General features: G+C 72.2%; 100 protein-coding genes and 1 pseudogene (1 of these 101 cut by a window edge). 53 read left to right on the top strand and 48 right to left on the bottom strand.

Annotated elements, in window-relative coordinates:
* Positions 1–13: the start of a winged helix-turn-helix transcriptional regulator gene (locus AB0G10_RS33045; RefSeq protein ID WP_360930683.1), read on the bottom strand. 833 nt of this gene lie to the left of the window's left edge; 13 of the gene's 846 nt are visible here — the first part of the coding sequence; its start codon is at positions 11–13; its stop codon lies off the left edge, out of view.
* A gap of 25 nt (positions 14–38) precedes the next feature.
* Here AB0G10_RS33045 and AB0G10_RS33040 point away from each other — a divergent pair, with 25 nt between their 5' ends.
* Entirely contained in the window at positions 39–1,268 is a 1,230-nt protein-coding gene (locus AB0G10_RS33040) for an MFS transporter (RefSeq protein WP_360930680.1), read from the top strand.
* 284 nt (positions 1,269–1,552) lie between these two features.
* Here AB0G10_RS33040 and AB0G10_RS33035 read toward each other — a convergent pair whose 3' ends face one another.
* From AB0G10_RS33035 to AB0G10_RS33015, 5 genes are all read right to left on the bottom strand, one after another.
* Complete coding sequence (locus AB0G10_RS33035; RefSeq protein ID WP_360930677.1) at positions 1,553–2,926, bottom strand: MFS transporter; 1,374 nt, start codon at positions 2,924–2,926, stop codon at positions 1,553–1,555.
* 99 nt (positions 2,927–3,025) lie between these two features.
* A complete protein-coding gene (locus AB0G10_RS33030; protein ID WP_360930674.1) occupies positions 3,026–4,915 on the bottom strand; it encodes a helix-turn-helix domain-containing protein in 1,890 nt (629 codons plus the stop codon).
* Complete coding sequence (locus AB0G10_RS33025; protein WP_360930671.1) at positions 4,900–5,691, bottom strand: 3-hydroxybutyrate dehydrogenase; 792 nt, start codon at positions 5,689–5,691, stop codon at positions 4,900–4,902. The genes AB0G10_RS33030 and AB0G10_RS33025 overlap by 16 nt, the downstream gene beginning before the upstream one ends.
* A gap of 57 nt (positions 5,692–5,748) precedes the next feature.
* On the bottom strand, positions 5,749–6,909 hold the full coding sequence (locus AB0G10_RS33020) for an acyl-CoA dehydrogenase family protein (RefSeq protein WP_360930668.1): 1,161 nt from the start codon (positions 6,907–6,909) through the stop codon (positions 5,749–5,751).
* A 59-nt stretch (positions 6,910–6,968) separates the two neighbouring features.
* Complete coding sequence (locus tag AB0G10_RS33015) at positions 6,969–8,714, bottom strand: PQQ-binding-like beta-propeller repeat protein (RefSeq protein ID WP_360930665.1); 1,746 nt, start codon at positions 8,712–8,714, stop codon at positions 6,969–6,971.
* Positions 8,715–8,906: 192 nt separating this feature from the next.
* On the opposite strand from AB0G10_RS33015, the gene AB0G10_RS33010 reads away from it, so the two are divergent.
* The 3 genes and pseudogenes from AB0G10_RS33010 (at position 8,907) to AB0G10_RS33000 (ending at position 11,682) form a co-directional block, all read left to right on the top strand.
* Positions 8,907–9,788 (top strand): hypothetical protein, encoded by an 882-nt coding sequence (locus AB0G10_RS33010; protein ID WP_360930662.1) that lies wholly within the window; start codon positions 8,907–8,909, stop codon positions 9,786–9,788.
* Positions 9,785–11,143 (top strand): annotated as a pseudogene (locus AB0G10_RS33005) (hypothetical protein); the annotation flags it as partial. The gene AB0G10_RS33010 and the pseudogene AB0G10_RS33005, both read left to right, overlap by 4 nt.
* Entirely contained in the window at positions 11,101–11,682 is a 582-nt protein-coding gene (locus AB0G10_RS33000) for a TetR family transcriptional regulator (RefSeq protein WP_360930659.1), read from the top strand. The pseudogene AB0G10_RS33005 and the gene AB0G10_RS33000, both read left to right, overlap by 43 nt.
* Here AB0G10_RS33000 and AB0G10_RS32995 read toward each other — a convergent pair.
* Entirely contained in the window at positions 11,663–11,992 is a 330-nt protein-coding gene (locus AB0G10_RS32995) for an MmcQ/YjbR family DNA-binding protein (protein ID WP_360930657.1), read from the bottom strand. The genes AB0G10_RS33000 and AB0G10_RS32995 overlap by 20 nt on opposite strands.
* A 91-nt stretch (positions 11,993–12,083) precedes the next feature.
* Positions 12,084–12,848: a hypothetical protein gene (locus AB0G10_RS32990; protein WP_360930654.1), complete on the bottom strand. Its 765-nt coding sequence runs from the start codon at positions 12,846–12,848 to the stop codon at positions 12,084–12,086.
* Between the two features lie 52 nt (positions 12,849–12,900).
* Here AB0G10_RS32990 and AB0G10_RS32985 point away from each other — a divergent pair, with 52 nt between their 5' ends.
* From AB0G10_RS32985 to AB0G10_RS32975, 3 genes are read left to right on the top strand one after another with little or no spacing between them, the layout of a single operon-like run.
* Complete coding sequence (locus AB0G10_RS32985; protein WP_360930651.1) at positions 12,901–13,368, top strand: hypothetical protein; 468 nt, start codon at positions 12,901–12,903, stop codon at positions 13,366–13,368.
* A gap of 9 nt (positions 13,369–13,377) precedes the next feature.
* Entirely contained in the window at positions 13,378–14,013 is a 636-nt protein-coding gene (locus tag AB0G10_RS32980; protein WP_360930648.1) for a TetR/AcrR family transcriptional regulator, read from the top strand.
* Positions 14,010–14,444 (top strand): hotdog domain-containing protein, encoded by a 435-nt coding sequence (locus AB0G10_RS32975; protein WP_360930645.1) that lies wholly within the window; start codon positions 14,010–14,012, stop codon positions 14,442–14,444. Before AB0G10_RS32980 ends, AB0G10_RS32975 begins: the two co-directional genes overlap by 4 nt.
* Before the next feature lie 58 nt (positions 14,445–14,502).
* Here AB0G10_RS32975 and AB0G10_RS32970 read toward each other — a convergent pair whose 3' ends face one another.
* From AB0G10_RS32970 to AB0G10_RS32960, 3 genes are all read right to left on the bottom strand, one after another.
* Positions 14,503–15,852: an FAD-dependent oxidoreductase gene (locus tag AB0G10_RS32970; protein ID WP_360930642.1), complete on the bottom strand. Its 1,350-nt coding sequence runs from the start codon at positions 15,850–15,852 to the stop codon at positions 14,503–14,505.
* A 110-nt stretch (positions 15,853–15,962) separates the two neighbouring features.
* The gene (locus AB0G10_RS32965) at positions 15,963–16,529 is read right to left on the bottom strand and encodes an HD domain-containing protein (protein WP_360930640.1); all 567 of its coding nucleotides are present in this window, start codon (positions 16,527–16,529) and stop codon (positions 15,963–15,965) included.
* On the bottom strand, positions 16,471–17,430 hold the full coding sequence (locus tag AB0G10_RS32960; RefSeq protein ID WP_360930637.1) for a LysR family transcriptional regulator: 960 nt from the start codon (positions 17,428–17,430) through the stop codon (positions 16,471–16,473). Before AB0G10_RS32960 ends, AB0G10_RS32965 begins: the two co-directional genes overlap by 59 nt.
* A 73-nt stretch (positions 17,431–17,503) precedes the next feature.
* Here AB0G10_RS32960 and AB0G10_RS32955 point away from each other — a divergent pair, with 73 nt between their 5' ends.
* The 7 genes from AB0G10_RS32955 (at position 17,504) to AB0G10_RS32925 (ending at position 27,986) form a co-directional block, all read left to right on the top strand.
* Positions 17,504–18,502: an EamA family transporter gene (locus AB0G10_RS32955; protein WP_360930634.1), complete on the top strand. Its 999-nt coding sequence runs from the start codon at positions 17,504–17,506 to the stop codon at positions 18,500–18,502.
* 55 nt (positions 18,503–18,557) lie between these two features.
* Entirely contained in the window at positions 18,558–18,731 is a 174-nt protein-coding gene (gene fxsA / locus AB0G10_RS32950) for an FxSxx-COOH cyclophane-containing RiPP peptide (RefSeq protein ID WP_360930631.1), read from the top strand.
* Positions 18,731–21,214 (top strand): FxsB family cyclophane-forming radical SAM/SPASM peptide maturase, encoded by a 2,484-nt coding sequence (locus AB0G10_RS32945; protein WP_360930629.1) that lies wholly within the window; start codon positions 18,731–18,733, stop codon positions 21,212–21,214. Before fxsA ends, AB0G10_RS32945 begins: the two co-directional genes overlap by 1 nt.
* Positions 21,202–22,023: an AAC(3) family N-acetyltransferase gene (locus tag AB0G10_RS32940; RefSeq protein WP_360930626.1), complete on the top strand. Its 822-nt coding sequence runs from the start codon at positions 21,202–21,204 to the stop codon at positions 22,021–22,023. Before AB0G10_RS32945 ends, AB0G10_RS32940 begins: the two co-directional genes overlap by 13 nt.
* Positions 22,024–22,181: 158 nt before the next feature.
* Positions 22,182–23,243 carry a hypothetical protein gene (locus AB0G10_RS32935; protein ID WP_360930623.1) on the top strand — a complete coding sequence of 354 codons (1,062 nt, stop codon included), beginning with the start codon at positions 22,182–22,184 and terminating at the stop codon, positions 23,241–23,243.
* Complete coding sequence (gene fxsT / locus AB0G10_RS32930; protein WP_360930620.1) at positions 23,240–27,157, top strand: FxSxx-COOH system tetratricopeptide repeat protein; 3,918 nt, start codon at positions 23,240–23,242, stop codon at positions 27,155–27,157. The genes AB0G10_RS32935 and fxsT overlap by 4 nt, the downstream gene beginning before the upstream one ends.
* A 10-nt stretch (positions 27,158–27,167) precedes the next feature.
* Positions 27,168–27,986 (top strand): hypothetical protein, encoded by an 819-nt coding sequence (locus AB0G10_RS32925; protein WP_360930617.1) that lies wholly within the window; start codon positions 27,168–27,170, stop codon positions 27,984–27,986.
* Between the two features lie 23 nt (positions 27,987–28,009).
* Here the strand turns inward: AB0G10_RS32925 and AB0G10_RS32920 are convergent, their stop codons facing one another.
* Together AB0G10_RS32920 and AB0G10_RS32915 are read right to left on the bottom strand one after the other, a co-directional pair.
* Entirely contained in the window at positions 28,010–28,888 is an 879-nt protein-coding gene (locus tag AB0G10_RS32920) for an alpha/beta fold hydrolase (RefSeq protein WP_360930614.1), read from the bottom strand.
* Positions 28,889–28,928: 40 nt separating this feature from the next.
* The gene (locus AB0G10_RS32915; protein WP_360930611.1) at positions 28,929–29,846 is read right to left on the bottom strand and encodes a BadF/BadG/BcrA/BcrD ATPase family protein; all 918 of its coding nucleotides are present in this window, start codon (positions 29,844–29,846) and stop codon (positions 28,929–28,931) included.
* A gap of 97 nt (positions 29,847–29,943) precedes the next feature.
* Between AB0G10_RS32915 and AB0G10_RS32910 the strand changes: the two genes are divergently transcribed.
* The 9 genes from AB0G10_RS32910 to AB0G10_RS32870 all read left to right on the top strand — a co-directional run bounded on the left by AB0G10_RS32910 (position 29,944) and on the right by AB0G10_RS32870 (position 38,688).
* Positions 29,944–30,849, top strand: a complete 906-nt coding sequence (locus AB0G10_RS32910) for a MurR/RpiR family transcriptional regulator (protein WP_360930608.1) — start codon at positions 29,944–29,946, stop codon at positions 30,847–30,849.
* Positions 30,846–31,583: an SIS domain-containing protein gene (locus tag AB0G10_RS32905; RefSeq protein WP_360930605.1), complete on the top strand. Its 738-nt coding sequence runs from the start codon at positions 30,846–30,848 to the stop codon at positions 31,581–31,583. Before AB0G10_RS32910 ends, AB0G10_RS32905 begins: the two co-directional genes overlap by 4 nt.
* A 17-nt stretch (positions 31,584–31,600) precedes the next feature.
* Positions 31,601–32,989 (top strand): N-acetylglucosamine/diacetylchitobiose ABC transporter substrate-binding protein, encoded by a 1,389-nt coding sequence (ngcE, locus tag AB0G10_RS32900; RefSeq protein WP_360930602.1) that lies wholly within the window; start codon positions 31,601–31,603, stop codon positions 32,987–32,989.
* Positions 32,989–33,867: a sugar ABC transporter permease gene (locus tag AB0G10_RS32895; RefSeq protein WP_360930600.1), complete on the top strand. Its 879-nt coding sequence runs from the start codon at positions 32,989–32,991 to the stop codon at positions 33,865–33,867. The genes ngcE and AB0G10_RS32895 overlap by 1 nt, the downstream gene beginning before the upstream one ends.
* Positions 33,854–34,675 (top strand): carbohydrate ABC transporter permease, encoded by an 822-nt coding sequence (locus AB0G10_RS32890; RefSeq protein ID WP_360930597.1) that lies wholly within the window; start codon positions 33,854–33,856, stop codon positions 34,673–34,675. Before AB0G10_RS32895 ends, AB0G10_RS32890 begins: the two co-directional genes overlap by 14 nt.
* A 25-nt stretch (positions 34,676–34,700) precedes the next feature.
* Positions 34,701–35,861 carry a glycosyl hydrolase gene (locus AB0G10_RS32885; RefSeq protein ID WP_360930594.1) on the top strand — a complete coding sequence of 387 codons (1,161 nt, stop codon included), beginning with the start codon at positions 34,701–34,703 and terminating at the stop codon, positions 35,859–35,861.
* A gap of 150 nt (positions 35,862–36,011) precedes the next feature.
* Positions 36,012–36,434 (top strand): OsmC family protein, encoded by a 423-nt coding sequence (locus AB0G10_RS32880; RefSeq protein ID WP_360930592.1) that lies wholly within the window; start codon positions 36,012–36,014, stop codon positions 36,432–36,434.
* A gap of 52 nt (positions 36,435–36,486) precedes the next feature.
* A complete protein-coding gene (locus AB0G10_RS32875) occupies positions 36,487–36,738 on the top strand; it encodes a DUF4242 domain-containing protein (RefSeq protein ID WP_360930589.1) in 252 nt (83 codons plus the stop codon).
* 27 nt (positions 36,739–36,765) lie between these two features.
* Complete coding sequence (locus AB0G10_RS32870) at positions 36,766–38,688, top strand: BTAD domain-containing putative transcriptional regulator (RefSeq protein WP_360930586.1); 1,923 nt, start codon at positions 36,766–36,768, stop codon at positions 38,686–38,688.
* Between the two features lie 4 nt (positions 38,689–38,692).
* Here AB0G10_RS32870 and AB0G10_RS32865 read toward each other — a convergent pair whose 3' ends face one another.
* The 3 genes from AB0G10_RS32865 to AB0G10_RS32855 form a co-directional block, all read right to left on the bottom strand.
* Positions 38,693–39,259, bottom strand: a complete 567-nt coding sequence (locus tag AB0G10_RS32865; RefSeq protein ID WP_360930583.1) for a hypothetical protein — start codon at positions 39,257–39,259, stop codon at positions 38,693–38,695.
* A 116-nt stretch (positions 39,260–39,375) separates the two neighbouring features.
* On the bottom strand, positions 39,376–39,813 hold the full coding sequence (locus AB0G10_RS32860; protein ID WP_360930580.1) for a hypothetical protein: 438 nt from the start codon (positions 39,811–39,813) through the stop codon (positions 39,376–39,378).
* Positions 39,794–40,387, bottom strand: coding sequence for a TetR family transcriptional regulator (locus AB0G10_RS32855; protein WP_360930578.1), 594 nt, complete (start codon positions 40,385–40,387; stop codon positions 39,794–39,796). Before AB0G10_RS32855 ends, AB0G10_RS32860 begins: the two co-directional genes overlap by 20 nt.
* A gap of 76 nt (positions 40,388–40,463) precedes the next feature.
* On the opposite strand from AB0G10_RS32855, the gene AB0G10_RS32850 reads away from it, so the two are divergent.
* Complete coding sequence (locus AB0G10_RS32850; RefSeq protein ID WP_360930575.1) at positions 40,464–41,039, top strand: dihydrofolate reductase family protein; 576 nt, start codon at positions 40,464–40,466, stop codon at positions 41,037–41,039.
* On the opposite strand, the gene AB0G10_RS32845 is transcribed toward AB0G10_RS32850, so the two are convergent.
* Positions 41,015–43,348 (bottom strand): glycosyl hydrolase family 65 protein, encoded by a 2,334-nt coding sequence (locus tag AB0G10_RS32845; protein ID WP_360930572.1) that lies wholly within the window; start codon positions 43,346–43,348, stop codon positions 41,015–41,017. The genes AB0G10_RS32850 and AB0G10_RS32845 overlap by 25 nt on opposite strands.
* Before the next feature lie 69 nt (positions 43,349–43,417).
* Here AB0G10_RS32845 and AB0G10_RS32840 point away from each other — a divergent pair, with 69 nt between their 5' ends.
* The 3 genes from AB0G10_RS32840 (at position 43,418) to AB0G10_RS32830 (ending at position 45,694) form a co-directional block, all read left to right on the top strand.
* Positions 43,418–44,272, top strand: coding sequence for a serine hydrolase (locus AB0G10_RS32840; protein ID WP_360930569.1), 855 nt, complete (start codon positions 43,418–43,420; stop codon positions 44,270–44,272).
* Positions 44,273–44,415: 143 nt separating this feature from the next.
* Positions 44,416–45,435 carry a GMC oxidoreductase gene (locus AB0G10_RS32835; protein ID WP_360930566.1) on the top strand — a complete coding sequence of 340 codons (1,020 nt, stop codon included), beginning with the start codon at positions 44,416–44,418 and terminating at the stop codon, positions 45,433–45,435.
* 79 nt (positions 45,436–45,514) lie between these two features.
* Positions 45,515–45,694 (top strand): Flp family type IVb pilin, encoded by a 180-nt coding sequence (locus AB0G10_RS32830; RefSeq protein WP_360930563.1) that lies wholly within the window; start codon positions 45,515–45,517, stop codon positions 45,692–45,694.
* Here AB0G10_RS32830 and AB0G10_RS32825 read toward each other — a convergent pair.
* From AB0G10_RS32825 to AB0G10_RS32815, 3 genes are read right to left on the bottom strand one after another with little or no spacing between them, the layout of a single operon-like run.
* Positions 45,691–46,488: a hypothetical protein gene (locus AB0G10_RS32825; RefSeq protein WP_360930560.1), complete on the bottom strand. Its 798-nt coding sequence runs from the start codon at positions 46,486–46,488 to the stop codon at positions 45,691–45,693. The genes AB0G10_RS32830 and AB0G10_RS32825 overlap by 4 nt on opposite strands.
* A 31-nt stretch (positions 46,489–46,519) precedes the next feature.
* Positions 46,520–46,873 carry an STAS domain-containing protein gene (locus AB0G10_RS32820; RefSeq protein WP_360930557.1) on the bottom strand — a complete coding sequence of 118 codons (354 nt, stop codon included), beginning with the start codon at positions 46,871–46,873 and terminating at the stop codon, positions 46,520–46,522.
* 56 nt (positions 46,874–46,929) lie between these two features.
* A complete protein-coding gene (locus AB0G10_RS32815; RefSeq protein ID WP_360930554.1) occupies positions 46,930–49,353 on the bottom strand; it encodes a M14 family zinc carboxypeptidase in 2,424 nt (807 codons plus the stop codon).
* A gap of 86 nt (positions 49,354–49,439) precedes the next feature.
* Here AB0G10_RS32815 and AB0G10_RS32810 point away from each other — a divergent pair, with 86 nt between their 5' ends.
* The gene (locus tag AB0G10_RS32810; protein WP_360930551.1) at positions 49,440–50,195 is read left to right on the top strand and encodes an alpha/beta hydrolase; all 756 of its coding nucleotides are present in this window, start codon (positions 49,440–49,442) and stop codon (positions 50,193–50,195) included.
* Between the two features lie 85 nt (positions 50,196–50,280).
* Here the strand turns inward: AB0G10_RS32810 and AB0G10_RS32805 are convergent, their stop codons facing one another.
* From AB0G10_RS32805 to AB0G10_RS32795, 3 genes are all read right to left on the bottom strand, one after another.
* On the bottom strand, positions 50,281–50,520 hold the full coding sequence (locus AB0G10_RS32805) for a hypothetical protein (protein WP_360930548.1): 240 nt from the start codon (positions 50,518–50,520) through the stop codon (positions 50,281–50,283).
* 112 nt (positions 50,521–50,632) lie between these two features.
* Positions 50,633–50,938 carry an AzlD domain-containing protein gene (locus tag AB0G10_RS32800; protein ID WP_360930982.1) on the bottom strand — a complete coding sequence of 102 codons (306 nt, stop codon included), beginning with the start codon at positions 50,936–50,938 and terminating at the stop codon, positions 50,633–50,635.
* A gap of 76 nt (positions 50,939–51,014) precedes the next feature.
* Positions 51,015–51,740: an AzlC family ABC transporter permease gene (locus AB0G10_RS32795; RefSeq protein ID WP_360930545.1), complete on the bottom strand. Its 726-nt coding sequence runs from the start codon at positions 51,738–51,740 to the stop codon at positions 51,015–51,017.
* A gap of 358 nt (positions 51,741–52,098) precedes the next feature.
* Here AB0G10_RS32795 and AB0G10_RS32790 point away from each other — a divergent pair, with 358 nt between their 5' ends.
* The 3 genes from AB0G10_RS32790 to AB0G10_RS32780 all read left to right on the top strand — a co-directional run bounded on the left by AB0G10_RS32790 (position 52,099) and on the right by AB0G10_RS32780 (position 55,606).
* Positions 52,099–52,581, top strand: coding sequence for a hypothetical protein (locus tag AB0G10_RS32790; RefSeq protein ID WP_360930543.1), 483 nt, complete (start codon positions 52,099–52,101; stop codon positions 52,579–52,581).
* 113 nt (positions 52,582–52,694) lie between these two features.
* A complete protein-coding gene (locus tag AB0G10_RS32785; RefSeq protein ID WP_360930540.1) occupies positions 52,695–54,437 on the top strand; it encodes a carbohydrate-binding module family 20 domain-containing protein in 1,743 nt (580 codons plus the stop codon).
* Positions 54,438–54,640: 203 nt separating this feature from the next.
* Complete coding sequence (locus AB0G10_RS32780; RefSeq protein WP_360930538.1) at positions 54,641–55,606, top strand: hypothetical protein; 966 nt, start codon at positions 54,641–54,643, stop codon at positions 55,604–55,606.
* 135 nt (positions 55,607–55,741) lie between these two features.
* Here the strand turns inward: AB0G10_RS32780 and AB0G10_RS32775 are convergent, their stop codons facing one another.
* On the bottom strand, positions 55,742–56,002 hold the full coding sequence (locus AB0G10_RS32775) for a hypothetical protein (RefSeq protein WP_360930535.1): 261 nt from the start codon (positions 56,000–56,002) through the stop codon (positions 55,742–55,744).
* 9 nt (positions 56,003–56,011) lie between these two features.
* The gene (locus AB0G10_RS32770) at positions 56,012–56,476 is read right to left on the bottom strand and encodes an Asp23/Gls24 family envelope stress response protein (RefSeq protein ID WP_360930533.1); all 465 of its coding nucleotides are present in this window, start codon (positions 56,474–56,476) and stop codon (positions 56,012–56,014) included.
* Positions 56,477–56,580: 104 nt separating this feature from the next.
* Here AB0G10_RS32770 and AB0G10_RS32765 point away from each other — a divergent pair, with 104 nt between their 5' ends.
* Positions 56,581–57,753 carry an MFS transporter gene (locus AB0G10_RS32765; RefSeq protein ID WP_360930530.1) on the top strand — a complete coding sequence of 391 codons (1,173 nt, stop codon included), beginning with the start codon at positions 56,581–56,583 and terminating at the stop codon, positions 57,751–57,753.
* Here the strand turns inward: AB0G10_RS32765 and AB0G10_RS32760 are convergent.
* Both AB0G10_RS32760 and AB0G10_RS32755 read right to left on the bottom strand, forming a co-directional pair.
* The gene (locus tag AB0G10_RS32760; RefSeq protein WP_360930527.1) at positions 57,725–58,336 is read right to left on the bottom strand and encodes an NADPH-dependent F420 reductase; all 612 of its coding nucleotides are present in this window, start codon (positions 58,334–58,336) and stop codon (positions 57,725–57,727) included. The two genes, AB0G10_RS32765 and AB0G10_RS32760, sit on opposite strands and share 29 nt — an antisense overlap.
* Positions 58,333–59,355, bottom strand: coding sequence for an LLM class flavin-dependent oxidoreductase (locus AB0G10_RS32755; RefSeq protein ID WP_360930524.1), 1,023 nt, complete (start codon positions 59,353–59,355; stop codon positions 58,333–58,335). Before AB0G10_RS32755 ends, AB0G10_RS32760 begins: the two co-directional genes overlap by 4 nt.
* 68 nt (positions 59,356–59,423) lie before the next feature.
* On the opposite strand from AB0G10_RS32755, the gene AB0G10_RS32750 reads away from it, so the two are divergent.
* On the top strand, positions 59,424–59,945 hold the full coding sequence (locus tag AB0G10_RS32750) for a MarR family winged helix-turn-helix transcriptional regulator (protein ID WP_360930521.1): 522 nt from the start codon (positions 59,424–59,426) through the stop codon (positions 59,943–59,945).
* Here the strand turns inward: AB0G10_RS32750 and AB0G10_RS32745 are convergent.
* Positions 59,885–60,544, bottom strand: coding sequence for a DUF4386 domain-containing protein (locus AB0G10_RS32745; protein ID WP_360930518.1), 660 nt, complete (start codon positions 60,542–60,544; stop codon positions 59,885–59,887). The two genes, AB0G10_RS32750 and AB0G10_RS32745, sit on opposite strands and share 61 nt — an antisense overlap.
* A gap of 86 nt (positions 60,545–60,630) precedes the next feature.
* On the opposite strand from AB0G10_RS32745, the gene AB0G10_RS32740 reads away from it, so the two are divergent.
* Positions 60,631–61,305, top strand: a complete 675-nt coding sequence (locus tag AB0G10_RS32740; RefSeq protein WP_360930515.1) for a TetR/AcrR family transcriptional regulator C-terminal domain-containing protein — start codon at positions 60,631–60,633, stop codon at positions 61,303–61,305.
* A gap of 34 nt (positions 61,306–61,339) precedes the next feature.
* On the opposite strand, the gene AB0G10_RS32735 is transcribed toward AB0G10_RS32740, so the two are convergent.
* The 3 genes from AB0G10_RS32735 to AB0G10_RS32725 all read right to left on the bottom strand — a co-directional run bounded on the left by AB0G10_RS32735 (position 61,340) and on the right by AB0G10_RS32725 (position 63,600).
* Positions 61,340–61,894: a hypothetical protein gene (locus tag AB0G10_RS32735; RefSeq protein ID WP_360930512.1), complete on the bottom strand. Its 555-nt coding sequence runs from the start codon at positions 61,892–61,894 to the stop codon at positions 61,340–61,342.
* 126 nt (positions 61,895–62,020) lie between these two features.
* Complete coding sequence (locus AB0G10_RS32730) at positions 62,021–62,659, bottom strand: GTP pyrophosphokinase family protein (RefSeq protein WP_360930509.1); 639 nt, start codon at positions 62,657–62,659, stop codon at positions 62,021–62,023.
* A gap of 44 nt (positions 62,660–62,703) precedes the next feature.
* The gene (locus AB0G10_RS32725; RefSeq protein WP_360930506.1) at positions 62,704–63,600 is read right to left on the bottom strand and encodes a DMT family transporter; all 897 of its coding nucleotides are present in this window, start codon (positions 63,598–63,600) and stop codon (positions 62,704–62,706) included.
* 130 nt (positions 63,601–63,730) lie between these two features.
* Here AB0G10_RS32725 and AB0G10_RS32720 point away from each other — a divergent pair, with 130 nt between their 5' ends.
* On the top strand, positions 63,731–64,630 hold the full coding sequence (locus AB0G10_RS32720) for a LysR family transcriptional regulator (protein ID WP_360930503.1): 900 nt from the start codon (positions 63,731–63,733) through the stop codon (positions 64,628–64,630).
* Between the two features lie 167 nt (positions 64,631–64,797).
* Here the strand turns inward: AB0G10_RS32720 and AB0G10_RS32715 are convergent, their stop codons facing one another.
* From AB0G10_RS32715 to AB0G10_RS32690, 6 genes are all read right to left on the bottom strand, one after another.
* Positions 64,798–67,770, bottom strand: a complete 2,973-nt coding sequence (locus tag AB0G10_RS32715) for a BREX system ATP-binding domain-containing protein (protein WP_360930500.1) — start codon at positions 67,768–67,770, stop codon at positions 64,798–64,800.
* 11 nt (positions 67,771–67,781) lie between these two features.
* Positions 67,782–69,395, bottom strand: a complete 1,614-nt coding sequence (locus AB0G10_RS32710; protein ID WP_360930497.1) for an ABC-F family ATP-binding cassette domain-containing protein — start codon at positions 69,393–69,395, stop codon at positions 67,782–67,784.
* 99 nt (positions 69,396–69,494) lie between these two features.
* Positions 69,495–70,856, bottom strand: coding sequence for an NAD(P)/FAD-dependent oxidoreductase (locus AB0G10_RS32705; RefSeq protein ID WP_360930494.1), 1,362 nt, complete (start codon positions 70,854–70,856; stop codon positions 69,495–69,497).
* 29 nt (positions 70,857–70,885) lie between these two features.
* A complete protein-coding gene (locus AB0G10_RS32700) occupies positions 70,886–71,497 on the bottom strand; it encodes a VOC family protein (RefSeq protein ID WP_360930491.1) in 612 nt (203 codons plus the stop codon).
* A gap of 125 nt (positions 71,498–71,622) precedes the next feature.
* Positions 71,623–72,591 carry a hypothetical protein gene (locus tag AB0G10_RS32695; protein ID WP_360930488.1) on the bottom strand — a complete coding sequence of 323 codons (969 nt, stop codon included), beginning with the start codon at positions 72,589–72,591 and terminating at the stop codon, positions 71,623–71,625.
* On the bottom strand, positions 72,588–73,082 hold the full coding sequence (locus tag AB0G10_RS32690; protein ID WP_360930485.1) for a SigE family RNA polymerase sigma factor: 495 nt from the start codon (positions 73,080–73,082) through the stop codon (positions 72,588–72,590). The genes AB0G10_RS32695 and AB0G10_RS32690 overlap by 4 nt, the downstream gene beginning before the upstream one ends.
* A gap of 84 nt (positions 73,083–73,166) precedes the next feature.
* Here AB0G10_RS32690 and AB0G10_RS32685 point away from each other — a divergent pair, with 84 nt between their 5' ends.
* The 4 genes from AB0G10_RS32685 to AB0G10_RS32670 are packed head-to-tail and all read left to right on the top strand — an operon-like array spanning position 73,167 to position 80,662.
* Positions 73,167–74,045, top strand: a complete 879-nt coding sequence (locus AB0G10_RS32685; protein WP_360930482.1) for an ABC transporter ATP-binding protein — start codon at positions 73,167–73,169, stop codon at positions 74,043–74,045.
* Complete coding sequence (locus AB0G10_RS32680; protein WP_360930479.1) at positions 74,038–74,709, top strand: ABC transporter ATP-binding protein; 672 nt, start codon at positions 74,038–74,040, stop codon at positions 74,707–74,709. Before AB0G10_RS32685 ends, AB0G10_RS32680 begins: the two co-directional genes overlap by 8 nt.
* Positions 74,703–77,813 (top strand): FtsX-like permease family protein, encoded by a 3,111-nt coding sequence (locus AB0G10_RS32675; RefSeq protein WP_360930476.1) that lies wholly within the window; start codon positions 74,703–74,705, stop codon positions 77,811–77,813. Before AB0G10_RS32680 ends, AB0G10_RS32675 begins: the two co-directional genes overlap by 7 nt.
* Complete coding sequence (locus AB0G10_RS32670) at positions 77,810–80,662, top strand: FtsX-like permease family protein (protein ID WP_360930473.1); 2,853 nt, start codon at positions 77,810–77,812, stop codon at positions 80,660–80,662. The genes AB0G10_RS32675 and AB0G10_RS32670 overlap by 4 nt, the downstream gene beginning before the upstream one ends.
* A gap of 346 nt (positions 80,663–81,008) precedes the next feature.
* Here the strand turns inward: AB0G10_RS32670 and AB0G10_RS32665 are convergent, their stop codons facing one another.
* Both AB0G10_RS32665 and AB0G10_RS32660 read right to left on the bottom strand, forming a co-directional pair.
* Positions 81,009–83,192 carry a molybdopterin oxidoreductase family protein gene (locus AB0G10_RS32665; RefSeq protein WP_360930470.1) on the bottom strand — a complete coding sequence of 728 codons (2,184 nt, stop codon included), beginning with the start codon at positions 83,190–83,192 and terminating at the stop codon, positions 81,009–81,011.
* A gap of 67 nt (positions 83,193–83,259) precedes the next feature.
* Positions 83,260–84,600, bottom strand: a complete 1,341-nt coding sequence (locus AB0G10_RS32660) for a cellulase family glycosylhydrolase (protein ID WP_360930468.1) — start codon at positions 84,598–84,600, stop codon at positions 83,260–83,262.
* Positions 84,601–84,690: 90 nt separating this feature from the next.
* Between AB0G10_RS32660 and AB0G10_RS32655 the strand changes: the two genes are divergently transcribed.
* Genes AB0G10_RS32655 through AB0G10_RS32645 form a run of 3 tightly spaced genes read left to right on the top strand, consistent with a single transcriptional unit; the run spans position 84,691 to position 87,022 of the window.
* On the top strand, positions 84,691–85,152 hold the full coding sequence (locus tag AB0G10_RS32655) for a DUF4334 domain-containing protein (RefSeq protein ID WP_360930465.1): 462 nt from the start codon (positions 84,691–84,693) through the stop codon (positions 85,150–85,152).
* Positions 85,149–86,201, top strand: coding sequence for an NAD(P)-dependent alcohol dehydrogenase (locus AB0G10_RS32650; RefSeq protein ID WP_360930462.1), 1,053 nt, complete (start codon positions 85,149–85,151; stop codon positions 86,199–86,201). The genes AB0G10_RS32655 and AB0G10_RS32650 overlap by 4 nt, the downstream gene beginning before the upstream one ends.
* 5 nt (positions 86,202–86,206) lie before the next feature.
* A complete protein-coding gene (locus AB0G10_RS32645) occupies positions 86,207–87,022 on the top strand; it encodes an oxygenase MpaB family protein (RefSeq protein ID WP_360930459.1) in 816 nt (271 codons plus the stop codon).
* Positions 87,023–87,257: 235 nt separating this feature from the next.
* On the opposite strand, the gene AB0G10_RS32640 is transcribed toward AB0G10_RS32645, so the two are convergent.
* Positions 87,258–88,148: an oxygenase MpaB family protein gene (locus AB0G10_RS32640; RefSeq protein WP_360930456.1), complete on the bottom strand. Its 891-nt coding sequence runs from the start codon at positions 88,146–88,148 to the stop codon at positions 87,258–87,260.
* A 40-nt stretch (positions 88,149–88,188) separates the two neighbouring features.
* Between AB0G10_RS32640 and AB0G10_RS32635 the strand changes: the two genes are divergently transcribed.
* Positions 88,189–88,836 (top strand): GntR family transcriptional regulator, encoded by a 648-nt coding sequence (locus AB0G10_RS32635; RefSeq protein ID WP_360930453.1) that lies wholly within the window; start codon positions 88,189–88,191, stop codon positions 88,834–88,836.
* A 17-nt stretch (positions 88,837–88,853) separates the two neighbouring features.
* Here the strand turns inward: AB0G10_RS32635 and AB0G10_RS32630 are convergent, their stop codons facing one another.
* Positions 88,854–90,311, bottom strand: coding sequence for an aldehyde dehydrogenase family protein (locus AB0G10_RS32630; RefSeq protein WP_360930450.1), 1,458 nt, complete (start codon positions 90,309–90,311; stop codon positions 88,854–88,856).
* Positions 90,312–90,405: 94 nt separating this feature from the next.
* On the opposite strand from AB0G10_RS32630, the gene AB0G10_RS32625 reads away from it, so the two are divergent.
* Positions 90,406–91,524 carry an acyl-CoA dehydrogenase gene (locus AB0G10_RS32625; RefSeq protein ID WP_360930447.1) on the top strand — a complete coding sequence of 373 codons (1,119 nt, stop codon included), beginning with the start codon at positions 90,406–90,408 and terminating at the stop codon, positions 91,522–91,524.
* Here the strand turns inward: AB0G10_RS32625 and AB0G10_RS32620 are convergent.
* Both AB0G10_RS32620 and AB0G10_RS32615 read right to left on the bottom strand, forming a co-directional pair.
* Positions 91,519–92,154, bottom strand: coding sequence for a hypothetical protein (locus AB0G10_RS32620; protein WP_360930444.1), 636 nt, complete (start codon positions 92,152–92,154; stop codon positions 91,519–91,521). The two genes, AB0G10_RS32625 and AB0G10_RS32620, sit on opposite strands and share 6 nt — an antisense overlap.
* Positions 92,155–92,166: 12 nt before the next feature.
* On the bottom strand, positions 92,167–93,093 hold the full coding sequence (locus AB0G10_RS32615; RefSeq protein WP_360930441.1) for an ATP-binding protein: 927 nt from the start codon (positions 93,091–93,093) through the stop codon (positions 92,167–92,169).
* 310 nt (positions 93,094–93,403) lie between these two features.
* On the opposite strand from AB0G10_RS32615, the gene AB0G10_RS32610 reads away from it, so the two are divergent.
* Positions 93,404–93,739 carry a hypothetical protein gene (locus tag AB0G10_RS32610; RefSeq protein WP_360930438.1) on the top strand — a complete coding sequence of 112 codons (336 nt, stop codon included), beginning with the start codon at positions 93,404–93,406 and terminating at the stop codon, positions 93,737–93,739.
* Between the two features lie 7 nt (positions 93,740–93,746).
* On the opposite strand, the gene AB0G10_RS32605 is transcribed toward AB0G10_RS32610, so the two are convergent.
* From AB0G10_RS32605 to AB0G10_RS32585, 5 genes are read right to left on the bottom strand one after another with little or no spacing between them, the layout of a single operon-like run.
* On the bottom strand, positions 93,747–95,678 hold the full coding sequence (locus tag AB0G10_RS32605) for a hypothetical protein (RefSeq protein WP_360930435.1): 1,932 nt from the start codon (positions 95,676–95,678) through the stop codon (positions 93,747–93,749).
* A complete protein-coding gene (locus AB0G10_RS32600) occupies positions 95,675–99,313 on the bottom strand; it encodes a DUF5682 family protein (protein ID WP_360930432.1) in 3,639 nt (1,212 codons plus the stop codon). The genes AB0G10_RS32605 and AB0G10_RS32600 overlap by 4 nt, the downstream gene beginning before the upstream one ends.
* On the bottom strand, positions 99,310–100,416 hold the full coding sequence (locus AB0G10_RS32595) for an AAA family ATPase (RefSeq protein ID WP_360930429.1): 1,107 nt from the start codon (positions 100,414–100,416) through the stop codon (positions 99,310–99,312). Before AB0G10_RS32595 ends, AB0G10_RS32600 begins: the two co-directional genes overlap by 4 nt.
* Positions 100,413–105,206, bottom strand: a complete 4,794-nt coding sequence (locus AB0G10_RS32590; RefSeq protein ID WP_360930426.1) for a hypothetical protein — start codon at positions 105,204–105,206, stop codon at positions 100,413–100,415. Before AB0G10_RS32590 ends, AB0G10_RS32595 begins: the two co-directional genes overlap by 4 nt.
* Positions 105,206–106,060 carry a DUF4132 domain-containing protein gene (locus AB0G10_RS32585; RefSeq protein WP_360930423.1) on the bottom strand — a complete coding sequence of 285 codons (855 nt, stop codon included), beginning with the start codon at positions 106,058–106,060 and terminating at the stop codon, positions 105,206–105,208. Before AB0G10_RS32585 ends, AB0G10_RS32590 begins: the two co-directional genes overlap by 1 nt.
* A 90-nt stretch (positions 106,061–106,150) precedes the next feature.
* On the opposite strand from AB0G10_RS32585, the gene AB0G10_RS32580 reads away from it, so the two are divergent.
* The 8 genes from AB0G10_RS32580 to manD all read left to right on the top strand — a co-directional run bounded on the left by AB0G10_RS32580 (position 106,151) and on the right by manD (position 113,796).
* Entirely contained in the window at positions 106,151–106,504 is a 354-nt protein-coding gene (locus tag AB0G10_RS32580; RefSeq protein WP_360930420.1) for a GntR family transcriptional regulator, read from the top strand.
* The gene (locus AB0G10_RS32575; protein WP_360930417.1) at positions 106,501–107,445 is read left to right on the top strand and encodes a DUF1648 domain-containing protein; all 945 of its coding nucleotides are present in this window, start codon (positions 106,501–106,503) and stop codon (positions 107,443–107,445) included. Before AB0G10_RS32580 ends, AB0G10_RS32575 begins: the two co-directional genes overlap by 4 nt.
* 134 nt (positions 107,446–107,579) lie before the next feature.
* Positions 107,580–108,638: a LacI family DNA-binding transcriptional regulator gene (locus AB0G10_RS32570; protein WP_360930414.1), complete on the top strand. Its 1,059-nt coding sequence runs from the start codon at positions 107,580–107,582 to the stop codon at positions 108,636–108,638.
* A 2-nt stretch (positions 108,639–108,640) separates the two neighbouring features.
* Positions 108,641–109,837: an extracellular solute-binding protein gene (locus AB0G10_RS32565; RefSeq protein WP_360930411.1), complete on the top strand. Its 1,197-nt coding sequence runs from the start codon at positions 108,641–108,643 to the stop codon at positions 109,835–109,837.
* Entirely contained in the window at positions 109,834–110,877 is a 1,044-nt protein-coding gene (locus tag AB0G10_RS32560; protein WP_360930408.1) for an ABC transporter ATP-binding protein, read from the top strand. The genes AB0G10_RS32565 and AB0G10_RS32560 overlap by 4 nt, the downstream gene beginning before the upstream one ends.
* On the top strand, positions 110,874–111,761 hold the full coding sequence (locus AB0G10_RS32555; RefSeq protein WP_360930406.1) for an ABC transporter permease subunit: 888 nt from the start codon (positions 110,874–110,876) through the stop codon (positions 111,759–111,761). The genes AB0G10_RS32560 and AB0G10_RS32555 overlap by 4 nt, the downstream gene beginning before the upstream one ends.
* Entirely contained in the window at positions 111,758–112,591 is an 834-nt protein-coding gene (locus AB0G10_RS32550) for an ABC transporter permease subunit (RefSeq protein WP_360930403.1), read from the top strand. Before AB0G10_RS32555 ends, AB0G10_RS32550 begins: the two co-directional genes overlap by 4 nt.
* Positions 112,588–113,796: a D-mannonate dehydratase ManD gene (manD, locus tag AB0G10_RS32545; RefSeq protein WP_360930400.1), complete on the top strand. Its 1,209-nt coding sequence runs from the start codon at positions 112,588–112,590 to the stop codon at positions 113,794–113,796. Before AB0G10_RS32550 ends, manD begins: the two co-directional genes overlap by 4 nt.
* Positions 113,797–114,087 lie beyond the last annotated feature (291 nt).

Raw genomic sequence — 114,087 nt, 5'->3', positions numbered from 1 at the left:
CGACCCGTCTCACCTTGCTGAGTATAGTGCGTTCCATAATGAAACTGACTGGGCTTCCGGACGCGACGTTCTGGCGCTGGTGGACCGCGGGCACCACGAGCGGGCTCGGCTCGGCGGTCGGCGGGGTCGCGCTGCCGCTCACCGCCCTGACGGTCCTGCACGCCTCGGCGTTCGAGATGGGCCTGATCACGGCGGCGGCGTATCTCGCGTACCTGTTGATCAGCCTCCCGGCGGGAGTGGTCGTGCAGCGGCTCCCGCTGCGCGGCACCCAGGTCGGCGCCGACCTGGTCCGGGCCCTGGCGGTGGCGTCGATCCCGCTGGCCTGGTGGCTCGGGGTGCTCGGCATCCCGCAGCTCATGATCGTGGCGCTCGTGGTGAGCTTCGCCGACGTGCTGTTCGACGTGGCGAACCAGACGTTCCTCCCCGAGATCGTTCCGGCCGATCGGTTGCAGGCCCGCAACAGCCTCACCTCGGGTACGCACGCGGCCACCTCCCTCGGCGGCCCCTCCCTCGGCGGGGTCGCGGTGCAGGTGCTCGGCGCGGTGCCGACCCTGCTCGTCGACGCGGCGAGCTATCTGCTCTCGGCGGTCCTGCTGCGCACCCTCCCGGCCCGGCGCACCGCCGCGCGATCCCCGGAGCGGATGGCGGTCCTGATCCGCGAGGGCTGGCACTACGTGACCCGGCACCCGGTCATGGGCCCCGGCATGTGGGCGGCCACCGCCGTCAACTTCGTCTGCGGGGCGCAGCACGCCCTCTTCGCCTTCTACCTGGTCCGCGACCTGCACGCGCCGGCCGCCGCGGTCGGCCTGCTGCTCGCCGCCGACGGCCTCGGCACGCTGATCGGCGCAGCCCTCACCACCCGCTTCACCACCCGGTTCGGCACCGCCCGCGGGATCATCGTGGCCGGCTTCACGGGGGTGGCCGGCGCCCTGCTGATCCCCGCGGGCGGCTTCCTCGCCTTCGCCGCGGGCAATCTCGTCTTCGCCGCCTCGGTCGTGGTGCTGAGCGTGACCACCCGCACCTACCGCATGATCGTCAGCCCGCCCGAGATGCTCTCCCGCGTCATCGCCACCGTGAAGTTCGTGTCCTGGGGCGCCATCCCGATCGGCGGCCTCGTCGCGGGGGCGCTGGCCGGCCCGCTCGGCGCCCGCACCACCCTGTTCCTCTTCGCCCTGGTGACTCTCTGCGCCCCGGCGGCCTGGCTGCTCTCCCCGGTCCGCACCCTGCGCGACCTCCCCCTGGACACCCCGTCCAGCGTGTCGAGCTGAGGCACGCACCGCACGGCACCCGCTCCGCGTGTCGAGTTGAGGCGCGCACCGCACCCGAACTCAACACGCAAGCAGGGCACCCCCTCCGCGTGTCGAGCTGAGGCACGCACCGCACGGCACCAGCCCCGCGTGTCGAGCTGAGGCACGCACCGCACGGCACCAGCCCCGCGTGTTGAGCTGAGGCGCGCACCGCACCCGAACTCAACACGCAAGCAGGGCACCCCCTCCGCGTGTCGAGTTGAGGCACGCACCGCACCCGAACTCAACACGCGAGCGGGGAGCCGTCAGCGGCTCGGGTTGTTGACTGGCAGTTCGTCGTGGGACGGCTCGGGGTCGTCGAGGGTGCGGTCATGGCGGAGGGAGGTGCGCGCCGTCTCCTTCGCCGCGAGGACCGCCACGATCGTCAGCACCGAGGCGACGGTCATGTAGACGGCCACCGCCGTGGTGTTCGGGTCGGCGACGTCGCCGAGCAGGCGCAGCGCGATGATCGGGGCGAGGGCGCCGGCCAGGATGGAGGCGAGCTGGTAGCCGACCGAGGCGCCGGTGTAGCGCACCGAGGTGCCGAAGAGCTCGGAGAAGAAGGCGGCCTGCGGTGCGTACATGAGGGCGTGCAGGAACAGGCCGACCACGACCGCCAGGATGATGAGCGACTCGGAGCGGCTGCCGATCAGGTCGAAGAAGAAGAACGACCAGATCGCCACGCCGGCCGCGCCGGCCAGGTAGAGCGGGCGCCGCCCGATCCGGTCGGAGAGGCCGCCGATCAGCGGGATGATGACGAACTGGATGGCCGAGCCGAGCAACAGGGCACTGAGGATCATGCCCTTGTCGGCGGAGGTGCCGGCGAACGTCGTCAAGTAGGTGATCGAGATGACGGTGATCAGGTAGTAGGAGATGTTCTCGGCGAGGCGCATGCCCATCGCGATGAGGACCTCGCGCGGGTAGCGGCGGATCACCTCGAGCAGCGGCTGGTGGGTGCCCTTCTTCAGCGCGAGCTGCGCCTGCGCCTGCTGGAAGACCGGGGACTCCTCGATGGTCAGCCGCACCCAGAGGCCGACCAGGACCAGCACCGCGCTGAGCAGGAACGGGATCCGCCAGCCCCAGGCCTGGAAGGCCTCCTCGGACTGCACGAGGGCGAGGACCCACAGCACGCCGGTGGCGAGCAGGTTGCCGAGCGCCACCCCGGCCTGCGGCCACGACGACCAGAAGCCGCGGCGGGCGTCGTCGCCGTGCTCGGCGGCCATCAGGACCGCGCCGCCCCACTCGCCGCCGACCGCGAAGCCCTGCAGCAGCCGGCAGGTGAGCAGCAGGATCGGCGCGGCGATGCCGATCGTGGCGTACGTCGGCAGGAGCCCGATCGCCACGGTCGCGAGACCCATCAGCATGAGCGAGACGACGAGCATCCTCTTGCGGCCGAGCCGGTCGCCGAAGTGCCCGAAGACGACGCCGCCGAGCGGGCGGGCCACGAAGCCGAGCGCGTAGGTGCCGAACGCCAGCAGCGTGCCGGTGACCGGGTCGGACTCCGGGAAGAAGAGGGTGCCGAAGACGAGGGCGGCGGCCGAGCCGTAGAGGAAGAAGTCGTACCACTCCACGGCGGTGCCGATCAGGGACGCGAAGACGACCTTGACGATGGGCGGACGCCGGGCGTCGGTGGTGGACATGGGTGCCCCCTTCCAGAAGGTGTTACCGGGACGTTACGGCCGCCGCGGATCGGAGCCCATGGATCGCGCCCACACATTCGGTGCGGGGCTTGTGTGGATTCAGCGCAGCCGGTGCAGGCGCAGCGCGAGCTGCAGGTCGAGCACCCGGGACGGCGAGTCCCAGTCGTCGCCGAGCAGCTGCGCCACCCGGTCGAGCCGCTGCGTCACCGTGTTGACGTGCACGTGCAGGGCCTCGGCCGCCTTCGCGAGACCGCCGCCCGCCGCGAAGTACGCCTCCAGGGTGCGGACCAGGGCGGTGCCGCGCCGCTCGTCGTACTCGATCACCGGCCCGGCGGCGCGCCGCACGAACCCGCCGACGTCGCGCCTGTCGCCGAGCAGCAGCCCGACGTAGCCGAGGTCGTCGGCGCAGGCGCCGCTCCCGGACCGGCCCAGCGCGATCAGCGCGTCCAGGCACTGGTCGGCCTCGCGATAGGCGGCCGCCACCCCGCCGGGATCCTGGGCCGGGCCGGCCGCCCCGGCGGTGACCTCGTCGCCCAGCACCCGGGCGAGCTCCCGGGCCACCAGCCGGGAGAGGGCCGCCGGATCGGCGCCGGGCAGCAGCAGCGCGATCCGGCCCTCCCGCATCACGGCGAGCCCCCGCCGGCCGGCCGCGAACGTGCGCGCCCACGACATGGCCCGCTGGCGCAGCTCCTGACCGGCGACGACGAGGACGTACGGGGCGTCCAGGTCGAGGCCGAGCCGGGCCGCCCGGGAGCGGATCGCGTCCGGCTCGCGCACCGGCCGGCTGATCAGGTCGTCCAGCAGGTCGCCGCGGACCTGCGCCTCGGCGTCGGCGACGGTACGCCGGAAGAGCAGCAGCAACGCGGTGATCTGCGCGGCGCGCTCGAGGATCCGCTGGTCGGCGGCGGCCAGCGGACGGTCCGGGCGGAACAGCAGCGCGCCCAGGTTGTCGGCCCCGGCCACCACGGCGGCGATGACCAGGTCGTTCCTTCGTACGCTGCGCCCCTCTGATCGGGAAGCAGCAACCGCCTCACCCAGCTCGACCCCCTCGGGGTCGGGAAGCTCTGCCGGAGAGCCCGGCGTCTGCGCGGTCGCGACCGTGCGGCCCTGCGCGTCGATCACCACGAGCGCGCCGTGCAGGACGCCGACCAGATCCGCGGCGACGTCGTCCACTCCCCCGCCGCGCAGCACCACCGCTGTCATCCGGTCGTGGGCGTCGGCGGCCCGCTCCACCGACTCGCTGTGCGCCTGGATCACCGCGTTCGCGGCGGACAGCTCGGCCAGCGCCGTCTGCGTCTCGCTGAGCAGGCGGGCCGTGTCCAGCGCGACGGCAGCGTGCGCGGCCAGCGACGACAGCAGCGCCACCTCCTCGCGGGCGAACGGCCGCTCGGCCCGGTTCGCCGCGAACAGCACGCCGATCACCGCCGAGCCGAGGCGCAGCGGCACGCCGAGGATCGCGACCAGTCCCTCGTCGGCCACCCCCAGATCGATCTCGGTGGTGTGCTGGAAGCGCGGGTCGGTCGGGTAGTTCGCCGTCGCGTACGGGGTGCCGGTGAGCGCCACGAGACCGCCCAGCCCTGCCCCCGAGGGGAGCCTGAGCTGCTGGAAGCTGGCCGCCACCGAACCGTCGGTGATCCGCATGTAGGTGTCGCCGCGCTCGTCGTCGTTGAGCGTCAGATAGGAGCAGTCGACGCCGAGCAGCGTGCGCGCCCGGTGCACGATGGCGCGCAGCACGGCGTCCACGTCACGCAGCCCGGCCAGGTCACCGGCCGTGTCGTAGAGCGCCGACAGCTCCTCCTCCCGCCGGCGGCGGCGCTCCAGCAGGGCGCGGACGCGCAGGGCCAGCGCCTTCGCCTGCTCCAGGTCGTCGAGCTCGGCCGCCGGGACGCCGGAGGCCCGCGCGGCCAGCACCGGCCGCTCGAACTCGACCAGGGCGGCCTCGCGGGCCAGCAGCTCCAGGAACTCCAGGTTCATCAGTGCGCGGTCCATCCGCCGTCGATCGGGATCGACGCCCCGGTGATCAGGGCGGCGGCCGGCGTGCAGAGGTAGGCGACCAGCTCGGCCACCTCCTCCGGCTCGATCAGCTTCTTGATCGCGGCACGCTCCAGCATGATCCGCTCGACGACCTCGCTCTCCGGGATGCCGTGCGCCCGCGCCTGCCCGGCGATCTGACGATCCACGAGCGGGGTACGGACGAACGCCGGCTCCACGCAGTTCGAGGTGACGCCGTGGCCGGCGCCCTCCAGAGCGGTCACCTTGGAGAGTCCCTCGAGCCCGTGCTTCGCGGCCACGTAGGCGGCCTTGAACGGCGAGGCGATCACCCCGTGCACCGAGGAGATGTTGACGACCCGGCCCCAGCCGTTCGCGTACATGTGCGGCAGCACCCGCCGGACCAGTCGGAACGGCGCCTCCACCATGACCCGTTGCAGATAGGCGAACCGCTCCGGCGGGAACTCCTGCAGCGCCGCGACGTGCTGCAGCCCGGCGTTGTTGACCAGCACGTCGACGTTCGCGTCGATCTCGTCGGCCGCGTCCGGCTCGGACAGGTCAGCGACCACCGCCCGCCCGTCGATCGCGGCGGCGACCTCCTTGGCCGCCCCCTCGTCCACATCCGCGACCAGCACGGCCGCCCCGGCTCCGGCGAGCCGCACCGCGCACGCCCGCCCGATGCCGCTGCCCGCGCCGGTGACCAGCGCGGTCCGGCCGCTGAGATCGAGGTTCACCACCATGGGCGTCAGACTACGAGCCGGTCGGCGCTCCACCATATGTGCGAGTCCGCCATGGCTGACGCCCCACCCATGTATCGCGAGACCATAGGACGCTCAGTAGGCGAGCCCTCCCGGATTGCCGAGCATCGCCGCCCCATGACCCCCGAGCCACCCCTCGGCCGCCGCGGCGTGCTGGCTGAACGTGTGCATGTCCCGGAACCGGCGCTGCAGAGGCGACGAGTCCCGGGCCGCCTGACCGCCGCCGGCCCGGTAGCAGGTGTCCACCACGGACAGCGCCGCGTCGGTGACCCAGGTCAGCGTCGCCGACACCCGCGGGCCCAGCTCGGCCGGCGCGGCCGGGTTCGACGAGCAGGCCTCCCACACCTCGTCGGCGGTGCTCGCGAGCAGCGCCCGGGCGGCCCGCAGCGTCAGGTCGGCGCGGCCCAGCTGAACCTGGAAGAGCTGGGTGTCGGCGAGCCGGGCCTTCGCGTAGAGCCGCTGCTTGCCGCCGGCGGCGAGGCCCAGCGTCGCGTCGAGGGCGCCCTGGGCGATGCCGGTCGCGACCGCGCCCAGGTGCAGGACGAAGTGCATGAGCGGCGCCGTGAACGCCGGCCCGGCGATCGACGGCACCCCGCCGAACAGGTCGAACGTGTGCTCGGCCGGCACGTCCACGCCGCTGATCTCCACGTCGTGCGAGCCGGTGCCGAGCAGGCCCAGCACGTTCCAGGTGTCGACGACGCGGGCCTGCGACGCCGGCACGAGGACCGACCGCAGCTGCGGCGGGGTCGCCGGCGGCACGACCACACAGTTCCCGAAGATCCAGTCGGCGTGGGTGCTGCCGCTGCCGAACGCCCACCGGCCGTCGACCAGGTAGCCGTCCCCGGTCGGGGTGGCCGTGCCCTGCGCGTTGAAGCCGCCCGCCACCACGACGTCCGGGCCGGCCGCGTAGATCTTGTCGAAGACCGCCCGGTCCAGGAACGCGAGCAGCTGCGGCGTCTCCGAGCCGATCATCACGGTCCAGCCGACGGCCGGCTCGGCGGTGGCCAGGGCCTCGAGGACCGCCATCCCGGTACGCAGGTCGGCCTCGTGACCGCCGTGCGACCGGGGCACGAACATCCGGAAGAAGCCGGCCTCCTTCAGCTCGGCGACGAGGTCGGCGGGCAGTTGCCGGGCCGTGTCGAGCTCGGCCGACCGGGCCTCGAGCGACGGCGCCAGGTCGTGAGCGCGGCGTACCAGGTCGTGCATGTGGTCCTCCCCCTCAGATGCGATTTCCATGATTGAAATCGGACGAGGGCCCGGTCCACCAGCGACAGTCGGAGGTACGACTGAAGCCGTCACCTGGCGAAGCGCTGTGTCACATAATCGGTCGCGGTGACACAGCCGAGCACCGAGATGGTCCACGCGCACGTCGTGGTGCGGACGTCGTAGACCGCGCCGAGCTCCACCGGCTCGTCGCCGAGGTGCTGGCCGGAGACCGACTCGTCGATCACCTGGTCGGTCTGGACGTGCCCGAACCGCAGGATGTTGCCGGCGTCGAGCCGGGCCACCGTGCCCGGATGGGTCCAGGCGGTCGCGCCCTTCTCGTCGATGAGCGTGGTGTTCGCCCTGCTCTGCACGACGACCGAGGCGCCGACCGGCACGGCCCGCACCACGTCGGCGATCGCGCCGCTCTCCCACGTGCCCTCGGAGCCGGAGGAGGCCAGGTCGATCCGGACGACGGTCTGCTGGCCGTCGGGCTTGCGGGTCTTCACGAAGCAGACCGCCTCGTCGCCGCACGGCGTCAGCCCGGTCACCTCGACGTCCGGCTCGGCCGTGTAGAGCACGTCCGGGCTGCCCGACTCCAGGTCGTAGGCGACCACCCGGCGCACGTTCCCGGACTCGCGGACCACGAGCCGGCCGTTGTGCGCGAACACCTCGTCGTCGGTGGCCGCGCCGGTCTGCCAGCTCTTGCCGACGGTCCCCGAGTTCAGGTCGATGACCCGCACCGAGTGGTCGGCGTTGATCTGGACGAGCCGCTGGTCGGTGTACTGCGGGTCGAACGGGCGCCCGCGCAGGCTGGTCGGGCCGTTCAGGTCGCCGGCCGAGCCGACCGGCAGGGTCCGGGTGCCGGTGTCGGAGAGGTCGGCGAGCCGCCACCGCTCGTTGCCGGTCGCCGCGTCGAAGCCGATCAGCTGGTGGCCGGCGGTGTCCACGTGCACCACGACGTTCTTGCCGTATATCGGCTTGTCGCCGGGAGCGAGCGGCAGCGTCCAGAGCAGCTCGCCGTTCGCCGCGCCGAGCAGCACGATCTTCGACGGGTGCGCCTTGTCGTCGAACCGCCCGTCGAGCGCCACCCCGAACGGCAGCGCCTCCATCCCGGCCCAGCGTTTCGCGGTGCCGGCCGCGGTGCTGCTCCAGGCCGGCTCCCGGCTGGCGCCGTCGACAGCGGTCACGCCCACCTTGCCGTCCGGGTCCGAGCTGGCGAAGTAGATCCGCTGCCCCGCCACCGTCGCGTCCGACCACGTCGAGCCGACCGGCACCACGGGCGGGAATCGGGTGGGTTCGCTGAGCCGCTCGAAGTCGAGCGAGGGATAGCGCGGCCAGAAGTAGACGACCGCCGCCGTGGCCACCGCGAGCACCAGCGTCACGACCGACGCGACCAGGGCGAGGATCCAGGTCCGGCGGCGCGGCTTCTTCGCCGCGGTCAATGGCCGGGGGTACGCGAAATGCCCGTCGACGGGCGTCTGGAAGCCCGCCCCGTGCCCCGCCCACGGATCGACCGGAGCGGCGTAGTTCCGCCCGTTCGCATCCTGCACGACGACGGTCGTCGGATCGGGATCCGGCTCGGCGGCGGAGGCGGTCCCGCGCGAGAACACCACCGCGGGCTCATCACCATCAGCAGATTCCCGCGGCTTCTCAGCCGGCTCGTCAGAAGGCGGTTCCTCGGCCGGCGGCTCCTCGGCCCGCGGCTCTTCGGCCGGCGGCTCCTCCGAAGCCTCGACCACCGCGCCCGACTCCGGCTCCGCCTCCTTCACAACCTCCTGCGAGGACGCAGCCTCCTGACCCGGTTCCTTGCTTCCCCCGGCCACCGGATCAGTCATGTCGTGCCTTTCACGTTCACCCCGTTGCTCGGCCCGTCATGCTACATAGCCTTCCTCGAATCCTTACTGCTCGGCGACCGCTTTCCCAGGCCGATCTCACTCTCCGCAGTTGAGCGCTCGCTCAAATCGTACTTGAGCGAGCGCTCAACCCCGTCTACCGTTCGACTTGAGCGAGTGCTCAAAAGGAGGTCGATGGTGGAGAAGATCAGGGTCCGGCCGGCGAACGCCGTGCTGGCGGCGCTCATCGTGGTCGCCGGGGTGGTGTTCTTCTGGGGAACGGTCCGGTCGGGGCGGGCCGACAGCGCGCTGCTCTTCGTGGTGCTGCCGGTCGGGCTCGCGGCCGCGCTGGCGCTCACGCCCGGGAGGAGCACGCACGGCCGGGTGTTCCGGCTGACCACCATCGGCCTGCTGCTCGCCGCCGTGGCGCTGCACGAGGGCGCGATCTGCGTCGTGCTCGCGGCGCCGCTGGTCTACGCCGTCGCCCACACCGTCACGGGACTGGTCCGGAGATTCCGCGACAGCAGGAGACTGGCCGTTCTGCTTCCCCTGCCCCTGCTCCTGACCGGGGTCGAGGGAGTGCAGCCGGACTGGCGCATCGACCCGGACCAGTCGGTGCGGGTCACCCGGGAGGTCGCGGCCGGCCCGGCGCTGATGCCGGCCCTGCTCGCCGCCGGGCCGCAGGCGAAGGACGCGCGGCCGATCGCGCTGCGGGTGCTCGGCGTGCCGACGCCGGAACACGTGCACGGCAGCGGGCTCGACCGGGGCGATCAATGGGTGTTCGGCTATCACGGCAGCTCGCACGGTCCCGGCGGGCAGATCGTCACCGAGGTGATCGATTCCGGTCCGCGGTCGATCACGTTCGCGGTGCGCGAGGACAGCTCGATCACCGGCCGATGGGTGGGCATGCGGTCCGCGACGCTGAGCTGGCGGGCCGGCGATCACGGCGGGACCGAGGTGGCGCTGCGGATCGACTACCGGCGCGGCCTCGACCCGTCCTGGTACTTCGGCCCGCTCCAGGACCGGTTCATGCACGCCGGCGCCGAGCACTTCCTCGACATGCTGAATCTGCCGTGACCACCGCCCGCTACCTGTCCCTGCTGGTCCCGGTCGCGGCGCTCCTGGCTGCGTTGAGAAACGACAGGGACCGCGCCGGCGCCTCCCTCTCCTTCATCGCCACCGCGACCGGCCTCGCCGTCCTCCACGAGACGGCCACCCACCTCGGCTGGTGGACGTTCGCCGCGGTGGACGGCGCCTTCCGCGGCTTCCCGGTCGACCTCTGGCTCGGCTGGGCACTGCTCTGGGGCCCAATCCCGGTCCTGCTGCGCCGCCTCGTCCCGCTGCCGGTCGCCCTCGGCCTGCTGCTCTGGATCGACGTGGTGGCCATGCCCGCCCTCGACCCGCTGCTCCGGCTCGGCCCGCACTGGCTGTCCGGCGAGGCGCTCGGCCTGGTCGCGGTGGCGCTGCCGGCCCAGCTCCTCGGCCGCTGGACCGCCACGCGCCGGCGGCTGATCCCGCGGGTGACGCTGCAGGTGGGCCTCTTCGCGGTCCTGCTGCTCTGGCTCATCCCGACAGTGGCGTTCACCCTCGGTGACGGCGGCTGGGACCGGCTGCTCGCCCTCTCCGGGACGACCCTGCTCGTTCTCGGTCAGCTCGCGCTGATCATCGCGGCGCCGGCGCTCGCGGCGGTCCGCGAGTTCGCGCTGCGGGGTGGCGGCACGCCGTTCCCGTGGGATCCGCCGGTCCGGCTCGTCACCACCGGCGTCTACGCCTATGTCGCCAATCCGATGCAGGTCAGCGCCGTCGCGCTGCTGATCCTCCTGGCCGCCGCGACGCGCAGTCTCTCCCTGGCGGGTGCCGCGCTGAGCGCGGCAGCCTTCGCGAGCGGTCTGGCGGCGGCTTCCGAGCGGCGAGACCTTCGGCTTCGGTACGGGGAACCGTGGCGTGCGTATCGGGCGGCCGTCCGGGATTGGTGGCCCCGGGCCAGACCGGCCGTGGTCGGCGGTGAGCTGTGGCTCGACGACGACTGCGGCCCGTGCTCCGCGGTGCGCCGTTGCCTGGAGCGGTCGTCGCCGGTCGGTCTCGTGATCCGGCCGGCGGCGGAGTTCGACGGCCCGGTGCTGTGGCGGGCGCGTTACGTCGGGGCGGACGGCCATGAGGTGTCCGGGGTGGCAGCGGTGGCTCGGGGGATGGAGCACTGCGGGGTGCTTCCGGCGTACACAGGCTGGCTCTTGATCCTCCCGGGCCTCGATCTTCTGGCGCAGTTGGTGGTGGACGCGCTGATCGCGCCGCCGCATCCGGCCGTTGCCTCCCAGCGAGGGCGTGTGCGGAAGAATGGCGGCCGATGAGTGACACGAAACAGCGCCTTATCGACGGCGCCCTCACCGCCATGCGCGACCACGGCGTCGCCGGCGCGTCGGCCCGCACCATCGCGGCGGCGGCCGGGGTCAATCAGGCACTGGTCTTCTACCATTACGGCTCGGTCGACGAACTGCTCGGCGCCGCGTGCCGGCAGGCCACCCAGCAGCGCGTAGCCCTGTTCGCCGACCGTTTCGCGGCGGTGGACTCGCTGCGCGAACTGCTCCAGGTGGGCCGCGAACTGCACGCCACCGAATTGGCCGAGGGCAATGTCTCGGTGCTCGCCCAACTCCTCGCCGCCGCCCAGACCGGCGACCGCCTCGCCGAACCCACGGCCGCCGCCCTGCACCTCTGGACCGCCGAGATCGAGGCCGTCCTGGCCCGCCTGCTGGCCGGCTCGCCGGTATCCGAGGTCGCCGACGTGCCGGGATTGGCGCGCGCCGTGGCCGCCGCATTCGTGGGGATCGAGCTCTACGAGGGCGTCGACCGGGCCGGCGCCGAGCGCGCTTTCGAAGCGCTGGACCAGCTGGCGGTACTCGTCGAAGTGGTCGACGAATTGGGACCGCTGGCCCGGCGAGCCCTCAAATCCCGCATCAAGAAGGCCCGGACCTAGCTACCTTCCTGGGCGCCCGGTGCCGCCAAGCGGCGAGGAGCAGCCGTTGCAACCGGTCGGCGTCGAGGACCACCAGGTCCGCATCCAATCCGATGAGGGTGGCGCCCCGGGTGAGCCGCTGACAGTCGCCGTGGACGAGCTCCGCCTCGACCTCAGCCGCGCCGAGGTGCAGGAACAACCGCTGCTGGTCCTTGGTCACGGACGCGAATACCTTGTCGGCGACCCGAAAGGCCGGCATCCCGAAATGCGGTTTCTCCACCACCTCGGGCAGGGCGAGGGCAGAAGCCCGCACGTCGTCCACAGAGGCCATGACGGCATCCTGCCATGCGCAGCAGCCGAGTCGGCTTCACAGGGCGATCGGGCGATAGGCCGGCGCTACCAGTGGCAGATCATCGGCTCGGTTACGCGTCGGCGAGCAGGAGGGCGTCGTTGTTGAGATTCAGCTCGGGGATCGTGTCGCCGGGTCGGTAGGGGGCGACGGTGAGGACTCGCCGGCCGTCGATGCGGAACTGCTGTCCGGGTGTGAGGTTGTCGCCCTCGGCGAGCATGCGGGCCAGGTGGTTGAGGATTCGCCCGGTCTCCTCGATGCGGTCGGCTGGTACGCCGGCCACCAGGTCCGGGCGGCCGAATTTGACCATGCCGCGGGTGTGTACCGGATGCCCGAAGCCGGGGACCGGCTCGGTCTCGGCGGTCAGGCTCACCTCCTGCTGGACGGTGAACGGCCGATGCGGTGACAGCGACGCCACGGCCGGGCCGGGAAGCCAGTTCGCCGCGTGGGCGTCGAGTATTGCGAAGGCGCCGGCTTCGGCGATCGCCGCCGCCACCGCCCAGCCCAGCTGGAGGTGGGTCAGATCGGCCGGGTCCTCGGCCGCCACGGCGATCGAGTAGCAGCAGGACGCGGCGTCGAGACGGCCCAGGTCGTCCAGCTTCCGGGCGGCGAGGTTGCGCAGGGCCCCGGTACGCCAGCCGTCGATCCAGTCCGGGCTGACCGCGTGATGGTGGACCCGGAGGTCCAGGTTCGCGACGGGGGCGGACTCCGGGAGGGCGGCGCCGAGCCGCAGATCCGGTTCGGCCCCGAGCACGTCCTCATCCGCGAAAGCGATCAGGGCGACGATCGCGTCGCGACCGGTGGGGCGGAACGACGGGCGCAGCCATGGATCGATCACGGACGGCATCCTTCCATGCGGGACGAAGCCGGTTGCGGGGTATGCAGGGGTGGTGACGACGACGGGACTGGTTCGGCTGGAGGAGCTCGGTGCGTGGCTTCTCAAGGGCAACGCCGACCACGGCGGGCTGGCGGAGCGGTTCGCGCGGGAGCCGCGGGTCGGGCGGTGGTGTGTGCAGCGGAGCTATCGGCTGGAGCTGATGCGTGCGGGACAGCCGGTGCTCTTCTGGGGCAGCGGTAGCCGGCGACGGGGTTTCCCGTACGGAATCTGGGGTCTCGGGAAGTTGATCGGGCCGGCCGAGGAGAGCGCGGGGAACGGCTGGGAGGTGCCGCTGGACCTCACGATCGCGCCGCCGGAGGAGTGGATCCCGCGCGAGCGGCTGCGCGCCCACGACGAGCTGGCCGGGCTGGAGGTGCTGCGGCAGCCGCAGGCGTCGAATCCGTCGTTCGTGACGAAACGGCAGTTCGCGGCACTGACGCGTGACTGGGATTATATTTACGAACGGTCGGTCGTTTTGTAGGGTCGGGCCATGACTCAGGACGGCAGACTGGTCCGTGGCGAGCGGACCCGGACCGCGGTGCTCGATCAGGCCCTGCTGCTCGCCACCGTGAACGGGCTCGACGGCCTGTCGCTCAGCCAGGTCGCCGACGCGCTCGGGGTGAGCAAGTCCGGGCTGTTCGCGCACTGGCGGTCCAAGGAGGCCCTGCAGCTCGCCGTGATCGAGCACGCCCGGGCGCAGTGGACCGACCTGGTGATCGGGCCGGCCCGGGCCCGGCCGCCGGGACTGCGGCGGCTGTGGGCGGTGCACGACAGCCGGCTGGCGTTCTACGAGTCGGGGGTGCTGCCCGGCGGATGCTTCTTCGCCAACGCGCACTTCGAGTTCAACGCGCGGCCCGGCGTGATCCGCGACCGGCTCGCCGCCGAGCTGCGCGACTGGATGACGTTCCTGACCCGCACGGCCGCCGACGCGGTCGAGCGGGGCGAGGTGCGCGACACGGTGAGCCCGGAAGGGCTCGCCTACCACACCGAATCCCTCGGGGTCTGTGCCGTGATGCAGGCGCCGACGCTCGGGACCGCGCCGACGTTCCGGCAGGCCCGCGCGGCCCTGCGGGATCACCTGCGCTCGATCGCCACCGACCCTTCGTTCCTCCTGGAGTTCTCATGACCACTGCCTTGACGTACGGCGATGTGATGCACATCCCGGTCCACTTCGACGACCTCGACGCCATGGGCGTGCTGCACAACTCGCGCTACGCCGTCCTCGTCGAGCGCGCCATCTCGCTCTGGTGGGCCGAGCGCGGCGTCTCGTTCTCCGGCGGGCGCCCGACCACGCCGGACGCGTTCAACGTGGTCCGGGAGTACTCGATCACCTTCCACCGCCCGGTCCGCGGCACCGGCGACATCGTCGTGCACTTCTGGCTCGACGCCATCGGCACGACGAGCGCGGACTACCGCTTCCGCGTGACCTCGACCGACTCCTCGACGGTGTTCGCCGAGGGCCGGCGGGTCAACGTGCGCCTCGACCCGGCGACGATGCGCCCCGAGCCGTGGACGGACGGGGCCCGGGAGATCGCCGCGACGATCCTGCGCGGCTGACGGCGGCCCGCAACGAAAAAGGCCCGGCGCACGACGCGCCGGGCCTTTCTCATGGAGCTCAGATGCCGTTGCAGATCCCGGTCATCTCGTCGCGCGGGACGACCTTGATCCGCTTGCGGCCGTGCGGCTCGCCGAGGCCGACCTCGTGGGCGTCCAGCTTCTGCCAGCCCTCCCAGTCGGTGATGTCGATGCCGCGGCCGCGCAGGTACTCGAGCACGCCCTCGTGCGTCGGGTCGGCCGGGGCGGGCAGCTTGTCGACGTCGGCGAGCAGGCTCTGGATCGTCTCGTTCGCGTCGCCCTTGGTGTGGCCGATCAGGCCGACCGGGCCGCGCTTGATCCAGCCGGTGGTGTACATGCCCGGGATGTGCTCGCCGTCGAGGTCGAGGATCCGGCCGGCCTCGTGCGGGATGGTGCCGGTCCGGGTGTCGAACGGCAGGTCCGGCAGCGCGGTGCTGAGGTAGCCCACAGCGCGGTAGACGGCCTGGACGTTCCAGTCGGTGAACTCGCCGGTGCCGCGGACCCAGCCGTCGCCGGTGAGCTCCTGGGTCTCGGTGCGCAGGCCGACCACCTTGCCGTCCTCGCCGAGCACCTCGACGGGCGCCTGCAGGAAGTACAGGTGCAGGCGGCGCGGCCGGTCCCGCGGGTCGCGCACGGCCCAGTTCTGCAGGATGTCGACGCACATCTTGACGTGCCGGGTGTCCCGCATGGCCTGCAGGCTGCCCTCGTCGAACTCGATGCCCTCGGGGTGGATGATCACCTCGACGTTCGGCGAGTGGTCGAGCTCGCGCAGCTCCTGCGGGGTGAACTTGACCTGGGCCGGGCCGCGGCGCGAGAACAGGTGCACGTCGGTGACCGGGCTGGCCTTGAGGCCCTGGTAGACGTTGTCCGGGATCTCGGTGACCAGCAGCTCGTCGGCGGTCTTCGCGAGGATCCGGGCCACGTCGATGGCGACGTTGCCGGCGCCGATGACGGCGACCTCCTTGGCCTCGAGCGGCCACTCACGCGGCACGTCGGGGTGCCCGTTGTACCAGGAGGCGAAGTCCGCGGCGCCGAAGCTGCCCTGCAGGTCGATGCCGGGGATGTCGAGGGCGCGGTCCTTCTCGGCGCCGGTCGCGATGACCGTGGCGTCGTAGAAGCGGGACAGCTCCTCGGGCTTCACGTCGGTGCCGTACTCGACGTTGCCGATGAACCGGATGCGCTCGTTGTTGAGGATCCGGGTGAGGGCGTTGACGATCTCCTTGATCCGCGGGTGGTCGGGCGCCACGCCGTACCGGATCAGGCCGTAGGGGGTGGGCAGCTTGTCGAAAATGTCGACGGTGACCGTTTCCGAAGCCTTGATCAGGTGGTCGGCGGCGTAGATGCCGGCCGGGCCCGCACCGATGACAGCAACCCGCAGGGGGCGATCCATAGATAAATCCCTCACTCGCGCTCTCGCCGATGATCAAAGGAAAACGGTAGGACTCTAAAACTTGAACCTAGGTTGAGATCAAGTCGATCTCGGGTGGCCGAACCGGGGCATTACCGGACAGAGTGGCCGAAGTCACTGCTCAGCGCGGTTAGGTTAGGCTCGCCGAACTCCCTGGTGAGAGCGGCGAAACGCGCGGGCTTGTCCGCGCCGAAGCGGCTCACGGCGGCCACGAATGTGTCACTGGTCACGAACGACGGCGGCGACGATTTCGAGTGGAATTTGTCCGCATACATCACGATTCGCTCCTCCGGCGTCTCGGCCAGGTAATCGGCCACCGGCATCGGCAGCCCCTGCGCCTCGACGTCGGCCGCGGTGATCCCCACGCCGGTGTGGTGCGAGCAGAACCGGCAGAGCACCTCGGGCAGGCCCAGCTCGCGCAGCAGTTCGTCGCCGAGGATGCCGTGCTTCACATAGGCGTCACCGGGGTCGAGCCGGTAGACCCCGATGTCGTGGAGCAGGCAGCCGGCCCGGACCAGATCGCCGTCCACGGTCGCGGGAAGAAGCTGCGACGCGATCGACCAGACGATCCGGCAGTGCGTCCAGACCGACTCGAACGCCTCACGCGTCGGCGCGGCCTCGCGGTGCATCGCCTGGATCTGCTTCTCGCTGGGGATCACCGAGCAAGGTTGCCACGTCCCGCAATGCGGACAGGAAGGTGGTCAGCGCGGGTGCCCCCGGCCCCTCCCGGGTGACCACGAACAGCCGCCGGAACAGGCGTTTCTCGGCGACGTCCCGGCAGGCCACGGCCGGGTCGGCGGCGGGCAGGGCGAGCGCCGGCAGCAGGCCCACGGCGCCGGTCCGCCGGATCAGCTCGAGCTGCACCTCCGCGTCGTAGCACCGGTGCCGCAGATCCGGGTCGAAGCCGCCGAGTGACCGGCAGGTGCCGATCACCATGGTGTGGTGGCCGCTGCCCGTCTCGGAGGCGGCCCACACCTCGTCGCGCAGCGCCGCGATCGGCACCGGCCCGCCGCCCGCGGCCAGCGGGTGGGCGGCCGGCAGCACCAGCTTCAGCGGCTCGGTGTGCAGCAGGGTGAAGCGCAGGCCGGCCGGGCGGGGCCGGGGATGCCCGTCGTACTCGTCGCTGATCAGCAGGTCGACCGAGCCGAGGCGCAGCTCCGGCAGCGCGTCCTCCACCTCCATCTCGCGCACCTCGGCGCGGATGCCCGGATAGGGCGCCGCGAGGCGGGCGACGGCCGGCACCAGGAGGCGGCGGGCGGCTGATTGGAGGCCGCTCGCGCGGACGGTCCCCCGTACGGAATCGGTCTGGGCCGCGAGATCCGCGGCTGCCGCATCGGCGGCAGCGAGAAGGACCACCGCGTGGCTCGCCAGGATCCGGCCCGCATCGGTGAGCCGCACGCCGCGCCCGGCCTTCTCCAGGAGCGTGGCGCCGACCTCCCGCTCCAGGATGGCCAGTTGCTGGGAGATCGCCGACGGGCTGTAGCCCAGGGCCGTCGCGACGGCGCCCAGCGTGCCGCGCACCTCGAACTCCCGCAGGAAACGCAGCCGTCGCAGGTCCATGCACGAATCCTAAACAATCAGCTCCATGAATCGTCACTGGACGTGAACGATCGGCGGCCCGACGCTCGAAGGCATGGGTCCCCTTCTCTGCCTCATCTCGGCGGTCTGCTTCGGCGCGCTCGGGGTCTTCGGCAAGCTCGCGTTCGAGGCGGGCGTCTCCCCGAGCACGCTGCTGCTGATCCGTTTCGGTCTGGCGGCGGTGGTGCTCGGCGGTTTTCTCGCTCTGCGGCATCGGCGTCTCTCGACGCCGAAGATCAGGACCCCGGGAAGGTTCCTGGCCGTTGCACTCGGGCTCGGCGCTCTTGGGTACGCGGGGCAGGCGACGCTCTATTTCGAGGCCCTGCACCGGATGGACGCGTCCGTGCTGTCGCTGGTCTTCTACTCGTATCCGCTGCTGGTGACCGTCGCGGCGGTGGCGCTGGGCCGGGATCGGCTCACGGCCGGCCGGATCGGCGCGCTGCTGGCCGCCTCCGCCGGGGTGCTGCTGGTGCTGGCCGGGGCGGGCGGCGCCCGGATCGACCCGGCGGGCGTGGCGCTGGCGTTCGGGTCGGCGCTGACCTACACGGCCTACATCCTCTGCTCCGACCGGGTGGTCCGGCGGATGCCGCCGGTGCTGCTCACCACGCTGGTGCTGACCGGCGCGACGGCCGCCCTCGGCACCCGCGCGCTGGCCGGCGGCGGGCTCGGCCTCGGCTTCGCGCCGGTCGGCTGGCTGTGGCTCGCGGCCATCGTGGTGGTCTCCACTGTGCTGCCGATCCTGGCGTTCTTCGCCGGTCTACGCCGGACCGGACCGTCGGCCGCGGCGATCCTCTCCACCTTCGAGCCGGTGGTCACGACGGCGCTCGCCGCGGTGCTGCTGCGGGAGTCCCCGACCGCCGCACAACTGGCGGGTGGCCTGCTCGTCCTCTCGTCCGTCGTCATCCTCCAATTGAGATCTGGCCGTGACGGAAGGCCGTCACTATCATCAGCGCCTGATTCGCAAACCGAGCACCGGGTTGGAAACGCTGTGGGACGATGGTGGGTGGTCCTCGCCCGGAAACCGGCGAAACCAATCCGGCGCCATTCCCGTTGAACGACTGCACACGGCCGGTCGCCAGACCTCGAACCTGATATGACCTGGAGATATCGTGAACACCGAAGTCGCGACCCCGGACAACCTGGTCGAGCCGCTGGCCGTCATCGACGAGACCCCCCTGCGGGAGATCCGGGCCGAGCACGCCGACCGCGTGGTGCGACGGATCGTCGACAAGGAAGCCCTGCTGAAGCGGCTGGATGTGGCCGCGTTCCAGTCAGCACACTGATGCCCGGCCCGGCGGGCGACTCCGAGCCGGACGCCCGTCCGCTGAGCCAGTTCGTGCTGAAGGTCCACGGCCGGTGCGATCTCAAGTGCGACCACTGCTACGTCTACGAGCACGCCGACCAGAGCTGGCGCTCGAAACCGCGGGCCATGTCCCGGGACGTCGCCCGGGCCGCCGCCCGGAGGATCGCCGAGCACGCCGCCCGCTGGCGGCTCCCCCGGGTCCGGGTGATCGTGCACGGCGGCGAGCCCCTGCTGCTCGGCGCGGCCGGCCTCGACGCGCTGATCGCCGCGATCCGCGCGCCGATCGAGGAGGTCAGCCGCCTCTCGCTGACCATGCAGACCAACGGCGTACGGTTCGACGCGGCGACCGGTGACGTGCTCAAGCGGCACGGCGTCCGGGTCGGGGTCTCGCTCGACGGCGACCGGGCCGCCAACGACCGGCACCGGCGGTTCGCGAACGGCGCCGGCAGCTATGACCAGGTCCGGGCCGCGCTGGCGCTGCTGCGCTCCCCCGCCTACCGCGAGCTCTACGCCGGACTGCTCTGCACCGTCGACGTCCGCAATCCGCCCGACCGGGTCTACCAGGCCCTGCTCGCCGAGCGCCCGCCCGCCGTCGACTTCCTCCTGCCCCACGCGACCTGGGACAACCCGCCGCTGCGCCCGGACGGCGACCCCACCCCGTACGCGACCTGGCTGTCCGCGATCCACCGCCGCTGGCTCGCCGACGACCGGCCGATGCGGATCCGGCTCTTCGACGGGCTGCGCTCCACCGCGCACGGCGGCCCGAGCGGCAGCGAGCAGCTCGGCGCCACCGCCGCCGACCTGGTCGTGATCGAGACCGGCGGCCAGTACGAGCAGGCCGACTCGGTGAAGACCGCGTACGACGGGGCGCCGGCCACCGGGCTGAGCGTGCTCACCCACACGGTCGACGAGGTCTCCCGGCTGCGCCCGATCGCGGACCGGCAGGACGGCATCGCCGCCCTCAGCCCGATCTGCCGGTCCTGCCCGGTGGTCCGGCAGTGCGCCGGCGGGCTCTACGCGCACCGCTTCCGCACCGGCCACGGATTCGGCAACCCGTCGGTCTACTGCGCCGACCTGCGCGTCCTGATCGACCGGACGAACGAGGAGAGCCGGATGCACGAGCAGAGTTCTTCGCGTTCTTCGCGCGGGGCGGGCTCTTCGTTCGAGGCGAGCTCCTTGCGCGAGGCGAGCTCTTTGCGTGAGGCGGGCTCTTCGCTCGAGGCGGGCCGGGCTCGCGGGACGGGCGCGCCGGAACCGGCCGGCGTGATCGCGCGGATCGCCTCGGGCTTCGGCGACGAGGCCACGATCACCTGGCTGACCGGGCAGCAACGGTCGATCACCCGCGCGCTGGTGGCCGCGGCCGTGGAGCAGCACGGCGCGAACGCCGGATGGCGCGCGCTCACCGAACTGGAGACCGGCCACGCCGGCGCGGTGCGGCACGTCCTCGCCCACCCGTACGTGCGGGCCTGGGCGGTCGGCATGCTGCGCACCGGCGACCCGGCCGGGCTGGCGTACCTGGGCGGGCTCGCCGCCGCGGCGGCCGTGCACGCCGGCGTGCCGGTGGAGACCGAGGTACGCATCGACCGCGGGGTGGTCACCCTGCCCACGGTGGGCACGCTGTACTGGCCCGAGCCGGTCACGGCCGCCGCCCGGATCGCCGCCGAGCACGGCAAGCTGCGGCTCACCGGCCCGGACCACGTGGTGCTCACCGCCGACCTGTCCCGGCCCGAAGCGTCGGCGCACCGGCAGCCGACCCGGCCAGGGGTGTCGGCGCACCGGCAGCCGGCCCGGCACGTGGCGTCGGCGCACTGGCAGCCGGCCCGGCACGTGACGTGGGACGGCTGGAGCGTCCGGATCGAGGACGCCGACCCGGCCCGCGACTGCCACGGCTGGACCCCGGCCGGCCGGCTGGACGAGCCGGCCGCGGCGCGGTGGCGGGACACGCTCACGGCCGCCTGGCGGCTGATCGGCACGGAGCTGCCGGCGTACGCCCCGGCGCTGCGCACCGGACTGAAAGTGATCACGCCGTTGGAACAGGATCCGGCCGGTCGGCAGCGGGCCTCCACGGCGATGGACGCGTTCGGGTCCCTGGCCGCCGCCCCGGCCAGGCCGGACGAGCTCACGGTCCTGCTGGTGCACGAGTTCCAGCACGCCAAGCTGGGCGCCCTGCTCGACCTCTACGACCTGCACGACCCGGACGCGGACACCAAAATCATGGTCGGCTGGAAGCCCGAGCCACGGCCGGTCGAGGCCGCCCTGCAGGGCGTCTACGCGCACGCCGCGGTGGCCGACGTGTGGCGGCTGCGGGCCGGCCGTGACCCGCGGGCGGCCGAGCTCTACGCGATGTACCACCGGTGGACCGTCGACGCCGTCGCGGCGCTGCGCGCGACCGGGGCGCTCACGCCGCTGGGCACCGCGTTCGTCGACCGGATGGCCGCGACGGTGGCGTCATGGGAGTCCTGACCGATGCCGCAGCGCGCGGTGCTGCGGTCTCTCGCGCCGCCCTGGTCGCCGATCTGATCGCTCTGGGGGTGGGCAAGGAATCGGGCGGCGCGCTGCTCGTGCACTGCTCGATGCGGAACATCGGCTGGATCGACGGCGGCCCGGCCGCCCTGCTCGCGGCGCTGCGCGAGGTGACCGGACCGGCCGCGACGATCGTGGTGCCCGCGCAGACCCCGGACAACTCGCTGACCAGCCCGGTCTTCCGCGCCGCCACGGCCGGCATGACCGACGGCGAGCGGGCCCGGTACGTCGCCGCGATGCCGGGCTTCGACCCGGGCGCCACCCCCTCCTACGGCGTCGGCGGCTTCGCCGAGCACGTCCGCACGCGGCCGGGCGCGCTGCGCAGCCGTCATCCGCAGACCTCCTTCGCCGCGCTCGGGCCGGCCGCCGCCGCGATCGTGGGCGAGCACGACCTGCGCTCTCATCTGGGCGAGCGGTCGCCGCTGGGCGCCCTCTACCGGGCCGGCGCCGCGGTCCTGCTGCTCGGCGTCGGCATGGACAAGTGCACGGCGCTGCACCTCGCCGAATACCGGCTCCCGCGGCCCGGAGAGATCATGGAGTATTGCTGCTTCGTGACCGAGAACGGTCAGCGCAGACGGGTGACATTCGAGGCTTTGCGGCTCGACGACAGCGATTTCGGAACCGCCGGAAACGATCTTTTGGAACAGCCCTGGGCGTCCACCGGACGGGTGGGCGGGGCGCGATCGCACCTGTTCCCGATGGTCCCGGCCGTGGATCTCGCCACGGAATGGTTCAGCTTGAATCGCTAATCTTCGTACAAATAATGATATTGACCTTCGTCGGTGACACAGTGGAACGGGAGCATTACGCTGCACGCAAGGTCGTGACCGGATTCGGGGATCGGAGCGGACGTGCGCGCTGAGGGAACCATGCCCGCTCACCGGGCCTGTTGATCGGATCCCGACCGGTGCCGGCGCCCGACCTGTACTTCGCGCTGATCCATGCGCGCACGTCGGTGCCGAACCAGTGGGTCGAGGGTTTCTACCACCGGCTCGACCTGGAGGTGCAGCGCCGGGCCGACCCGCCGCACGGGCTGCGCCGCGGCTCCCTCTACTTCGCCACCGCGGGCGACTGCCGGCGCGCGATGGAGACCGGCGTCCCCCGGGTGCGGGTGCTCGTCCCGCTCTACAGCCGCGAGTTCCTGCATGAGCCGCCGCCCGACTTCGGCGACCGGCTGCACCGCGCCGGCGACCCGACCGAGCCGCCCTTCGTGCACCCGGTGCTCTGGGAGCCGCACCTGCCGGCCCGCCGGGTCAACGGGCTGGCCCAGGCCACCTCGCTGGGCGCCGCCGTGCAGGAGTACGCCGAGTACGGGATGGTCTCGATCTGCCGGCTCAGCGCGTACACGGCGGAGCTGCGGCAGATCATCGAGGAGCTGGCGGATCGCCTGGTGACCGCCGCCGAATACCCCGATCAGGTGCCGCCGTGGCTGCACGGCCGGCCGGAGCCCTGGTCGCAGGGCCGGCCGGAGCTTCCGGCGGGCGGCGCGGCGCCGCACGCCCGGTTCCTGATCACCGTGGTCCGGCCGCGCGGCTCCGGCGCCGACTGGTCGCCGTTCGGCGCCGGCGCCGGCGGGGTGACCGACCGGGCCCGGCACGCCGCCCAGCGGCTGTCGCTGCTGCCCGAGATCGTGCTCGGGGCGGGGAACGGCTTCCACGACTCCGCGGGGGTGCTGCTGCTCGACTCGGCGGTGCTCGACGACCCGCCCGCGCTGCTGGCCGCCGAGCGGATGCTGCGGGACATGCCGCCCTGGATGACGGTGGTCATGGTGATCCGGCCGGAGGGCGGCGACCGCGCCGACCGGTCGCACGAGCTGGCCGCCCGGGCGAGGGCGATGACCCGCAACGGCGTGCAGATCGCCCGGGACGCGCCGGAACTGCAGCGGGCCGTCGACGAGGCGGTCACGAAGGCCCGCCGGAACTTCCTCCGCAGCAGGCGTTCGATCCGACCATGGGAGGGCCTGCCATGAGCAGGGGGCGCGACGGACAGGTGGTCACCTTCTACTCGTACAAGGGCGGCACCGGGCGCACCATGGCGCTCGCCAACGTCGCCTGGATCCTGGCGGCGAACGGCCACCGGGTCCTCGCCGTCGACTGGGACCTGGAGTCGCCCGGCCTGCACCGCTACTTCGCGCCGTTCATGGACCCGCGGTTCCTGGCCAGCACCGGCGGCGTGGTCGACATGATCAACAGGTACGAGTGGGACTCGTCCGAGGCGGACTGGGACCCGGCCCGGCTGGCCGGCTACGCCAGCGTCCAGCAGCACTCGTTCTCGCTGGACTGGGACCACTTCCCGGACGGCGGCACCCTGGACTTCCTCTCCGCGGGCCGGCAGAACCCGGCCTACGACGGCGGGCTCAGCCAGATCCGGTGGGACGAGTTCTACGAGGACCGCGGCGGCGGCCGGTTCTTCGACGCGATGCGCGCCGACATGAAGGACCGGTACGACTACACGCTGATCGACAGCCGGACCGGGCACAGCGACATCGCCGGGATCTGCACCGGTCACCTCCCGGACGTGCTGGTGGACTGCTTCACCTTCAGCGACCAGGGCATCGAGGGCGCGGCCCGGATGGCCCGGCAGCTGCACAGCCCGCGCGAGATCCGGGTGCTGCCGGTGCCGATGCGGGTGGACCCGGCCGAGAAGCGCAAGGCCGAGACCGGCCGGACCGTCGCGATGCGCGAGTTCGCCGACCTGCCCCGGGGCCTCGACGAGCACCGGCGACGCGCGTACTGGCACGGCGTCGAGGTCCCCTACCAGGCCTATTACGGGTACGAGGAGACGCTGGCGACCTTCGGCGACGCGCCCGGCGCCCGGGGGACGCTGCTCAGCGCGTACGAGGCGCTGGCCGCGCACATCACCGAGGGGCGGGTCACGGCGATGCCGGCGATGAACCCGAGCCTGCGCCAGCAGATCGTCACCCGGTTCGAGCGCAAGCCGTTCTCCGAGGCCGACACGGTGCTGCTGTCCGGCTCCGGCCTCGACCAGGTGTGGCGGGAGTGGGTCGAGCACGTCCTGCTGGCCGGCGGGCTGCGGGTCGAGCACGCCCCGGACGGCGACGGCGGGAGGGACCCGGCGCTGAACGCCCAGCACTTGAAGATCATCTCGCGGGCCGAGGGCACCGACTGGTTCACCGGCGCGGCCGGCCCGCTCACCCCGGACCCGGGGCTGCGGGCCGTCTACACGGCCGACATCACCCCGTGGCGCAGCATCCCGACCGCGAACTCGGCGTTCATCGCCGGCCTCGACGCCGGCGCGGCGGCCGAGGAGATCCTGAACCTGATCGGCCGGCCCGCCGGCGACCTGGACGTGGTGCTGGCCGGCGCGCCGCGCTACCCGGGCGAGGAGCCGGACCTGGTGGTGAACCTGCCGGCCCGCAACGCCCGCTTCACCGGCCGCGAGAACGGGCTGCGCGACCTGCGCGGCCGGCTGCGGTCCGGCGCCGCGGTGGTGCTCTTCGGCACCCAGGCGGTCACCCTGCAGGGCATGGGCGGCGTCGGCAAGACGCAGATGGCGCTCGAGTACGCGCACCGCTACCGGGCCGCGTACGACGTGGTCGCCTGGCTCAAGGCGGACAGCGAGGAGAACCTGCAGAACGCGCTGCGCGAGCTCGGCAGCCGGCTGCACCTCAAGTCCGAGCAGTCCGGCCGGGAGTTCGCCCGCGCCGTGGTCCAGGAGCTGAGCCGGGACAAGCGGCGCTACCTGCTGATCCTGGACAACGCCGAGGAGCCGGAGGCGATCCTCGACTACCTGCCGCACGGCCCGGCGCACGTCCTGATCACCTCGCGGAACATGAGCTGGGGCGACCAGACCCAACCGGTGCAGGTCGACGTCTTCACCCGGGCCGAGAGCGTCGACCATCTCATGCAGCGGGTCCGCGGCATCGAGGAGCACGACGCCGGCCTGGTCGCCGAGCAGCTCGACGACCTGCCGATCGCGATCGCGGCGGCCGCCGCCCTGCTCGACGAGTCGAACACCCCGGTCGAGCAGTACCTGGAGCTGATCCAGGCGGAGGGCCCGGCCGCCGCGCTCGTCGACACCGCGGGCCGGCCCATCGCCCGGACCTGGGACCTGTCGCTGAACCGGCTGCGGGAACGGGACCGGGCCGCGTACCGGCTGTTCCAGCTCTGCAGCGTGCTGGCGCCGGAGATCTCGCTCGACCTGGTCTACAGCGACCAGATGGCGGAGTTCCTCAAGCCGCACAACCCGGCCGTCTCCGAGCGGATGCTGCGCGGCGCGCTGGTCCAGCAGATCAACCGGCTGGCGCTGCTGCGGCTCGACCAGCGGCCCGGCTCGGCGGGGAGCAGCGACCGCAGCGGCCAGATCCTGATCCACCAGGTGGTGCAGGACGCCGTCCGGGACCGGATGACCGACGAGGAGCGCGACGAGGCCCGGCGTCAGGTGCACCAGGTGCTCGCGAAGGCGCGCCCCGAGGGCGAGGTGGAGGACCCGGAGCACTGGCCCCGGTTCCGGATGCTCTGGCCGCACCTGGACGCCTCGGAGGCCGTGCACAGCACCGACGAGGCGGTCCGCCAGCTGCTGATCGACCGGATCCGGTACTACTACGTCCAGGCCGACCCGGTCACCGGCCGGGTCCGGGCCGAGCGGGTCGCCCGGGTCTGGGAGCGGCAGCTCGCCGGGACGACCGACCCGGAGCAGGCCGACCTGCTGCGCCGGCAGCTGCTGCAGCTCCGGTTCAACCTGGCCAACCTGCTGCGCGACCTGGGCGAGTTCCAGGCCTCGCGGGACCTGGACGAGCGGGTGCTCGCCGAGCAGGAGCGGCTGCTCGGCCCGGACCACCCGCACACCCTGATGACCCGCGGCAGCTACGCGGCCGACCTGCGCGGGCTGGGCCACTACCCGGAGGCGCTGGACATCGACGCCGTCACCTACCGCGCGTGGCAGGACCAGTACGGCGACAACTTCCCGCGCACCCTGGCCGCGCAGAACAACCTGGCGGTCTCGTACCGGCTGATGGGGCAGTTCCGGCTGGCCGGGCAGCACGACGAGGAGGCGTGGCTGCGGCGCCGGGAGGTCAACGGCGAGACCAACCTGTGGACCCTCGGCACGGCCGCCTGCCTGGCCCGGGACTGGCGCGACGCCGGCGACTTCGACAGGTCCGCCGCGCTGCTCAAGCAGACCCTCGACGACCTGATGGAGACCCGCGGGCCGGACTCCCGGTCGACGCTCACCACCAAGTCGAACTACGCGGTGTCGCTGCGCAGCATCGGCCGGATCGACGAGGCCCTGGCCCTGCACCACGAGGCGTACGACCGGCTCCTGCACCTGTTCGGCGACGACAACCCGGAGACGGTGAGCTGCCGGTTCAGCCGGGCGCTCACCCTGCACAGCGCCGGCGAGGGCGCCCTGGCGGTGGCCGAGCTGCTGGAGATCCACGCTTTCTGGAAGCGCAAGCTCGGCGACCGGCACCCGTACACCCTGGTGTGCCGCAACGACCTCGCCATCGCCGAACGCCGGCTCGGCGACCTGCCGAAGTCCCGCGAGTGGATCCGGCCGACCGTGCCGGCGATGGTCGAGGTGCTGCGGCCGGACCATCCGTACACGCTCTCCGCGCAGATGAACCTGGCGATCTGCGAGGCCGAGCCGTCCGAGGGCGCCGCCGGGCCGGCCGCCGCCCGGGACATCCTGCTGGCGATCGCCGGCGACGTCCGCCGGGTGTTCGGGCCGGAGCATCCCAACACGTTCCGGCACGAGGCCAACCTCGCGCTCGTCGAGGAGGCGATCGGCCTCGAGCCGGCCGACGAGCGGCTCGCCGCGCTGCGCGAGCGGATGGTCCTGCGGCTCGGCGCGACGCATCCGATCGTGAGCGGCCTGGACCGGCGCCGGTACCTGTACCGGATCATCGACCCCCACCAGTTCTAGGGACGGGCCCATGGCGGACAGGCAGCGCGAGGAGAGCACCATCCCGTCGCTGATCGCCTCGGCGTGGCGGACCGCCCCGCCGGTGCTGCGCCGGTTCACGTACTGGGTGTGGGGTCTCGGCGCCGTCGCGGTGATCCTGGCGATCACGGCGGACGTGCAGAACCGGTGGGGCAGCCTGCAGTTCGTCACGAACATCCTGGCCGAGCTGATCTGCGGGCTGTTCGCGCTGCCGCTCGCCCTGGTGATCATCGCCCGGCTGGCCGAGTACCAGGTGAAGGAGCTGGAGCGGGTCCGGCTGGAGGCCCGGTACGGCGCCGCGCTGGAGCAGCTGACCGCCTCGGTCCGGACCACCAGCGACTACGTGCAGGACCTGGTCCAGGAGGTGAGCGCCTCGACGAACGCCTTCGTGGAGGCGGCCCGGGTGGTGAACGGCCGGTTCGCCGACCCGGAGCGGGCGGCCGAGGCGGCGCACCTGCTGCAGGCGCACATGGACAGCCAGCAGTGGCTCTTCTACGAGCGGGTGGTGACGCCGCTGCGGATCGACGGCAACCACCTGCGCGCGCTGCTCAGCGAGCGGGTCCGCAACGGCGAGCCGACCGCCGAGTCGGCCCGCTTCGAGCGGATCTGGAACGAGCTGGAGTCGGCGCTGCGGCACCAGCGGCAGATCATGGCGGCCGGGCACCAGGAGCTGGCCCGGGGTGCGCCCAACCCGAACCGGGCCACCCGGCTGCGCAACGCCGCCATCGTCCACCTGCACAGCGTCGACCATCTGCTGCAGCTCTGCGGCGAGCTGGAGGCGTTCGCCACCGAGGCCGGGCCGGCTCGATGATCCTGAGGCCGGCTCGCTGATCGTCAGGCCGCCAGCCAGCTGAGGATGCGCGGCAGCACCTCCATGGCGCCGAAGTGCGCGGCGTCGTGCTGCACGTGCACCTCGGAGCGCGGGATCCGCTGCGCCAGCCAGCGGCTGTGACTGGCCGGCGAGAACGTGTCGTGCGCGCCGTGCCAGAGCCGGACCGGCGGCACGATGGTGTCCAGCGCGAAGCCCCACTGCCGGCGGAACGCCAGGATGTCGTCGAGCCACCCGTACGGCCCGTCGCGCAGCGCGTCGGCGTAGCTCTTCACCAGCAGGCGGCGGTAGAGCACGCTCTGCATGAACATCAGGTCCGGCGCGGACATCTGGGCCCGCAGCTCCTCGATGAGGCTCTTCGGGTCGGCGGCGGTCTGCTCGGCCAGTGCCCGCAGCTCGTGCATCATCTCGATGGCGCCGACGTCGGCCTCGACGTGCTTGCTGGCGTTCTCGGCGGCCATCCCCTCGTACCAGTTCAGGCCGATCGCGTCGCCCGGCGCGAGGCCGACCAGCACGGCGGCCCGCTCGACCCGGTGCGGCAGCACGGCGGCGCAGGCCAGCGCGTGCGGGCCGCCGCCGGAGCGGCCGACCACGGCGAACCGCTCGACCTCCAGCCGGTCGGCGATGGCCCGGACGTCGGCGGCCGCGTCGACGACCCGCCGGTTCGGCATCCGGGTGGAGCCGCCGTAGCCGGGACGGTCGTAGCTGATCAGCCGGATTCCCTGGCGGTAGAGCACGCTGCTGCGGGGCCGCGGGCCGGAGCCCGAACCGGGGGTGCCGTGCAGCAGGAAGACCGGGGTTCCGTCGGGCGCGCCGGACACCTGCACCGCGAGGACCCGGGAACCGACGCCGACCTCGAACCGTGTCACCAAGGCTGACCCCATCCGAAAGATGCGCGCTCCATCGATGGTAATCGCCGTCACCTCATGCGGCGCGCGAATGAAACCCCGTGAGTACGGCGTGCACGTCCGGGGACCGGCCGGGCGTCGCCAGCCAGGCGGCGGCCGCGGCCGGGTCGCGGCCGGGCAGCGCGGACGTTCCCCGGGCCCGGAGTGCGGCCAGGAGCCCTTCGCGGATCGGGGTGTCCCGGGTGAGCAGGCTGCCGGCCAGCACGACCGGGCCGCCGACCGGCCCCAGCCCGTCCAGGGTGGCGGTCAGGCGGGCGACCGCGCCGGCCGTGATCGCGGTGGCCTGCGGGTCGCCGGCGCGGGCCCGCGCGCAGACCACCTCGGCCAGCGCCGCGATCCGGGCGTGGTGCAGCTCCTGCGCCCAGCCGATCAGCCGGTCCCGGTCACCGGCGCCGGCCTCCGCGGCGACCGCCGTGGCGAACGGTGAGGGCCACGCCCGGACGGCCGCGCGCAGGGCCTGGACGCCGAGCCAGTGGCCCGACCCCTCGTCGCCCAGAAGCCAGCCCAGCCCGTCGGTCACCCGTACGATCTGATGCTCTTGGATCTCGGCCGCGACCGCGCCCGTCCCCGCGATGAGAACGGCGCCGCCGGACGCGCTGGTGCCCGCCGCGAAGGCGGTGACCGCGTCGCCCACCACCCGCCACCGGCAGCGCAGGCCCGCTCGCCGCCATTCCGTCTCGAGCGCCGCGGTGAACGCCGGATCGGCGCAGGCCGACGACCCGGCCAGGCCCAGCACGCCACCCACGACCGCCGCCGGATCCACGGTGGACAGGGCCTGCCGCAGCGCCGCGGCGAGCGCCTCCACCGCCGCCGGACCGGCCGACAGCGGATTGCCCGGACCGGCCCGGCCGCGGCCCGCCACCACGCCGGCCGCCGTGGCGACGACCGCGTGCGAGGCGGTGCCACCGGCGTCGACACCGACTACCAGGTCCATGGTGGAGATCGAAACACAGAAATTCATTGTTGACTAGTTGAGCGGACGGTCGTAATTTTCATCAGCAACAGCAACTTATGAAAATGAGGTCCACACAGTGACAGGTGAGAGCGGCGGGCTGCTGGGGCGGCTGCGCATCGAGGGTCCGCAGATGCCGGAGGCGCTGAGCCGGATCGCCGAGACGATCCTGGCCGACCCGGAGACCGCGGCCCACGCCAGCATCGTGGATCTCGCCGAGCGCTCCGGGACGTCGACGGCGACGGTCACCCGGTTCAGCCGCACGCTCGGCTTCAAAGGATATGCGAGCCTGCGGGTCGCGGTGGCCACCGAGACCGGGCGCGCCGAACAGGCCCGCTGGGAGACCGACATCAGCGGCGACATCGCCCCCGGCGATCCGCTCGACCAGGTGCTGGGCGTGGTGGCGGCGGCCGACACCCGGGCCATCCAGAGCACCGCCGCCGCCATCGACATCGCCGCCGTGGAACGGGTCGCCGCCACCATCGCCGGCGCCCAGCGCGTCGAGCTCTTCGGCCTCGGCAGCAGCGGCACGGCCGCCCGCGAGATGGCGTTCCGCCTGGAGCGCATCCGGGTGCCGGTCTGGCACCGGCAGGACAGCCACACCGCACTCACCAACGCGGCGCTGCTGCTCCCCGGCGACGTGGCGATCGGGCTGTCGCACTCCGGCCGCACCCGCGAGGTGATCGAGACGCTGGCCGAGGCCGCCGACCACGGCGCGCTCACCGTGGCGGTGACCAGCTTCAACCGGTCGCCGCTCGCCGAGGTGGCCGACGTGGTCTTCACGACCAGCGTGCTGGAGACGACGTTCCGGCTGGCCGCGCTCTCCGCCCTGCACTCCCAGCTGCTCGTCCTCGACCTGATCTACGTGGCGGTCGCGCAGCGCACCTACGAGCGGACCGCCGACGCGCTGGAGCTGACGGTCCGGGCCGTGGACGCGCACCGGCTGCCGGAAAAAATGCCGAGCCGCAAACGAAGGGGATCATGAACTATCTATCGGAGATATCGCTTTTGATGGGCAAGGTCGGTCAGGGGCAGGCCGCCGAGAAGGCGAGGGCGGCCGGCCTCCTGGCCGGGACGATCGCCGACGGCGGCGTGATCCAGGCCTTCGGCTGCGGGCACTCCGAGGCGCTCGCCATGGAGATCGCCGGGCGGGCCGGCGGCCTGGTCCCGACGAACCGGATCGCGCTGCGCGACATCGTCCTCTACGGCGGCGAGCCGCTCGAAGCCCTCGCCGACCCGTTCGTCGAGCGGGACACCGCGATCGCCCACCGGCTCTACGAGCTGGCGCCGGTCAAGCCCGACGACGCGTTCGTCATCGCCTCCAACTCCGGCATCAACGGCGCCGTCGTCGAGATGGCGCTGCTCGTCAAGGAACGCGGCCACCCGCTCATCGCGATCACGTCGGCGGCGCACTCGTCCGGCGTGGACTCGCGGCATCCGAGCGGCCGCAAGCTCGGCGACATCGCCGACGTGACCCTCGACAACGGCGCGCCCTACGGCGACGCCACCCTGCCGCTGCCGGGCGGCGGCGCGGTCGGGGCCGTCTCGTCGATCACCGCGGCGCTGCTGGCCTGGCAGATCGTCACCGCCGTGGTCGAGCGCCTGCTCGCGGTGGGGATCACCCCGCCGGTCTACCTGTCGGACAACGTGCCCGGCGGCAAGGAACACAACGCGGAACTCGAGGCGCGGTACGCCGGGCGCATCCGGCGCACCGCATAGAGATGGAGAGCCCAGCGATGAACCCTTCTACCTCGCGAAGAACCCTACTCGCGGCGGCGGCGCTCGCGGCGCCCGCATTGGCCGGCTGCGTGACCTCGTCCTCCTCCGACGACCCCTCCCCCGCCGCGGAGGGCGGCGCCAAGAGCGCCGAGAACCCGCTGGGGGTCGAGGCCGACGCCCCGCTCGAGGTGGTCGTCTTCAAGGGCGGGTACGGCGACGAGTACGCGATCAAGGCCGAGGCGACTTATCAGGAAAAATATCCATCCGCGAAGATCGACCACAAGGGCTTGCAGAAGGTCGGCGAGGCCATGCAGCCCCGGTTCGTGGCCGGCGACCCGCCGGACGTCGTCGACAACACCGGCGCGGGCCGGCTCGACATCGCCACGCTGGTGTCGGCCGGGCAGGTCAGCGATCTGGCGGAACTGCTCGCCGCGCCCGCTTTCGATCAGCCCGGCAAGACCGTGCGGGAGACCCTGCTGCCCGGTGTCGTGGAGGACGGGACGTTCGGCGGCAGCACCGTGGCGCTCAACTTCACGTACACGGTGTGGGGAATCTGGTACTCGAAGGCGCTCTTCGCCGAGCGCGGCTGGACCTATCCGGACTCGTGGCCGGCCATGCTCACCCTCTGCGACGAGATCCGGAAATCCGGCATCGCGCCCTGGACCTACCAGGGCAAGTACCCCGAGTACATCAACGATCCCCTGCTCACCATGGCCGCCAAGATCGGCGGGCTGGATCTCGTGAAGGCCGTCGACAACCTCGCGCCGGACGCCTGGAAGCAGCCGGGACTCGTCGAGGCCGCCACCGCGTTCGCCGAGCTCGCCGGCAAGGGCTATCTGATGTCCGGCTCGGAGGCGCTGTCGCACACCGAGGCGCAGGCGGCCTGGTGCCAGCGCAAGGCCGCGTTCATCCCGTGCGGCTCGTGGCTGGAGGCCGAGCAGAAATCGGTCACGCCGGCCGGTTTCGACATGGTGATGGGGGTGGTGCCGGCCGCCGGGGCGCTGCCGGTCACGGCCGTTCAGGCGGCCAGCAGCGAATCGTTCCTGGTCCCGTCGAAGGCCGCCAATGTCCCGGGCGGAAAGGAATACCTGCGGATCCTGTTCTCGCTGCGGTCGGCCCGCGATTTCGCCCAGGCCAACAGCACCCTTCCGGCCGTCGCCGGCGCCACCGACGGGCTCACGCTCTCCAGCGGATCGGGCTCGGTGCGCGATGCCGTCCAGGCCGCCGGTGGTGACGCTTTCAACTACCGATTCCGTACGTGGTACGTGCCGCTCGCGAAAGCCGTCGACGACGCCACCGGCGAACTGGTGAATCGGCGGATCAGCGTGGCCGACTGGTCGACGCGGATCCAGAAGGCGTCCGACTCGCTCGCCAAGGACTCGACCGTCGTCAAGTACACCCGCTGATGCGGCACGGCCGGTGGCGGTTCCTCGCCGGCGCGCTGATCCCGGCGCTGGTGCTGCACGTCGTGTTCGTGCTGTCGCCGTACGCCCAGGCGTTCTACCTGTCACTGACCGATTGGACCGGGGTGGCCGGCGAGGCGCGGTACGTCGGGGCGGACAATTTCGTCCGTCTCGGCGGCGACGCGCTATTCCTCGACGCGGTCCGCAACAACGCCGTCATGCTGCTCGTCGTTCCGGCGGCCACGATCGCGCTCGCCCTGTTCCTGTCCAGCATGCTTTCGGCGAGGCGCGGCGGAACGGCGTACCAGATAGTGTTCTTCTTTCCGCAGATGCTGTCGCTGGTGATCATCGCGGTGCTGTGGAGTTTCGTCTACAACCCGAACACCGGTCTGCTCAATGCGGGATTGCGGGCGATCGGCCTCGGCTCGCTCGCGCGGAGCTGGCTCGCCGAACCGTCGCTCGCGCTGCCGGCCGTCATGGCGGTGGTGATCTGGTCGTCGGTCGGTTTCTACGTGGTGCTGTTCCGCGCCGCCATCGACGGGATCCCGCAGGAGTTGTTCGAGGCCGCGAGACTCGACGGCGCCGGCGGATGGGCCGCATTCCGTGGCATCACGCTGCCGCTGCTGAGGGAGAACGTGCAGGTCGCGTTCGTCTATCTCGGCATCATCGCGCTCGACGGATTCGTGCTGGTCCAGGTCATGTCGGTCGGGCCGGGCGGCCCGGACGGCGCCACCGAGGTGGTCGGGCTGACGCTTTACCGGACCGCTTTCACGTACGGGAAATTCGGTTACGCCACGGCGATGGGGGTGGCGCTGTTCTTCGCGGCGCTGACCTTCTCGATTCTGGCGCTGCGCTGGGGGCGCTCGCATGAAGAGGCTTGATTTCTTCCCGCAACTCGCCATGTTCGGATGGGCGGTGGTCACCGCGCTGCCGCTGATCTGGGCGGTGCTGAGTTCCCTGAAGACCGACGACGAGATCCTGTCCTCGCCCTGGTCCCTGCCTGCGGATTGGAGATTCGACAACTGGTCGAGGGCGTGGAATGCCGCGAGCATCGGGCGCTATTTCCTGAACAGCCTCGTCGTCGTCGGCGGCGCCCTGATCCTCACCATGCTGCTCGGATCGCTCGTCGCCTATGCGCTCGCGCGCTATCGGTTCCGCGGCAACCGGATCGTCTACTACACGTTCGTCGCGGCGATGTTCTTCCCGGTCTTCCTGGCCCTGGTGCCGCTCTTCTTCGTGGTGCAGCAACTGGGACTGCTCGGCACCTATCCCGGGCTGATCCTGGTCTACACCGCGTACGCCGTCCCGTTCACCGTCTTCTTCCTGCACGCGTTCTTCCGTACCCTGCCCGCCGAGGTGGCCGAGGCCGCATTCCTCGACGGGTGCTCGCACGGCGCCGTCTTCCTCCGCGTCATGCTCCCGCTCGCCCGGCCCGGATTGGTCGCGGTCGGCATCTTCAATTTCCTCGGGCTCTGGAACCAGTATCTGCTCCCCCTGGTTCTCAATCCCGACCCGGACCGGTACGTCCTGGCGCAGGGTCTGGCCGCCCTGTCGGTCAGCCAGGGCTACCGCAGCGACTGGAGCGGCCTGTTCGCCGGCATGACCATCGCGATGCTGCCGGTGCTCGTCGCCTACGTCGCGTTCCAGAGGCACATCCGCGCCGGGATGACCGCCGGCGCGGTCCGTTGATCCCCCCTCTCAATTAGGAGTGGACATGCGCCTGCTCGCAGGCTTCGCCGCGTCCGCATTGGCCGCCGTCTCCCTGGTCGCCGTCAACGCCGGCAGCGCCGCCGCGGCTGATTGCGGCTATCTGTTCGACGATTTCCACTATTCTTCGTCGTCTGATCCGGCGTTGAGTGGGAACGGCTGGACTCCCCGTAGTTACCAGGGTGGGCCCGGAGTGGCGGGGGCGAACTGGTCGCCCGCCGCAATCACTTTCCCCGAAATTTCCGGACAAAAGGTTATGCAGCTGACGGCGTCGACGGACGGCACCGCCGCCGGGACCAAGCACGCCGAGCTCTACTCCACGCAGAAGCGCTATCTGGAAGGGACCTACGCGAGCCGGGTGCGGTTCACCGACGCGCCGATCTCCGGCAACGACGGCGACCACATCAACCAGACGTTCTTCACGATCAGCCCGCTGAACGGCGATCTCGACCCCACCTACAGCGAGCTGGACATCTCCGAATATCTGCCGAACGGCGGCTGGGGCGAGACCGGGCCGATCAACTACCAGACGACCTGGTACACGTATCGCAACGAGCCCTGGTACGCCGACAACCTGCACTCCTCGCAGCGGTCCAGCCTGGACGGATGGCACGACCTGGTGGCGCAGGTCGCGAACGGGCACGTCGTCTACTGGATCGACGGGGTGCAGGTCGGCGACCACGGCGGCAAGTTCTACCCCCGCCAGACCATGACGATCAACTGGAACCTGTGGTTCATCGACCTGGCCGCCCACACGGGTGGGCTGTCCACCTACATCGAGCAGGTCGACTGGGTGCTGTTCGCCAAGAACCAGGTGCTGTCGCCGGCGCAGGTGGCGGCGCAGACGAGCTCGTACCGGTCGTCGGCGACGGTGTTCACGGACACGGTGGCCTCATCGGGGCCCTGCGTCGATCCCACGCCGTCGTCTCCGTCGCCCTCGGTCTCGTCGCCTTCCTCGCCGCCTCCCACTGATTGTTCCGGCGCGGCGGCCTGGCAGTATGCGACCACCTATCAGGGCGGCAGCGTCGTGAAGCACGAGAAGAGCCGGTACGGCGACCCGTCCGGGCCGCCGTCGGGTCAGGGCGCCCACCTCTGGAAGGCGCGGTGGTGGACGCAGGGCTCGGAGCCGGGATGGACCGAGCAGTGGCAGGACCTCGGTCCCTGCTGATTCCCTCTCATCGAGACGGTGCGTCCGGGCTCCGGTCCAGGCGCATCGTCGTCCCGGCCGCCGGCGGATCGATCATCGCCACGGTGTTTCCCGCGCTCTATCGGCCATCCGACTCCCTATCCGCCTCCCGCACGTGGTGATATCGAGTCCGTGACTGAGTTCGCCGTGGTGGTGAGTGCCGGTTCGTTCCAGCGGGACAGCCCGGGCGCGGTGCGGTTCCCGCATCGATGGACCGAGCAGGGCGTCACCGTGGAGGCCGACTTCACCGGCGCCCACCTGCTCCATCTGTCCGCCGCCGGCTGCGTGCTCAACGACCTCTACCGCGAGGCCTCCGGCCTCAAGATCCCCATTGCGGGCGTACGCGTGACCGCCCACGGCGATTTCGATCGCGGCACATGGGAGTCCACCGGCATCACCTACCGGGTCGAGCTCGACTCCTCCGCCACCGCCGCCGAGCTGGCCGTCCTCCTGGCCCGCGTCGACGAGATCGCCGAGATCCCGCGTGCCATCCGCGCCGGCGCCCCGGTTTCCCGCGAAGCGTCAAACGCTGCGTCAAACGGTGGGGCGCTCTGATGGACGCAGGGCCCGGGAGCGTCCCGGGCCGGCGCAGAGAAGCGAGGACCCCATGTCCCTGTTCATGGACATCCACCACGTCGAGGGCGGCGTGAAGGCCGGCGACGTCGCGGCCGCCCACGAGAAGGACCTGTCCACCCAGTCCGAGTTCGGCGTGAACTACGTGAAGTACTGGGTCGACGAAGAGGCCGGCAAGATCTTCTGCCTGGTCGACGCCCCCGACGCCGAGGCGGCGAACGCGGTGCACGCCAAGGCCCACGGCCTGGTCGCCGACGAGATCTACCCGATCAGCGCAGAGGGCTGAGCCGGGCGGGTTCCGGGAGGAGACAGCATGGGGCTGAGCGTTCATCTGCTCGGGCCGCCGCGTGTTCGGCGGGAGGGCGTGCCCTACCAGGTGCGCAGCCGCAAGAGCTGGGCCCTGCTCGCCTGCCTCCTGCTCGGTGACCGGCCGCAGACTCGCGCCCGGCTTGCCGGGCTGCTCTACCCCGAAGCGCAAGACCCGTTGCGGGCGCTGAGGTGGGGGCTCACCGAGATCCGCCGGTGTCTGGGCATACCTGTCGACGGCGATCCGGTCGTGCTGCGTCTGCCGGAGGGCGCGGTCGTCGACGTTCACGTGCTGAGTGACGGCTCGTGGGCGGCGGCGGCCGGTCTTCCCGGGCTGGGGGCCGAGCTGCTCGACGGCGTGGATGTCCGGGGGGCGCCCGCGTTCGAGTCCTGGCTGCTGTCCGAGCGTCGCCGGGTGGCGGCGGCGGCCGAGGCGATCCTGCACGAGGCCGCTCTGGGCCGGCTCGCCGAGGGTGACGTCGAGGCCGCCCGCGACCTGGCGTTGCGGGCCGCCGCCACGAACCCGCTCGACGAGAACCACCAGGCTCTCGTGATCCGTCTCTATCGGCTGGCCGGGGACGACGAGGCGGCGCAGCGACAGTATGCGTCGGTGGCCGCCCTCTTCCACGACGAGCTGGGCGTGCGCCCCGGCCCGGCGATCGACGAGGCGATGCGCGAAACCCGCCGCGAACGAGGCGAACCCGCCGACGACGCCTCGATCGAAGCCATCGCCGAGTCCGGAGCGGCAGCGGTCGCCGCCGGCGCGATAGAGGCGGGCGTCCGTTCCCTGCGAGCCGCAGTACGCCTCGCCGACCAATCAGTGCCGGACCAGCCTTCCGCCACCGCGCAAGCCGCCGCCGATCCTCCGGGCACGACCCGCGGGGCCGGCCCCGATGCTCCGGGCACGACCGGCGGGGCCGCCGCCGATCCTCCGGGCACGACCCGCGGGGCCGGCCCCGATCGGCTGCGGATCGACACCCGGCTGCGGTTGGCGGAGGCTCTCATCCACTCTCTGCGGGGCATGGACGAGGAAGGACTCGCAACGCTTCACGAGGCCGACCGGCTGGCCGTCGCGGCTCACGATCGGCGGGCGTCGGCGCGGGCCCGGGCCGAGCTGGGTTACGTCGACTTTCTGCGGGGGCGCTATCACCGGGCCGATCACTGGCTGACCGGTGCTCTGCGCGCGGCTACCGGGGACGCCGTGATCACCGCTCGGGTCACGACCTATCTCGGGGCGGTGCACAGCGACCGGGCGAACTACGAGCGGGCTCATGAGCTTCTGCGGCGCGCGGTCCGGCTCGCGCGCGGGGCCGGTGAGCCGCGGGTCGGGGCGTACGCGTTGTCCATGCTCGGACGACTGCACCTGCTGCTGGGTGATCTCGGGCGGGCGGGGACGATCCTGGAGGAGGCCGAGGGGACGGCGCAGAACGATCACTGGTTGGCGTTCCTGCCGTGGCCGCAGGCGCTGCGCGGGGAGGTTCACCTGGCGGCGGGCGATCCGGTGGCGGCCGGTCGGGTGCTGCGGCAGGCGTTCGCCCGGGCGTGCCAGATCGGGGATCCGTGCTGGGAGGGGATCTCGGCGCGTTCGCTGGCGCTGGTGGCCGAGGCCGGCGGTGCGACCGGGCGGGCGTTCGAGCTGCTCGCCGACGCGCGGGCGCGGTCGAATCGGCTGGCCGATCCGTACGTGTGGCTCGACGCCCACATCCTCGACGCCCAGTGCGAGCTCGGCCGGCGGCACGGTCACCCGGAGACGGCGACCTGGGTGGACGCGCTTCGCCGGTTGGCGGCGCGGTCCGGGATGAGGGAGATGAGCGTACGCGCGATGCGGCACAGCGCCGCCCTCGGAGAACCGGGAGAGATGGAGGTGGCGAACCTGCTCGCGGACGACATCGGCAACCCCGCGCTGACCGAGCTGCTCACCACCTCCTGACCGGTCAGGCGCTCAGGGCGTCGAGCTGTTCCTGAACGGCGGGGATGCCGATCGGCGCCTGACCACAGGCCTTCTGGGCGTCGCGGGTGTGCTGGTCCATGGAGCGCAGGATGCTGATGCTGTTCTTCACCAGTTCGACCTGAGCCTCGGCCTGCGCAGCCGTCATCGAGGCGGACGCCGATTGGGCCGGCTTGGGGACGGTGGTGAAGGCGGTCAGGTCGTTGAGGAGCTGTTCGACGCGGGCCGTGTCGGCGGAGAAGCCCTGCACCGCCTCGCGCAGGTCCCGGTTGAAGAAGAGGCGGCTCTCGGTCCGGGTCAGCTCGTCGCGGATGGTGGCGAGCTGCGCCGTCGCCTCGTCGGCGGTCTGCGCGCCGGACTCGCGCTGGTTCTGGGGCGTGCCGTCGGTGGCGCCGAGCTCGATCATGGCGGTGCAGGTGCGGTCGGTCGTCCAGCGGTCGACGGCGAAGGCGCCCAGGCCACCGAAGCCCGACGCGACGCCGGTGACGACGGCGGCCACGATGAGTATCTGTTTGCGTACCTCGTCGGCACGGGTACGGGTCTTGCGCGGCATGACGGCTCCCAACGTCCAGGGGTACGTGACGTGGGAGTCGGCCTCGGCGGGCCGGGTCTGAGATCTACCGGCCGGTCGCAATCACGCCGCAACCGTTTACCGCGATCGAACCGGGCTCAGTCCGGGGAACCACCGATCGACACGCCCTCGCAGAGCAGGCGCGGGTCGTCGTCGGCGGCGTCCGGGTCGAGGTCCTGGGCGCTGCGGGACCCCATCGAGTAGAGCGTGAAACCGGGCTCGAAGCGGAAACCGGCGTCGGTCTGCTGATAGCGGTGGCCGCGGCCGGCGAGTTCGGCGACGACCTCGTCGAGGAACCGGTACGTCAGCTGCACCCCGTCGAACCAGGCCTCCTCGCCACCGCCCCCGGAGTACGCGATCTCCACCTGCTCGACGGTGTCGACGTCGGTGTAGGTGAGGATCAGCATCGGGCTGGTCTCGTAGATCTGCCGATCGATGCGTCCCGGGTGGACCGGTGTGCCGAGCTTGCACTCGACCACCTCACGGCTCTCCCCGATGCGCACCAGCGAAACACCCTCACCCGGCAGAATCTCCATCCGCGGATGATGTCACGAGCCGGGCCGCGAACGCTCTCACCACCTCGTCCGGATCGAGGTCCGCATCGATCGGCGTGGTCAGCATGTCGAGCAGCAGTCCGTCGATCGCGTAGTGCATCAGGGCGATCTCGAACGCGCCGCCGGGCAGGCCGGTCGTCGCGTGATAGGCCACGTCGGCCCGGTATCCGCCGCGCAGGGTCGCGCCCAGGACGGCGGCCAGCCCGGGCCGGCGGGCCGCTTCGAGGCGCAGCTCGATGAGGGCGCGGGTCAGCTCCGGCTCCCGGGTGGTGCGCTCGATGATGTAGCGCAGATAGTCGACGAAGAGGTCGGGGCCGGGTTCCCGGGCAGCGAGCGTGGCGACGACCGCCGGGTCCGGGGCGAAGCGCTCCATGATCCGCTCGCCGAGCGCGCCGAGCAGGGCGTCCCGGGAGCGGAAGTAGTTGGACGCGGTGCCGACCGGCACTCCCGCCTCGGTGTCGACGGCCCGGTGGGTGAGGCCCCGGGCGCCGGCGGTGGCGAGCACCCGCAGACCGGCGTCGGCGAGGGCCCGGCGGCGCTCCGGATTCTTCGGCATGAAAAACACGGTAGCAGTAACCACTACAGATGCCGTACATTGACGACCACGACACCCGTAGTGGTCAGGAGTGGATATGCGAAAGCTCGTGTACTTCGTCGCCGGCACGATCGACGGCTTCATCGCGGCGCCGGACGGCTCGTGGGAGTGGATGGGCGTGACCGAGGACGTGGTCCGGTTCATGGTCGAGAGCTATCCGGAGACCGTCCCGACCCACGCCCGCGGTCCGCTCGGTGTGCCGGACGCGCCGAACCCGCGGTTCGACACCGTGGTGATGGGCCGGCGCACCTACGATCCGGCGCTGGCCGAGGGCATCACCAGCCCGTACAGCCACCTGCGCCAGATCGTGTTCAGCCACACCCTGAAGGAGTCGAAGGACGTCGAGATCGTCGCGGACGACCCGCAGGACTTCGTGGCGAAACTCAAGCAGGAACCGGGCCGGGACATCTGGCTCGCCGGCGGCGGCGAGTTCGCCGGACAACTGCTGCCGCTCGTCGACGAGCTGGTCGTCAAGCTCAACCCGATCGTCGCGGGCGACGGCATCCCGCTGGTGAGGGCCGGCTTCGACCCCCACCGATTCACCCTGCTCGACGCCAAGCCTCTGCCGAGCGGCGTCGTGGTCCTGCACTACTCGGCGCGGCCCGGCGCGTAACCCGGCGGCTGCTGCGGAGGATCGAGAAGCGGCTTCAGGGGTACGACGGGACGCGTCACCGGCGAGCCCGGACCGAGTTCGACCTCCTCGCCGTAGAGGCTGATGGTCAGCCGCTCCCCCGAGGCGAGGCTCACCCGCACCGTCTCGTGGTCCGCCTCGACGACCAGCCGCGCGCCGCTGTGCCGCAGACCGAACTTGAGACGGGTGATCCCCTCCGGCAGGCGCGGCTGGAGGGCCGGGCCGGACGACAGCTCGCGCAGGCCGCCGAAGCCCTCGACGATCGCCGACCAGGCACCGGCCAGCGAGGCGATGTGCAGGCCGTCGCGGGTGTTGCCGTGCAGGTCGCGCAGGTCGATCATGGCGGCCTCCCAGGCGTACTCGTGGGCCAGGTCGAGGTGGCCGACCTCGGCGCACATGACCGCCTGGGTGCAGGCCGACAGCGACGAGTCCCGGACCGTGATCCGCTCGTAGTAGTCGACGTTGCGCGCCTTCTGCTCGTCGGTGAAGGCGTCGCCGCACCAGTGCATCGCGAGCACGAGGTCGGCCTGCTTGACCACCTGCCGGCGGTAGAGCTGGAAGTACGGCGCCTGCATCATGAGCGGCTCCCCGGACGGCTCGGCCGGGAAGTGCCAGGGCGCGTACCGGGTGAACCCCTCGGACTGCGGGTGCACGCCGAGCCGCTCGTCGTAGGGGATGTGCACGGCGTCGGCGCAGGCCCGCCACTCGTCGATCTCCTCGGCGGTGACGTTCAGCTCCGGCGGCGGCGGAGCGGAGGAGCACGCAGCGGCAGCCGCCCGCAGGTTCCGGGCCGCCATCAGGTTCGTGAACACGTTGTCGTCGGCGACCGCGCTGTACTCGTCCGGCCCGGTCACCCCGTCGACGTGCCACGTGCCGGCGGCGTCGAAGTGGCCGTGCGACACCCAGAGCCGGGCGGTCTCGACGAGGATCTCCAGCCCGAACGGCAGCGGCGAGCCGGTGATCAGCCGGTACCGGTCGACGGCGCGGGCCACCCCGGCGTTGAGGTGCAGCGCCGCGGTCCCGGCCGGCCAGTACGCCGAGCACTCGGCGCCGCCGATGGTCCGCCACGGGTACGCCGCACCGCGCAGCCCGAGGGTGCTGGCGCGCTGCCGGGCGTGGGTGAGGATCGTGTGCCGCCAGCGCAGGGCGTCCGCGGCGGCCCGCGGTGAGGTGTACATGAGCAGCGGCAGGACGTAGCCCTCGGTGTCCCAGAACGCGTGGCCGTCGTACCCGGGACCGGTGAGGCCCTTGCCCGGGATGGGCCGGCCCTCGGCGCGGGCGCCGGCCTGCAGCACGTGGAACAGCCCGAACCGGACCGCCTGCTGCAGCGTGGGATCACCGTCGATCTCGACGTCGGCGGCCTCCCAGAAGTCGTCGAGGTAGGCCCGCTGTTCCGCCACGAGACCGTCCCAGCCGGTGTGCCGGGCGGTGTTCAGGGCGGCGGCGATCTGGTCCCGGAGAGCTTCCACCGACCGCTCGGTGCTCCACCCGTACCCCAGGAATTTGATGATCCGCAGGCGCCCGCCGGGCGGCAGAAGGGTGACCACCGACGTGCGTGCCCAATCGGCCCGGACGTCGGTCTCCTCGTCGAAGTCGCCCTCGACCTCGATCACGTGATCCATCCCGGCGGCCATCAGGAAACCGCTGCGCCGGGTGCGGTGCAGCAGGACGGCGCCGTGCTGCTCCTCGTCCTGCTCGACCGCGACCAGGGGATCCTTCAGCGCGGCCGCCACCCGCGGGTCGTCGGAGACCTTCACCTGCTCCTCGTTGGCAGCCAGGCAGGACTGCACGGTGATCCGCACCGGCCGGTCGGTGGCCTCCACCTCGTAGGAGATCGCGGCGATCGCCCGCTGGGTGAACGAGACCAGCCGCCGGCTGCGGATGCGCACCCGCTGCCCGGCCGGCGACTCCCAGTCGACGCTGCGGCGCAGCACGCCGGCGCGCAGGTCGAGGACGCGCTCGTGGGCGTGCAGGATGCCGTTGCCGACGTGGAACTGCTCGTCGTCGACCATGAGCCGGATCAGCTTGCCGTCCGTCACGTTCACGACGGTCTGGCCCTGTTCGGGATAGCCGTAGCCGCCCTCCGGGTAGGGCAGCGGCCGCTCCTCGTAGAACGAGTTCAGGTAGGTGCCGGAGATCTCGTGCGGCTCGCCCTCGTCGAGGTTGCCGCGCAGGCCGAGGTAGCCGTTGGCGAGGGCGAGCACCGACTCGGTCTGGGCGAGCAGGCCGGTGTCGAGCCGGGTCTCCCGCACCTGCCACGGCTCGGGTGGGCAGATCTCTTCGCTGATCACGTCCCTGGTGGTTACCACGTCCGGGCCCCGGGAAACTGGCAGTTCGCTGAGTTAGGCAGGATGACCCCCGTGCGTGCATTGATGATGTCGGCGGTGGCGGCCGTCGTGGTGCTCGGTGGCGGCGGCCTCGTCTATGCCGGCCTCCGCTCCTCCCCGACCGTCGAGTTCAAAGCCGGCCCGTCCGCGCAGGAGCTCGCCGCCGTCCGATGGGCCAAGAAGGCGGACGCTCTCGACGCGGCCCTCAAGAAGGTCACGGGCAGTTTCTCGGTGGCGATCCTCGATGCGAAGACCGGCTTGACGTACGAGTACAAGGGCGCCACGAAATACGACACCGCCAGCATCGTGAAGGCCGACATCCTCGCCTGCACGCTGCTGAAGGCCCAGGCCGCCGACCGCTCGCTCTCCGCCGGCGAGATGGCGCTGGCGAAGCCGATGATCCAGCTGAGCGACAACGACGCCACCACGGCGCTGTTCCAGCAGATCGGCGGCAAGGCGGCGGTCACCAAGTGCAACAAGACGCTCGGGCTGACCGCCACCACGATCGACGTGCACTGGGGACTCACCAAGACCACGGCCGAGGATCAGGTGAAGCTGCTCGAGCAGTTCGACGGCGACGACAGCCCGCTCGACGAGGGCTCCCGGGAGACCGCCTTCGAGCTGATGACCGGGGTCGACGAGGAGCAGGACTGGGGTGTGCCGGCGGTGGCCGCCGACGGCGAGACCGCCACCGTGAAGAACGGCTGGGACACCCGCTCCGCCGACAACGGCAGGTGGGTGGTGAACACGATCGGCCGCGTCACGTCACCGGAGGGCGAGGTCGACGTGTCCATCGCGGTCCTCTCGCACCACAACCTGTCGCAGGATAACGGCATGAAGCTGGTGGAGAAAGTCGCCAAATTGACACGGAAGTACCTTGAATACTAGATCGGGTGATTAACGGCCCGATTCTGCGAAATGTCTGATTGACTCCGTGCCCGTGGCATTGCGGAGACGATCGGTACTGAAAGCGTCAGCCCTCGGCACGGCAGCGGTCGGGCTGCCGAACCCCCGGAAGATCGAACCGGGGCATGGACATCCTTTGCGGCGCCGGGGTCGGCGGCGGCTCGCTCGTCTACCACGGCATGACGATCCAGCCGGACGAGGAGGCGTTCGCCCGGTCGATGCCGTCCGGGCTCGACTGGACCGCTTTCGATCAGGACTTCTACCGCCGGGTCGAGCGGCGCCTGCGCCCGGCGCCGATCCCGCGCGACCTGCTCGGCACGAAGCAGTACCGGGCCGCCCGCCAGTTCCACGATCAGGTACTGGGGAAGGGCCTGCGCCCGTTCCGGGTCCCGCTCCCCGTGGACTGGGATGTCGTGCGCCGGGAGCTGCGCGGCGAGCTGCCGCCGTCCTATTCGACGGGTGACGTGATCTACGGCGCCAACAACGCCGGCAAGCGGACCCTGGACGTCACCTATCTCGCCGAGGCGGAGGCGACCGGCCTCGTTCAGATCCAGACCCTTTCATGGGTACGGGACATCGAGCGCGACCGCTCCGGCAGATGGATCGTGCACGTCGACCGGATCACCACGGGCGGCCGGGTCGCGGTCCGCCGGCGGATCGTCACTGACGCGCTGTTCCTCGGCGCGGGCTCGGCCGGCACGACCCAGCTGCTGGTCAAGGCGAAGGCGAAGAACCTGATCCCGGACCTGCCGGACGACGTCGGCACCACCAGCCTGATCGGTTTCGGCCTGGTCAAGCCGCTCGGCGAGTTCCGCTACGACGCCCGCACGGACGACGCCGTCCTGCACTGGAAGCAGTCCTACGACGCCGACCTCACCGCGGCCATCCGCGACCGGATCACCGGCATCGTCGGCGGCTCGCTGCTGATCGACACGACGCGGTTCGACACGACCACCTACCACCCGCTCGGCGGCGCGGTGATCGGCGCGGTATGCGACCGGTACGGCCGGGTCCGCGGCCAGCGCGGCCTCTACGTCACCGACGGCGCCCTGATCCCCGGCTCGACCGGGGCCTGCAACCCGTCGATGACGATCGCCGCCCTGGCCGAGCGGAACATGGACGCCGTCCTCCCGGAAATCATCTGACCCTTCCGGGCCTCAAGCGGGGCGGCGCGCGACCGATCCAAGACGGCGCACAAGAACCCGTAGATGGAAGGTGATCACCGTGGAGCAGTTCAAGCTTCTCTTCGCATACCTGCGCGACGTCCGCTCCTCGGAGGAGGGCGCCACCGCCGTCGAGTACTCGCTGCTCGCCGCCCTCATCGCCGGTGGCCTGATCGTCGCCGTGACCGCCCTCCGCGACGACATCAAGGGCATGATCGACACCCTGATCGCGGCGATCTAGAAGGTGTCCGACCCGGTGTTGACGTTCTCGGCCTCCCGCAGCGCCGCGGCCGCCCGCTCCTTCTCGGCCGGCGTCCGATAGTCCCGGCTGGCTCTCAGCAACTCCCTCTGACGGCTGCTGAGGGCCGCGACGGCCGGGTACGGAGGCTGCGCCGCGCAGTGCTCCCGCAGCAGGTTCCGGCGCTTCGGCCAGATCCTGGCGGTGATCCAGACGGCCGGAACCAGGATCAGCAGCCAGAACACCAGGAACACGACGATCGACAGCAGGAAGTCCCCGGCGTTGTTCACCTCGAGCGCGCCGAAGTAGACGACCTGGACGGCGTAGAAGGTCGCGACCAGGAAGACGACGAAGAGCGCGGCCCCGCGCAGGCCGTCCTCCATCGGGCGGGCGCCGCGGGGCAGACGCCGGGACTCTTCCCGCACGAACGCGTCCCGCCGCGCCCTCAGCTCCTCGTCCCACCGGGCCCGCCGCAGCGTGACCGGCTCCTCCGCCCTGGCGTACCAGGCCAGCATCGCCGCCTCGATCGGATGCTCCGGCTCGCCCTTCCCCGGGGTGACCGTCACCATGCCCACGTCGTCGATGCCGATCAGCCCGGCGCGCAGCAGCGCCGCGGTCGCCGGCTCGGTGACGTCGCCGTGGCCGGCCCGATCCGCCAGCGCGGCCGCGTAGTAGGGGTCGAGGCCGGGGATGTGCCGCGCCGCCCGGCGATCCAGCAGATGTCGTACGAACCAGCCGAGAAGGAGAACTCCGAGCAGCGCGCCTGCGCACGCCGCGACCACCGCTGCGAGAGCCATACCTCATCGTCACAGCGACGGTCCACAAAGGCTAGTCGTCGAAGAGGTGCTCCAGGCCGATCACCTCGAAGACCCGCCGCACGATGCCGCGCGCCCCGGAGAGCCGGAACCCCAGGCCGGCGCGCTCGGCGGCGAGGTAGCCCTCCAGGATCGCGCTGACCGCCTCCGAGTCGATGAACCGCACCCCGCGCAGGTCGGCCAGGACGGCGCCGGCGGTAGCCTCGGCATCGTCGGCGGTAGCGGCGGCGTCGGCGTCCTTGACGGCCTCGATCAGCGCGTCCCGGATCTCGTCGCGGGCGCCCATGTCGAGGTCGCCGGAGAACGACAGCCGGATCGGGCCGGGAGCCGAGGGCTCCCGGCTGATCATGAAATAGTCGTCCGGCACAGTATTTGTCTACCAGCAAATATCGCGATCGTCATCCAGCGCGCGAGTGACCGCCGTCAGCTCGCCCAGATGAGCGCCCGGCCGAGCTGCGACTGCAGGCCCTTCGCGTGCAGCCTCCAGATCGGGTCGGTGCCGATCAGCACGACGTCGTTGCCGGCCGCCGTGGTCCCGCGCACGATCGCGGCCTGCCCGGCGGCGGACTCCTGCCCCTGGGGAGAGCCCGTGGACCACCAGCCCGCGAGAAGCGGGTCGGCCGCGTAGGACTGCTCGACCGTGACGCCCGCGCCGAGCCCGGTGTACCAGACCGGCTGCGCGATGAACGAGTGCGGGATCGCGCCGGAGGTGACCGGCCCGCCGCTGTTCACCACGTTGACGACGCCGCTGGCCAGGCCCGGCCCGGCGGTCGCGGTGACGCTGAGCAGCCCGGCCGCGTTGCTGAACGCCGGGCCCGCGGTGTCCAGGCCGACCACACCGCCGCCGCGGGCCAGGAAGGCGTCGAGCGCCGCCCGGTTCTCGGCGGTCAGCGTGGCCGGGTTGAGCGTGGCCGCGACCAGCAGCACGTCGACGTCGGCGGTCAGGGTGGTGGCGAGCGTCGCCGCGGTGACCTGGCGGGCCGTGAAGCCGGTGTCGGCGAGGGTGTCGCGCGCCTCCACGCCGCCGACGTACCCGACCACGATCTCGTCGAGCAGCGTGCCCGACCAGCGCTTCGGCGCTCTCTCGAAGTCGATGCGGTACCGGCGGGCAGCGTCCGCGACCAGGCGCTTGTCGGCCCGCGGGATCACCACCGAGCCGTCGGCCAGCCGGTGGACGCGGGCGCCGCCGTCGAGCAGGGCGTTCACGGCGCGCAGGTCGGCCGCGTCCTGGATGTCCAGCCGGTAGTCGGTCCTCCCGTCCGGCAGGGAGCCGCGCGCCACGCCGTCGTAGATGCGCTTCACCTGGACGCGGGGGATCGCGTTCCACAGCGTGTCGACGGTCGCGCCCCAGGTCAGGCCCTGGCTCCAGCCCGCCGGACCGGCGTAGAGGTCGGAGACCCGGTCGGTGATGTCGGCGCCCGGCTCCAGCAGCGAGTTCACGATCCCGCGTTTGGGCTGGTGAAGATCAATGACATAGGAGCCTTCCGGGTACGCCGTGCCGCCCACCCGGAACGACCGCTGCGCCCGCCAGACCCGTCCCCCGCTACCGAGCAGGAGGTCGACGAGCCGGGCCGCGGCCACCTCGGAGTGCTGCCGGTCGCCGGCCGGGATCACGTAGGAGCGCGGGAACTCGGTGCGGTAGTCGTCCTCGGGTCCCCAGCCGGGCACGTACCCGTCCGGGATGTCCCGCAGCGGCTCGCCGGCCCAGCCCCGGCGGTAGACCTCGGCCTGGTCGAAGATGACCTGGTTCCGGTTCGCCTGGATGTACTCGAGCGACTTCTCGATCGCCACCTCGTGCACGTCGGTGTTGATCCCCGAGCGGCGCAGCCTCTCCTCCGGGGTGAGGTTGCCGCGCGGGTTGAGCGGCGCCTCGATCGTGTACGGGATGCTCGACTGCAGCAGCGAGAACGACGGCACGTAGATCGGGGGGAAGTCGTCCCACACCCCGGGCTCGTCGTCGCGGAACGGGATCCGGGCGCTCTGCGTCTCGGCGTACCCGAGATCTTTGAGCCCCTGCTCGATGCCGAGCGCGTTCGGCAGCGCGTGCTTGATGAACAGGTCGTACTCGTTGTTGACGTTGTGCGGCGGGGTGCTCGGGTGCAGCAGCGTCGGGCTGACGTATCCGTGCAGGTCCAGCGTGATGATCGGCTTGACGTCGACAGCGAGCTCGCGGATCAGGTTCGTCTCCGGCTGGGACACGATCGTGAGGTCGCGGTTCAGGTCGTACCCGGCGCTGTTGGCCCTTGTCCCGGCGACCCGGCCGTCCGGGTTGGACGTGATGTTGAAGACCAGCCGGTTGCGCCGGAGCAGCGTCGTGATCGCCGGGTCGGTGCTGGTCGCGTACTCGGTGATGACCCGCAGGGCAGCGTCGGTGCCCTCCCACTCGTTGCCGTGGATGTTGGCGTTCACGAAGAGCGGGGTCTTGTAGTCGCGCAGCAGCCGCTTGTCGGATCGCGCCCGCACCGGGTCGTCCTCGATCCACCGCTTCCAGCGCTCCTGCCGCTGCGCCTCGGCACGCGACTCGGGCGCGGTCACCGTGACGACGTAGAGGTCGTAGCCGCCGGCCGACTTCCCGGCGACCCGGGCGGAGACCCGGTCACTCGTCCTCTGCAGGGCGTTGAGCGCGGGCGCGATCTCGTCGTACGGAATCACGCCGATCGGAATCGACGCGTCGTCCGGGTTGTCCGGCCAGACCGGGAGCGTGTTCTGCCGCGGGTATCCGGCGATGTCATCGATCGCGTCCGCTCGCGGCGGCACGGCGGGGAGGGCGTCGGCGTGGGCCGGGACGTTCCAGCCGGTGACGACGAGGACGGCTGCCGCGGTGGAGGCGGCTAGTCTTCGCAACATGATCGCGATGGTCGACGCGTCCAGTGGAGACTGTCAATGTCCAAGCACACATTGCCTACTGAATGAATAGGATATAGGGTGCCCTGATGGCTCTGCTCGACGGCCGCATCGCCTACGACTTCACGCCCGGCAGCGGGGACGGCGCGGTCCTGCTGCTGCACGGCTTCCTCTCCGACCGCCGGGCCGGTGGCCGCTTCGACCGGCTGGCAGCCGAATACGCCCGGATCGGGTACGCGGTCCTGCGGATCGACTTCAGCGGCTTCGGCGACTCACTCGGCGACGCCGTCGACGGCGAACGCCTGCTCGACGACACCGCCGTGGCGCTCGACCACCTGGACTCGCTCGGGTACACCCGCCAGATCCTGCACGGCCAGAGCCTCGGCTCGGCGGTGGCCCTGCGCGTCGCGCCGTCCCGCCCGCGGGTCGTCACGCTGGTGCTGACCGGCGCCTCCACCGGGGCCGGCCACGGCGACCGCCCCTACCCGTTCCTCTCCGAGGAGCAGGTCGCCGCCTGGTACCGCGACGAGGACATCCACCTGCCGATCACCGGCTCCTCGATCCGTACCCACGTCGTGGTGAACCGGCGGCGGCCGAGGCTCGGCGCGCGCGGCACCCAGGAGGAGCTGCTCAGCGCCGTGAAGGTGCCGGTCCTGATCATCCACGGCGACACCGGCGAGCTGGAGCAGCACCTCGCGGCGCTCACGGCGAAGGGCGCGCACCTGCTGCCCGAGGGCTCCGAGGTGGTGGTCATCCCCGGCGCCACCCACACGTTCACCGAGAGTCAGGACGCCGTCGCCGTCAAAGCCCTTGATTGGGTACGACGTCAAGTGCCGCTCACATGACGAATGCCCGTTCAGATCGCAGTGCCGTGCGACCCGAACGGGCATTCAAGCTTTCTTGATCAGCTCAGCATGCAAGCTTTCTTGATCAGCTCAGCAGGGCCGAGGCGACGATCACGCCGAGGACCGCGCCGACGACGCTGGCGCCGGCCGCGTACCAGCCGAGCGGCCGGTCGCCGAGGTAGCCGCCGACCACACCGAGCACCAGCCCGGCCAGGCCGAACAGCAGCGGCGAGAACAGGAAGGCCAACACGGCGAAGACGAAGGCCAGGATCGTGCAGACGCGAGCGGCGGTGACGCCGCCCCGAGTGGTCGTGGACTGGGACATCGCGGGCTCCTCCCGGCTGGTTCCTGGACGTCCCTTGTGTACCCACATCCCCCTTCGCCCATTCCTCATGGGCGCTTCATCCGGTCAGGGCGCGCTTCATCAGGGCGCTTTCTCATCCGGTCAGGGCCCGCAGACCGGCCGCCGTCAGCACGCCGATGAGCACGGCGAGCAGCAGCGGAACCTTGACGAGCCGCGCCACGACGACGGCCACCAGCGCGACCGGTACCGTCCAGTCGAGATCGGCCCAGCGGCGGCCGAGGACCTCCACCACCACGAGCGCCGCCAGCAGGGCCGGGGCCAGCATCGCGATGACGCCGAGACTCCACCCGGGCAGCTCCCGGTCGCCGAGCAGGGCCGGGCCGGCCGCCTTCACCGCGAAGCTGCCCGCCGCCACCGCGAAGATCGCCACCCACAGCATCACGATTCCGCCCTCTCGGACATCGACCGCCACCGTGGCGCGGCCGGGCCCCTGCCGGTCGTCGCAAGTCGCGGCGTCATCCCCGTACCCTCTCGGTCGTGTCCCGCGCAGCAGGCACCCGCGCTCGAAGCCCGACCAGCGCACCCACCGTGGCGCCCAGCAGGGCGACGCCCGCCGGTACCCACCAGAGCAGCGCGGCGGCCACCCCCGCCCCGATCGCCGCGGCGAGGAGCGGCGCCCGGGCCGACCGCAGGCTGCCGTGCGAGGAGCGCAGCTCGTCGAGGAGCACGGCCAGGAAGAACGCCGGGAAGACGACGTCGAGCCCGAGGCGTTCGACCAGATCGGACGAGGGCGCGCCGACGACGCCGAGCACCGTCCCGGCCACCCACGCGGGCCACTGCACGATCGTCGCGCCGAACAGCCGCCACCGATCGAACCGCCCACCGCCGAGATGAGCCGCCACCCACGAACCGTCCACGACGGCCTGACCCTGCAACGCCCGCCGGAACCGCCCACCGGACAGGCTCGGCCCCACGGCCAGCCCCATCGGCAGGAACCGTCCGTTGATCAGCAGCGCGGCGCCGATCGCCGGCCCGATCCCGCCGCTGCCGGCCAGCGCCGCGAGCAGCGCGAACTGCGCCGACCCGGAGAAGATCAGCGTCGACGCCACGATCGCGGCGAGCGCGCTCCACCCCTGCTCCCGAGCCGTGGCCCCGAACGTGATCGCCAGCACGAACCCGGCCGCGGCCAGTCCCGCCCCGACCCGCATCCCCCCGGCGAAACGCTGTCGTGCGCTCTCCACTCCCACGACCGTACCCAGATCGCCCGCCTCCGCACCCTCCCCCCGCCCGTGCGTCGCGTGACACCGGCTGCACAGGAGGGCGACAAATCGGGTGCAAACCCAGCCCTGGCGTACAGCCAGGCCCGATCGGCTGTACAGGAGAGCGACAAATCGGGCGCAAACCCAGCCCTCACGTACAGCCGGATCCCTGTCAGCGGGCTGCGGACATCGGTTGGGGCGTTCGGGCGTGAAGGGCCGCGGACGCCGGGCCACCGGTTCGCCCGGCCCGCATTGATCACCGAGCCGAAGAGGTGCTGCTCGGGTATCTCACTCGGCGCGGGTGAGGCGGCTCGCGCGCGGGCGCTCCTAGCGTCGGTCCATGGATGCTCTTCTGGGATCGCTGACCGAAACGGAACTGGCCCTGGTTCGGGAGACCGAACCGGAACGGATCGCCGGGCTGGACGAGGACGCCCTGATCGAGCTGCACAACCGGGTGCGGCGGGCGCGCAACAAGTATGTGAAGGCCTACCGGCGGCGGGCCGCGAACCGGGTCGAGGAGGCCGGCGGCCGGGGGAAGGCGCACGCGCAGAACGCCCGGCGGCGGGCGAAGGCCGAGGTGTTCGAGGGCCTGCTCGCGACGGTGAGCAGGCAGTTGGCGGTGCTGGCACAGGCGAGCGCGGCGGAGTACGAGGCCGAGCGCCTGAAGGCCGATCCCCCGCCGGCGCCGCCGAGGCAGAAGGCGAAGAAAATGACTCCGCAGCGCACCGATCGTCGCCCTCAGACGCCGGACCTGCGCAAACGGGCGGCGTCCACCCGAGCCACCAACGCGCGGAAGCAGGCGCGCAAGGACAAGCGCTCTTGACGAACAACTGACGGGTACCTATTTTTGTCGCAAGTATTTTCAGAAAGTTTCAATCCTGTTGCAGCAAGCCGTGTCCCCGCACGGCTTTGAACCCGTCCCCGGCAGGAGCCCCCATGCCTCGAAGTCGTCTCGCCACCGCGCTCGCCGCCACCACCCTCGCCGTCGGGATCGGCGGATTTGGCGTCGCCTCCCTCGTCAACGGTCCCGACGCGTACGCATCCCCGCCCGGCACCAAGGACGTCACCGCGGTGATGTTCGAGTGGTCGTTCGCCTCCGTCGCGAAGGAGTGCACCAACCGGCTCGGCCCGCTCGGGTACGGGTTCGTGCAGGTCTCGCCGCCGCAGGAGCACATACAGGGCAGCCAGTGGTGGACGTCGTACCAGCCGGTCTCGTACAAGATCGCGGGTCGGCTGGGTGACCGGACCGCCTTCGCCAACATGGTCAACACCTGCCACGCGGCGGGCGTGAAGGTCATCGCCGACACCGTGATCAACCACATGAGCGCGGGATCGGGAACGGGCACCGGCGGCACGTCGTACAGCAAGTACAACTACCCCGGCTACTACTCCGACCAGGACTTCCACTCCTGCCGGACGGCGATCAACAACTATGCGAACCGGTCGAACGTCCAGGACTGCGAGCTCGTCAACCTGTCCGATCTGAACACCGGCAGCGACTACGTACGCGGCAAGATCGCCGGCTACATGAACGACCTGGCGTCGCTCGGCGTGGACGGCTTCCGCATCGACGCCGCCAAGCACATGTCCGCTTCCGATCTGGCCGGCATCAAGGCGAAGCTGAGCAACACCGGCGCCTTCTGGAAGCAGGAGGTCATCTTCGGGGCCGGCGAGGCCGTGCAGCCGACCGAGTACACCGGCACCGGCGACGTGCAGGAGTTCCGGTTCGCCCGCGACCTCAAGCGCGTGTTCCTCAACGAGAACCTCGCCTACCTCAGCAACTTCGGCGCCTCGTGGGGCTATCTGCCGAGCAACCAGGCCGGCGTCTTCGTCGACAACCACGACACCGAGCGCGGCGGCGACACGCTCAGTTACAAGAACGGGTCGGCATACACCCTCGCCCAGGTGTTCACGCTCGCCTGGCCGTACGGCGCCCCGGACATCAACTCCGGCTACGAGTTCAGCGACCACGACGCCGGACCGCCGAACGGCGGCACCGTGAACGCCTGCTACAGCGACGGCTGGAAGTGCCAGCACGCCTGGCGGCAGATCGGCAACATGGTCGGCTTCCGCAACGCCGTCTCCGGCACCGCCGTCACCAACTGGTGGAGCAACGGCGGGGACCAGATCGCTTTCGGTCGCGGCAGCAGGGGCTACGTCGCCATCAACCACGAGAGCAGCTCCTTGACGCGTACGTTCCAGACGTCGCTCCCCGCTGGCAACTACTGCGACGTCCAGCACGGCGACCCGTCGTCGTGCGCCGGTGCGACCTACACCGTCAACTCGTCGGGGCAGTTCACGGCCACGATCGCGCCGGGTGAGGCAGTGGCGATCTACGTCGGGGCTACCGGCGGCGTAACGCCCACCACCTCCCCCACGAGTGTTGCGGGCGGCGCGACCTTCGGTGTGAACGCAACGACCACTCTCGGACAGAACATCTTCGTGGTCGGCAACCAGTCCGCGCTCGGCAACTGGGCGCCGGCGAACGCGGTGGCCCTCTCCTCCGCGACCTACCCGGTCTGGAAGGGCACCGTCGCGCTGCCGGCCGGCACCAGCTTCGAATACAAATACCTCCGCAAGAACGCCGACGGCAGCGTCACCTGGGAATCCGGCGCCAACCGAACAGCCACGGTCCCGGCGAGCGGTTCCGTCACCCTGAGTGACACCTGGCGCAATTAAGAGCCAGCTTCCGTACGAGGGGAGCGCCCCGTCCACCGGTTCCGTGGTGGGCGGGGCGCTTTCCCCGTACGGATAGTGTGCTTGTCATGGTCGTCACCGCCGCCGCGCTCGCTCTAGCCCTGGCGGCCACCCCCCTGGCGGCGGCGCCCCCGGTTTCGGCGGTTCTGGCGGGTTCGGCGGTCAGTCCGAAAACGGTCTGTCGAGTGACCGATGATCGGCTCACGGAGATCTCCGGCCTCCTCACTGACGAATCCGGATATGTCGTCATAAACGATGGCGCGGATGACCCAAACGGCCGGAAGATCTTCTTCCTGAACAAGAAGTGCAAGGTCGTCCGCACGGTCTCCTACCCGTCGCGCCCGCGGGACACCGAGGACCTGGCACGCGGCCCGGACGGCACGATCTGGGTCGGCGACATCGGCGACAACGGCGACACCCGCGAGACGATCGCGCTGTGGAGGCTCGCCCCCGGCGCCCGGAAGCCGACCCTGTTCCGGCTCTCCTACCCGGACGGCCCGCACGACGCCGAAGCACTCCTCATCTCCGGCGACGGCACCCCCGTAGTGATCACCAAGGACCCGGTGACGGCCGGCCTCTACGTCCCCACCGCCCCACTGCGCGCCGGCGAGACGACACCCCTGCGCCGGGCCGGCGACGTCTCGATCCCGCTGAGCGGCACCAGCAACCCCTTCGGCTTCGCCGGCCGCCTGGTGATCACCGGAGCGGCCCTCAGCCCCGACGGCGCGCGAGCGGTGCTCCGCACGTACGCCGACGCCTTTGAATTTCCCGTCACCCAGGGTGATGTGATCGCGGCCTTGACCGGAGGCAGCAGCCGGACCACCGCCCTACCCGACGAACCGCAGGGCGAGGCCATAGCCGTCAGCCAGGACGGATCCGCCCTCCTGACGATCTCCGAGGGCAAGAACCCGACGCTGCGAAGCTACGCGGTCGCCTCACCCTCAGTAGCTTCGTCGCCGCCCTCGCAGCAGGCTCCGCCGTCACAGGCCGCACCTCCCGCCGTGCCGGCCTCGGAATCCGCGCCGCCGAGCGCCTCATCACCGGTCGCGGCCGCCCGCGAACTCCCCCTCGGCGCCATAGCGGCCGCCACCGCGATGATCGTCGCCGGAGCAGCCTTGGGACTGCTGATGGCCCGCCGCCGGCGCTCGTAGTTCGCGGTCACCGACACGCACGCCTTTAGGCGTCCTAGGAGGCTAGGTCGGGACGATGGGCAGCCGCGCCGCGCAGGTGCCGGCGCGGCCGTCGCTTAAGGCCTAGCGGAGGAGGTCCGGTCGCTTCAGCGCGTCCTAGGAGGCTAGGACGAGGCGAGGGCGCGCCGTGATGTTGCCGCCAGCCGGAGCACCGCGAACCGGGGCGCCGTGACCTGGGAGCAGCGCGAGCCCGCGCGGCGCAAACCCGAGCAGCGCGAGCACGAGCGGCGCAAACCCGAGCACCGCGAGCCCGCGCGGCGCGAGCACGAGCGGCGCGAGCACGAGCGGCGCAAACCCGAGCACCGCGAGCCCGCGCGGCGCGAGCACGAGCGGCGCGAGCACGGGCGGCGCGAGCACGGGCGGCGGCTACTCGTGGTGCAGGCGGATGTCGTCGACCTTGACGTCGACGTTGGTGACGTGCAGGCCGTAGTTCTCGACCGCCTCGATCACTGCCGTTCGGACGGCTGCTGTCACCTCGGAGACGACCTTGCCGGCCGCGATCACCAGGACCACGGTGATCTCGACGTCCAGGCCGTCGACCTTGGCGGATACGCCGCGCGTGGCGTCGCCCACCTTGTCGAGGCCGATCTTGTCGAGGACCGTGTTGAAGAAGCGGGCCACGTCGCCGCCGAGTTCGTCGACGCCGGGGATCGACCGGGCCGCCGCGGCCGCGAGTTTCTCGACGACCTCGCGCTCGAAGTGGGTACGCCCCCGGTAGGCCGCCACCTCCACGACCTCGGCGCCCCCGTGCTGGGGCGGCACCGGCGGAACCACAGCGGGAAGGAAGATCTCCTGTGTGCGGTCCGCGCGGAACCCACCCTCGTCGTTCATCAACGTCCCTCGATTGTTGCCACCCGGAAGCGAACCGAGCCTACTAGATCCATTCCGCACGGTCGCCATCCGAAGATCACCGGCGGGTGTAGAAAGTGATCGTGATGACTGCCACCGTCTTCCTCGTCGCGCTGTGCCTGCGGCCGGCCATCACCGCGGTGGGACCCCTCCTGCCGCAGATCAGCGCCGACGAGCAGCTCGGGGAGGCCGCCCAGGGTCTGCTCGGCGCGCTGCCGCTGCTCGCGTTCGCCGCCGTCTCACCCCAGGTGCACCGTCTGTCGCGACGACTCGGCACCGAACGCGCGGTGCTGCTGGCGCTCCTGGTGCTGGCCGCGGGCGGGGTGCTTCGTTCGTACACCGGAATTGCTGGCCTCTGGGCCGGCACCGTCGTGATCGGCTGTGCCATCGCGGTGGGGAATGTGCTGGTCCCGGCCATCGTGAAGCGGGACTACGCCGGGAACGTCTCGCGGGCGACCGGGTTCTACACGGCGTTCATCACCCTGTCGGCCGCAACCGCGTCGGCGCTCGCGGTCCCGATCGCCGGCCTCGCCGACTGGCGCCTCGCGCTCGCCGTGTGGTCCCTCCTGGCCCTGGTCGTGGCCGTCACCTGGCTGCCCCGGACCCGCTCCCGCCCCGATCACGGGCCCGTCGCCGCGACCGCGTCCCGACCGGAAGCGATCAGCGTCTGGCGCCAGCCACACGCCTGGTTGACCACGGCGTTCATGGGTCTCCAGTCGACCACCTTCTATGTGCTCGTGACCTGGCTGCCGACCATCGAGATCGACGGCGGCGTCTCCGCGCGGACGGCCGGCGTCCACCTCTTCCTCTTCCAGGGCATGGGAATCCTGGGCGGGCTGGCGATTCCGATCCTTTTGCGTACGGCACGCCGGCGCCCCACCGGTGCGGTGGTCGCCAGCCTCCCCGTCCTGATCGCCATCGTCGGCCTGCTGGCCGCCCCGGATCTGGCCGTCCTCTGGGCAGCGGTGGCCGGCCTGGGCCAGGGCGCCGCGCTGGTGACCGCCCTGACCCTGATCAGCCTGGGCGGCCGCGACCACGCGGAGACCACCCGGCTGTCCGGAATGGCCCAGTCCCTCGGCTATCTGCTCGCCGCCTCCGGCCCCTTCCTGGCGGGCCTGCTGGCCGAGCAGACCGGCACGTGGAAGGCCTCGCTGTTCCTGGTGGCCGGGTTCGCCGCCCTCCAGGTCGCCGCCGGTGCGGCCGCGGCCCGGGCCGGCCGGACGGCGGAGCTCAGGCGAGCAACGACGTCACCGTCGTAGCGTCGACGTTGGCACCGAAGAGCGGGGTGCCGGGCTCCATTCGTACCCCTGATGACAACGGACCGGCGGCGACCGTGTCGAACCCGAGGGAGTCGATCAGCTCCGTCACGGCGGCGAGGTCGGCTTCGTCGTCGCCCGCGATGGCGATGGCCTTCCGGCCGGGCGAACCGGCCGGCCGGGACTCGCCCTCGAGGTCGTGATAGCCCATGTGGTTGAACCCCTTGACCACCCGGGACTCCGGCAGGAACGCCTGCACCAGCTCGCTCGACGACGTCAGATCGGTGCGGACGCCGTCCACCTCCCACCAGTAGTTCATCGCGTCGACGACGAGCTTGCCGCGCAGGTCCGCCACCGGCACCGTCTGATACTTCCCGAGCGGCAGCGCCAGGATCACGATGTCCGCCTTGGCCGCCGCCTCGGAGGCCGTGACGGCCGACGCCCCCGGGACCAGCACCTGCACGATCAGCCGGATCTTGGACGGGTCGCCGGACCCCGCCACGAGGACGTCATATCCGGCGGCCACCGCGAGCCGCGCCAGGACGGTGCCGAGTTTGCCCGCACCGAGAATGCCGATCGTCGTCATGCCGCCATCATCTCCCGCACCATCGGAGCGACCTTGGCCCCGAACAGCTCGACGGCCCGCATCCGGGCGCTCACCGGCTGCGCCCCGGCCGTGTAGATCAGGTCGAACCGGCCCACCCCGAGCGCCCCGGCCCCACGAGCGATCTTGCGGGCGACGGTCTCCGGCGAGCCGATGTAGAGCGAGCCGTGCTCCACCTCGGCGTCGAACTCCGACCGGCGCAGCGGCGGCCACCCGCGGAGCGCTCCGATCCGGTCGCGCTGCACCTTGTAGTGCGGGTAGAAGATCTCCTTGGCCTGCTCGTCGGTGTCCGCCACGAATCCCGGCGAATGCATGCCGACCGGGTGCGCGACCGTGCCGAGCTGCTCGGCGGCGCGCCGGTACAGGTCGACGTAGGGCGCGAACCGCTCCGGCTGCCCGCCGATGATCGCGAGCATGAGCGGCAGGCCGTGCCGGGCCGTGCGGACCACCGACTGCGGCGATCCACCGACGCCGACCCACGTCGTCAGCCGGCCGGACTCGGTCTTCGGGAACACGTCGGCGTCCACCAGCGCCGGCCGGGTCCGGCCGCTCCAGGTCACCGGCTGCTCGTCGAGCAGCTTCACGAACAGGTCGAGCTTCTCCTCGAACAGCAGGTCGTACTGGCTCATGTCGTAGCCGAACAGCGGGAACGACTCGGTGAACGAGCCGCGCCCGAGGATCACCTCGGCCCGCCCGTTCGCCAGCGCGTCCACGGTGGCGAACCGCTGGAAGACGCGCACCGGGTCGTCCGAGCTGAGCACCGTCACGCCGGAGCCGAGCCTGATCCGCCTGGTGCGGGCGGCGATGCCCGCGAGGACGGTCTCCGGCGTGGAGATCGAGTATTCCGGGCGGTGATGCTCGCCGAGCGCGATCGCGTCGACGCCGAGTTCGTCGGCGAGCACCGCCTCCTCGACGACCTGCCGGATCGCGGCGGCGTGCGAGACGAGCGTGCCGTCGTCGTTCTCGGGGACGTCACCGAACGTGTCGAGGCCGAGCAGCATGACTTCCTCCGCTTAATTGACGTGTCAATCAGTATGATGGACGTGTCAACTATCGGAGGTGGCTGTTTATGCCCGTGCTTCCCAACCGCGACGAGTTGCGGACCTGGCGGGAGTTCATCGAGACGACCGAGCTGCTCCGCGGCCGGATCGCCGCGCGCCTGCAGGCCGACTCCGGGCTCTCCCCCGGCGACTACGCGGTGCTGCTCGCCCTGTCCGAGGCGCCCGGCAACCGGATGCGCTCCTCCGACCTCGCCGCGCACATCGGCTGGGAGCGCAGCCGGCTCTCGCACCATCTGGGCCGGATGGAGCGGCGCGGGCTCATCGGCCGCGAGGGCGCCGCGGCCGACAACCGGGGCGCCGAGGCGGTCCTGCTTCCGGCCGGCCGGGCCGCGTTCGCCGCCGCCACGGTGCCGCACCTGCGCGCGATCCGCGAGCTGTTCGTCGACGCGCTCACGCCCGCGCAGCTGACCGCCGCCGGCGAGGTGGCGGCGGCCCTGCGCGAGCACCTCGGTCAAGCCGCGAAGGACGGTCAGGTCGCGGAAGGCACCGGAGCGGAAGCGGATCGGCGCACGCCCCGGAACAGGAGATAGCCGATCACCCAGAACTCCCCGATCGACGCCGGGATGACCAGCACCTCGGCCAGCACCGGGACGTCCGGCGCCAGGTAGCGCAGGAAGGCACTCACCACATAGCCGGCTCCGCCCGCCATCAGCACCCAGCCGAGCGGCAGCGGCAGCCATCCGGAGCGGAGCACGCAGACCCCCATCGGGACCAGCCACAGACCGAAGAAGATCCCGCTGACGCCCCAGATGTTGTCGCTGACGAGATGGAGCAGGGCCACCTCGCCCCGACCGGCCGCGGCGCTTTCGACTGCCGTACCCAAGAGCGCGGCGCTGCCGAGGACCATGACGGCATTGGCCATCCCGAACACCGCGACGCCGAACGCCCCGACCGGCTCGACGACGCGGAACAGCCGGTAGAACCACCAGGCGGCGAGCGCCTGAGTGAGGGCGATCAACAGTTCGAGGGCCACCCCGATACGGGCGAGGCGCAGGTCGGTCAGGGTGGCGGCCGGATCTCCGGGGTCGAGGACGAGCGGCCGGACCAGCAGGAACCCCAGGCCGCCGGCGATGGCGAGACCCAGGTAGAGCAGCCCGGTGGTCCGGGCAGTACGAACCAGTGGATCCATGACAAGCTCCTAGCCTTACAAGGTAAGGTTCTCTCTTACGTTGTAAGGTAGCTGCCGGGGTCAACGGACGGAAGACGGAGTCATCGGTGGCGGGACGGGCGGCGCTCAGCCGGGAACGTGTGCTGGCGGCGGCCGTGGCGATCGCCGACACCGAGGGACTCAAGGCGCTGACCATGCGCCGGCTCGCGGCCGATCTCGGCGTCGAGGCGATGTCGCTCTACCACCATCTGCCGTCCAAGGACGCCCTGCTCGACGGCATCGTGGAGGCGGTGATCGCCGAGGTCCGGGCCGAGGTGCCGGCACGCTCCGGCGAGGCGGACTGGCGCACGGACATCCGGGGCCGGTTCCTCACCGCCCGGCGCGTGATGCTGCGCCACCCGTGGGCGCCCGGCCTGCTGACCTCCCGGAAGGCCATCCCGCCGATCGTCTACGGCTACTACGACGAGATCGTCGGGACGCTGCTCGCGGGCGGCTTCTCCTACCGGTTGGCGCACCGGGCGCTGCACGCGTTCGGCAGCATCACCCTCGGCTTCGCGCAGGAGATGTTCAGCCCCGGCGACACCGCCGCGGCGGACGACGATCTGACGGAGATCGCGGCGTTCGTCCCGCACATCGCCGCCATGGTCGAGTCGGAGATCCACGCCGCCGGCGACCCGACCCTCGGCTGGTGCGACAGCCAGACGGAATTCGAGTTCACTCTCGACCTGCTGCTCAACGGCCTCGACGATCTCCGCGTCAGGTCCGGGGAGACGCCGGGGTGACACGCACCCCGGCGTCCCTCTCTCAGAAACGAGCTCAGACCCGGCACTGCCAGGTGCGCGCGTCGTAGAAGTTCACGAACCGGTCGAGCCGCGCATACCCCGAGGTCAGCGCCGAGCAGGCCGCCGCCACGTCGATGTCGTAGTAGGTCGGCCCGGCGCGGCTGTACTGCACGCAGTGCCAGTCGTAGACGGTGGTCCCGAGCAGCGCCGATCCGCTGTAGCCGCGACCGGTGCAGTACTTCTCGAAGTCCGGCGTGACGACGTCCGGCTGCACCGCCCAGCACGAGACCGACTGCGGGTCGTAGAAGTCGGCGATCCGGTCGACGATGTGCTCGTTCCCGTACTGCTGCCGGCAGGCCGCGTCGAACGCGAGGTCGCCCCGGCGGTCACCGTCGGCGCAGTGCCAGTCGTAGGCGGTCGAGCCGGTCAGCGTCGCGCCGGCGTAGCCGATCGAGCGGCAGTAGGCGCCGATGTCGAGCTTGCCGAGCTGGGTGGGCGGCGGCGGGGACGCGCCGGCCGGCGTGACGGCGGCGAGCACGCCGGCGACGCCCATGAGCAGCGCGAGGAACAACTTGCTGATCGAACGCATGGCACTCCTGGATTCCATAAGGATCCCCCGATGACCCGAAAAATCACGAGAGATCCTCCCCAGTGGAGGGAGGCATGCATAGCCTAGGGTGAATTGATCGTTTCGCAAGTCCTTGCAAGGTGTGAATCAACTTGCAGACGGATGACCGGAAGATGACCGCGCCGGGGATCCGACTCCGTGGATCTCCCGATGCAGCCGCTCCATCCGCTGGTCGAGCCGCGCCGCGTCCTCGGCCGCCGCCGTCAGCTCGTCCCGCAGCCGCGCCGGCACCTGATGGCTGTGCTTGTAGTAGATCTTGTGCTCGAGGCTCGCCCAGAAATCCATCGCCACGGTCCTGAGCTGCACCTCCACCGGCACCGACACCACCCGGTCGGACATGAAGACCGGAATCTCGACGAGCAGGTGCAGGCTGCGGTACCCGTTCGGCTTCGGCTTCTCGATGTAGTCCTTGGTCAGCACGAGCTCGACGTCCGGCTGCCGGGTCAGCATCGCGGCGACCGTGTAGACGTCCGACACGAACCCGCACACCACCCGGATGCCCGCGATGTCGCGAATGCGCTGCCGCAAGTCGGCATACGTGAACGGGCAGCCGATGCGCTGCGCTTTCGCGGAAATGCTGGCGGGCGTCTTCAACCGCGGCCGGACATGCTCGATCGGATTGCCGGTCCCGCGATGGGTCAGCTCCTCAGCCAGGATCTCGATCTTTGTCTTGATCTCCGCAAGTCCGAACCGATACACCATCAGGAAGTGGTCGAGATCGGTCATGTGATCACGGAGCATCTCGGGCATGGGCCCGGTGCCACGCGGCACTAACTGCCCGTCGTCTGCTCCCGGACGCGAGTTCGCCACCCCGGTGAACCTATCGGTTTCCGCTGCTCCAGGCGCACGTTTGCCTCCACCCGCTGCCCCGCCACGGTTCCCGCGAGCACCAGGACCACCCCGGCCACGACCATCGGCGTCAGGTGTTCCCCGCCGATCCCCACCCCGATCAGAACCGCCCACACCGGCTCGGTGCCCAGCAGCAGCGAGGCACGCGCCGCCGACGTCCGCCGCACCGCCCAGAGTTGCACGAGAAACGCAAACACACTGCAACCCAGCGCAAGATACGTCACCGCCAGCCACTGACTTATTTCGTACGAGGGAAGCGCCGTCCCCAGGCCCGGACCGACGGCCGCCGTGAACAGCACCGCGCCAACCACAGTCTGCACCGTGACCAGCGAAAACGTATCGTGATTCCGGCCGAGGGCTGGATGCCCGGAGAGCGTCACGTGCGCCGCACGGATCACCGCCGCGACCAGGATGAGCGCGTCCCCGATCGACGGAGCGGCCAGCCCGGGCCCGCTCACCAGCAGAACCACTCCCCCCACGGCCACCCCGGCGGCGACGAAGAACCGGGGCGGAAGCCAGCGCCGGCCCGCGACCCCCTCGAGCATCGGCGTGAGCAGGATCGTCAGGCTGATCAGCACACCGGCGTTGGTGGCCGACGTGTGCGCCACCCCGTACGTCTCGAACGCCAGCACCGAGGCCTGCGTCAGCCCGAGGAGCAGTCCCACGGAGAGTCCCCGCTTCGGAGTCCGCGCCCGCTGCTCTCTGCTCACCGCCCGCCGCACGGCCAGCACCGGCAACATCGCGAACGCCGAGATCAGATAACGCAGCGCCAGCAGGACCAGCACCCCGCCGGCCGCCGCCGTCAGATCCTTGGCCACGAGATAGCTGCTGCCCCAGATGACCGCGACGGCCAGGAGCGGAAGATCTTTCACCACACACCGCAGCCTGCGTCCCGCCGACGATGAAGACCAGCCCCGAGCTTCTGAACCGATGGTGTAGTCATACCTAATGGATCTGCACCACCTGCGCCTCCTGCGCGAGCTCGGTGACCGGGGCAGCGTCGCCGCCGTCGCCGAGGCGCTGCACATCACCCCGTCGGCCGTCTCACAGCAGCTCAAGGTCCTGCAACGCTCGGCGCGGGTGCCCCTGACCGAGCGCCGCGGCCGCCGGCTCGTGCTCACCGGGGCGGGCCGGGCCCTCGCCACCGCTGCCGGGGAGATCTGGACCGCGCTCGACAGGGCGGCCCGGGTCGTCGACACGTACCTCGAAGATCTTGAATCTCCGGTGAGCGTCGCCGCTTTCCACAGCGCCGCCCTCGCCTACTTCCCCCGGTTGATCAGCGAGACGGGGCCGCCGGTGCGCTGCTCCGACGAGGACGTGGCGCACGCCGACTTCCCGGCGCTGGTGGCCGACTACGACCTGGTGATCGCGCACCGGCTGGCGCACAGCCCGCCATGGCCGGCCGACCGCCTCACCGTGATCCCGCTGATCTTCGAGCCGCTCTACGTGGCAGTGCCGGCCGGCCACCCCCTGACCGCCCGCCCCGCGCTGACCGTTTCCGACGTCTGCGACCAGCCCTGGATCAGCGTCCACGACGGCTTCCCGCTGGAGGGCGTGCTGACCGCGATCGGCGCCGCCGCGGGCCGGCCCCTCGACATCGCCCACCGGATCAACGACTTCACCGTCGCGGCAGCTGTCGTCGCGGCGGGCGGCGGCCTCGCGCTGCTGCCCGGCTACACGAGCGTCCCCGATCCACGGCTCACGCTGCTGCCCCTCACCGATCTGCCGGCCGGCCGCCACATCGACGTCCTGACCAGGCCGGAAACGCTGCACCGGGCCTCCGTGCGGACGGTCCTGGAGAGGCTGCGCACCGATCCCGCCCACCCGGGACCTTCGCCTCTGCCCTGACCGTCTGCCGCCACGCCCTTTGCGAGGTCGTCGTCGTCCCCGAATCTGTCCCCCGCCTAAGCCGGTCTCGCCTGGGCCGAATCGGACACGCGCGCTCTCAGACGGCCTGGGCCGAATCGGACACGCGCGCTCTCAGACGGCCTGGGCCGAATCGGACACGCGCGCTCTCAGACGGCCTGCGCCAACTCCCGCCGCGACGTCACGCCGAGCTTCGTGAACACCTTCCGCAGATGCCACTCGACGGTCCGCGGGCTCAGGAACAGCGTCGCCCCGATCTCCGGGTTCGTCCGCCCCGCCGCCGCCAGCCGGGCGATCTGCTCCTCCTGCGACGTCAGTTCGTCACGCACCCCCGATGACCGCTTCCGAACAGTCTCGCCCGTAGCCGTCAACTCCCGCCCGGCCCGATCGGCGAACCCCTCCGCACCCATCGCGACGAAGGCCTCATGCGCCGCCCGTAGCTGCTCACGAGCGTCACCACGCCGGTTCTCCCGCCGCAGCCACTCGCCGAACAGCAGCCGCGCCCGGGCCAGTTGAAGGCCGAGCTGCGTGGCCCCGAGTTCCGCCACCGCTGTCCGATAACGACCCTCGATGCGGGCATCCGTCGAGGGCGACGCGAGCGCGTCGGCCAGGGCCTGGGTGCCGCGAGCCCATGCCGTTCCGATTGATTCCGTACGCGCGGAGAGCCTCTCCCGCGCCTCCGCCGCGACTACGCCGTCCCCGGTCCGGGCCGCGGCCTCGACCAGCTCGACGAGCCCCCACTGCGTCACCGCGAGGTCGTCGAAAGCGGTCGCCTCCCGGGCCGCCGCGAGCGCCGCCGCATAGTTGCCGAGGCCGTTGTTCAGCACCGCCCGGCTGTACCCGGCCACCCCCAGCAACCACCCGGCCCCACCGGCGCGGGCGTCCGCCTCCACGCTGTCGATCAGTTCCGCCGACCGCCCCCGATGAGCGGCGAGGATGATCGCGGTGGCCGGATGCGGCGACGGCCCGGCCGTGTTCTCCGCGAGCGCGGCCGCCTCGTCGAGCAGGCCGGCGGCGTCGGCGAACCGTCCCGCATAGATCAGCGCGGTCGCCCGGAACGTCAACGCCGTAGGCAGCACCGACAGCACCCGCCCGGCCCGGGCCGCCTGGACCGCCCGCTCGGTACGGTCGAAGAAACCGGCGTCGTCCCAGATCTCGTGCACCACCATCCCGGTGAGCCACAACAGCTCGAGGTCCCGATCGGCCGGAATGGAGGCGACCGCCTTGGTGAGCACCGGCGCGGCGGCCGTGATCCCCTCGCGCTGCCAGGTGATCAGCCCTGCCAGCAGTTGCCCGGCAGGCTCGTCCCCACCGGCCATCCCCGAAGCGGCATCCACGACGAGACGCAGGTCCGCGCTCCCCCGCGCCTGCCCCGAAGGAGAGGGAGCGCCAGCAGAGGAGGGCCCGCTCAAGGGAGAGCGCACGCCCGCGGAGGAGACTGCGCCCGCGGACGACGACGCTCCTAAGCGGCCCGCGTTGATGGCGGCTCCCATCGCGGACAGATAGGTCTCGCGGGCCGCGGCCGGATCCAGCTCCGCCAACCGGGCGGCCGCCTCCAGCAGCGGCGGGATGGCGGCGCGCCCGGTGTTGCGGGTGAACGCCACCCGGGCGCGCAACCGTTCGGCCGCGGCGCGCTGGACGGCGTCGAGGGGGCCCAGTTCGGCGGCGGCGAGCAGGTCGGGCACCTGGGCCACGGCGCCGGCGGCGAAGCGGGCGTGGGCGGCGGCGAGGGTACGGGCGGCGCGCAGGCCCGGGTCCAGGGTGAGTTCGGCGGCGCGTTCCAGGAAGGAGGCCGCCGCCGATCGGCCGCCGCGGGCCAGGGCGCGGTCGGCGGAGCGTTCGAGTTCCGCGGCCACCGCGGCGTCCGGGCCGGCGGTGGCGTGCGCGCGGTGCCAGGCCCGGCGGTCCGGGTCCTGATCGGGATCGGTCACCTCGGCGAGGGCGTGGTGGACGGCGCGCAGCGCGGCCGGGTCGGCGGCGCGCCACGCCGCCGAGCGGACCAGCGGATGCCGGAACCGTACCCGGGCTCCCAGCTCGACCAGCCCGGCGGCCTCGGCCGGCGCCGCCGCGTCCGGGCCGACCCCGAGCCGGTCGAGGGCGCGCCAGAGCAGCGGCACGTTCCCGACCGGCTCGACCGCCGCGGTGAGCAGCAGCGTCCGGGTGTCGGCGGGCAGCCCGGCGATCCGGCGCTGGAACCTCTCCTCGATCCGCGCCACGAGAGCCTGCCGCGGCTTCCCGCCGGATTGGGAGGAACCGTCGAGGAAGGAGCGCGGCGACGACGAGAAGCCGAACGCCAGCTCGGCCGGCGACAGGTCGCGCGGCAACTCGAGCAGCGCCAGCGGATTGCCCCGCGTCTCGGCCACGATCCGTTCCTTCACCCGGGCGTCGGCCAGGCCGGGCAGCACCGCGTCCAGCAGGGCGAGCGCGTCCGCCTCCGGCAGGCCGTCGACCAAGAGCTCCGGCAGACCGGCGAGGAGAGGCAAGGCCGGCGAGCCTGCCGCGAAGATCGGCGACCGGGCCTCGAAGATCGGTGACCGGGCCTCGACTGCCGGCGACCGGGCTTCGAAGACCGGCGACCGGGCCTCGGCTGCCGGCGACCGGGCTTCGAAGACGGGCGAACGGGCCGCGAAGACCAGCGCCACCGACTCGGCGTCCAGCCGGCGGGCCACGAACGTGAGGATCACCTCGGACATCCGGTCCAGCCACTGGGCGTCGTCGACCACCACGACGAGGGGCCGCTCGGAGGCCGCCTCGGCGAGCAGGCCGAGCACGGCCAGCCCGACGATCAGCGCGTCCGGCGGCGGCCCGGCGCTGAGGCCGAACGCCGTGGACAGCGCCTCCCGCTGCGGGCCGGGCAGCTTGCCGAGGTGCTCCAGCAGCGGGGCGACCAGCTGCTGGAGCGCCGAGTAGGCGAGCTCGGTCTCCGGTTCGACGCCGGCGGCACGGACCACGCGGCCGGCCGGTGAGTGCGCGGTCAGGTAGTCCAGCAGCGCGGTCTTGCCGGCGCCGGCCTCACCGCGCAGGACCAGCACCCGGCTGTGCCCGTCCCGTACGTCCCGGAGCAGCCGGTCGAGCGTCTCCCGCTCCCGCCGCCTGCCGCGCAGCTCGATATCCCCGTGCACGTGGTCGGAGACTACACGGGCCGCACCTCCGTGAGCTCGCCGTCGGAGAGCCGGATCCACCGGTCCACACCGATCGCGGCGAGGAATCGTTCGTCGTGGCTGACCACCACGAACGCGCCCTGATAGGACTCCAGCGCCGCCTCCAGCTGGCCGACGCTGACCAGGTCGAGGTTGTTGGTCGGCTCGTCGAGCAGGAGCAGCTGCGGCGCCGGTTCGGCGTAGAGGATGCAGGCGAGCGTGGCCCGCAGCCGCTCGCCGCCGGAGAGCACCCGCACCGGCAGGTGGGCCCGGCCGCCCCGGAACAGGAAGCGGGCGAGCAGGTTCATCCGCTCCGCGTCCGGCAGGTTCGGGGCGAAGGCCGCCATGTTCTCGGCGACCGTGCGGTCCTCGTCCAGCAGGTCGAGGCGCTGGGAGAGGTACGCCGTCGGCACCGCGCCCGTGATGAGCCGGAGCAGCGTGGACTTGCCGGCCCCGTTCGGCCCGGTCAGCGCGATCCGCTCCGGTCCGCGAATGGTCAGGTCGACCCCTTCGAAGATGACACGGCCGGCGTACGCAGCAATCAGGTTCTGCCCCGAGAAGACCGTCTTGCCGGCGGGCACGCGTGTCCCGGGCAGCTCGATCGCGATCCGGTCGTCCTGGCGGGCCGCCCACCCCGCCGCGTCGAGCCGGGCCTGCGCATCGGCGACCCGGGAGGCGTGCACGTCACCGGCCTTCGCGGCGGACACCTGCGCGCTCCGCTTGAGACCGCCCGCGATGATCCGGGCGAGACCGGCGTCGGCGAGGTTGCGGGACGCGTTCGACGCCCGCCGGTCGGAGCGCTCCCGCGCCTGCTGCATCTCGCGCTTCTGCCGTTTCAGATCCTGCTCGGCGTTGCGGACCTGCCGCTCGGCCACCTCGCGCTCGCCGCGCAGCGCCTCCTCGTAGTCGCTGTAGGTGCCGCCGAACCAGCGGATCTCGGCGCCGCCGCCGGCGGAGGAGGAAGAGGAGGAGCCGAGCGCCGCGACCCGGTCCACCTCGTCGAGCAGTTCCCGGTCGTGGCTGACCAGCAGCAGGCAGCCGCCCCACGAGCGCAGCACCGCGACGAGCCGTTCGCGCGCCTCCCGGTCGAGGTTGTTGGTCGGCTCGTCGAGCAGCAGCACGTCGGGGCGTTTCAGCAGCTGGGCGGCGAGGCCGAGGGAGACGACCTGGCCGCCGCTGAGCGTGCCGAGCAGCCGGTCGAGGGTCACGTCGCCGAGGCCGAGACGGTCGAGCTCGGCGCGGCTGCGCTCCTCGACGTCCCAGTCGTTGCCGATCGTGGCGAAGTGCTCCTCGCTCGCGTCGCCGGCCTCGATGGCGTGCAGCGCGGCCAGCACCCCGTCGACGCCGAGCACCTCGGCGACGGTCTGGCCGGAGACGAACGGCAGGTGCTGTGGCAGGTAGCCGAGCACGCCCCGCACCGAGACGCTGCCGGACGACGGGCGCAGCTCACCGGCGATCAGTTTGAGCAGGGTGGATTTGCCGGCGCCGTTGGCGGCCACGAGGCCGGTGCGCCCGGCCGGCACGGAGAAGGACAGGTCCTGGAAGACCGGGGTGTCATCGGGCCAGGAGAAGGACAGGGCAGAGCCCACGACGAATGCGTCGGACATCGATAAGCCTCAATGGAAGAAGGTGCAGGGACACGGCGGGACCACGCCGGGCGCTACCCCGAGATGTCCAGATCACCTTCCATGCCGACAACCGTAGCGTCACACTCCCATCGCGTCGAAGAATTTCAGCCAGATCTCGCTGCGGGTCGGGAACGACGGAACCGCGTGCCGCAGCCTGCGGACCGGCACCTCACCGACGATCGCGATCGTGGCGGCGTGCAGGAAGTCGGCGATCTCCGAGCCGGTGATCGTGACGCCGGCCAGCACGCCACGGTCCTCGTCGACGAGGAATCGGGCCGTCCCGCCGTTCCCGCCCGCGAACGACCCGCCCGCGTTGCCGTCGGTGGGGATGTCGACCACCCGGACGCGCACGTTCGCCGCCGCGGCGCTCGCGGTGCTGTGCCCCACCGACGCCACCTGCGGTTCCGTGAAGATCACCCGGGGCGATCCGGCGCCGTCGGCCAGGTGCTCCTCCGCCATCGGCTCGCCGAGGATCTCCGCCGCCGCGATCCGGCCCTGGTATTTCGCCATGTGCGTGAAGAGCGCCCGCCCGTTGAGATCACCGATCGCGTACAGCCACTCGGTGCCCGGGATCCGCATCCGCTCGTCCACCGCGACCGACGTCACGCCGACGGTCTCCAGCCCCAGACCCGAGGTCTGCGGCGTGCGGCCCGCCGCGATCAGCACCTCGCTCGCGCTCACCGAGGCGCCGTCGCTGAGCGTCACGACAACCCCCTTATCGGTACGAGTGACCCCGACCGCTCTGACCCCCTCGCGCACCTCGGCGCCCTGCTCCCGGAGGGACGCGACGACCTGCTCCCCGGCGAAGTCCTCCTCCTTCGGCAGCACGTTGCCGACGAGCGTGACCCGCGAACCGAGCGCGGTGTAGGCCTGGCTCATCTCCGATCCGACCACCCCGGCCCCGATGATGACCAGCGACTCCGGGATCTCCTGCGCGGTGACCGCTTCCCGGTTGGTCCACGGCTTCGCCTCGGCGAGCCCCGGGATCGGCGGGATCGTGGCGCGCGTGCCGCCGGCGAGGATGACCGCCCGCCCGGCCTCGACGACCTCCTCGTCGCGCCCCTCCGCCGTGATCGCGACCCGGCGCTCGCCGGCGAGGCGGCCCCGGCCCCGGATCAGCGCGATGCCGCGCTCCTCGAGCCAGGGCACCTGGCCGGCGTCGTCGAGGTGCCCGATCAGCTCGTCCCGCCGGCGCAGCACGGCCGCCACGTCGAGGCCGCCGGTGACCGCCTCGGCCACGCCCGGGACCCGGCGGGCTTGAGCGAGCAGCTCACCGGGGCGGAGCAGGGCCTTGGACGGGATGCACGCGTAGAACGAGCACTCCCCGCCGACCTTGTCGGCCTCGACGACCGCCACGCTGAGCCCGGCTTCGGCGAGATATCCGGCCGCGACCTCGCCACCCGGCCCGGCACCGACCACCACCACATCGAAAGTTCGCATGCCCCTCATCCTCGCCCTTCTCGATGAACTCAGGCGCCCAGTCCCGCCGCCTTCGCCATGTACGACGCGTACCACGAGGGCCAGTTCTCGTCGCGAACCCCGCCGAGCTCCGCCTCCTCGTGGGCGCCGTGCGCGATCGCCGCCTCGCGCAGCGCCCTCTCGACCGCGGCGACGTCGTCGTAGACCACGTGGCTGATCCGGCCCGGCCGCCGTGTGGTCACCTCCTGCACGAAGAACCGGTTGCCGTCCGGGTCGGCGAAGGACAGGAACGACCCGTACGACGTCCGGTCCGGCTGCGGCCCGGCCACCCGCGCGGCCGTGCCGGCGTGGTGGAACACCCCACCGGCGTCGTGGAAGATCTCGCTGACCGGCACGCCCTTGGCCGTCAGGTCCTTGTGCGCCGCCTCGATGTCGTCCACCACCAGGTGCACCGCCTCCGACGACCCCGGGGCCGCGCCGGTGACCCCCGACCCGATGATGATCGAGGCGCTCGACCCGGGCGGCGTGAAGTGCACGACCCGGAATCCCTCCGGCCCCGCGTAGTCGACGTCCTCGCGGAATCCGAGCCGGCCGTAGAACTCCTTGGCCCGGTCCACGTCCGAGACGGGCAGCACCACGATCTCGAGCTTGTAGTCCACCATCGCCCTGCTCCTCACCCTCTGCCGATGCCGTCCGGCATCTGACCTAGACGATGGCCCGCCACCCGGGCGCCTCGCCCCAGGGGGACACCCTGGCCCACCCCCGTGCCCGGGTCGCCCGGGAGCGCTCATCGCACCGTCACCCCCTCGGCGAAGCGGATCGCCTCGTCGCGGGTGAGCGGGAAGTCCCAGCTGACCTCCAGCGTCCGGCCGCCGCCGAGGTCGACGTCGAGCTTGCCGGGATCGCTGTAGTAGGACGCGGCCCGCCCGCCGACCGTCACCGCCTCGGGGCCGGCCTCGACCAGGGGCGCATAGGGCTCGTCCACCACGAACGCGCAGAGCCCGGCCGGCTGCCGCCCGGACGTCACCACCTCGGGCGCCGCCGCACAGAGGGCGGTGTCGCTCTGGTGCTGCAGCCCGAAACCGGGCGGGACCAGCGCGAACGTCACGTCGGCCGGGCCGGCCGGGACACTCCCCGGCTCGAGCCCGCGGGCGAAGCGCAGCACGTCCTGCTCGCTGCGGTCGCCCCAGCTCAGCACCTGCATCCAGGCGCCGCCCGCCGACCGCCAGCGGACCCCGACGAACTCCTCCCCCGGCTCGGCGCCGTCGAAGGTCGACGCGGTCCGCACGGTCGCCGGCCGGCCGCCCACCTCGCCGGCGTGGTCCTCCTCGCCCTCGGCCTCCCACTCCGGCTCGACCGGACCGGTCTCGGCGGCCAGCACCGACGAGTCGTGCTCGTAGGTGAGCAGCACGTTCGCCCCCATCACGGTGACGACCGGCGAGCCTGCCCCGGACGGCACCCAGCCCGGCTCGAACGGGAACGCCGGCGCCGGCCACGACGGGACCGGCCACGACGGCCCGACCTCGTCGGCGGGCGGCGGCAGGGCGCGGCCGTCCCGGTTCGCCAGGATCACCGGCACGGCGACGACCGCCGCGAGCGCCACGGCCGCCGTGCCCCCGGCCAGCACCGCCCGCCGGCGCCGGTCACGCCGGACGCCGGCGCTCACGTTGTGCCACATGTCCAGCTGCGGCCCCTCGCCGTGGAAGGACGAGGCCCGGGTCCGCAGGGTCTCCCGCAGGTCTTCTTCGAGGCTCACGACGACGCTCCCGACTTCTCGACGGCCAACTCGGCCCGCAGCCTGGCCAGGCCGCGGGCGGCGTGCACCCGGACCGTGGCGGGCGAGCAGCGCAGCACCTCGGCGATCTGCTTGTCGTCGAGGTCTTCGTAGTAGCGCAGCACCAGCACGGCCCGCTGCGCCCGGGTCAGCAGCCGGAGCCGGGCCCACAGGTCGTCCCGGGCGGCCTGCTCGTCGGCGAGGTCGCCGGTCGCCGCCCGGTCCTCGGCGACCGCTCCCGGCCGCTCCGAGCTGGATCTTCGGCGGAGCCAGCTGACATGCGACCGCACCAGCGCGGCACGGAGATAGGCGTCGGGCTGCTCGGCCTCCATGCGCGGCCACCGCCGATAGGCCTTGACCAGCACCTCCTGCACGAGATCCTCGCCGAGATGCCGGTCGCCGCAGAGCAGGTAGGCGAACCGGCGCAGCGTGTCGCCCCGCGCCTTCACGTATTCCTCGAAGCTGCTCCGCATCACAGGACCCCCTCACCATGAAAGACGAGGCGAGCGAGCGGACCTGTTTACAAGACGCGCCGCAAGAGGGTAGGAACAGCACCCGTGTCCTTGATCCAATGCGAGAGCCTGGTCCGGATCTACCAGACCGGCTCCATCGAGGTGCAGGCCCTGCAGGGCCTGGACCTGGCCGTCGACGCCGGCGAGATGATCGCCGTGGTGGGCGCGTCCGGGTCCGGCAAGTCCACGCTGCTCTCGATCCTGGCCGGCATCGACGCGCCGACGGCCGGCCGGGCGCACGTCGACACGTGGGACCTGCTCGCCATGTCGCGCGCCGACCGGGTGCGCTACCGGCGGCACACGGTCGGGTTCGTCCGGCAGCAGACCGCGAGCAATCTGGTCCCGTACCTCTCCGCCCGTCAGGTCATCGACCTGCCGATGGCCGCCGCCCGGATGCCGCGGCGAGCCCGGCGCGAACGCGCCGGCGAGCTGCTGGAGACGCTCGGGATCGCCGATTGCGCGGACCGGCGCCCGGCCCAGATGTCCGGCGGGCAGCAGCAGCGGGTGGCCATCGCGGTGGCGCTCGCGAACCGCCCGCGGGTGCTGCTCGCCGACGAGCCGACCGGCGAGCTCGACACCACCACCTCGGCTCAGGTCTTCGACGCGTTACGGCAGGTCAACCGGGAACTCGGGGTGACCGTCGTGGTGGTCACCCACGATCCGTCGGTGAGCGGGCAGGTGGAGCGGACCGTGGCGATCCGGGACGGCCGGACCAGCAGTGAGGTGCTGCGCCGGACCGCGACCGCGGAGAACGGCGACACCCACGTGATCGCCGAGGAGTACGCGGTCATGGATCGGGCCGGCCGGGTGCAGATCCCGCGCGAATACCGTGAGGCGCTGGCGCTGACGAAGCGTGTCCGTCTCGCTCTCGAAACCGACCACATCACCCTGCGAGCAGCCGAAAAATCGGAAGACCATGCTTAGCGTACGAAATATCGACCGCGTCTTCGGCACCGGCGCGACGGCCGTGCACGCCCTCCGCGACGTGAGCTTCGACGTCGAGCCCGGCACCATGGTCGCCCTCGTCGGACGATCGGGTTCCGGCAAGACCACCCTGCTCAACGTGATCGGCGGCCTGGACCGCCCGGACGCCGGGCAGGTGCACGTCGACGGCACCGAGGTGACCGCGCTCGACGAGGACGGCCTGTCGATGCTGCGGCGCGAGAAGGTCTCGTACGTATTCCAGACCTTCGGCCTGATCCCGGTGCTCTCCGCGGCCGAGAACGTGGGCGCCCCGCTGCGGCTGGCCCGCACCCCGGCCGCCGAACGGGAGCGGCGGGTGGCGCTGCTGCTCGACCTGGTCGGCCTCGCGGGCCACGCCGAGCAGCGGCCCGGCGAGCTCTCCGGCGGCCAGCAGCAGCGGGTCGCGATCGCCCGGGCGCTCGCCGCGTCGCCGCGGCTGCTCATCGCCGACGAGCCGACCGGCCAGCTGGACGCCGAGACCGGCAGGTCGGTGATGGCCCTGCTGCGCGGCGTCGTCGAGTCGGAGGGCGTCACCGCGCTGATCTCCACCCACGACCCGGTCATGATGGCCCTGGCCGACCGGGTGATCGAGATCAGCGACGGACGGGTCGCCGCGGCGTGCTGAGGCTCCTCGCCGGCCGGGCGCTGGCACAGTGGCGGCTCCTCGGCGCCCTGCTCGCCGTCGTGACCGTCGGCGCCACCCTGCTCGGCACGTGCGCGCTGCTCGTCACCCGGACGGCCGACCGCGCCCTGGAGGTGGCCGCGTCCCGGGCGACGGCCGCCGACCGTGCGGTCACCGCCTACACCGTCACGATCCGCGGCGGGGACGCGGCGGGCGTCGCGGCCGACACCCGTGACCTGCTGACCACGTCGCTCCGGCCGTTCCCGTCCCGGACCACCGGGCGCGCCTCGGCCGTGATGCGCTACTTCGCGAACCGGTCGGCCGCCTACCTCTCCGCCGTCGAGGACCTGAGGGGCAGCGCCGAGCTCGTCACCGGCCGCTGGCCGGCGAAGCCCGGTGAGGCCGCGGTCCTGGACACCACGGCGCGCCAGCTCGGCCTCGCCCCCGGCGACCGGGTGCGCCTCGGCCGGGAGATGGTCCGCGACCCGGCCCCGGAGACCGGCGTGACGGTCGTCGGCGTGGTCCGCCCGCTCGCCGGCGCGGGCTGGGACCGGGACCCGCTCGGCGGCGCCGGGTTCGACCCGGCCTTCCGCGACAACCGGGCCACCGGCGCGTACGGCCCGTTCCTGGTCGGCTGGGACGACCTGCTCGCCGGCGACTCCACCCTGGACCGGCTGGAGATCACCGCCCACCCCGACCTGTCCGCTCCGCACCTGGCCGACCTCGACGCGGTCACCGCCACGGTCGCGGGCGCCGACCGCCGGCTCGCCCGGATCCTCGGCGACCGCGTCCAGATCGAGCGGATCGCCTCGGACCTGCCGTCCGTGCTCCGCGCGTCCCGCCACCAGCAGCAGGTCACCAACGCCGCGGTGCTGGCCGTCGCGGTGCTCGGCGGCATCCTCACCGCGACCGCCCTCGCCCTGGCCGGCCGGCTCACCACCGACCTGCGGGCCGGCGAGACCACGCTGCTGTCGTCGTTCGGCACGAGCCGGGCGCAGCTCCTCGCGCTGGCCGTCACCGAGGCCGCCGCGCTGGCCCTGCTCTCGGCCGCGATGGCGCTGCCCGCCTCGACGCTGCTGCACGCGGCCCTCACGAACCTGCCCCCGCTGTCCGGCGCCGGCCTCGCCGAGGCGACGGCCGTCCGGGTGGAGGGCGTCCAGATCCTGGCGGTCGGCGCCGGCGCCCTCGTCCTGGCCGTGATCCTGCTGGTGGCGGGCCTGCGCACGGCCGCCGGCACCGGCGAACGCACCCGCCGCGACCTGCTCGCCCGCTCCGGCGCCGACCTGCTGCTGGTGGCCCTCGCGGCGGGCGGCTGGTGGCAGCTGCGAGCCCAGCCGTCCGGCGGTTCGGGCAGCCCCGACGCGGTCCGGGTCCTGGCGCCGGCCCTGCTGCTGGTGGCCGGCGCCGCCCTCGCGCTGCGCCTCGCCCCGCCCGCGCTGGCGCTGGCCGACCGGGCCGCCCGCCGCGCGAACAGCCTTCCCCTGCCGCTCGCCGCGTTCGAGGCGGCCCGCCGCCCGCAGGCCACCGCGGCCGGTCTGCTGGTGGTGCTTGCCTGCGCGGCCGGGACGTTCGGGATCGCCCTCGACGCCACCTGGGACCGCTCGCAGCGCGACCAGGCGGCCCTCGCGGTCGGCACCGATCTCACGCTGGCGCTCACCCGCGCGCCCTCGTCCGGCCAGGGCGCCGTCGTCGCCGAGGCGGCCGGCGGGACGGTCAGTCCCGCGGTGAACCGCGGGGTCTCGGTCGGTCAGTGGCTGGGCGGCGACGGCGCGGCGCCCCGGCTCGTCGCGGTCGACGCCGACCGGGCCGGCGCGCTGCTGCGCGGACGGCTCGACGACGGACGGACCTGGGCCGATGTGGGTGCGAAGCTGGCCGCGCCGGCCGCCGCGACCGGCCTCGAGCTGACCGCGGTCCCGACGCTGACCGGGACGGCCTCCGGCGACGTGGACCTCTCGGTGACGCCGGAGCTCCTCCTCGAGGACGCGACCGGCCTGCGGACCACCTGCGCAAGCGTTCCGCTTGCGCTCGACGGGCGGCCACACCGGCTGGGTGCGTGCGTTCCGCTTCCGGGGGTACGGGTGATAGCGGTCGCCCTGCCGGTCACCGGCGACGCGATCCAGTGGGACGCCACGGACGACAGCACGGTGTCCGTCACGCTGACCGTGCCCGGTCCCTCCTCCCCCGCTTCTTCCGGCGGATGGACCGCGACCTCGGCCGCGCCCGCCCCGGAGCAGCTCACGGATCCGGCGGTCGCTCCGTCCGGCGCCGGGCTCACCATGACCGGGACCGTGGTGCTGGGCGGTTATCCCGAGGCCGCCCGTAAGCTCGTCGCCACCGCGTTCCCCGATCCCGGAGCCGTTCCCGTGGCGGTCTCCTCCGGCTTCGCCGAAGACCTCGGGGTACGGGTCGGCAGCGCGCTCGACCTGACGGTGGGCCTGACCGCCGTCCGGATCCGGATCGCCGACGTGGTCCCGGCCGTCCCGGCCGCGCCCGGTGGCGCCGCGGTGCTCGCCGACCTGGACACCCTGTCGCGCGCCCTCGCCGTCCGCGGCGACCTGGCCTCCCCGGTCGACGCCTGGTGGGCCGGCGACCCGGACCGCACCGACCTCGCCGGCCTGCACCTGGGCGAGGTCGTCACCCGGGCCAGCGAGGTCGGACGACTCTCCGCAGGACCGGTCCCGGCCGGCCTGCCCGCCGTGCTGCGCCTGCTCGTCCCGGCCGCGGCCCTGCTGCTCCTGGCCGGGGTGCTCCTGCACGTCACCTGCGACCTGCAGGCCCGCGCCCTGGAGGTGGCCCGGCTGCGCGGTCTCGGCATGACCCGCAGGGAGATCCGCCGGACCCTGCTCGGCCAGCACACGGTCGTGCTCCTGCCCCTGCTCACGGCCGGGGCCGTGGTCGGCGCGCTGGCGACCTGGACCGTCGCGCCCCTGCTCGTCCGATCGGAGAACGGCGCCGCCCCGGTGCCGGAGGCCGTCCCGGTCTGGCCCTGGCCGGCCGAGGCCGGTCTCCTCCTCGCCCTGCTCGCCGGATGCCTGCTGGCCGTGACCGTCGTGGTCGTGGTCCAGTCCCGCCGGGCCGACAGCGAACACCTGCGAGTCGCCTCATGAAGCCGCCCGTTCCGCACTGGCCCAGCGTCCGGGGGCGAGCCCGCGCCGACGTCGTGCCGCTGCTGCTCACCGCACTGGTCGTGGTGATCGTGACGGCGCTGGCCGGCACCGTACCCGCGCTGCTGACGTCGACGGCCGACGAGGCCGTGCGGGACGCGGTACGCCGCGCCGGCGACGCGGCCGACGTCACGGTCGCGGCCCGCTGGGAGCCGGACATCGGCGACCAGGGCCGGTTCCGGATGCCCCGGCTCGCCGAGGACGTCGACGCGCTGCGCGACCGTTCCCTCGACCAGCTCGACGGCGACCTGCGCGGCGCGCTGCGGCCGCCGGTCGCCGGGGCCCTCTCGCCGACCCTGAACATCACCGACGGCAGCCTGCTGCGGACCCTGCGGCTCGGCTACCTCTCCTACGGCCCCTCCGCGGCGTCCGGCTCCTCCGGAAGCTCCCCCGGGACGCCCGGCTCGGGCCCGGCCGTCACCTGGGTCTCCGGTAGCGCGCCCGGGCCGACCGTCCCGGCCGCCGACGGCAACGTCGAGGCGCCCGCGCTCGGCCCGCCCTGGACCGTCGCGATCGGCCTGTCCGAGACGGCGGCCGACCGGCTCGGCTACCGGCCCGGCGACCGCATCCCGGTGAAGGACCGGAACGGCAACGACAAGGACATCGTGGTGAGCGGCGTCTTCCGTCCGGCGGACCCGGCCGACCCGGCCTGGCGGCTGGCGCCGTGGCTGCTCGGACCGGTCGAGGGCTCGGACGGCCTGGGCACCACCCGCTTCGGCGGCCTGCTCTCCGCCGACTCGCTGCCGGACGCGCGGCTCGCGTTCGAGTCCGACGAGATGCGGCGCACCGTCTGGTTCAGCCCCGACCCGGACGTGCTCACCCTCGACTCCGCCGAGCGGATCGCCCGGACCGCCGTCAACCTGAAGGCCACCTCGGCGTCGACCAGCTCCTTCGACACCGACGCGACCTGGAACACCCAGCTCGACGCGGTGCTGCGCGACGTCCGCGACCAGGTCGACGCCGCGTACGCCCAAGCGTCCGTGCTGCTCATCGCGGTCCTGACCACGGGCGTTCTGGTCCTGCTGCTCGCGGCCGGCCTGCTGATCCGCCGCCGGACGCCGGCCCTCGCCGTGGCCCGGCAGCGCGGAGCCGGGCTCCCGGTGCTGGCCGTCGAACTCGCCCTCGAATCGATAACGGTCACACTCCTGGCGGCGGCCGTCGGCGTGGCCTCCGCCCGTACCCTCATCGCTCTGGCCTCGGCCACCCCCGAAGCCGCCGCCGGACTCGCCTGGATCGCCCCCGTCGTCGTGGCCGCCATCGCGGCCGCACCCGCTCTCGGCGTCGTCGCCGCCGCCCGGGCCACCCGCGACCGCCGCGTCCCGGCGAACCGCAACGCCCGCCGCAGGCTGCTCAGGACCGCCCAGCTACGCCGAGCCGCCCTCGAACTGACAGTCGTCTTCGCGGCTGCCGGAGCATTCGCGGCGCTCTATCAACGCGGGGTCCAGCCGGGCGCCGCCGTCGCGCTGCCGGCCGCCGCCCCGACCCTCGGCGTGATCGTCGGCGGCCTGATCATTCTGCGACTCGTGCCGGTCGTCACCGGCCTCGTGCTGCGCCGCTCCCTGCGATCCCGCAGGCCCCTCGCCGTGTTCGGCGCGGCCCGGGCGGCGGAAAGCTCCCACGCCGCGTTGCCGCTGGTCACGCTCGTGGTGGCGGCGGGGCTGGCGACGTTCGCGTTCAGCGTCTCCGCGACGGTCGAGGGCGGCCTTGAAGACGGCGCCTGGCGGACCGTCGGCGCGGATGCCCGTCTCGACCTGGCACCCTCGGAGTCGGCTCCCGCGTCGGCGTCGGCGTCGGCTTCGGCGTCCTCGGATGCGGGCGCTGCGGCGGCGTCGGTGGTCGCGGCCCTCGGCGGGCAGCCCGGGGTCTCCCGCGTGGTGGCGGCCCAGGTGACGGACGGGGCCCGCGTCGTGACCGAGGAGGTGACCGCCACGCCGCGCCTGGTCGTGGTGGATACTTCCGCCTGGCGGGAGATGCTCGAAGGCACGCCGCTGACCGACGATTTACCAAGCGACATTCCCGACATTTCCGTCATGTCGGGCGGGGCGGTTCCCGCGCTCGTCCTGTCCGGTGACGGGAGCCTGCTGCCTGGCATGAAGCTGCAGCTGCTCCGCGACAGCGACGACAGCAGCAGCGGCAGCGGGGCTATTCCTCTGGCGGCCGTCGGTACGGCGCCCGCGGTCGGGGGTGCGCCCGACGTCGTCCTGGTCGACGTGAAGGCGCTGGCCGCGGCCGGGGTGACGAGCGTTCCGGACACCATCTGGGTGACCGGACCCGGGGCCGAGCGGGCCGTCACCTCCAGCGGTGTCGCCGCCGGGATGGTGCTGCGTTCGGACGTACTGCGCGAACGCCGCGACGCCCCCCTCGTCGCCGGCCTGCGCGAACTGGCCTGGGCGTCGGCGGCGGTCATGCTCGCGCTGGGGCTGCTGGGCTTCGCGCTGAGCGCCGCCTCCACCGCGCCGGCGCGATGGCAGACGTTGTCGCGGCTACGCACGATCGGCCTGCGCCCCCGGGACGCCCGCAGCGTCGCCACCGCCGAACTGCTGCCGCTCACCCTGACCGCGATGATCGCCGGGCCGGTGCTGGGGCTGGTGCTCGCCGGGCTCACGCTGGGGCCGCTCTCGCTGCGCCTGCTGACCGGCCAGTCCGCGGATCCGCTGCCCGCACCGCCCTGGCCCGCGCTGGCGCTGGTGGCGGCCCTGTTCCTAGCGGCGGCCCGCACGGTGGCGCCGCTGGAGGCCGCCCTGCGCCGCCGCCAGCGCCTGAGCGAGGTGCTCCGCGTAGGTTCCCTCTGACCGTGTCGAGTTGCGGTCCGCATCGCGCCCCAACTCAACACGCAACCCGCACAACCGGCAGACGTGTCGAGTTGAGGTCCGCATCACGCCCGAACTCAACACGCAACCGGCACGACCGGCACGACCGGCCAGCGTGTCGACTTGAGGTGAGCATCACGCCCCAACTCAACACGCAACCGGCACGACCGGCACGACCGGCACGACCGGTCAGCGTGTCGACTTGAGGTGCGCATCACGCCCCAACTCAACACGCAACCGGCACCACCAGCCAGCGTGTCGACTTGAGGTGCGCATCGCACCCGAACTCAACACGCAACCGGGACAACCGGCCGGGCGGGTGGGCTCGTCAGAGCGGCTTGATGTCGACCGGGATTCCGTTGAGGACGCTGTTGCCGGAGAGGGGGTCCATCACCAGTTCGTCGGTGAGGACATTCGCGTTGACTCCCGGGTGCTCGGACGCCACCGACAGGCGCGTGCCGGGCAGGTCGTGGCCCCAGCCGTGCGGCAGGCTCACCACGCCGGGCATGACGCGGTCGGTCACCTCCACACGGGCCGCGAGCGCCCCGGCCCGGGACACCACCTGCGCGGCATCCCCGTCGGTGAGGGCGAGGCGGTCCGCGTCGGAGGGGTGGACCTGGAGGGTGCAGCGGTCGCGGCCCTTCACCAGGGCCGGCACGTTGTGCATCCAGCTGTTGTTGGAGCGCAGATGCCGGCGGCCGATCAGGACGACCCGGTCACGGTCCCGGTCGAGGGCGTCGAGCAGCCGGGACGATTCGGCCGCGAGCGCCGGCACGCACAGTTCGACGGTGCCGCTCGGTGTCTTCAGGACGGACGGGATGCGGGGTACGAGCGGCCCGAGATCGATGCCATGCGGGTTCTCCAGCAGGCGTTCCAGCGTGAGGCCGCCGGGCCGTTCGCCGAAGCGGTCACCGTACGGGCCGGCGCGCAGCGCCACGTCGAGGAGCCGCTCGGCCGGCCCGTCGCCGCGCACGAGCTCACGGGACGAGGCGAAGCCTGACTTCTCCAGCGCCTGCGACAGGAGGTGATCGTGCACCGACGCCACGCCGGCCGAGCCCCGGCCGGTGGCGATCAGGATGAGCCGGGCCAGGATGTCGACCTCGTCCATGCCGCCCGGGTCGGCCGGGAAGACCGGCGGCGAGTACGCGGCGAAGTTGCGGACCGCGAACCCGAGGAACGAGAAGTCGAAGTGCCCCTTCTGGGTGGCCTCGAGCGGCGGCAGGATCACATCGGCGTGCCGGGTCGTCTCGTTCAGGTAGGGGTCGACGCTCACCATGAACTCGAGCCCGGCGAGAGCCCGGTCGAGCCGGCCGCTGTTCGGCGTGGACAGCACCGGGTTGCCGGCCACCGTGAGCAGCGCGCGGACCTGCCCCTCCCCCGGCGTCTCGATCTCGTCGGCCAGGGTGGCGACCGGCAGTTCGCCCTTGACCTCGGGGAACCCGCGGACGCGGCTGGTCCAGCGCCCGACGCTGAAACCGCGGCTGCCGGCACGGGCGGAGACACGGACGTGCGCCGCCTGCGGGAACATCACGCCGCCGGGCCGGTCCAGGTTGCCGGTCAGCACGTTGACGACGTCGACGAGCCAGCTCGTCAGGGTGCCGAATTCGACGGTGCAGGTGCCGATCCGTCCGTACACGGCAGCCCGATCCGCATGCGCAAGCTGCCGTGCCAGATCTCGCACCCGCTCGGCCGGCACGCCGCAGGCGGCCGTGATCTTCTCGGGCGCGAAGGCGGAGGCCAGTTCCCGGACCTCGTCGACACCGCTCACGTGCCCGTCGAGGTCGCGCAGCCGCACCAGATCCTCGTCGAAGAGCGTGTGCACGATGCCGAAGAGCAGATAGGCGTCGGTCCCCGGTTTGATGAAGAGGTGCTCGTCGGCATGCTCAGCAGTCCGGGTACGCCGTGGGTCCACCACGATGAAGCGCCCGCCGCGCGACCGGATCGCCTTGAGCCGGCCGGGGAAGTCGGCGGCCGTCGCGAGGCTGCCGTTCGACTCCCAGGGGTTGGCGCCGAGGATCAGCAGGAAGTCGGTGCGGTCGAGGTCGGGGACCGGGATGGTGAGCGGGTTGCCGAAGAGGTAGCCGCAGGAGACGTGCTTCGGCATCTGGTCGACGGTCGACGCGGAGAAGACGTTGCGGCTGGCGATCGACTTGATCAGCGGGGTGACGTAGAGGCCGCCCGCCATCGTGTGCGCGTTCGGATTGCCGAGGTAGACCGCGAGCGCGTCCCGCCCGTACGCATGAATGATCGGCCCCAACCGGGTCTCGATCTCGGCGAAGGCCTCGTCCCAGGTGACCTCGACGTGCTCGCCGCCGCGCCGCACGAGTGGCCGCCGCAGCCGGTCCGGGTCGCCGGTGAGCTGCCCGAAGGTGGCGCCTTTCGGGCAGACGAAACCCTGGCTGAACACGTGCTCGCGATCACCGCGGGCGGCGACGACGCGGTCCTCGCTCACGGTGAGCTCGAGACCGCAGGCCGCCTCGCAGAGCGGGCAGGTTCGGTACGCGGTACGCATGACAGACCACCGGCCTTCCGGTTACTCGCGAGTAGTCTGCCATGCGTTCCTCAAGATCGGCAGGTCGTCAGGCGGCCGTGCAGGTCACCGACGGGACCGGGTTGGAACCGGTCCACGAGCCGAGGAAGCCGAACGACGTGGTGCCGCCGGCCGCGAGCTTGCCGTTCCACGAGGCATGGCGAGCGGTGACCGCCGTGCCGCTGCTCGTCACGTCGGCGCTCCAGGCGTTCGTCACCTTCTGACCGTTCGCGTAGGTCCAGGTCACGGTCCAGCCGTTGATCGCGGCCGCGCCGGCGGTCACCTTCACCTCACCCTGGAAGCCGCCCTGCCACTGTCCGGTCACCGCATAGGTCGCCGTGCAACCACCGGACGGCGGCGGGGTGCTGGTGGAGGGCGACGGGGACGGCGACGCCGAGGACGAGGACGGCGACGGCTGCACCCCTCCGAAGATCGACGCCTGCTTGGCGGTCGCCTTGATGCCGTTGACCCCGTTGAAGATCCGGTCACCCCAGGTCGACAGGTTGTCCGGGTCGAAGCCGATCGCCATGTCCAGGATCGGGTCGGTGTTGCCGGCCCACGACCAGCCCAGGTAGCCGAGGTCCCGCTCGACCGCCTCGGCCAGCAGCGTCTCGTGGTCCACCTGCGACGAGTCGAACCGCCAGCCGAACTCGCCGATCACCAGCGGCCACCCGTTGTTCTCGAACGTGTCGAGGTAGTTGACGATCGACGCGGCCGTGTTGAAGACCGCGTACATGTGGATCGAGAGCACCGTGTTCTTCTGGACGTCGGCGTCGAGCACGGTCTGCGCGTTGTCCCGCATCGTGTACTGCCAGTCCTGGCCCCAGTTGGGCGCGTCGACCATGAGCAGGTGCTGGAAGCCGTTCGTCCGCATCTTCTGGATCGCGGCGACCGTGGCGGCGGTCCACTGGCCGGCGTTGGTGTTGCCGATCGGCTCGTTGCCGATGTTGATGACGACGTAGTCCTCTTGGCCGGTGAGGACGCTCTTCAGCCCGATCCAGTAGTCGACCGCCTGGTCCAGCGAGTACGCGGCGGCGTCCTCCCCGTACCCGGTGGTGTCGTGATTCTCCAGAACGCAGATCATCTTGTTGGCCTTGCACAGATCGATCACGTTCTGCACGTCGGACGCGCTGTTCGCGGTCCAGCGCCCGCCGCTCAGCACGACCCGCACCGTATTGGCGCCGGCGGCCTTGATGTCGGCGAACGAGTTCGTCTGGTTCGCGTACCAGGTGTGCATGTGGTTGACGCCGCGCATCACGAACTTCTGACCGTTCGCCTCGACGATGTCGGTGCCGCTGACATGCAGGCCGGTTGCTGCGTACGCGGGAGCGACGAAGAACAGCACGGAGGCGATGGCCGCGAGGACGGCAGCGCCGATGGTTCTCTTCATGAGTCACCTCGGGGGAAGGGGACGATGTTGGGAGCGCTCCCATTGACTCACGTCATTTACTGGATTGCAATGAGGAGGCAAGCTGTCGCCATGGACGCACCCGCACGCCTCACCGAGATCCGCGACAACGGCAACAAGGTGACTCCCGATGAACTTGATCGGCTCTGGGCAGAGCTTCCGGCGCTCCGGCCGGAGGATTTGATCGGAACTTGGAAGGGCAGCGAATTCGTCAGCGGGCACCCCTTCGAGGGGCGGCTCGCCACGATCGGCTGGTACGGGAAGACGTTCCGATCCCTGACCGACGTCACCCCGATCGTCTGCGTCGACTCCGACGGCAACCAGTACGCGGACAAGGAGTGGGCCCGGGGCGGCGCGAGCCTCTGGAGCGTCGAGTTCCGGGGCGAGCCGACCGCCACGATGGTCTACGACCGCCGGCCCATCCTCGACCACTTCAAGCGGATCGACGAGAACACGCTGCTCGGCGTCATGAACGGCAAGGGTGTGAGGTCGGACGACGGCCGGTACTACTACTTCCTGCTGGAACGCGAATGAGAGCCCGCGCGGCCCTCGTCAGGACCCCCGGCGGCCCCTTCGCCATCGAGGACGTCGAGATCGACGAACCGGCGGCGGACGAGGTCCTGGTCCGGATCACCGCGGCCGGGATCTGCCACACCGACCTCGCGATGAGCCGGGCCTGGCCCGCGAGGCTGCTGCCGATGGTCTTCGGCCACGAGGGGGCGGGTGTGGTGGAGGCCGTCGGCGACCGGGTCACCACGGTCTCCCCCGGCGATCGTGTCTGCCTGAGCTTCCGCAGTTGTGGCACGTGCCCGGAATGCGCTGCCGGGAGGCGCGCCTACTGTCTCCGCAGCGACCTCAACACCCGCGGCGGCCGGAAGAACGCCATCGACTCGGCCCATGGCGACTTCTTCGGGCAGTCGAGCTTCGCCACCTACGCCCTCTCCCACGCCGACAACACCATCAGGATCCCCGACGACTACCCGGACACCCTCGCCGCCCCGCTCGGCTGCGGCGTCCAGACCGGCGCCGGAACGGTGATCAACGTCCTCCGCAGCCGGCCCGGCGACTCCCTGATCGTCTTCGGGGCCGGCGGCGTCGGCCTCAGCGCCGTCATGGCGGCGGCCGCGAACGGCGTCACCGTGATCGCCGTCGACCCGATCCCCTCACGCCGCGAACTGGCCCGCGACCTGGGCGCCGCCGATGCCCTCGATCCGGCGGCGCCCGACCTGGCCGGGGCACTGCGCGAACTCACCGGCGGCGGCGCCCATCAGGCGATCGACACCACCGGGCGCGGTGGAGTGATCCGGCAGGCGATCGGCGCGCTCCGCCGCCGGGGCACCCTCGCCCTGGTCGGGATGGGCGGGACCGCCGAATTCGACATCATGACCGTCATGACGAACGGCATCGAGATCCGCGGCGTGATCGAGGGCGACGCCGAGCCGTCCACGTTCATCCCGAAGCTGATCGAGATGAATCTGCCACTTCAAAAGATCATTGCCGAGTACGTCTTCGACGACATCCAGACGGCAGTCGAGGACGCCGCGGCCGGCCGGGTCGTCAAACCGGTCCTCCGGATAGGTTGACGCCCATGGGCGACGGCCTCTTCGACGACGACGCGGTGATCCGCCGGGTCGCCGGCGAGAGCCTGCTGCCGCTCGCCGGCGGCGGCCGGGCCACCCTGCTCCAGATCGCGCATCCGGCCGTGGCACAGGGGGTGGCCGAGCACAGCACGTTCGCCGAACGCCCGCTCGACCGGCTGCGCACCACGATGAACTACGTCTACGGGGTCCTCTACGGCACCAGGGCGGAGGCCGGGGCGATCAGCCGCGCGGTCTCCGCCCTGCACGCCCGGGTGACCGGGCCCGGCTACTCGGCGAACGACCCGGACCTCATGGTCTGGGTCAACGCCACGCTCTACGACACCGCGACGACCCTCTACGAACGGGTCCTCGGCCCGCTGACCGAGGACGAGCGCGACGAGTGCTACCGGCAGTACAGCGTCCTCGCCACCGCGATCGGCTGCCCCTCAGACCGGTGGCCGGCCGACCGGGACGCCTTCGCCCGCTATTTCGCGCACATGGTCGGCACCCTCCGGGTCGGCGACACCGCACGCCGGATCGCCGACACCCTGCTCCGGCCGGGCAGCCTCCCCCTGCCGCTGCGCCCGGCCATGCCACTCCACCGCTTCGTCACGATCGGCCTCCTCCCGCCGCCGATCCGGGAGGGCTTCGGCTACTCCTGGTCACCGCGCCGCCAGCACCTCCTCGACCACTCCTTCACGGCGACCACGGCGATCTACCCGCACCTCCCGCACCGCGTCCGCTTCGCCGCGAAGGATTTCTACCTGAGCGACCTGCGCCGCCGCCTGAATCGCCGCCACAACCCGCAGCCCACGCAAGACTGAACTCCGCACCCCGCGCGCCCCACACCCCGCGGCCCCTTGTCCCGATCTTGTGACCTCGCGCAGGAACGGAGCGCCCGCAATCAACAAGATCGCGGACGGGAAGCGTCAGCCGCGGCACCACTCGCCCGATCTTGTTACTTCGCACAGGAACGGGGCGTTCGCAATCAACAAGATCGCGGAGGGAGAGGGGCACGGACGGTGGGGGCCGCGGACGGGAGGGCGCGGGCGAGGAGGGTCAACTGCGGCGTAGGTGTTCGGTGGGGAAAGTGGGTGGGGTGGGTGGCGGGCCCAGGTCGGAGGGGCTGACGCCGTCCGGGTAGCCGGGGTAGGTGCGGTTGCGCTTCGGGTTGGCGAGCACGCTCACCCGGCGCGGGGGCAGGAAGCGCTCGCCGGCCGCTTTCGCCCGGAGGCCGGCCTCGGCGACCGAGGTGAGCCAGCGCGGGGCGGGTGGGAAGCCGAACGCCCGCAGCATCCGGTCGTCGAGGAGGCTGCGGACGCCGACCTTCGCGGCCGGCCGCAGGAACGGCGGGAACCAGCTCGCGAACAGGTCGACGGTGTAGCGGCCGATCTCCGCGTTGGTGGGCGAGTAGACGAAATGCTCACCCTCGTACGCATCTTTGAAGCTCTTGAAAGCGGCGAAGTCGCCAGAAATGTCGCGAATGCCCATCCGCCGGCCGACCTCCGCGTAGTAGTGGAAGGCCGCGAGCCGCTCGTTGTCGTGCAGTGGCCGCCACCCGTACCGATCGATCCAGTCGATGGGGTCGTAGATGAAGGTGGAGAGCACGTAGAGCATGTCGTCGTTGCTGATCGCATACCGGCCGTGCGCCCGGTTCACCACCTTGAGCGCCTCCTTGCCGCGCGGCGAGTCGTATCCGTGCGCGGCCATCTCGGCCATCAGCAGCGCGGTGTCGTCGTAGCGCTTCTGCGGCCGGTCCCGGAACTCGCCGGTCGCCGCGAGGAGCTTCGAGATGCTGGGTACGCAGTACGTGCGGAACAGCGCGAACTCCAGCGCCCGGGTGTAGTCCCACGGGAAGTCGAGGCCGGACGAGATCCGGTAGATCTCCAGGTGGTCGCGGACCGGGTCCAGCGCGGCGATGCGGTGCGCGTTCGCGTAGCGACGGGACATGTCACACCTTTCGGGATTTGATATTTGATACTGTAACGACGTGCCCGCTGACCGGCCCCAACTGTCCGAGGAAGTTGCCGCGGCGCTGCGCGGCCGGATCATGTCGGGTGAGTTGCGCCCCGGCGCGCGGATCCGGCTCGAGGAGGTCGCCGCCCAGCTCGGGGTCAGCATCACGCCGGTGCGCGAGGCGCTGCTGACGCTGCGCGGCGAGGACATGGTCGAGCTGGAACCCCGCAAGGGGTACGTCGTGGCGCCGCTCTCCAAGCAGGACGTCGTCGACCTGTTCCAGCTCCAGGGCGACATCGCCGGCGAGCTGGCCGCCCGGGTCGCCGAGCGGATCACCGCGCCGCAGCTCGACGAGATCACGCTCGCGAACCGGGCGCTGCTGCGGGCCAAGAGGACGGCCGACGTCGAGCGCCTCGAGTTCGAGCTGCACCGGGCGATCAACCTGGTGGCGCAGGCCCGGAAGCTGAGCTGGTTCCTGCACGTGGCCACGCGCTACACGCCGGCCCGGTTCTACGCGGCCGACCCCGGCTGGCGGACTGGCATGCGGGACGACCACGAGGCGCTGCTGGCGGCGTTCGGCGCGCACGACGCGGCGGCCGCCCGTGCCGTGATGACCCGGCACTTCACGGACGGCGCGTCGCTGCTCGTGAAGCACCTCGACGAGCTCGGCATCTGGTCGTGACGACCGCCGACTGAAGATCACGCGCCCCGGGCGTGACGCAGCCGGAACAGCCTGCGGGCCCGTTCCAGGGCGGCCGGATCACGGTCGAGGCGCATCAGGTCGATCATCGCGCCGAAGCGGCGCCACGTCACCGACTGGGCCCGGCTGAACTCGCGCAGGCCGTCGGCGCCGTGGATGCGGCCGAACCCGGAGTCGCCCACCCCGCCGAACGGCAGTGACGGCACCCCGGCGAAGCCGAGCACCGCGTTGATCGAGACGGCGCCGGTGCGCAGCCGGCGGGCGATCGCCAGGGCGCGGCCGCGGTCGCGGGAGAAGATCGAGGCGGCGAGGCCGTACTTCGAGGCGTTGGCGAGCCGGACCGCCTCGTCCAGGTCGGCGACCGGGTTGACCACCAGGGTCGGGCCGAACGTCTCCTCGGTGACCGCCGCGCTCTCCTCCGGCACCTCGGCGAGCAGCACCGGCCTGACGAAGGGCTCGCGCACCGAGTCGGCCCCGCCGACGACGGCCCGTCCCCCGGCCACCAGGGCGTCGGCCACGTGCCGCCGGACCACCTCGGGCTGCTCGGGAGTGGTCATCGGCCCGTACGCATCGCCCTTGATCTGGGCAGTGAGCTCGGTCAACCGGCCCAGAAAGTCCTGATAGACCGGCCGTTCCACATAGACCCGCTCGACGCCCGCGCAGGTCTGACCGGCGTTGCCGAACCCGCCGAAGGCCGCGGCCCGGGCGGCCGCATCGAGATCCGCGTCGGCCGCCACGATCATCGCGTCCTTGCCGCCGCCCTCCACCACGATCGGGGTGAGGGTGCGCGCGCAGGCGGCCATGACCAGCCGCGCGGTCGCCGCCGAACCGGTGAACGCGATCTTGTCGGCGCCGCTCTCGCAGAGCGCCGCGCCGGTCGTGCCGTCGCCCGTGACCACCCGCAGGACCGGATGCCCGGGCACGGCGCGCGCCCACGCCGCGGCGAGCCAGACGCCCACGCCCGGGGTGTGCTCGCTGGGCTTGAAGACGACGGCGTTGCCGGCCGCGAGGGCGTAGGAGACCGAGCCGAGCGGCGTGTAGACCGGGTAGTTCCACGGGCCGATCACGCCGATCACGCCGAACGGCCGGTATTCGAGCGCGGCGGCCTGGTCGGACGCGAGCAGGCCGCTGCCGACGCGGCGGCGGCGCAGCACCCGGCCGGCGTTGCGGGCGGCCCAGTCCAGATGCTCGACCGCGAGCATGACCTCGAGCAGCGCGTCGCCGAACGGCTTGCCGGTCTCGTCGTGGATCAGGTTCGCGAGCTCGTCGGACCCGGCCGCGATCGCGCGCTTCCAGGCGAGCAGGCGGTCGCGGCGGGCGGGGAAGCCGAGCCCGCCCCACCACCCCGCCGCGATCCGGGCCTCGGCGACGGCCTCGTCGACCGTCTTGGCATCGGCTATCTCGTATTCCGCCAGCAGCTCGGCCGTCGCGGGATTCAGGGAACGCAGGGTGGCCATCGTCGTGCCTCCGCACCGCAGATTTGATATTTGATATGTTACGTTCACTGTCAATCCCCGGCACCACCTGCGGGAACCTTCGGGAGGGATTGACATGACCATCGATCTGACCGACGAGCAGCGCGCTTTCACCGAGGCCGTCGCCGAGTTCGCGAAGAAGGAGGCGGGCACCCGGCAACAGCGCGACGCGCTCACCGACGGCGGCCGCCACGCGCATCATCAGGGCCTCTATCAGAAGATGGCCGACCTCGGCTGGATCGACGGCGCCACCGAGAGCATGACCGACACGGTTCTGTTTCTCGAGCAGATCGGGTACGGGCTGCTGCCCGTCGGCGGCTTCGCGGTGTCCGCGATCGTGGCGGCCGCGATCGGGCGCTCCGGCTCCGAGGAGCAGAAGAAGACCGTGCTCGGCGGGTTCACGGCAGGGCGTTCGTACTCCATCGCCATGTCCGAACCGGAGGCCGGGTCGGACGTCGCGAACGTGTCCTGCCGTGCGGTAGCCGACGACGACGGCTGGGTGATCAACGGACAGAAGACGTGGATCTCCAACGCGCACTTCGCCGACGCCATCCTGCTCGTCGCCCGGACCGGCGGCTCACCCGGCGACCACGACGGCCTCACCATGCTGCTCGCCCCCGCCGACACGCCCGGCCTGCGGATCAGCGGCATCGAGACGATGGGTGGCAAGGAGGTCAACGACCTCTACTTCACCGACTGCCGGGTGCCGGCCGACGCCGTGGTCGGCACCGCCGGCAAGGGCTGGTGGCAGCTCATGGCCGGGCTCAACGTGGAACGGCTCATCCTGGCCGGCCTGATGCTCGGCACGGCGCAGCGGGCGTTCGACGACACCCTCGCCTACATCAAGGAGCGCCGGCAGTTCGGCCGGCCGATCGGAAGCTTCCAGGTGCTGCGGCACCGGATCGCCGACCTGGCCACCGAGATCGAGTGCTGCCGGCTGCTGGTGCGCCGGACCGCCGAGCTCGTCGACCGGAACCCCGGGCAGGTGCTGCCGCGGGAGAGTTCCATGGTGAAGCTCAAGGTCACCGAGGTGGCGCGGGAGACCGCGCTGGCCGGGATGCAGATGATGGGCGGGTACGGGTACGCCACCGAGTACGACATGGAGCGCCACGTGCGGGCCACGCTGGTCTCGACGATCTACGGCGGGACCAGTGAGGTGCAGCGCGAGATCATCGGGAAGTCGTTCGGGCTATGACAGGAGACTTCCGGCGACAAGGGTGAGAATCGCTATCACGAAGTTGGCGACGATGGCGGTGACCAGCCCGAACCAGCCCCGGTCCCGCCCTTCCCCCTCGCCGCCGGCAGCCGCCGCCGCGGCCGTCCAGGGCCGGTCGCGGAGCACCCAGAAGACCATGCCGATCGCGTACGGGATGAGCACCACCACCCAGAACCAGTACCACCGTGTGCCGAGCGCCGGCGCCGGCCCGGTCACCAGCACGACGAGGAACGTGAGGGCGAGCACGAGGCTGATCCCCTGGAGCCATCCGCGCCAGGGGATCAGCTCACCGGACGGCGGGCCCAGCTCGCGGGTGATCCGCTCGGCCCCGTCCCGGGCCACGGCCGTGTCGGTCCAGTAGACCCGGTGATCGGCCGCCCGCCACGCGAACCACGGCCCCTCCCCACCGGTCAGATAGGGCGTCTCGAACCAGCGGTCGCTGCCGTCGTTCCAGGTTCTCCCCCACCGATGGGCCGTCACCTCGCCGGATTGCGCGGCGTCGAGCGCGCGCTCGTAGTCCACCTGGCGCGGGTGCGTCCACCACGTCATCGCGGCGCCCGCCACCCACAGCAGCAGGATCAGCACTCTCGCCACACGCCACGCCCTCACGCCATGATCGTGTCAAACCTCCGCGAGCTGGGTGCTGACGTCGCCGTGGGCGCTGCGGACCCACCCTTTCTGCGCCATGCGCAGGTGCAGGGTACGCATCAGCGCGTCCCGCCGATCCCCGGACATCACCCGGCCGCGGGCGTGCTCCGCGATCCGCTCGAGCGGTCCGGGATCGGTCACCGCGGGCGGCTGCCCGGCCTGCCGCGCCCGCCTCAGGCCGGCCTCGTTGCCGAGCACCGTCAGCGGCGCGACGCCCAGCTCCCGGGCCAGGTAGTCGAGGTCCGCCTCGTCGGTGACCTTGTTGCCCACGACGGCGAGGACGTCGGCGACGCCCGCGGCACCGGCGAGCTCGGCGTAGCGGCGCGCCACCGACACCGACTCCGGCGTCGGCTCGGCCACCACCACGATCACGTCGAACTGGGCGTGCAGCGAGTTCGCGAACGCGTCGGTGCCGGCGACCATGTCGCAGACCACCCAGTCGCTCTCCTCCTCGATCCTCAGGTGGGAGAGCAGGTTCTCCAGGATCGCGAGGTGCCCGTGGTAGCAGCCGGATCCGATGTCCTCCGGCTCGTACGTCCCCACGTGCATGACGTGGGTGGTGTCGTCGAGCCGGGCGGCGTGCGCCCTCAGCACCGGGTCGCCCTCGTCGAGCGTGACCAGGTTCGACCCCGGCCCGGGCGGCGTCGTCGCGACGAAGTGCTCCACCCCGGCGACCCGCTCGTTCGTACCGAGCAGGTGGGTCCGCACCTTCCGCACGTTGTCCGGGTGCGACAGCGCCGTCCCGGCCTCCACCTCCACCCCGAGCAGCGGCGCGAGGTGCACGTTCACGTCGGCGTCGATCGCCAGGACCCGCCGGCCGGTGGCGCGCAGGTGATTCACGAAGAGCGTGGCGAGGGTGCTCTTGCCGCTGCCACCCTTACCCGTAAAAGCGATTTTCATTTTCAACAGAGTAGTCAGGGGCGTCCGCCTCGCAACGACCGCCACCCCACGTCCCTCGTCCGGGTGAGATGCGGCGGAACCGCTCCCTCCCACCCCTCCGTCACGCCGCGACGGCTGCGCGGTCGTCCCGTCGCCGTCCGGCGGTCCGGCCGGTCGCTTCCTGATCGCGCCGGGTGATCTGCGCGGCGCGGAGTTCATCCCGGATCGGCTGGCGGGCAGTTGCTGCGGCACCTGGCAGGCGGTGTGGCTCGACGCCCGTATCGTCCACGCCACCGGCGATCCCGGCCGGTTCCTCGCATGGCCCGACGCAATGCGCGACCGCCCGGGACGCCCACCGACCGGCCCGGACGGCTACACCGACCCGCTCTGGGAGGCCGCGACCGGCGCCACGCTCGCCCGCCTGCTGGTGGCCGCGGACGCACGACCGGTCATCGCCCGCGACGGGACGGAGGTCTTCAGCAAGGCGCTCGACACCCTGCTGACAGCCGTCCACGACGAGCAACCGGCGCTCCTGCGCGGCCGGCCGGCCCGCCCCGACCGGGAGGTCTTCCGCCGTACCCTCGCCCGGCTCATCGAGGCCGAGGACTCCTACCTGCAAGCCATCCACACCCGCACCGCGCAATGGCCGATGATCCGCCCGTTCTGATGCCGCATCATCCTCCGGCCGGTGGCCGCGTCCAGGCCGCTCGCATCACCTCCCGCCCGGCCGCCCGCTCATAGACCGCCGCCGCGAGCCAGGCGCGTGCCAGCACTTGCGCATCGTGCGGGTCGAGCCTGCCGAAGACATCACGGGTACGCCGTACGCCCGCCGCCCCGAGCCCCGCCAGAACAGCGGCCGCCCCGCCGAGATGGGCGGCACCCAGTCGCCGCACGTCGTCGTCGACGCCCGCGAGCAGAACAGAACGACCGGCGGCGACGACACGCTCGAGCTGATGCCGCAGCAGGTGAAGAGGCGGCCCACCCGGCGTGTCCGCGCACGTTCCGGCCGCGCCGGTCCCGGCCGGCACGTCGGCCGTGACCGATGCGGCAGCCGGCATGCCGGCCGTGGTCGATGCGGCAGCCGGTATGTCGGCCCTGGTCGATGCGGCAGCCGGCATGTCGGCCGTGGTCGATGCGGCAGCCGGCATGTCGGCCCTGGTCAGGGTGGTGGCGCCGAGGTCGGTGTGGCCGCCGTGGACCTCGGGCAGCCACTCCGCCGCGAACGCCAGACCCGTCACCTGCCGCGCGCCGGTGAAGCGGCCGGCGAGCCGTATCCGCTGTCCGGCCGCATGCGTGGCCAGCAGCCGCAGGTTGCCGAGGTAGGGCGCCGCCGTCGACGCCACCGCCGCCCGTACCGTCACGACGAGGCCCGCTGCCGGGTCGCCGTCGATCTCCAGGAGGAGGCCCTCACGGCCGGCGCCGAGGACGGTTCCCTCCAGGAAGGCCAGGTCGTACGCGGCCGGCCTCTCCTGGGCGGGCAATGCCTCCGCTGTCAGCCAGCGATCCACCTGGTCGGCGACGGGCGCCTTCCAGAGGGCGTCGAGCGGCTCGGCGAACCAGCCGTTCCCCGCCGTCGCCACCGCCTGGCGGGCGCGGCCGTGGCTGAGCCGGCGGGCCGTGGAGGCGTGGGCGTTCACCGCGAGCAGGCCGGCGCGGGCCAGGTCGTGGTGGCTGAGGCGTACTTCGCCCAGATCGACCGACGTTCTGGTGGACGGCCGGCCGTCGGCGGGCTTCACGTCGGAGACGATCCAGACCGTGCCGGCCGCGTCCGCCAGGTAGGTCACCACCCCGGCATGCCCGGTGGCCGCCCGCACCGGCTCACTGAAGATCCCGTGCAGGCGCAGATCACCGACCGGCTCGTAGTCCCGCCGAGCCACGCCGAGCGCACTCGCTTCCCCGGCGGTTACCCGGTGACAGGCGAGGAGCATTTCGCGTACGTCTGCCGTCAGCTCCGCCAACCGGAACCCCGGCTCGTCACGGCGGGCTGCCCGCACCTGCTCCACGACCCGGACCGCGCCGGCCGCGGCCGCGTGCACGCCGGCAGCCCGTGCCCGGTGCACGGCCCGCAGCAGATCCGCCTGGGCGACCGCTCCCGCCGCGGGTATGCCGCCGCTGAGCAGATCGGCGCCGACCGTCCAGAGCATGGACGCCGCCTCCCGCTGACCGGGACCGACCGGCGCGGAGTCCCGGCCCCGCCTCTCGCCGGACACGCCCTGCCTAGCCGAACCGGCGGTCGAGATCCCGCTGCTCCGGCCTTCTTCGGTCGCATCGGGATCGCCGGCCCGCTGCGCCTTCGTCCCTGGATCGCCGGCCCGCTCCGCCGTCGGAACGGCGTTCAGGATCGGGGCGATGCTCAGGACCGCCGTCCGGTGCAGGCACTTCGGCGCGAGCAGGCAGCTGCACACCGCGTCGCCGGCGGCGGTCACCGGATCGGTGAGGGTCACCGTGATCTGGTCGTCCGGGCGCACCACGACGGTCGTACCCCCGGCCTCGACGGACCATCCGCGGGCCTGCTCGATCACCGCGTCGAGGCGGGCGCGCAGACGGCCCGGCAGGGCGGCCACGGCGTCGGCGGTGACCTCGGCGGACACCGGTGGAAGGCTCATCGGACCCGCTCCCCGATCCAGCCGGCCAGTTCGACCGGGCTCAGGGCGGCGACCGGCATGCCGGCGGCGGCCAGCTGCGAGGCGACGCCGGTGCTGTACCGCGGCCGCCCCCTGTCGTCGAGGCTCGCGCAACCGAGCTGGGTGACGCCGTCGTCGGCGAGAGCGCGGGTGGCCGCCAGCAGGTCGCCGATCGGGTATCCCTCCTCGAAGTCGCTGATCGTGACGACCAGGGTGCGGCTGGGCACCCGGGTGATCTGCCGGGCGTACCGCAGTCCGGCCGCGATGTGCGTGCCGCCGCCGACCCGAACCTCGAGCAGCAGCGCGAGCGGATCGCCGACCCGGTCGGTCATGTCGACGACCTCGGTCGAGAACGTGACGAAGTGCGTACGCAACGCCGGCACCCCGGCCAGGATGGACGCCGTCATCGCGGCCCAGATCGTCGACTCCTCCATCGAGCCGGAGACGTCGACGAGGAGGATGACCTGCCAGTCGACGCTGCGCCGCCCGGGACTGCGGAACACCGGCCGCTCCGGGACGATGGTCACCCGGCCCGGCTCGCTCTCGTCGAACCGGGCCGTGTGCAGGTTCCGCCGGACGGTCGCGGCCAGGTCGAGCCGTCCGGTCCGGCGCCGGGTAGGACGAGGCGTGCCGATCCCGGTCAGCGCCGGGCGGATCCGCCGGGCCAGCTGCGCCGTCAGTTCGGCGGTGAGCCGCGCGACCATCGGCCGCAGCCGGGCCAGCCGGGCCTCCGGCAGCCCACCGGCCAGCGACAGGACGGTGTGCAGGAGGTCGACGGAAGGCCGTACGCGCTCGGGGTCTGCCGCAAGCACCGCATCCACGCGGCCGCGTTCTGCGGCGCGCGCCAGCACTTCGTCGCGCACCCGCGCGCCGAAGAGGGCTTCCAGGTCGGTGAGCCAGTCACGCACTTCGGGGTACGCCGCGTCGCGCCCGCCACCGCCCGCACCCACGGTGAACGCCCCTTCCCCCTGCCCGGCCCCATAGAGCTCGTCCAGAGCCGTGGCGAGTCGTCGCTGCTCGGCGGGGAGGCCGCCGGTCTCCCGCCCGAGCAGCAGCCGCCACCGCTGACCGGGAAGGATCGCCGCGGCGCTGGGCTCCTGACCGGTGGCGGAGGCCGGCGCCCGACCGGCAGCCCCGGCGTCCGGGGGTGCGGAACCGGGTGCTCGACCGGCAGCCCCGGCGTCCGGGGGCGCGGAGGCCGAGCCGGGCGCCGGACCGGCGCCGGTCGAGGTCGGGGCGGCGCCGAGGCCCAACGCCTCGATCGCGGCCAGGCCGGCGCGGTCGGCGGCGAGCCAGCCGGCGAGGGTCCGCGCATCGGTGGGAAGGTCTTCGCCGACGTGGCCGTGGCGTTCCTCGACGGTGCGGAGCAGCCGGTCGCGATCGGCCGGGCTCACCGCGTCGAAGCCGCCGCGCAGCACCGGCAGCCGCCGCACGAACTCGTCGTCCGGCAGGGTGTCGACGACGTCGAGGAGGGGTTCCAGGGTCTGGCCGCCCGCCTGGAGGAGGGCGCCGGCCACGCTCAGGGCGCCGCGCAGCCGTCCGGTCGCCAGGTCGGCCGGCAGCGTGACCCAGGAGGCGAGCCGTTCCCCGAAGTCGGCCGGTTCCTCGTGGCCGAGCAGCACCCCTACGCCGGACGCGGCGCCGCTCATCAGCGGGGAGCCGTCCCGGGCCAGCGCCCGGATCGCATGCCCGAGCCGCAGCAGCCGCCCGGCCTCGTCAGCGGCCCGCACCAGGTCGTGCAGCGCCCGCGCGTCCTCCACCCGCGTCGACCCGGTCAGCCCCGCCACCGCCGCGACCGCCGCCGCATGCAGGTCGTCCCGCACCACGGCCACCTCGTCGCCCCGAAGTTCGGGGTCGCGCGCGGCCGAAGAACCGCGCCCAGGCGAAGAACCGCTCCCAGGCGAAGAATCGCGCCCAGGCGAAGAGCCGCGCCCAGGCGAAGAGCCGTGCTCAGGCGAAGAACCGCACCCAGGCGAAGAATCGCGCTCAGGAGAAGAGCCGGCGTCCGCGGCGACGGCGGTGAGGATGCGGCGGAGCAGGTGCAGGGCCGCCACGATCTGCTCGATGCCGCCGCCCCGGCCGACCGCCTCCTGGACGTCGGTGAGGCGGTCGCGCGCCACGGCCGGCAGGTCGCACGCCACGGCCTCGGCCAGGCCGGCGAGGGCCTGCTCGGGCGTGGGACCGCCGGCCGTCACCTCACGTCTGCGCCGCGCGGCCAGCATCCCGGCGGCGGCCTGGGCGAGGGTGACGCCGTGCAGGCCGGCGAGGTTCAGGGCGGCGTCGGTGGTCGGGTTCCATTCGAGGCGCCAGGTGCTGGTCAGCGTCTCACCCCCGGTGACCGGGCCGGTGGCGCCCTCCGACGCGTACGAGGCCCCGCATGCGGCCATCCGCCGGATCACCAGCTCGCGGGCGCGATCGGTCGGGGAGCGCAGCGGGTCGAGCCGGATCCGCTGGGCGGCGGCGCCGGGACCGGGCATCCGGAGCCGGGACAGTTCCGCCCGCACGGCCGGGAGCAGGCCGGTCACCGGTGCACCGGACGGCAGCCGGCCGCGGCGGTCACCGACCAGCACGGTCTCCATGGCGCGCGCCACGCCTCGCCCGGTGCCGGCCGGCGCTCCCTGGGCGAGGACGGTCTGGAGTGCTTCGACGAGCTCGCCACGGCCGGGGGCGGGCAGCGTACGCAAACCGGCCAGGTCTCCCGCGAGGCGCGCGACCTCCGCCGCCTCGCCCGGACCGGCGGGCCGGCCCTGCGCGCGCAGCTCGCGGGTGACCTCCACGGCGAACGCGTGCGTGGCGAGCCGGATCCGTTCGGGGTCGGCGCCGCAGTCGTGCACGGCCTGCTGCCAGCGCGGATCCCGGATGCCCGCCGGGTAGCCGGAGCGCGCGTCGAGCAGGTCGAACGTGTAGGGGACCAGCGAGACGACCGGCCCGGCCGGGCCGGTGGACGACGCGATCACGGGACCGTCGAGCAGCGCCGGCGTGTGGAAGGCGCCGGCGATCACGGCGACCCGTCCCGGCGTACCCCTGAGGTGTCCCCGCATGCAGGACTCCCGCCGCAGATCGAGCGGATCGACCCCGGCCCGCTCGGCGTCGTGCCGCAGCGCCCACCCGGCCGCCAGCGCCGCCCGGCGGACCGACTCGGGTGAGCTGCCCGGCGCGCCCGCCTCGATCCACCGATCCCAGAGGTCATCCCCCTCGCGCCCGGAGAGCGACGCCCGCACCGAATCCGACAGGTCGGAGGAATGCCCCCGCGCGGAGGGCGCGAGCCACGCCGGATCACTCAACGGCAGATCACAACAGATCATCGGTACGTCGTTCCGGACCGCCCACCGCACCGCCGCCAGCTCCGGGCTGAAATCGGCGAACGGATAGAACGCGACCGGCCGGGACTCGTCCGCCGCCGCGAGCGCGACCGGCGCCACCGTGCCCGGGTCGCCGAGCCACCGCACCCACTGCTGCATCTCGGCGGGCAGCTCGACCAGCACCGCCTCCGGCGCGAACGCGTCGAGCATCGCCGGCACGGCCGCGGCCAGCACCGGCGAGTGGTGCCGCACCCCGACGAGCAGCACGCGCGGATCGCCGGCGAGCCGCTCGACCTCCGAACGGACGTCGGTCACCGCAGGACGTCCCGGTGTTCCCAGAGCTGCCGCCACATCCGCGCGCCCGCCTCGGCCCGCCGCCGCAGCGCGCCGTCCCAGTACGCCAGGAGCCGGCCCGCGTCGTCCGGATCGTCCTTGCGCACCACGCCGAGCAGGTGCCCGGGCAGCAGCGACAGCGGATCGGGGCCGGGCAGGTACGCCGTGGACAGCCCGATCGACGCCGCCACCGCGACCGCCTCGGCCGTGCTCATCACCGACGACGGCCGCTCCACCTCCCAGCCCTCGGCGCTGCGGCCGGTACGAAGGTCGCGGAACGCCGTGACCAGCGTGTCGAGCACCGCGTCGTCGACCGCGAACGCCGCACCGCCCCGCTCGACCGACGCCTTCGCCTGCCGGGTGACCAGCGCGACCTCCGCGTCGAAGTCGGCGATCGGCGGCACCACCTCGAAGTTGAACCGGCGTTTCAGCGCGGCCGACATCTCGGAGACCCCGCGGTCGCGCAGGTTGGCCGTGGCGATGAGGCAGAACCCGGGTGCGGCGTACGAGGTCGCGTCCGGGAGCCCGGTCAGCTCGGGCACGCTGATCCGCCGCTCGGAGAGGATCGAGACGAGCGCGTCCTGCACCTCCGGCAGGCAGCGGGTGATCTCCTCGACCCGGGCCACGGCGCCGGTCCGCATGGCGGTCAGGATCGGGGACGGGACGAGCGACTCGGCGGACGGCCCCTTCGCGAGCAGGAGAGCGTAGTTCCACCCGTACCGAAGCTGATCCTCGCTCGTGCCGGCGGTCCCCTGCACCGCGAGCGCGCTGGTCCCGCAGATGGCCGCGGAGAGCAGCTCGGACAGCATCGACTTGGCGGTGCCGGGCTCGCCGACGAGGAGCAGGCCGCGCTCGCCGGCGAGGGTGACGACGCAGCGTTCGACGAGGGCGCGCTCGCCGACGAACTTCGGCGCGATGACCCGGCCGCCGACCGGCACGCCACCGGAGCCGGCCACGAACGTGACGACCGACCGCGGTGTCATCCGCCAGCCGGGCGGGCGCAGCCCGGTGTCGGCGGCCGCGAGGAACTCCAGCTCCTCGGCGTACCGGTGTTCCGGCGGGTCGATCTGACGGACGGCGGTCACGGCTTCTGCTCCTCGAGTGTGCTGTAGCGGGGGACGTCGCCGCCGGTGACCCGGGACCAGGCCATGGCGAACTGGTCCGGCAGCGACCGGGTGACCAGGCGCTGCTGGACGGCATGCTCGTACATCTCGGCCTTCCAGGTCTCGACCGGCAGCATCGGCGTGCGGGCGGCGAGCCAGCCACCGGGCAGGAAGACCGGCCGGCCGGCGCGCTCCCGCTTCGCGGCGACGACGAGCCCGGCGGCGAGCAGCGCCTCCCGGGCGTTGCGCAGCCCGGCGGCCTTCCAGCCGTTCCAGGCCTGCACGTTGGCGTCGGTGGGGTCGGGCAGCGCGAGCAGCTGGAGGTAGTACGCCGCGGCGTCCGTGTCCAGCCCGAGCTGTCCGGCCACCTCCCCGACCAGCTCCGGGACGGCCACCCGCGGATCGTGCGGGTCGCCGCTCGCGTCCGGCGGCGTCGCGACCGCCGCGTCGATCCAGTCGGAGAGCAGGATCCGCAGCGCGGTGCGGGTCGCGTCGTCGGTGTAGAGGATCGCCGGGTCGTCGAGGCCGGTCAGCTTCGCCGGGGCGAGATGGAGGTACATCCAGTCGTTGTTCGTCTCCCGCTCGACCAGCGCGGGAAGACCGGCCGGGCGGTTCTTCGCCTCGAAGAACGCCCAGCCCACCAGCAGCTCCGGGTTGCGCAGCCGCTCCCGGACCAGCCGCAGCGCCTCGGGCAGACGCCGGCGCAGCGGATCGTCCCACCCCAGGTGGTAGGCGAGCCACGGCAGCGCGGCAGCGGCGGCGTGCAGGTGCTCCTGCTCGAACGCGGTGCCGTCGTCGGCCGTCGTCGTCAGATGGTTGTAGTGCGTCATCTCCGAGCGTCCGTCGGTGCTGAGCCAGTCGCCCGGCCGCGGATCGGCGATCGCTTGGAGCAGCGTGACCGGGCGGACCCGATCGACATGGCGTGCCAGGGCGGCGACGAGCTTCTCGGGTACGGCGACCCGCCTGCCCCGGAACCGCACCCACTGCTCCGCGACCGCCGCGACGTCCGGCCCGGTCTCCCAGAGCGCGGCCGGGTCGGCGGGCATCGCGGCGTCGAGCAGCGTCACCCGCTGCCGCGCCGTCAGGTCACGCAGCGCCTCCCGGCCGACCTTGGCGTGCGCCGCGGTGAGCCCGAGGGTCGTGCGCTGCTCGGGGCTGAGGAAGTTCGCCTCCCAGTCGTTGATCCCGGGCAGCCCGGCGAGCAGCAGGACCGCCTCGGCGCGCGTCATCCCGGTCGCCTCGGCCAGGGCCTCGGCGGACTCCGGCCGCCAGGGCGCCGGGCCGCGCGCGGCGAGCAGCCCGGCGAATCGCTCCAGCCGGTCGGTGGTCATCCTGCCGCTCGGGTACGCCTCGTCGCGCACCGCCGACTCCGGCGGCGCCGTGAACGAACCGTCCGGCGACACCTGCACGGCGATCCGGTCCCAGACCGGCGCGCTGCTCCAGTGGTAGTTGTCCGGCGGGAACAGCACGGTGACCCGCCCGCCGTCGCGGTGAACCTCGACCTCCCGGGCGCCCTCGCGCTTCTGGCTCGCCACGACCACCCGCATCGGTGCGCCCTCCCCGGTCAGCGGCGACCCGGCCACCACCGAGAGGAACGCGGCGAGCGCCTCCCGATCGGCGTCCCCGGTCACCGGCGAGGCGGCCCGCAGAGCCACCGCTCCGAGCCCGCCGAGCAGTGTGGTCCAGCCGCCCGAGACGGCCGGGACGGCAAGGTCTCCGGCGCTGCCGCCGAGGTGGTCCGCGACGGCGCGGATCTGCTGCATCGTCTCGTGCCGGAGGCCGGCGGTCCCCGAGTAGTAGGAGCGGCGCGAGCCGGTCAGCCCCTCCCACGCCTTGTCGAGGGCCTCGTCGGAGACGGCCGGCGGCAGGTCCGCCTCGGTCTCCGGCTCCGCCTGCAGGTGAGCGGTCACCTCGGTGAGGCGGCGGTTCATCCGCACCGCCCGGGCGATCACCTCGGCGAGCCGGGCCCGCAGCGTGGGGTCGGTGACACCCGGCAGGTGGGCCTCGAGGTTCGCGGTGACGGCGTCGCGGACCTCGAGCGTCTTCGTGACACTCCCGTCCACGGCGATCAGCGCGGACGCGACCGGCGCGGCGAGCGTGCGCAGGGCGGCCGAGCCGGCCTCGTCGCGCGGCCGCAGCGCGTGCCACCAGGCGAGCGGCGGCAACAGGCTGGTGACCTGGCTCTGGGTGACGAGCTGATGGCCGCCGTCGGCGGTCCAGACGGTGAGCCGGCCGTTGCGGTGGTCACCGTCCTGCGTGATCGGCAGCGGCGCCTCCGCACCGGGCAGCGTCAACGCACCGACCAGCACACCGTCGGCCCCGGGAGGCAGCACCGCCCGGCGCCCGTCCACCCCTTCACCGGCCTGTGTCCCGTCCGCCGCCACAGAGGTGCGCCACCCGCCCAGCAGGCCCGCGTCACCACCGCCAGCAGAAGCCGCCGCGCCTGCCGGCGAGCCGCCGCCCGGGGAGGCGCCATCGCCCGGGAGGGGAGCCGCGCCGAGCGGGGATGCCGCGAACGCGGCCGGGATAGGGCGGAGGCGGGAGGCGAAGGCGTCCAGCTCGCCGTCGCCGGACGCGAAGAAGGAGGGCACGCTGACCCGGCCGCCGGCGCCGGTCCGCGGATCGAACTCGCGCCACTGCCAGTGCCCCGGCCCGTTCCTGCCCGGAACGTATTCGCACCGCCAGAAGGCCCGGCCGTCGCTCGCCAGCGGGTGGGCCGTGCCCGGGCCGTGCGCGTCGCCGGGGTGGACCGGCCGCCCGCCGGTGGTGAGGCCGCCGCCGGGGACCGGCAGCGGTTCGGCCGGCGCGTTCCACAGCACGGGCTCGCTGCGCATCTCAGCGGCGATGATCTCGGAGGGCCGCGACGACCAGTAGCCGGCGCCGCCCTCCTCGCCGCGCCACATCACCAGCAGGTCGCCGTCGACGAGCCGGCACGCCGTCTCGGACCAGCGCTGCGGCGCGTGCGGGTGGCCGCCGGCCGGGTAGCGGAAGTGGTGCTCGGTGACCGTGCCGTCCGGGGCGATCACGTGGGCGGCGTGTTGGTCGTGGACGAGCAGCTCGGGCCAGGACTCGCCGATCCGGACGGCCTTCAGCCGGCCGGTCACCTCCTCGTAGGCCGGCCAGGCCAGCTCCTCCGGCAGCCCGGCCCGCAGGCTGCGGGTCAGCACGGCGGCCATGTCGATCGCGCCGAGCCTCCGGAACGCCTCGGGCGCCAGCGCCATCCCGTGCGGCGACCAGAGCGGCGCGAGCTCGGTGAGGTGCAGGTCGAGGCTGCGCAGGGTGCCGTCGCCGGCCCGGCCGGCCAGCTCGGTGACCAGCTCGACCAGCACGTCGCGGACGCCGGCCGCACCGAACGCGTGCCGCAGCGTCTGCTCGGGCAGGGCCGGCCCGGTGAGCGAGTCGCCGCTGCGCAACCGCCGGATCGCGTCGCGGGCGCCCTGCCGCAGCACCGGGCGCCAGCGCGGGTCGGCGGCGATCGCGGCGAGGTCACGCCGGCCGGGGCCGTCGTCGTCGGCCCACTCGGCGACGTCGAAGCCGGAGCGCCGGACCCGCTCGCCGATCTCGACCGGCACGCCGGCGGACAGGCACAGGTCGAGGACGTCGAGCTCGACCCGCCACAGGCTGTCCGCGATCGGCACGGCCGGACCGGCGGCGAGCCGCGGCAGCATCCGCCCGATCAGGCCGAGCAGCGGCTCGCTGCGCTTCTCGCTCGCCCGGTTGGCCCGGCGGCCGGCCAGGATCCGGCCGAGCCAGCGGGCCGGCGCACCCGGGTCGGCGCCGGCGCCGGTGCCGGCGATCAGGTCGGCGGCCGCGCCGCTCGCCTCGAGGATCTCCAGCCACTGGTCGGTGATGTCGGAGCGCCAGCCGGGCGGCTCGGGGACGATGGCGAGCAGCCGGGACCGCACCTCGTCGTCGCGCTTGCCGGCCCGGACCAGGCTCTTGCGGTAGGCCTTCCACACCGACGGATGAGCGCGGCCCATCGCGGGATAGGTGAGCAGCCGCGGCACGATCGCGTCGGCCTGCTCCTCCGGGTCGAGACCGGCGGCCTTGGCGAGCCGGGCCAGGTCGGCGGCCATCGAGGCGTGCGGCGGGAGCCCGCCGGCGACCCGGCGCAGCGCGAGCGTGCGGACCAGGTCGTACGCCTCGGCGGCGGGCCGGCGGACGACCACGCCGCGGGCGTACTCGGCCAGCATGGCGGCGGTCAGCGCGCCGGCGAACGCGAACTCGAGGTGGACGTCGCGCACCCGGTCCTCGTCGACGGCGAGGCCGTGCACCTGCTCGGCGCGGCGGGCCTCGGTGAAGCAGGTGCCGGCCGTCCGCTGGTTGTCGGCGGCGAGGAAGGCCCGGCCGGCCTGCTCCCAGAAGGTGGGCAGGAACGCGGGCGCTGCCGTGCCGAGCCGGCGGGCGAGGACGTCGTAGCCCTCCTTCGCGTTGCCCGGCTTGCTGCGCGCCACCCGGGCGAGCCTCTCCATCTCCTTGACCAGGGCGAGGGCGTGCCGCCCGTTGGCCGGGTCGTGCACCAGCGCCCAGGCCGGGAAGCCGAGGGCCTGCCGCCGGGCGTGCCCGACCGGCGCGGGCGGGCCGGCCGGGTCGAAGCCGAGGAACTCCATGGTGAGGTCTTCGGCGGGGCCGACGGTGGCGCCGACGAGCCGCACCACGGTCCGGCCGTCGAGGACCGGATGGTGGTAGGCCCGGGCGGTCACCACGTCGTCGGCGCCGTCCGACGGCGCGCCGGCCAGGATCGCCCCGGCCTCCAGCAGCTGCTCGCTCATCACTTGCCCTCCTCCTCGACGACGCGTCCCGCGTGCAGCGCCGCGGCCATCCGCATTCCCTCCGACCAGGCCACCGGCGGCACCCGGTCGGGTGCGAGCACCTCGCCGGCGGCGTCCGTGAAGACGAGGTCGCCGGTCTCGGTCTCGTAGGACGGGTCGCCGTCGCCGATCCAGACCGAGGCGAGGACGGTGACCCCGGACTCCCAGACCCGGCAGACCGCCGTGCCGCCCTGGACGCGGTAGCCCGCGGCGGTGGCCCGGGACTGCACGTGCCGCAGCTCCTTGAAGCGCGCACCGGAGTAGAGCCGGAGGTCGTCGGCGGACCGGGTGAGCCACACCTCGCGGAACAGCTGGAGGGTGCCCTGCTCGACGCCGAGGTCGGCGGCGAACTCGCGCAGGTCGTCGAGGTCGGGCAGCAGGACCGGGTGCGGGATCGCGACGGTCGCCGCGGTGATCCGGGTGGACTCGCCGTCGAGGTCGACGACGCCGAGGCCCTTCGTCTCGTCGGCGTCGCGCAGCAGGCCGGCGGCGGCCACGTCCCACGTGCCGTCCGGGCCGACCGGCACGACCACGAGGTCGCGCAGCACGGACCGCCAGGACTCGTCGGCCCAGACCTGCCCGATCACGGCGGACGGCACCGGCAGCGACCGGATCATCCAGCGCTCGACCTCGGCCCGGCAGGACGCCTCGTGCCGTTTCAGCCACTCGATCAGCTGGCGGAGGCCGGCCACCGCCTCGTGGTCGCGCAGGGCCTTGGGCAGCGCTTTCAGCGGCTTGCCCTGCGCTGTCCGGGCGACCACCCTGCCCCGGTCGACGCTCACTTGATAGTCGGCACCCGCCGGCACCCAGCCCATGGAGATCCCCTCGTCGCTGAACGTGCGAGGAGTGTGCCACCCGCCACCGACAATTTCCCGAGCGAGTGATTGTTATAGTAGAATGCAAACATGTTGTTCCGCGTGGACGTGGCGGCGGCCGAGCCGCTCGCCGATCAGATCGCCGCTCAGGTGCGCGGCGGGATCATGCGCGGCGAGCTGGCCGCCGGCGAGCGGCTGCCCGCCGCCCGGGAGCTGGCCGAGGTCCTCGACGTCAACCTGCACACGGTGCTGCGGGCCTACGGCCAGTTGCGCGACGAGGACCTGATCGAGCTGCGCCGGGGCCGGGGCGCGATGGTCCGGGGTGACGCCGACGCGGCCCGGCTGCGGCTGGCCGAGCTGGCCCGCGATTTCGTGCGGGAGGCCCGGCGGCAGGGGCTCGGCGAGACGGAGATGTTGGAGATCGTGAAGGGGGCGCGACCGTGAGAAGACTGTGGACGGCCGCGGCGGCGGTGTGGCTGCCGGTGGTGGTGACGGCGGCGACCGCCGGGTGGCGGGACGAGCTGCCGGAGAGGATCGCGACGCACTGGAGCGGCTCCGGACCGGCCGACGGATGGAGTTCGACGACCGGTTTCTGGCTGGCCATGCTGGTCGCCGGGCTGGTGTCCGGCATCGCCGCTCTGGCGGCCGCCGCGACAGCGACAAGGTCGAATGCACAACCCGCGGACCGGGTACGGCGGATGGCGGCCGCTCGCGGCGTCGTCATCGGCGCGGCGTCCGTCTCCGGCGGCGCGGCGGGCGTCTGGGTGGCGACCGCTACCGCGACGCTCGCCGATCCGGCGGATCCGCGGCTGGGCTGGCGCTTCGGCTGGTTCGTCCTCGGGATGGCCTGGGGCCTGGCCGCGTGGCTGATCGCCGGCCGGACGCCGGAGATCGACGTGCCGGCCGAGCCGCCGGTGGACGCGCTCGACCTGGCCCCGACCGAGCGGGCCGCGTTCAGCACCACGCTGCGGTCGAACCTGATGTTCGGGCTCATGCTGGCGACGTCGGCCGTGCTGGCCGTCACCGCCCTGCTGACCCAGCCGGTCCTCTGGCTCGCCGCGCCGATCCCGCTGCTGCTCGGGCTGGTGTTCGCCCGGATCCGGGTGACCGCCGACCGGCGCGGGCTGCGGCTGGTCGCGGGCCTGGCCGGCGTGCCGTTCAAGCGCATCCCGCTCGACCAGATCCGCACCGCCGAGGCCGCCGAGATCAACCCGGCCGAGTGGGGCGGCTGGGGATACCGGGTGCTGCCCGGCCGCAGCGCCCTGGTCCTGCGCGGCGGGCGCGGGCTGGTGCTGCACCTGCGCGACGGCCGCCGCTTCGCGGTCACGATGGACGACCCGCGCACCCCGGCCGCCCTGCTGAACGGTTTGACGGCCAACCACTGAAAACGTCATCACGGCCCGGTTTCAGCGCGAACTGAAACCGGGCCGACGCCGTCTTGACACGTTCCTGAAAAGGTTTCCAGACTGACCCCACATCGATCGATCTCTATGAAGATCGCGAGTGGAGGGGGCGGCGCATGGCGGCGACCATCAAGGACGTGGCCCGGCTCGCCGGCGTCTCACAGTCCTCGGTCTGCCGGGCGCTGGCCCGACCCGAGCAGGTCCGCCCGGACACCCGCGAGCGGGTCGAGCGCGCCGCCCGCGACCTCGGCTACTACCCGAACCGGGCGGCCCGCGGCCTGATCACCGGCCGCACCTGCAACATCGGCGTGGTCCTGCCCGACCTGGCGAACCCGTTCTTCCCCAGCGTCGTGAAGTCGATCCAGACCCACGCCCGCCGATCCGACTACGCGGTCTTCCTGAGCGACACCGACGAGGACCCGGCCGTCGAGGCCTCGCTGATCAGGGCCCTGGCCAAGCAGGTCGACGGCTTCCTGCTGTGCTCCCCGAGAGCGAGCGACGAGGAGCTCCGCGCGCTCGGCGACGAGCTGGGCGCCACGAGCGGCGAGCCGCGGACGCCGATCGTGGTGCTGAACCGGCGGGTCAGCCCGTTCCCCTCGGTCACCGCGGACAGCGCCGACGGCATGCGCCAGGCGATCGGCCATCTGCATGCCCTGGGTCACCGCCGGGTCGCGTACGTGGCCGGCCCGCGCGCCTCCTGGTCGAACCGTGACCGCCTCCGAGGCCTGCGCTCCGCCACCGCCTCCTACGACATGGAGCTGATCGAGGCGGGCAACGTGGCGCCCACCGTCGACGGCGGCGCGGCCGTCGCCGACCTGGTCGCCGCCTCCCCGGCCACCGCCGTGATCGCCTACAACGACCTGGTCGCGCTCGGCCTGCTCCACCGGTTCCGGGCCCGTGACATCGGCGTGCCGGGCCGGATCAGCGTGGTCGGGTTCGACGACATCCTGCTCTCCGGCCTGGTCGTGCCGCCGCTCACCACCGTCGCGATCGCCAAGGAGGAGATCGGCCGCCGGGGCGTCGAGCTCCTGATCGACCTGCTCGACGACCGCAGGAACCCGAACAAGCGAGAGAACCCCAGGCCCCGGAACGAGCGAGACGACCGCCGGCCCCTGCACAGGCGAACCGCCACCCAGCTGATCGTGCGCGAATCCACCGGACCAGCAAGGAGCTGATCATGAAAGGGAAGATAGGCCTCGCCATCCTCGCGCTCGCCCTCGCGGCCTGCAGCCCGCCCGAGAGTGACGGCGGCACCACGAGCACCGCTGGACCCGTACCCGAAAAGCCCTCGAAACCGGTCACCCTCAACGTCCTCGACGTGGCCGGCAACCTCCAGCTGACCCAGGGCATGATCGACGACTTCGTCGCGAAGAACAGCGACGTCATCGAGAAGGTGACCTACACCAAGGCGACCGCCCCCGAACTGGTCGGCAAGGTCAAGGCGCAGCAGGACGCCGGCCGCGTCGACATCGACCTCGTCCTGACCGGCGTCGACGGCCTGGCCGGCGGCATCGACCAGGGGCTCTGGCTGCCGCTCGTCTCGGCGCACGCCGACCGGCTCACCGGGATGGCCGCCTACCTGCCGGGCGCCGCCGCCATGCAGAAGCTGGCCGGCGACAACGGCGTCACGATCACCTACTACCCGTCCGGCCCGCTGATCGAGTATCTGCCGCAGAACGTGCCGAACCCGCCGACCACCGCGCAGGGGCTGCTCGACTACGCGAAGGCCAACCCGGGAGCGGTCCAGTACGCCCGGCCGTCCAACTCCGGGCCGGGGCGCACCTTCCTGATGGGCCTGCCCTACCTGCTCGGCGACAGCGACCCGAAGGACCCGGAGGCGGGCTGGGCCAAGACCTGGCAGTTCCTCAAGGACCTGGACGCGAACGTCACGCTCTACCCGTCGAGCACCAGCGAGACGATGAAGAACCTGGCCAACGGCTCCGCGAAGATCATCCTGACGACGACCGGCTGGGACATCAACCCGCGCGTGCTCGGGACGGTCCCGAAGGAGGCGAAGATCGGGACCCTGGACGGGTTCCACTGGGTGACCGACGCGCACTACGCCGTCGTACCCAAGGGGGTCTCGACCGACAAACAGGCCGCCGTGCTGTCGCTGCTGCAGTGGATGCTCACGCCCGAACAGCAGGCGAAGGCCTACGACAAGGGCTACTTCTACCCCGGCCCGGCGATCAAGGACGTGCCGCTCACGATGGCGCCGCAGGAGAGCCAGCAGGCGATCAACGAGTACGGGCGGCCGGAGTACACCGATCTCATCCTGGACAACCCGCTCGAGGTGCCGCTCGACGCGAAGGCGCTGGTGGCCGCGTTCGACAGGTGGGATCGCGAGGTCGGCGGCGCGAAGGTGAAGAAGTGACCGGTTTCGAGCGGCTCCGCCTCGACGGCGTGACCCGGCGGTTCGGGGACGCCGACGCGCTGCGCGACCTGAACCTGGAGATCCGGCGGGGCGAGTTCATCGCCCTGCTGGGCCCCTCCGGGTGCGGCAAGTCGACGGCGCTGAACTGCCTCGCGGGCCTGCTCCCGCTCACCGGCGGCAGCATCTGGCGCGACGACACCAGGCTGGACACGCTGCCTCCGGAGCGACGCGGGTTCGGGATGGTCTTCCAGAACTACGCGCTCTTCCCGCACATGTCCGTACAGAAGAATGTGTCCTTCGGTCTGCGGATGCACGGCGTGGCACGCGCCGAGGCCCGCCGGAGGACGGCCGAGGCGATCCGGCTCGTGCACCTCGAGGAGCACGCGACGAAGCTGCCCGGCCAACTCTCCGGCGGTCAGCAGCAGCGCGTCGCGATCGCCCGGGCCGTCGTGATCGAGCCGTCGCTCGTGCTCATGGACGAGCCGCTCTCCAACCTGGACGCCAAGCTGCGCCTGGAGATGCGCACCGAGATCCGCCGGCTGCACCAGTCGCTCGGGCTCACCACGGTCTATGTCACGCACGATCAGGAGGAGGCGCTCTCGCTCTCCGACCGCCTGGTGGTGCTGCGCGACGGCCGGGTCCAGCAGATCGGCACGCCGGAGGAGGTGCACACCCGCCCCGCGAACCGGCACGTCGCCGATTTCATGGGCTACCGCAATCTGCTGCATGGTCATTCCGCGGGAGGCGACTCCTTCGAGATGGCGATTTCGGGGGTACAGGTGAAAGGCGCGCCCGCCGGGCCGCTGGAACCCGGCACACCGGCGGTCGCGGCGATCCGCCCCGAGGACATCAGCCTCGACGGCGACCTGGAGGCGACCGTCGACGTGGTCGAGTACCAGGGCCGGGAGTTCACCGTCGAGGCCCGCACGGCGGACGGGCTGGTCGTGCACCTGCGCACCCCGCAGCGGCTCGCCGTCGGCGACCACGTGAAGGCTGGCTTCCCGCCGGACCGGCTGCTGATCTTCCCGGCGGCGTCGTGACCACCGCGGCGGTCGCGCTCCGGCACCGGCTCGCCGACCGCGGCGTGGACCGGCAGATGCTGCTGCTCGTGCCGGCCACGATCTTCGTGGTGGCGCTCTTCATCTACCCCTTCGCCTACGGGATCGCGGTCTCCCTGCAACCGGCCGAGGGTGGCGTGCTCGGCGCGTACCAGGCCTTCTTCACCGATGCCTACCAGCGGGACACGATCGTCACGACGCTCGTGATCGCGCTGCCGGCCGCCCTGCTGAACGTCGCCGCCTCGGTGCCCGTGGCGTACCGGATGCGGGGCAGGTTCCGGGGCAAGCGCGTCCTCACCACGGTTCTCGTCGTGCCCATCACGCTGGGGACGGTACTGACCGCCGAGGGCCTGCTCAACTTCCTCGGGCCGGCCGGGTGGCTCAACCGGTTCCTGACGACCACCGGCCTCACCGACGCGCCGGTGCGGCTCACCAACAACTACTGGGGCGTCTTCCTATCCCTGATCATCACGGGCTTCCCGTTCGCGTTCCTGCTCGTGCTGTCGTACCTGTCCGGCATCGACCCGAGCCTCGAACGCGCCGCCGCGACGCTCGGGGCCGGCTGGCGGCAGCGGTTCTTCCGGATCACCCTGCCGCTGCTCGCGCCGGGGCTCGCCACCACGTTCTGCCTCACGTTCGTGCTGGCCTTCAGCGTCTTCCCGTCGGCGATCCTGGTCGGCGACCCGTCCGGCAGCACCCGGGTCATCTCGATCGCGGCCTACGAGGCCGCCTACGTCCGCTACGACTACGCCGGCGCGTCGGCCGCCGCGATCGTCATGGGCGCGGTCGAGCTCGCGGTGATCGCCGTGGTGCTCGGGCTGCGCGGCCTGCTCTACACCGGATCGACGGCGGGAGGTAAGGGGTGAAACGCTCCATCGTCGCCTCCCCGGCGGCCTGGCTGGTCTGGGGCGCGGTGATCATCTTCTTCATCGGGCTGGCCGGCGTGATCGGCTCGGTCGTGGTCAACTCGTTCGGCGTGCGCTGGTTCGACTCGTGGCTGCCGGAGGCCTGGACGACCCGGTGGTACGGCCAGGCCTGGGACGAGTTCACCCTGCTCCCGGTCCTGACCGTCACGCTCGTCGTCTGCCTGCTGGTGGCCGGCATCTCGGTGCTGGTCGGCGTGCCCGCGGCGTACGTGCTGGCCCGCCGCGCATTCCCCGGCAGCCGGCTGCTCTACCTGCTGTTCCTGCTCCCGATCCTGATGCCGCCGATCACGTACGGCATCCCGCTCGCGACGGTGCTCTACAAGTACGGCCTGGCCGGCCACCTGTCCGGCGTGGTCCTCGCCAACCTGGTCCCGTCCATCCCGTTCGTCATCCTCACGATGACCCCGTTCATCGAGCAGATCGACCCGGCCGTGGAACGGGCCGCCCGGATGTGCGGCGCCCGCACCCGGCACGTCTTCCTGCGCATCCTCGCGCCGCTGCTCATCCCGGGCATCCTCGCGTCCTGCATCCTCGTGGTGGTCCGCACCGTGGGGATGTTCGAGCTGACGTTCCTGACCGCCGGCCCGGACTCGCAGACGCTCGTCGTGGCGCTCTTCTATTCGATGTCGGCGGCCGGCATCCGCGCCCAGCAGTCGGTCGACGCCATGGCCGTCATCTACTGCCTCATGATGCTGACGCTGCTGGTCGTCGCGCTGCGCTTCGTCAACCCCACCCAACTCGTCGCACGGGTCAAGGAGGATCCGGAATGAAGATCGCCGACGCCCGCGTCATCGTCACCTGCCCCGGCCGCAACTTCGTGACCCTGAAGATCGTCACCGACGACGGGGTGACCGGGGTCGGCGACGCCACCCTCAACGGCCGCGAGCTGGCCGTCGCCGCCTACTTGACCGAGCACGTCGTGCCGACCCTGATCGGCCGGGACGCGTCCCGGATCGAGGACACCTGGCAGTTCCTCTACCGGGGTGCGTACTGGCGGCGCGGGCCGGTGACGATGTCCGCGATCGCGGCGGTGGACACGGCACTGTGGGACATCAAGGGGAAGGTCGCCGGTCTGCCGGTGTATCAGTTGCTGGGTGGGCGGTCCCGGGCCGGGGTGACCGTTTACGGTCACGCTAACGCCGTGGATGTAGAGACCGTTCTATCGGAAATTTCCGGATATGTCGGATTGGGGTACCGGGCCGTCCGGGTGCAGACGGGCATTCCCGGCCTGGAGTCGACGTACGGGGTCGGCGGTGACCGGATGTTCTACGAGCCGGCCGACGCGGCACTGCCCACCGAGAACGTCTGGTCGACCGAGCACTACCTGCACCACATTCCGAAGGTCTTCGCCGAGGTGCGCCAGGAATTCGGCCCCCACCTGCGGCTGCTGCACGACGTCCACCACCGGCTGACGCCGCTCGAGGCCGCCCGGCTCGGCAAGTCCCTGGAACCCTATGCCCTCACCTGGATGGAGGACCCGGTCCCCGCCGAACTCCAGGAGGGCTTCCGCCTGATCCGGCAGCACACGACGACGCCGATAGCCGTGGGCGAGGTCTTCAACACGATCTGGGACTGCCAGGAGCTGATCACGGGCCAGCTCATCGACTACATCCGTACGACGGTCGTCCACGCCGGCGGCATCACCCACCTGCGCCGCATCTTCGACCTGGCCGCCCTCTACCACGTCCGCTCCGGCTCGCACGGCGCCACCGACCTCTCCCCCGTCTGCATGGCGGCCGCCCTCCACCTCGACGTCGCGATCCCCAACTTCGGCCTGCAGGAATACATGCGCCACACCCCCGAGACCGACCAGGTCTTCCCGCACGGCTACCACTTCGCCGACGGCTACCTGCACCCGTCCGAATCCCCCGGCCTGGGCGTCGACATCGACGAGGAGCTGGCGGCGCGCTACCCCTACAGGCCGGCCCAGCTCCCGGTGAATCGCCTCCAGGACGGCACCATGCACAACTGGTAGCCCCGCACCCCACCTCAACACGCCAGCGAGCGAGCCCGGCCAGCGTGTTGACTTACGGTCCAACCCGCACCCCAACTCAACACACGAGCGGCACACCCAACCTGCGTGTTGACTAACGGTCCAATCCGCACCCGAACTCAACACACGAGCGGCACACCCAACCTGCGTGTTGACTAACGGTCCAACCCGCACCCCAACTCAACACACGAGCGGCACACCCAACCTGCGTGTTGAGTAACGGTCCAACCCGCACCCCAACTCAACACACGAGCGGCACACCCAACCTGCGTG

The organism is Actinoplanes sp. NPDC023714 (assembly GCF_040639855.1).
In the GTDB taxonomy this organism is placed as follows: Bacteria; Actinomycetota; Actinomycetes; order Mycobacteriales; family Micromonosporaceae; genus Actinoplanes.
The sequence above is the reverse complement of the archived record's forward strand: the minus strand, read 5'-3'. Positions and strand labels throughout refer to the sequence as shown.

Bases quoted from the DNA above. Each gene is read 5' to 3' on its own strand.
- AB0G10_RS33040 (WP_360930680.1), top strand. From the start codon at position 39: ATGAAACTGACTGGGCTTCCGGACGCGACGTTCTGGCGCTGGTGGACC.
- AB0G10_RS33035 (WP_360930677.1), bottom strand. From the start codon at position 2,926: ATGTCCACCACCGACGCCCGGCGTCCGCCCATCGTCAAGGTCGTCTTC.
- AB0G10_RS33030 (WP_360930674.1), bottom strand. From the start codon at position 4,915: ATGGACCGCGCACTGATGAACCTGGAGTTCCTGGAGCTGCTGGCCCGC.
- AB0G10_RS33025 (WP_360930671.1), bottom strand. From the start codon at position 5,691: ATGGTGGAGCGCCGACCGGCTCGTAGTCTGACGCCCATGGTGGTGAAC.
- AB0G10_RS33020 (WP_360930668.1), bottom strand. From the start codon at position 6,909: ATGGAAATCGCATCTGAGGGGGAGGACCACATGCACGACCTGGTACGC.
- AB0G10_RS33015 (WP_360930665.1), bottom strand. From the start codon at position 8,714: ATGACTGATCCGGTGGCCGGGGGAAGCAAGGAACCGGGTCAGGAGGCT.
- AB0G10_RS33010 (WP_360930662.1), top strand. From the start codon at position 8,907: ATGGTGGAGAAGATCAGGGTCCGGCCGGCGAACGCCGTGCTGGCGGCG.
- AB0G10_RS33000 (WP_360930659.1), top strand. From the start codon at position 11,101: ATGCGCGACCACGGCGTCGCCGGCGCGTCGGCCCGCACCATCGCGGCG.
- AB0G10_RS32995 (WP_360930657.1), bottom strand. From the start codon at position 11,992: ATGGCCTCTGTGGACGACGTGCGGGCTTCTGCCCTCGCCCTGCCCGAG.
- AB0G10_RS32980 (WP_360930648.1), top strand. From the start codon at position 13,378: ATGACTCAGGACGGCAGACTGGTCCGTGGCGAGCGGACCCGGACCGCG.
- AB0G10_RS32975 (WP_360930645.1), top strand. From the start codon at position 14,010: ATGACCACTGCCTTGACGTACGGCGATGTGATGCACATCCCGGTCCAC.
- AB0G10_RS32970 (WP_360930642.1), bottom strand. From the start codon at position 15,852: ATGGATCGCCCCCTGCGGGTTGCTGTCATCGGTGCGGGCCCGGCCGGC.
- AB0G10_RS32960 (WP_360930637.1), bottom strand. From the start codon at position 17,430: ATGGACCTGCGACGGCTGCGTTTCCTGCGGGAGTTCGAGGTGCGCGGC.
- AB0G10_RS32955 (WP_360930634.1), top strand. From the start codon at position 17,504: ATGGGTCCCCTTCTCTGCCTCATCTCGGCGGTCTGCTTCGGCGCGCTC.
- AB0G10_RS32945 (WP_360930629.1), top strand. From the start codon at position 18,731: ATGCCCGGCCCGGCGGGCGACTCCGAGCCGGACGCCCGTCCGCTGAGC.
- AB0G10_RS32940 (WP_360930626.1), top strand. From the start codon at position 21,202: ATGGGAGTCCTGACCGATGCCGCAGCGCGCGGTGCTGCGGTCTCTCGC.
- fxsT (WP_360930620.1), top strand. From the start codon at position 23,240: ATGAGCAGGGGGCGCGACGGACAGGTGGTCACCTTCTACTCGTACAAG.
- AB0G10_RS32925 (WP_360930617.1), top strand. From the start codon at position 27,168: ATGGCGGACAGGCAGCGCGAGGAGAGCACCATCCCGTCGCTGATCGCC.
- AB0G10_RS32920 (WP_360930614.1), bottom strand. From the start codon at position 28,888: ATGGGGTCAGCCTTGGTGACACGGTTCGAGGTCGGCGTCGGTTCCCGG.
- AB0G10_RS32915 (WP_360930611.1), bottom strand. From the start codon at position 29,846: ATGGACCTGGTAGTCGGTGTCGACGCCGGTGGCACCGCCTCGCACGCG.
- AB0G10_RS32905 (WP_360930605.1), top strand. From the start codon at position 30,846: ATGAACTATCTATCGGAGATATCGCTTTTGATGGGCAAGGTCGGTCAG.
- ngcE (WP_360930602.1), top strand. From the start codon at position 31,601: ATGAACCCTTCTACCTCGCGAAGAACCCTACTCGCGGCGGCGGCGCTC.
- AB0G10_RS32895 (WP_360930600.1), top strand. From the start codon at position 32,989: ATGCGGCACGGCCGGTGGCGGTTCCTCGCCGGCGCGCTGATCCCGGCG.
- AB0G10_RS32890 (WP_360930597.1), top strand. From the start codon at position 33,854: ATGAAGAGGCTTGATTTCTTCCCGCAACTCGCCATGTTCGGATGGGCG.
- AB0G10_RS32885 (WP_360930594.1), top strand. From the start codon at position 34,701: ATGCGCCTGCTCGCAGGCTTCGCCGCGTCCGCATTGGCCGCCGTCTCC.
- AB0G10_RS32875 (WP_360930589.1), top strand. From the start codon at position 36,487: ATGTCCCTGTTCATGGACATCCACCACGTCGAGGGCGGCGTGAAGGCC.
- AB0G10_RS32870 (WP_360930586.1), top strand. From the start codon at position 36,766: ATGGGGCTGAGCGTTCATCTGCTCGGGCCGCCGCGTGTTCGGCGGGAG.
- AB0G10_RS32865 (WP_360930583.1), bottom strand. From the start codon at position 39,259: ATGCCGCGCAAGACCCGTACCCGTGCCGACGAGGTACGCAAACAGATA.
- AB0G10_RS32860 (WP_360930580.1), bottom strand. From the start codon at position 39,813: ATGGAGATTCTGCCGGGTGAGGGTGTTTCGCTGGTGCGCATCGGGGAG.
- AB0G10_RS32855 (WP_360930578.1), bottom strand. From the start codon at position 40,387: ATGCCGAAGAATCCGGAGCGCCGCCGGGCCCTCGCCGACGCCGGTCTG.
- AB0G10_RS32850 (WP_360930575.1), top strand. From the start codon at position 40,464: ATGCGAAAGCTCGTGTACTTCGTCGCCGGCACGATCGACGGCTTCATC.
- AB0G10_RS32835 (WP_360930566.1), top strand. From the start codon at position 44,416: ATGGACATCCTTTGCGGCGCCGGGGTCGGCGGCGGCTCGCTCGTCTAC.
- AB0G10_RS32825 (WP_360930560.1), bottom strand. From the start codon at position 46,488: ATGGCTCTCGCAGCGGTGGTCGCGGCGTGCGCAGGCGCGCTGCTCGGA.
- AB0G10_RS32815 (WP_360930554.1), bottom strand. From the start codon at position 49,353: ATGTTGCGAAGACTAGCCGCCTCCACCGCGGCAGCCGTCCTCGTCGTC.
- AB0G10_RS32810 (WP_360930551.1), top strand. From the start codon at position 49,440: ATGGCTCTGCTCGACGGCCGCATCGCCTACGACTTCACGCCCGGCAGC.
- AB0G10_RS32805 (WP_360930548.1), bottom strand. From the start codon at position 50,520: ATGTCCCAGTCCACGACCACTCGGGGCGGCGTCACCGCCGCTCGCGTC.
- AB0G10_RS32800 (WP_360930982.1), bottom strand. From the start codon at position 50,938: ATGCTGTGGGTGGCGATCTTCGCGGTGGCGGCGGGCAGCTTCGCGGTG.
- AB0G10_RS32790 (WP_360930543.1), top strand. From the start codon at position 52,099: ATGGATGCTCTTCTGGGATCGCTGACCGAAACGGAACTGGCCCTGGTT.
- AB0G10_RS32785 (WP_360930540.1), top strand. From the start codon at position 52,695: ATGCCTCGAAGTCGTCTCGCCACCGCGCTCGCCGCCACCACCCTCGCC.
- AB0G10_RS32770 (WP_360930533.1), bottom strand. From the start codon at position 56,476: ATGAACGACGAGGGTGGGTTCCGCGCGGACCGCACACAGGAGATCTTC.
- AB0G10_RS32765 (WP_360930530.1), top strand. From the start codon at position 56,581: ATGACTGCCACCGTCTTCCTCGTCGCGCTGTGCCTGCGGCCGGCCATC.
- AB0G10_RS32760 (WP_360930527.1), bottom strand. From the start codon at position 58,336: ATGACGACGATCGGCATTCTCGGTGCGGGCAAACTCGGCACCGTCCTG.
- AB0G10_RS32755 (WP_360930524.1), bottom strand. From the start codon at position 59,355: ATGCTGCTCGGCCTCGACACGTTCGGTGACGTCCCCGAGAACGACGAC.
- AB0G10_RS32750 (WP_360930521.1), top strand. From the start codon at position 59,424: ATGCCCGTGCTTCCCAACCGCGACGAGTTGCGGACCTGGCGGGAGTTC.
- AB0G10_RS32745 (WP_360930518.1), bottom strand. From the start codon at position 60,544: ATGGATCCACTGGTTCGTACTGCCCGGACCACCGGGCTGCTCTACCTG.
- AB0G10_RS32735 (WP_360930512.1), bottom strand. From the start codon at position 61,894: ATGCGTTCGATCAGCAAGTTGTTCCTCGCGCTGCTCATGGGCGTCGCC.
- AB0G10_RS32730 (WP_360930509.1), bottom strand. From the start codon at position 62,659: ATGACCGATCTCGACCACTTCCTGATGGTGTATCGGTTCGGACTTGCG.
- AB0G10_RS32720 (WP_360930503.1), top strand. From the start codon at position 63,731: ATGGATCTGCACCACCTGCGCCTCCTGCGCGAGCTCGGTGACCGGGGC.
- AB0G10_RS32710 (WP_360930497.1), bottom strand. From the start codon at position 69,395: ATGTCCGACGCATTCGTCGTGGGCTCTGCCCTGTCCTTCTCCTGGCCC.
- AB0G10_RS32705 (WP_360930494.1), bottom strand. From the start codon at position 70,856: ATGCGAACTTTCGATGTGGTGGTGGTCGGTGCCGGGCCGGGTGGCGAG.
- AB0G10_RS32700 (WP_360930491.1), bottom strand. From the start codon at position 71,497: ATGGTGGACTACAAGCTCGAGATCGTGGTGCTGCCCGTCTCGGACGTG.
- AB0G10_RS32690 (WP_360930485.1), bottom strand. From the start codon at position 73,082: ATGCGGAGCAGCTTCGAGGAATACGTGAAGGCGCGGGGCGACACGCTG.
- AB0G10_RS32680 (WP_360930479.1), top strand. From the start codon at position 74,038: ATGCTTAGCGTACGAAATATCGACCGCGTCTTCGGCACCGGCGCGACG.
- AB0G10_RS32670 (WP_360930473.1), top strand. From the start codon at position 77,810: ATGAAGCCGCCCGTTCCGCACTGGCCCAGCGTCCGGGGGCGAGCCCGC.
- AB0G10_RS32665 (WP_360930470.1), bottom strand. From the start codon at position 83,192: ATGCGTACCGCGTACCGAACCTGCCCGCTCTGCGAGGCGGCCTGCGGT.
- AB0G10_RS32660 (WP_360930468.1), bottom strand. From the start codon at position 84,600: ATGAAGAGAACCATCGGCGCTGCCGTCCTCGCGGCCATCGCCTCCGTG.
- AB0G10_RS32655 (WP_360930465.1), top strand. From the start codon at position 84,691: ATGGACGCACCCGCACGCCTCACCGAGATCCGCGACAACGGCAACAAG.
- AB0G10_RS32650 (WP_360930462.1), top strand. From the start codon at position 85,149: ATGAGAGCCCGCGCGGCCCTCGTCAGGACCCCCGGCGGCCCCTTCGCC.
- AB0G10_RS32645 (WP_360930459.1), top strand. From the start codon at position 86,207: ATGGGCGACGGCCTCTTCGACGACGACGCGGTGATCCGCCGGGTCGCC.
- AB0G10_RS32640 (WP_360930456.1), bottom strand. From the start codon at position 88,148: ATGTCCCGTCGCTACGCGAACGCGCACCGCATCGCCGCGCTGGACCCG.
- AB0G10_RS32630 (WP_360930450.1), bottom strand. From the start codon at position 90,311: ATGGCCACCCTGCGTTCCCTGAATCCCGCGACGGCCGAGCTGCTGGCG.
- AB0G10_RS32625 (WP_360930447.1), top strand. From the start codon at position 90,406: ATGACCATCGATCTGACCGACGAGCAGCGCGCTTTCACCGAGGCCGTC.
- AB0G10_RS32615 (WP_360930441.1), bottom strand. From the start codon at position 93,093: ATGAAAATCGCTTTTACGGGTAAGGGTGGCAGCGGCAAGAGCACCCTC.
- AB0G10_RS32610 (WP_360930438.1), top strand. From the start codon at position 93,404: ATGCGCGACCGCCCGGGACGCCCACCGACCGGCCCGGACGGCTACACC.
- AB0G10_RS32605 (WP_360930435.1), bottom strand. From the start codon at position 95,678: ATGAGCCTTCCACCGGTGTCCGCCGAGGTCACCGCCGACGCCGTGGCC.
- AB0G10_RS32590 (WP_360930426.1), bottom strand. From the start codon at position 105,206: ATGAGCGAGCAGCTGCTGGAGGCCGGGGCGATCCTGGCCGGCGCGCCG.
- AB0G10_RS32585 (WP_360930423.1), bottom strand. From the start codon at position 106,060: ATGGGCTGGGTGCCGGCGGGTGCCGACTATCAAGTGAGCGTCGACCGG.
- AB0G10_RS32580 (WP_360930420.1), top strand. From the start codon at position 106,151: ATGTTGTTCCGCGTGGACGTGGCGGCGGCCGAGCCGCTCGCCGATCAG.
- AB0G10_RS32570 (WP_360930414.1), top strand. From the start codon at position 107,580: ATGGCGGCGACCATCAAGGACGTGGCCCGGCTCGCCGGCGTCTCACAG.
- AB0G10_RS32565 (WP_360930411.1), top strand. From the start codon at position 108,641: ATGAAAGGGAAGATAGGCCTCGCCATCCTCGCGCTCGCCCTCGCGGCC.
- manD (WP_360930400.1), top strand. From the start codon at position 112,588: ATGAAGATCGCCGACGCCCGCGTCATCGTCACCTGCCCCGGCCGCAAC.